99 protein-coding genes (2 of these 99 running past the window's edge) are annotated in these 115343 nt (G+C 60.8%); 55 read left to right on the top strand and 44 right to left on the bottom strand.

Translation table 11 applies throughout. The features are described 5' to 3' along the window. From AC07UR_RS27370 to AC07UR_RS27350, 5 genes are all read right to left on the bottom strand, one after another. Window positions 1-85: the 5' end (the start) of a dihydrolipoamide acetyltransferase family protein gene (locus tag AC07UR_RS27370; RefSeq protein WP_209789904.1), read on the bottom strand. The gene continues 686 nt to the left of window position 1, outside the view; 85 of the gene's 771 nt are visible here — the first part of the coding sequence; its start codon is at window positions 83-85; the stop codon falls past the left edge of the window. 10 nt (window positions 86-95) lie between these two features. Further along, entirely contained in the window at window positions 96-677 is a 582-nt protein-coding gene (locus AC07UR_RS27365) for a protein-S-isoprenylcysteine O-methyltransferase (protein WP_173422276.1), read from the bottom strand. Window positions 678-755: 78 nt separating this feature from the next. Beyond that, the gene (locus AC07UR_RS27360) at window positions 756-1340 is read right to left on the bottom strand and encodes a hypothetical protein (RefSeq protein ID WP_173422277.1); all 585 of its coding nucleotides are present in this window, start codon (window positions 1338-1340) and stop codon (window positions 756-758) included. 124 nt (window positions 1341-1464) lie between these two features. Further along, complete coding sequence (locus tag AC07UR_RS27355) at window positions 1465-1596, bottom strand: ABC transporter (RefSeq protein WP_173422005.1); 132 nt, start codon at window positions 1594-1596, stop codon at window positions 1465-1467. 124 nt (window positions 1597-1720) lie between these two features. Then, on the bottom strand, window positions 1721-2311 hold the full coding sequence (locus tag AC07UR_RS27350; protein ID WP_173422006.1) for a L,D-transpeptidase: 591 nt from the start codon (window positions 2309-2311) through the stop codon (window positions 1721-1723). Window positions 2312-2545: 234 nt separating this feature from the next. Between AC07UR_RS27350 and AC07UR_RS27345 the strand changes: the two genes are divergently transcribed. Then, window positions 2546-3301 carry an SDR family NAD(P)-dependent oxidoreductase gene (locus AC07UR_RS27345; protein WP_173422278.1) on the top strand — a complete coding sequence of 252 codons (756 nt, stop codon included), beginning with the start codon at window positions 2546-2548 and terminating at the stop codon, window positions 3299-3301. Between the two features lie 330 nt (window positions 3302-3631). Further along, window positions 3632-4057 (top strand): DUF4168 domain-containing protein, encoded by a 426-nt coding sequence (locus AC07UR_RS27340; RefSeq protein WP_173422007.1) that lies wholly within the window; start codon window positions 3632-3634, stop codon window positions 4055-4057. A gap of 222 nt (window positions 4058-4279) precedes the next feature. Here AC07UR_RS27340 and AC07UR_RS27335 read toward each other — a convergent pair whose 3' ends face one another. The 3 genes from AC07UR_RS27335 to AC07UR_RS27325 form a co-directional block, all read right to left on the bottom strand. Then, window positions 4280-4975: an FkbM family methyltransferase gene (locus tag AC07UR_RS27335; protein WP_494701961.1), complete on the bottom strand. Its 696-nt coding sequence runs from the start codon at window positions 4973-4975 to the stop codon at window positions 4280-4282. A gap of 293 nt (window positions 4976-5268) precedes the next feature. Beyond that, a complete protein-coding gene (locus tag AC07UR_RS27330; protein ID WP_173422009.1) occupies window positions 5269-5517 on the bottom strand; it encodes a BON domain-containing protein in 249 nt (82 codons plus the stop codon). Window positions 5518-5638: 121 nt separating this feature from the next. Then, window positions 5639-5782 (bottom strand): hypothetical protein, encoded by a 144-nt coding sequence (locus AC07UR_RS27325; protein WP_209789902.1) that lies wholly within the window; start codon window positions 5780-5782, stop codon window positions 5639-5641. Window positions 5783-5809: 27 nt separating this feature from the next. On the opposite strand from AC07UR_RS27325, the gene AC07UR_RS27320 reads away from it, so the two are divergent. From AC07UR_RS27320 to AC07UR_RS27295, 6 genes are all read left to right on the top strand, one after another. Then, a complete protein-coding gene (locus AC07UR_RS27320) occupies window positions 5810-6310 on the top strand; it encodes an invasion associated locus B family protein (protein ID WP_209789901.1) in 501 nt (166 codons plus the stop codon). A 12-nt stretch (window positions 6311-6322) separates the two neighbouring features. Next, the gene (locus AC07UR_RS27315) at window positions 6323-6874 is read left to right on the top strand and encodes an SH3 domain-containing protein (protein ID WP_209789900.1); all 552 of its coding nucleotides are present in this window, start codon (window positions 6323-6325) and stop codon (window positions 6872-6874) included. 431 nt (window positions 6875-7305) lie between these two features. Continuing rightward, entirely contained in the window at window positions 7306-8538 is a 1233-nt protein-coding gene (gene proV, locus AC07UR_RS27310) for a glycine betaine/L-proline ABC transporter ATP-binding protein ProV (protein ID WP_209789899.1), read from the top strand. 25 nt (window positions 8539-8563) lie between these two features. Beyond that, window positions 8564-9442: an ABC transporter permease gene (locus AC07UR_RS27305; protein WP_209789898.1), complete on the top strand. Its 879-nt coding sequence runs from the start codon at window positions 8564-8566 to the stop codon at window positions 9440-9442. Between the two features lie 62 nt (window positions 9443-9504). Continuing rightward, on the top strand, window positions 9505-10371 hold the full coding sequence (locus tag AC07UR_RS27300; protein ID WP_209789897.1) for a glycine betaine ABC transporter substrate-binding protein: 867 nt from the start codon (window positions 9505-9507) through the stop codon (window positions 10369-10371). An 83-nt stretch (window positions 10372-10454) separates the two neighbouring features. After that, a complete protein-coding gene (locus AC07UR_RS27295; protein ID WP_234902955.1) occupies window positions 10455-10709 on the top strand; it encodes a transcriptional regulator in 255 nt (84 codons plus the stop codon). 124 nt (window positions 10710-10833) lie between these two features. On the opposite strand, the gene AC07UR_RS27290 is transcribed toward AC07UR_RS27295, so the two are convergent. The 3 genes from AC07UR_RS27290 to AC07UR_RS27280 form a co-directional block, all read right to left on the bottom strand. After that, the gene (locus AC07UR_RS27290; protein ID WP_209789896.1) at window positions 10834-11949 is read right to left on the bottom strand and encodes a Glu/Leu/Phe/Val family dehydrogenase; all 1116 of its coding nucleotides are present in this window, start codon (window positions 11947-11949) and stop codon (window positions 10834-10836) included. A gap of 279 nt (window positions 11950-12228) precedes the next feature. Continuing rightward, a complete protein-coding gene (locus AC07UR_RS27285; RefSeq protein WP_209789895.1) occupies window positions 12229-13392 on the bottom strand; it encodes an MFS transporter in 1164 nt (387 codons plus the stop codon). Window positions 13393-13794: 402 nt separating this feature from the next. Next, window positions 13795-14607, bottom strand: coding sequence for an aminoglycoside phosphotransferase family protein (locus AC07UR_RS27280; protein ID WP_209789894.1), 813 nt, complete (start codon window positions 14605-14607; stop codon window positions 13795-13797). Window positions 14608-15030: 423 nt separating this feature from the next. Here AC07UR_RS27280 and AC07UR_RS27275 point away from each other — a divergent pair, with 423 nt between their 5' ends. Together AC07UR_RS27275 and AC07UR_RS27270 are read left to right on the top strand one after the other, a co-directional pair. After that, entirely contained in the window at window positions 15031-15978 is a 948-nt protein-coding gene (locus AC07UR_RS27275) for an ABC transporter substrate-binding protein (RefSeq protein ID WP_209789893.1), read from the top strand. A gap of 105 nt (window positions 15979-16083) precedes the next feature. Further along, window positions 16084-17274 (top strand): cystathionine beta-lyase, encoded by a 1191-nt coding sequence (locus AC07UR_RS27270; protein WP_209789892.1) that lies wholly within the window; start codon window positions 16084-16086, stop codon window positions 17272-17274. Window positions 17275-17326: 52 nt separating this feature from the next. Here AC07UR_RS27270 and AC07UR_RS27265 read toward each other — a convergent pair whose 3' ends face one another. Both AC07UR_RS27265 and AC07UR_RS27260 read right to left on the bottom strand, forming a co-directional pair. Further along, window positions 17327-17956 (bottom strand): glutathione S-transferase family protein, encoded by a 630-nt coding sequence (locus AC07UR_RS27265; RefSeq protein ID WP_209789891.1) that lies wholly within the window; start codon window positions 17954-17956, stop codon window positions 17327-17329. 7 nt (window positions 17957-17963) lie between these two features. Beyond that, window positions 17964-18329, bottom strand: coding sequence for an ArsR/SmtB family transcription factor (locus AC07UR_RS27260; protein ID WP_209789890.1), 366 nt, complete (start codon window positions 18327-18329; stop codon window positions 17964-17966). Window positions 18330-18550: 221 nt separating this feature from the next. Between AC07UR_RS27260 and AC07UR_RS27255 the strand changes: the two genes are divergently transcribed. From AC07UR_RS27255 to AC07UR_RS27210, 10 genes are all read left to right on the top strand, one after another. Continuing rightward, window positions 18551-19396, top strand: coding sequence for an ABC transporter substrate-binding protein (locus AC07UR_RS27255; protein ID WP_209789889.1), 846 nt, complete (start codon window positions 18551-18553; stop codon window positions 19394-19396). A gap of 10 nt (window positions 19397-19406) precedes the next feature. After that, window positions 19407-20537, top strand: a complete 1131-nt coding sequence (locus AC07UR_RS27250; RefSeq protein WP_209789888.1) for an LLM class flavin-dependent oxidoreductase — start codon at window positions 19407-19409, stop codon at window positions 20535-20537. Window positions 20538-20562: 25 nt separating this feature from the next. Further along, window positions 20563-22392, top strand: a complete 1830-nt coding sequence (locus AC07UR_RS27245) for a TRAP transporter large permease (RefSeq protein ID WP_173422024.1) — start codon at window positions 20563-20565, stop codon at window positions 22390-22392. Window positions 22393-22409: 17 nt separating this feature from the next. Next, a complete protein-coding gene (locus AC07UR_RS27240) occupies window positions 22410-23411 on the top strand; it encodes a TRAP transporter substrate-binding protein (protein WP_209789887.1) in 1002 nt (333 codons plus the stop codon). A gap of 216 nt (window positions 23412-23627) precedes the next feature. Continuing rightward, window positions 23628-24434: a phosphate/phosphite/phosphonate ABC transporter substrate-binding protein gene (locus tag AC07UR_RS27235; protein WP_173422026.1), complete on the top strand. Its 807-nt coding sequence runs from the start codon at window positions 23628-23630 to the stop codon at window positions 24432-24434. Window positions 24435-24718: 284 nt separating this feature from the next. After that, window positions 24719-25741 (top strand): fatty acid desaturase, encoded by a 1023-nt coding sequence (locus tag AC07UR_RS27230; protein WP_173422027.1) that lies wholly within the window; start codon window positions 24719-24721, stop codon window positions 25739-25741. Between the two features lie 276 nt (window positions 25742-26017). After that, window positions 26018-27124, top strand: a complete 1107-nt coding sequence (locus AC07UR_RS27225; protein WP_209789886.1) for a polyamine ABC transporter substrate-binding protein — start codon at window positions 26018-26020, stop codon at window positions 27122-27124. 39 nt (window positions 27125-27163) lie between these two features. After that, a complete protein-coding gene (locus AC07UR_RS27220) occupies window positions 27164-28231 on the top strand; it encodes an ABC transporter ATP-binding protein (protein WP_234941756.1) in 1068 nt (355 codons plus the stop codon). Window positions 28232-28239: 8 nt separating this feature from the next. Then, window positions 28240-29127 carry an ABC transporter permease subunit gene (locus tag AC07UR_RS27215; protein ID WP_209789885.1) on the top strand — a complete coding sequence of 296 codons (888 nt, stop codon included), beginning with the start codon at window positions 28240-28242 and terminating at the stop codon, window positions 29125-29127. Window positions 29128-29136: 9 nt separating this feature from the next. Further along, complete coding sequence (locus AC07UR_RS27210) at window positions 29137-29931, top strand: ABC transporter permease (protein WP_209789884.1); 795 nt, start codon at window positions 29137-29139, stop codon at window positions 29929-29931. Window positions 29932-29984: 53 nt separating this feature from the next. Here AC07UR_RS27210 and AC07UR_RS27205 read toward each other — a convergent pair whose 3' ends face one another. Beyond that, window positions 29985-30881, bottom strand: coding sequence for a helix-turn-helix transcriptional regulator (locus tag AC07UR_RS27205; RefSeq protein WP_209789883.1), 897 nt, complete (start codon window positions 30879-30881; stop codon window positions 29985-29987). 201 nt (window positions 30882-31082) lie between these two features. Between AC07UR_RS27205 and AC07UR_RS27200 the strand changes: the two genes are divergently transcribed. The 3 genes from AC07UR_RS27200 (at window position 31083) to AC07UR_RS27190 (ending at window position 34668) form a co-directional block, all read left to right on the top strand. Further along, a complete protein-coding gene (locus AC07UR_RS27200) occupies window positions 31083-32804 on the top strand; it encodes an amidohydrolase (RefSeq protein ID WP_209789882.1) in 1722 nt (573 codons plus the stop codon). 75 nt (window positions 32805-32879) lie between these two features. After that, on the top strand, window positions 32880-33257 hold the full coding sequence (locus AC07UR_RS27195; protein WP_173422031.1) for a cupin domain-containing protein: 378 nt from the start codon (window positions 32880-32882) through the stop codon (window positions 33255-33257). 4 nt (window positions 33258-33261) lie between these two features. Next, on the top strand, window positions 33262-34668 hold the full coding sequence (locus AC07UR_RS27190; RefSeq protein WP_209789881.1) for an NAD(P)/FAD-dependent oxidoreductase: 1407 nt from the start codon (window positions 33262-33264) through the stop codon (window positions 34666-34668). 87 nt (window positions 34669-34755) lie between these two features. Here the strand turns inward: AC07UR_RS27190 and AC07UR_RS27185 are convergent, their stop codons facing one another. The 5 genes from AC07UR_RS27185 to AC07UR_RS27165 form a co-directional block, all read right to left on the bottom strand. Beyond that, window positions 34756-36558 (bottom strand): NAD(P)/FAD-dependent oxidoreductase, encoded by a 1803-nt coding sequence (locus AC07UR_RS27185; protein WP_209789880.1) that lies wholly within the window; start codon window positions 36556-36558, stop codon window positions 34756-34758. Between the two features lie 75 nt (window positions 36559-36633). Then, on the bottom strand, window positions 36634-37710 hold the full coding sequence (locus tag AC07UR_RS27180; RefSeq protein ID WP_209789879.1) for a 2,3-butanediol dehydrogenase: 1077 nt from the start codon (window positions 37708-37710) through the stop codon (window positions 36634-36636). A gap of 158 nt (window positions 37711-37868) precedes the next feature. Beyond that, window positions 37869-39773, bottom strand: coding sequence for a sigma-54-dependent Fis family transcriptional regulator (locus AC07UR_RS27175; RefSeq protein ID WP_209789878.1), 1905 nt, complete (start codon window positions 39771-39773; stop codon window positions 37869-37871). A 366-nt stretch (window positions 39774-40139) separates the two neighbouring features. After that, complete coding sequence (locus AC07UR_RS27170) at window positions 40140-40373, bottom strand: BrnA antitoxin family protein (RefSeq protein ID WP_173422036.1); 234 nt, start codon at window positions 40371-40373, stop codon at window positions 40140-40142. 37 nt (window positions 40374-40410) lie between these two features. Next, complete coding sequence (locus tag AC07UR_RS27165; protein ID WP_234941755.1) at window positions 40411-41166, bottom strand: GntR family transcriptional regulator; 756 nt, start codon at window positions 41164-41166, stop codon at window positions 40411-40413. Between the two features lie 160 nt (window positions 41167-41326). Here AC07UR_RS27165 and AC07UR_RS27160 point away from each other — a divergent pair, with 160 nt between their 5' ends. From AC07UR_RS27160 to AC07UR_RS27130, 7 genes are all read left to right on the top strand, one after another. Next, window positions 41327-42712: a family 4 glycosyl hydrolase gene (locus AC07UR_RS27160; RefSeq protein WP_209789877.1), complete on the top strand. Its 1386-nt coding sequence runs from the start codon at window positions 41327-41329 to the stop codon at window positions 42710-42712. Continuing rightward, window positions 42709-43641 (top strand): carbohydrate kinase family protein, encoded by a 933-nt coding sequence (locus AC07UR_RS27155; RefSeq protein ID WP_209789876.1) that lies wholly within the window; start codon window positions 42709-42711, stop codon window positions 43639-43641. The genes AC07UR_RS27160 and AC07UR_RS27155 overlap by 4 nt, the downstream gene beginning before the upstream one ends. 36 nt (window positions 43642-43677) lie before the next feature. Continuing rightward, on the top strand, window positions 43678-44820 hold the full coding sequence (locus AC07UR_RS27150; protein WP_209789875.1) for an extracellular solute-binding protein: 1143 nt from the start codon (window positions 43678-43680) through the stop codon (window positions 44818-44820). Window positions 44821-44837: 17 nt separating this feature from the next. Then, on the top strand, window positions 44838-45692 hold the full coding sequence (locus AC07UR_RS27145) for an ABC transporter permease (RefSeq protein WP_234902957.1): 855 nt from the start codon (window positions 44838-44840) through the stop codon (window positions 45690-45692). Window positions 45693-45727: 35 nt separating this feature from the next. Further along, on the top strand, window positions 45728-46498 hold the full coding sequence (locus tag AC07UR_RS27140) for an ABC transporter permease (protein ID WP_412728352.1): 771 nt from the start codon (window positions 45728-45730) through the stop codon (window positions 46496-46498). Window positions 46499-46534: 36 nt separating this feature from the next. Beyond that, window positions 46535-47590 (top strand): ABC transporter ATP-binding protein, encoded by a 1056-nt coding sequence (locus AC07UR_RS27135; RefSeq protein WP_209789874.1) that lies wholly within the window; start codon window positions 46535-46537, stop codon window positions 47588-47590. Window positions 47591-47676: 86 nt separating this feature from the next. Beyond that, window positions 47677-48414: a glycerophosphodiester phosphodiesterase gene (locus AC07UR_RS27130; protein ID WP_494700214.1), complete on the top strand. Its 738-nt coding sequence runs from the start codon at window positions 47677-47679 to the stop codon at window positions 48412-48414. On the opposite strand, the gene AC07UR_RS27125 is transcribed toward AC07UR_RS27130, so the two are convergent. Together AC07UR_RS27125 and AC07UR_RS27120 are read right to left on the bottom strand one after the other, a co-directional pair. Next, the gene (locus tag AC07UR_RS27125) at window positions 48395-49192 is read right to left on the bottom strand and encodes an inositol monophosphatase family protein (protein WP_209789872.1); all 798 of its coding nucleotides are present in this window, start codon (window positions 49190-49192) and stop codon (window positions 48395-48397) included. The genes AC07UR_RS27130 and AC07UR_RS27125 overlap by 20 nt on opposite strands. A 173-nt stretch (window positions 49193-49365) precedes the next feature. After that, window positions 49366-50256, bottom strand: coding sequence for a LysR substrate-binding domain-containing protein (locus AC07UR_RS27120; RefSeq protein ID WP_209789871.1), 891 nt, complete (start codon window positions 50254-50256; stop codon window positions 49366-49368). Window positions 50257-50369: 113 nt separating this feature from the next. Between AC07UR_RS27120 and AC07UR_RS27115 the strand changes: the two genes are divergently transcribed. The 7 genes from AC07UR_RS27115 (at window position 50370) to AC07UR_RS27085 (ending at window position 60678) form a co-directional block, all read left to right on the top strand. Further along, complete coding sequence (locus tag AC07UR_RS27115) at window positions 50370-52028, top strand: Na/Pi cotransporter family protein (protein WP_209789870.1); 1659 nt, start codon at window positions 50370-50372, stop codon at window positions 52026-52028. Window positions 52029-52129: 101 nt separating this feature from the next. Beyond that, entirely contained in the window at window positions 52130-53332 is a 1203-nt protein-coding gene (locus AC07UR_RS27110; RefSeq protein WP_209789869.1) for a 2-aminoethylphosphonate--pyruvate transaminase, read from the top strand. Between the two features lie 21 nt (window positions 53333-53353). Next, window positions 53354-54622 (top strand): phosphonoacetate hydrolase, encoded by a 1269-nt coding sequence (gene phnA / locus AC07UR_RS27105; protein WP_209789868.1) that lies wholly within the window; start codon window positions 53354-53356, stop codon window positions 54620-54622. A gap of 10 nt (window positions 54623-54632) precedes the next feature. Beyond that, window positions 54633-56087 carry a phosphonoacetaldehyde dehydrogenase gene (phnY, locus tag AC07UR_RS27100; RefSeq protein ID WP_209789867.1) on the top strand — a complete coding sequence of 485 codons (1455 nt, stop codon included), beginning with the start codon at window positions 54633-54635 and terminating at the stop codon, window positions 56085-56087. Window positions 56088-56390: 303 nt separating this feature from the next. Beyond that, window positions 56391-57413 (top strand): putative 2-aminoethylphosphonate ABC transporter substrate-binding protein, encoded by a 1023-nt coding sequence (locus AC07UR_RS27095; RefSeq protein WP_173422049.1) that lies wholly within the window; start codon window positions 56391-56393, stop codon window positions 57411-57413. A gap of 83 nt (window positions 57414-57496) precedes the next feature. Next, a complete protein-coding gene (locus AC07UR_RS27090) occupies window positions 57497-58660 on the top strand; it encodes a putative 2-aminoethylphosphonate ABC transporter ATP-binding protein (RefSeq protein ID WP_209789866.1) in 1164 nt (387 codons plus the stop codon). Window positions 58661-58662: 2 nt separating this feature from the next. Then, entirely contained in the window at window positions 58663-60678 is a 2016-nt protein-coding gene (locus AC07UR_RS27085; protein WP_209789865.1) for a putative 2-aminoethylphosphonate ABC transporter permease subunit, read from the top strand. Between the two features lie 207 nt (window positions 60679-60885). Here the strand turns inward: AC07UR_RS27085 and AC07UR_RS27080 are convergent, their stop codons facing one another. Continuing rightward, on the bottom strand, window positions 60886-62088 hold the full coding sequence (locus tag AC07UR_RS27080) for an aromatic ring-hydroxylating oxygenase subunit alpha (RefSeq protein ID WP_209789864.1): 1203 nt from the start codon (window positions 62086-62088) through the stop codon (window positions 60886-60888). Between the two features lie 103 nt (window positions 62089-62191). Here AC07UR_RS27080 and AC07UR_RS27075 point away from each other — a divergent pair, with 103 nt between their 5' ends. Then, window positions 62192-63058, top strand: a complete 867-nt coding sequence (locus AC07UR_RS27075; protein ID WP_209789863.1) for a LysR substrate-binding domain-containing protein — start codon at window positions 62192-62194, stop codon at window positions 63056-63058. Between the two features lie 6 nt (window positions 63059-63064). On the opposite strand, the gene AC07UR_RS27070 is transcribed toward AC07UR_RS27075, so the two are convergent. Continuing rightward, entirely contained in the window at window positions 63065-63955 is an 891-nt protein-coding gene (locus AC07UR_RS27070) for a LysR substrate-binding domain-containing protein (protein ID WP_209789862.1), read from the bottom strand. Window positions 63956-64095: 140 nt separating this feature from the next. Between AC07UR_RS27070 and pbfA the strand changes: the two genes are divergently transcribed. Both pbfA and AC07UR_RS27060 read left to right on the top strand, forming a co-directional pair. Beyond that, window positions 64096-65457: a (R)-1-hydroxy-2-aminoethylphosphonate ammonia-lyase gene (pbfA, locus tag AC07UR_RS27065; protein ID WP_209789861.1), complete on the top strand. Its 1362-nt coding sequence runs from the start codon at window positions 64096-64098 to the stop codon at window positions 65455-65457. Between the two features lie 34 nt (window positions 65458-65491). Then, a complete protein-coding gene (locus AC07UR_RS27060; protein WP_209789860.1) occupies window positions 65492-66502 on the top strand; it encodes a 2-hydroxyacid dehydrogenase in 1011 nt (336 codons plus the stop codon). A gap of 253 nt (window positions 66503-66755) precedes the next feature. On the opposite strand, the gene AC07UR_RS27055 is transcribed toward AC07UR_RS27060, so the two are convergent. Next, window positions 66756-67805, bottom strand: coding sequence for a GlxA family transcriptional regulator (locus tag AC07UR_RS27055; RefSeq protein WP_209789859.1), 1050 nt, complete (start codon window positions 67803-67805; stop codon window positions 66756-66758). A gap of 209 nt (window positions 67806-68014) precedes the next feature. Here AC07UR_RS27055 and AC07UR_RS27050 point away from each other — a divergent pair, with 209 nt between their 5' ends. Continuing rightward, window positions 68015-68797 (top strand): DeoR/GlpR family DNA-binding transcription regulator, encoded by a 783-nt coding sequence (locus AC07UR_RS27050; protein ID WP_209790266.1) that lies wholly within the window; start codon window positions 68015-68017, stop codon window positions 68795-68797. Between the two features lie 88 nt (window positions 68798-68885). Continuing rightward, complete coding sequence (locus tag AC07UR_RS27045; protein WP_209789858.1) at window positions 68886-71336, top strand: GcvT family protein; 2451 nt, start codon at window positions 68886-68888, stop codon at window positions 71334-71336. 168 nt (window positions 71337-71504) lie between these two features. Here the strand turns inward: AC07UR_RS27045 and AC07UR_RS27040 are convergent, their stop codons facing one another. The 14 genes from AC07UR_RS27040 to AC07UR_RS26975 all read right to left on the bottom strand — a co-directional run bounded on the left by AC07UR_RS27040 (window position 71505) and on the right by AC07UR_RS26975 (window position 92006). Beyond that, window positions 71505-71708 carry a hypothetical protein gene (locus AC07UR_RS27040; RefSeq protein WP_209789857.1) on the bottom strand — a complete coding sequence of 68 codons (204 nt, stop codon included), beginning with the start codon at window positions 71706-71708 and terminating at the stop codon, window positions 71505-71507. Window positions 71709-72025: 317 nt separating this feature from the next. Next, complete coding sequence (locus AC07UR_RS27035; RefSeq protein ID WP_494700213.1) at window positions 72026-74449, bottom strand: GcvT family protein; 2424 nt, start codon at window positions 74447-74449, stop codon at window positions 72026-72028. A gap of 772 nt (window positions 74450-75221) precedes the next feature. Further along, window positions 75222-76778, bottom strand: coding sequence for an alkaline phosphatase family protein (locus AC07UR_RS27030; RefSeq protein WP_209789855.1), 1557 nt, complete (start codon window positions 76776-76778; stop codon window positions 75222-75224). 306 nt (window positions 76779-77084) lie between these two features. Beyond that, window positions 77085-77987 carry a UTP--glucose-1-phosphate uridylyltransferase gene (locus AC07UR_RS27025; protein WP_209789854.1) on the bottom strand — a complete coding sequence of 301 codons (903 nt, stop codon included), beginning with the start codon at window positions 77985-77987 and terminating at the stop codon, window positions 77085-77087. 17 nt (window positions 77988-78004) lie between these two features. Further along, window positions 78005-79192 (bottom strand): polysaccharide pyruvyl transferase family protein, encoded by a 1188-nt coding sequence (locus AC07UR_RS27020; protein ID WP_209789853.1) that lies wholly within the window; start codon window positions 79190-79192, stop codon window positions 78005-78007. Window positions 79193-79216: 24 nt separating this feature from the next. Further along, window positions 79217-80530 carry a glycosyltransferase family 4 protein gene (locus tag AC07UR_RS27015; protein ID WP_209789852.1) on the bottom strand — a complete coding sequence of 438 codons (1314 nt, stop codon included), beginning with the start codon at window positions 80528-80530 and terminating at the stop codon, window positions 79217-79219. Further along, window positions 80527-82770 carry a hypothetical protein gene (locus tag AC07UR_RS27010; protein WP_494700212.1) on the bottom strand — a complete coding sequence of 748 codons (2244 nt, stop codon included), beginning with the start codon at window positions 82768-82770 and terminating at the stop codon, window positions 80527-80529. The genes AC07UR_RS27015 and AC07UR_RS27010 overlap by 4 nt, the downstream gene beginning before the upstream one ends. After that, window positions 82770-83498 carry a hypothetical protein gene (locus AC07UR_RS27005; RefSeq protein ID WP_209789850.1) on the bottom strand — a complete coding sequence of 243 codons (729 nt, stop codon included), beginning with the start codon at window positions 83496-83498 and terminating at the stop codon, window positions 82770-82772. Before AC07UR_RS27005 ends, AC07UR_RS27010 begins: the two co-directional genes overlap by 1 nt. A gap of 9 nt (window positions 83499-83507) precedes the next feature. Beyond that, entirely contained in the window at window positions 83508-84761 is a 1254-nt protein-coding gene (locus tag AC07UR_RS27000; RefSeq protein WP_209789849.1) for a glycosyltransferase family 4 protein, read from the bottom strand. Beyond that, a complete protein-coding gene (locus tag AC07UR_RS26995; RefSeq protein WP_209789848.1) occupies window positions 84758-85597 on the bottom strand; it encodes a class I SAM-dependent methyltransferase in 840 nt (279 codons plus the stop codon). The genes AC07UR_RS27000 and AC07UR_RS26995 overlap by 4 nt, the downstream gene beginning before the upstream one ends. Continuing rightward, a complete protein-coding gene (locus AC07UR_RS26990; protein ID WP_234941754.1) occupies window positions 85594-87849 on the bottom strand; it encodes a glycosyltransferase family 2 protein in 2256 nt (751 codons plus the stop codon). The genes AC07UR_RS26995 and AC07UR_RS26990 overlap by 4 nt, the downstream gene beginning before the upstream one ends. Before the next feature lie 61 nt (window positions 87850-87910). Then, the gene (locus tag AC07UR_RS26985; protein WP_173422070.1) at window positions 87911-88570 is read right to left on the bottom strand and encodes a calcium-binding protein; all 660 of its coding nucleotides are present in this window, start codon (window positions 88568-88570) and stop codon (window positions 87911-87913) included. Window positions 88571-88836: 266 nt separating this feature from the next. Beyond that, window positions 88837-90237: an HlyD family type I secretion periplasmic adaptor subunit gene (locus AC07UR_RS26980; protein WP_209789846.1), complete on the bottom strand. Its 1401-nt coding sequence runs from the start codon at window positions 90235-90237 to the stop codon at window positions 88837-88839. Continuing rightward, window positions 90234-92006 (bottom strand): type I secretion system permease/ATPase, encoded by a 1773-nt coding sequence (locus AC07UR_RS26975; RefSeq protein WP_209789845.1) that lies wholly within the window; start codon window positions 92004-92006, stop codon window positions 90234-90236. The genes AC07UR_RS26980 and AC07UR_RS26975 overlap by 4 nt, the downstream gene beginning before the upstream one ends. A 193-nt stretch (window positions 92007-92199) precedes the next feature. Between AC07UR_RS26975 and AC07UR_RS26970 the strand changes: the two genes are divergently transcribed. The 7 genes from AC07UR_RS26970 (at window position 92200) to AC07UR_RS26940 (ending at window position 102035) form a co-directional block, all read left to right on the top strand. Continuing rightward, window positions 92200-92772: a MarR family transcriptional regulator gene (locus AC07UR_RS26970; protein WP_173422073.1), complete on the top strand. Its 573-nt coding sequence runs from the start codon at window positions 92200-92202 to the stop codon at window positions 92770-92772. A gap of 48 nt (window positions 92773-92820) precedes the next feature. Next, a complete protein-coding gene (locus tag AC07UR_RS26965; protein ID WP_209789844.1) occupies window positions 92821-94047 on the top strand; it encodes a glycosyltransferase family 4 protein in 1227 nt (408 codons plus the stop codon). A gap of 193 nt (window positions 94048-94240) precedes the next feature. After that, complete coding sequence (locus AC07UR_RS26960) at window positions 94241-95722, top strand: DUF6212 domain-containing protein (RefSeq protein WP_209789843.1); 1482 nt, start codon at window positions 94241-94243, stop codon at window positions 95720-95722. Then, the gene (locus AC07UR_RS26955; RefSeq protein ID WP_209789842.1) at window positions 95712-98387 is read left to right on the top strand and encodes a glycosyltransferase; all 2676 of its coding nucleotides are present in this window, start codon (window positions 95712-95714) and stop codon (window positions 98385-98387) included. The genes AC07UR_RS26960 and AC07UR_RS26955 overlap by 11 nt, the downstream gene beginning before the upstream one ends. A 35-nt stretch (window positions 98388-98422) precedes the next feature. Further along, window positions 98423-99601 (top strand): polysaccharide pyruvyl transferase family protein, encoded by a 1179-nt coding sequence (locus AC07UR_RS26950; RefSeq protein WP_209789841.1) that lies wholly within the window; start codon window positions 98423-98425, stop codon window positions 99599-99601. A 147-nt stretch (window positions 99602-99748) separates the two neighbouring features. Beyond that, window positions 99749-100921 carry a polysaccharide pyruvyl transferase family protein gene (locus tag AC07UR_RS26945; RefSeq protein WP_209789840.1) on the top strand — a complete coding sequence of 391 codons (1173 nt, stop codon included), beginning with the start codon at window positions 99749-99751 and terminating at the stop codon, window positions 100919-100921. 19 nt (window positions 100922-100940) lie between these two features. Continuing rightward, a complete protein-coding gene (locus tag AC07UR_RS26940; RefSeq protein ID WP_327795835.1) occupies window positions 100941-102035 on the top strand; it encodes a glycoside hydrolase in 1095 nt (364 codons plus the stop codon). A gap of 120 nt (window positions 102036-102155) precedes the next feature. Here AC07UR_RS26940 and AC07UR_RS26935 read toward each other — a convergent pair whose 3' ends face one another. Genes AC07UR_RS26935 through AC07UR_RS26925 form a run of 3 tightly spaced genes read right to left on the bottom strand, consistent with a single transcriptional unit; the run spans window position 102156 to window position 105027 of the window. Beyond that, window positions 102156-102455, bottom strand: a complete 300-nt coding sequence (locus AC07UR_RS26935; RefSeq protein WP_209789838.1) for an antibiotic biosynthesis monooxygenase — start codon at window positions 102453-102455, stop codon at window positions 102156-102158. A gap of 54 nt (window positions 102456-102509) precedes the next feature. After that, window positions 102510-104072, bottom strand: coding sequence for an autoinducer-2 kinase (gene lsrK / locus AC07UR_RS26930; protein WP_209789837.1), 1563 nt, complete (start codon window positions 104070-104072; stop codon window positions 102510-102512). Between the two features lie 7 nt (window positions 104073-104079). Continuing rightward, a complete protein-coding gene (locus AC07UR_RS26925; RefSeq protein WP_173422082.1) occupies window positions 104080-105027 on the bottom strand; it encodes a sugar-binding transcriptional regulator in 948 nt (315 codons plus the stop codon). A 239-nt stretch (window positions 105028-105266) separates the two neighbouring features. Here AC07UR_RS26925 and lsrA point away from each other — a divergent pair, with 239 nt between their 5' ends. The 5 genes from lsrA to AC07UR_RS26900 all read left to right on the top strand — a co-directional run bounded on the left by lsrA (window position 105267) and on the right by AC07UR_RS26900 (window position 111164). Then, on the top strand, window positions 105267-106769 hold the full coding sequence (gene lsrA / locus AC07UR_RS26920) for an autoinducer 2 ABC transporter ATP-binding protein LsrA (RefSeq protein WP_209789836.1): 1503 nt from the start codon (window positions 105267-105269) through the stop codon (window positions 106767-106769). Then, the gene (lsrC, locus tag AC07UR_RS26915; RefSeq protein WP_209789835.1) at window positions 106762-107793 is read left to right on the top strand and encodes an autoinducer 2 ABC transporter permease LsrC; all 1032 of its coding nucleotides are present in this window, start codon (window positions 106762-106764) and stop codon (window positions 107791-107793) included. The genes lsrA and lsrC overlap by 8 nt, the downstream gene beginning before the upstream one ends. After that, window positions 107790-108806 carry an ABC transporter permease subunit gene (locus AC07UR_RS26910; RefSeq protein ID WP_209789834.1) on the top strand — a complete coding sequence of 339 codons (1017 nt, stop codon included), beginning with the start codon at window positions 107790-107792 and terminating at the stop codon, window positions 108804-108806. The genes lsrC and AC07UR_RS26910 overlap by 4 nt, the downstream gene beginning before the upstream one ends. Beyond that, window positions 108803-109834, top strand: coding sequence for an autoinducer 2 ABC transporter substrate-binding protein LsrB (gene lsrB / locus AC07UR_RS26905; protein WP_209789833.1), 1032 nt, complete (start codon window positions 108803-108805; stop codon window positions 109832-109834). Before AC07UR_RS26910 ends, lsrB begins: the two co-directional genes overlap by 4 nt. Before the next feature lie 73 nt (window positions 109835-109907). Then, a complete protein-coding gene (locus AC07UR_RS26900) occupies window positions 109908-111164 on the top strand; it encodes a class II aldolase (protein WP_209789832.1) in 1257 nt (418 codons plus the stop codon). A 132-nt stretch (window positions 111165-111296) separates the two neighbouring features. Here AC07UR_RS26900 and AC07UR_RS26895 read toward each other — a convergent pair whose 3' ends face one another. Further along, on the bottom strand, window positions 111297-112010 hold the full coding sequence (locus tag AC07UR_RS26895; protein WP_209789831.1) for a TetR/AcrR family transcriptional regulator: 714 nt from the start codon (window positions 112008-112010) through the stop codon (window positions 111297-111299). A gap of 194 nt (window positions 112011-112204) precedes the next feature. Here AC07UR_RS26895 and AC07UR_RS26890 point away from each other — a divergent pair, with 194 nt between their 5' ends. After that, a complete protein-coding gene (locus AC07UR_RS26890) occupies window positions 112205-112693 on the top strand; it encodes a RidA family protein (protein ID WP_209789830.1) in 489 nt (162 codons plus the stop codon). Between the two features lie 88 nt (window positions 112694-112781). Here the strand turns inward: AC07UR_RS26890 and AC07UR_RS26885 are convergent, their stop codons facing one another. Beyond that, window positions 112782-113771, bottom strand: a complete 990-nt coding sequence (locus tag AC07UR_RS26885) for an SCO family protein (RefSeq protein WP_209790265.1) — start codon at window positions 113769-113771, stop codon at window positions 112782-112784. A 97-nt stretch (window positions 113772-113868) separates the two neighbouring features. Then, on the bottom strand, window positions 113869-115343 hold the 3' portion of the coding sequence (locus AC07UR_RS26880; protein ID WP_209789829.1) for a multicopper oxidase family protein. The gene runs 847 nt beyond the window's last position; 1475 of the gene's 2322 nt are visible here — the last part of the coding sequence; its start codon lies beyond the right edge, outside the window — the gene reads right to left on this strand; it ends in the stop codon at window positions 113869-113871.

Genomic DNA, 115343 nt, shown 5'->3' with positions numbered 1-115343 from the left:
TAACGCGCGGAATCCCGATCGAAAACCGCATCAGGTCGCAGACAAGGCGCCTTGGCACCGAAAGCTTGATGGCTCGGCCTCGCATGATATCGCCTTTAGTAAAGGTAGGGGACGATGCGCTTGGTCCGCTGCATGTAGTCACGGTACTGAATACCGAAAATCTCCAGCATCATACGCTCCTCCTTGTCGACCCTCAGAAAGAAAAGCACCGCGAACCCGAGCAGTCCAGCCAGCCCTGCCACCCAGTTGGGCAACAACAAGGCCTGGCCGACACCCATCAACATGAAGGACGTATACATCGGGTGGCGAACGAAGGCGTAGGGGCCACCGGAGATCAATTCGTGCTTGTCGCGGATCTCCAACGTAATGGACCAGTTGCGGCCGAGTTCCTTATGAGTCCTTCGAAAGACCCAAAGGGCGGAGAAGAAAACGACCGTCCCGACGACCACGGACCACGCACTGGCGGAACGGTCGGTTGCCTGTGGAAAGCCGGTGGCGACATACATGGCGGGAACGATTGCGAGGCCGATCAGTCCTGATGCGAGCCCAAACATGTCGACGGGCGAGCGGCGGTTGCTGACGACGTTAACGCGTTTTGCGCGGCGTTCGAATGGTACGCGAATAAAGTACCATGCGATGATGCCGATCACCCACACGATCTTGCCCAGGGTGGCCATCGATACGATCACTTCAAATCACCGAAGCCCTTCTGCGATCTACAACTGATTGGACGCAAAGCTCTGGATTGATCGCCTTTAGCCTGCATTCATCTGCCTAAGTTTGGTAACGAATTCCTGTGGCCTTAGCCAGATACCGGGCGTCTTATATCCCATCGAACGGGCAATGTCCGCGACGAATGCATTGCAGTTGTAAACCGACGCCTGCCAGAATTTCGATTTGGCCTTGAGCTGCCTGATAAAGGCGACCGTTTTGTTGTACTCGGCCTCCGTCAGCATGACGCGCCAGCTTGCCGACCTGTATTCCTCCTCGAGGTCACCGTCGCTCGCTCCGGTTTCCGCGGGTACGGGCAGAAAATGTCCGATGACATAGGGTGTCGCGCTGGCGGTTGCCGGTGCAAGTCCGGCCACTTCCGGGTTGATCATTCCGCCAGCCTTGTTCGTTCGTCCGAAAACGACGTAAGTGTGGCCGTAACTGAGGGCGTAGCGGGATCGAAATTCGATGAAGTAACCGCTTTCGCGGACCGCACCTGCGGTCACCGCCGGTGCGTTGCTGCTACTTGAGACGAAACGCGGTTGTGGCTTCTGATCTTCTGACTGGCAGCCAGCTATCGCAAATGCGAGCCCTGCCATCAGCATTAGTCGGCCTCTCAAAAGCGGCATCACTATGCGCTATCTCCTGAACTCCGATGAGCACATTTCTACTGGCCGGCAACGTCAAAGCTGATCCGCCGGCTAGAATGATGTGGGAAGGACGTTCGTCCTTCCCACCCATCCGAAGTTCAAGTTACTTGTAGACAGGTGCCGGTTCGGCGGCTACCGGCGGCGGCGACTTGCCTTTGCCTTTGCCAATAGTATCGCAGCCGCTAAGGCCCACGACGGAAAGCAAGGTAACGATTACGATTAGGTTTCTGCTCATCAAGACATCCTCTCCTTAGAATGGAATCGGTTTATCGAAGGCAACGCTTATATTAATAGGGCGTTCTACGCTTACGCCTAGTGCAAAAAGAACACATTTTGCATCGTCCGACATAAATGCGTGTTCAAATCACGAGAACCTTCGTTCCGACCGGAGTGCGGTTGTACAGATCGACGATATCTTCGTTCGTCAACCGGACGCAGCCGCTCGATACTGCCTGACCAATCGTCCAGGGTTCATTTGTTCCGTGCAGTCTGAACATGGAATCCTGCCCGCCCCGGTAGAGATACAGGGCAGCTGCTCCAAGTGGATTATGCGGCCCACCGCTGACGCCGCCGGCGTATTGTCGCAAGCGCGGTTTGCGCTCCATCATGCTTTCTGTCGGTCTCCAAGACGGCCACTCGGCCTTGCGGCCGATCGAGGCCGGTCCCTTGAGCGTACGCCCATCTTCTCCGACGGCAATGCCGTAGCGAATGGCCCGACCGCCGCCCTCGACGAGGTAGAGATAACGCTCGGATGTGTTGACGACGATTGTGCCAGGGGGTTCGTTTCCGTCATAACCGACACTTTTTCGTCGATATCGATACGACGGCCCGCCGCCGAAGGCAGAAAGGATCGTCCCGCCATATTGCTCCGCCGTTGATGTGCACCCAGATGCCGTTAATGCCAAGCTGCCGAGCAGAATCGCTCGGCGGGTAACGCCGCGACTGTCCATATCCACCTACTAGTAAATCGGTGAGCACTGCTTCGTCTTTAACACTCAAGTGGCCTTCGGCCAAGATGCTATGCTTGGTTCCGTGGTGGAGAACGCCCCGTAATACGGATGGATCAGGGCGATTGGACTTGGAGGGTCGCAGGGCGGCCTGACAAAACCCATGACATCCAACGAAACTTCTTGCAGCTTGTGTCTGTCTCTGGTCGATTAGAGTCGGGAACGAGGATGCATACAATGAAGCTTGGCTTCGCCACGAAAGTCGCACTTGTAACCGGAGGGGGCTCCGGAATAGGTGCAGCCATTTCTCGCCAACTCGGCGAGGAAGGGGCAACGGTAGCTGTGGCAGATGTCAATGCCGATGCCGCGCGTGAAGTGGCTGCAGAAATCTGTTCGTCCGGCGGCACAGCCTATCCCTTTGAGGTCGACGTCGCCGACGCTGCGGCGGTGGAGGAATTGGTCGCGTCCGTTGTCAAGACATGCGGAGGCCTGCATCTGGCGGTCAACAATGCAGGTGTCGACGGCGTGCGAAAAGTGACGGCGGATTATGCGATCGACGATTGGCAGAGGCTGATGAACGTCAACTTGAATGGCGTGTTCTACTGCATGAAGTACCAGATTGCCGCGATGCTCGGGCAGGGTGGTGGCGCGATCGTCAACATGTCATCCATCCTCGGTTCGGTCGGCTTGCCGATGGCATCGGCGTATACCGCCGCAAAACACGGAATTGTCGGACTGACCAAGGTCGCCGCAATCGAATATGCGAGACGAGGCATCCGCATCAACGCCGTCGGCCCCGGCTGGATCGAAACGCCTTTGGTATCCGAACGATCCGATCTGACGAGCAACCGACGTTTGGAAGCGCTTCAGCCGATGGGCCGACGGGGCACACCGGACGAAGTTGCCGCGCTCGTCTGTTTTCTGCTGTCCGAACAGGCCAGCTTTATCTCCGGTAGCTACCACCTGGTCGACGGAGCCTATACCGCCCATTAGGCGCCAAACCGGGTCTCGGTTCGGGTGGTAATCATGCGACCGTCGCGCGGGCGGATCAAATTTCTCGGTCGAAAATCGGACCAGCTGCGCCGCGGCTGAAGCTGCAGTTTTACATGTCCCATCATCGCCGGGCCTCGTTCGCCGAGGTCGGCGGCGGGCCTCGGTGGGAGCCACAAAGCCGCCGCTCAATGGTCAGCAAATTACCCTATCGCTGCCGCAACGGTCCCTTTCGAGGGTTTCATTGTCCGTGACGTTCCACATGCATTCCGTCTGAAGGAGCAATTGAGCACGGCGCTAGATCGCCGCAGAACACGTCACAAAGGAATAGACATGAACATTCGTCACACACTCGTTGCATCGCTGACCGCTGCTGTCTTCAGTGTTGCGGCCTTCGGCCCGGCCTTCGCGCTTGAAACTGCCCAGTCGCAAACGACACAGCCGAGCCAGGGTCAAGCTGACAACACGGGCGCAAACGCCGCCATCAGCGACCAGAAGATCGAGGCTTTTGCCGTGGCCTACCTCCAGGTCGACAAGGTGAGGCAGGAATACTCTGCAAAAATCGACGCAACGACGGACGCCGCAGCTAAGGAAAAGCTTGAGGCAGAAGCGAGCAAGGAGATGGTCGAGGCTGTGGAATCTTCTTCCGCTATTTCAGTTGAGGAGTATTCCTCAATACTGTCGGCCGCACAGGACGACCCGGCTGTTGCCAAGAAAATCCAGGAAAAACTTCAAACCGGGGCGCCGGCTCAACAGTAAGCAGAGCGCGGCAACGCAGGCGGGCAGGGGCCACTGGCCCCTGGTCACCGCCGGCGGGCTAGCGCTGGATCCACTTCGCTCTTCCTCAATCCAGCTTGCCGCCGGATGGGCGTGTGCGTCAGATTCTCTTCTTCACTGGCATCGCTCAATGCTGATCCCAGCGAGTACGTGCGGGTCACTGCCGGCGCAATGCTGTTGACGCGGATCATTTCCGCGCCGAGGTCATTCGGCCCCAACCGCCCTGTCGCGACGAAATTCGGGCGGCTGACTTGTGTCCGCTGGAGCGAATCGCAGCTCAATATCAGCGCGGCTTGACGTATTTGCCGGCAGTTCGGGCCTTGGTTCGCCAGGCACCGCGGGGTCGAGCAGGTCGCCCCGGACGAGGCACATTTCCAGAACCAGTGGGTCGCCTTGGTCATCAGTGCCGGCAAAATTGTTGGGATGAAGAAAGACGATTGAAAAATTCGTCATTCCCTCGACAAACCGAAGGATCCGATCTCGATGGAGGTCGACATCATGAAATTCGATTACGACGCAGGTAAAGCGGCTCGAATTCATCGCTATGTCGTCGAGGATTCTGTATTCGGATCCCTCGATATCGATTTTCAGGAAGATGTTGCTGCCGGAAAATTCCTTCAACAGGCTCGGGACGTTAACTTCCCCCGGCTGATCATAGCCGATCCTGATCTGCCGGTGCTCCACGCCCGGCCGACTGAAGAACAAGCGATAATCCAGGTAGCGCCCCAACCTGCCCCAACGAAGGCGCAAGACCTGTTCGACATAGTACCGGAGCCAGAACTTCCAGGTGACAGAGTGGTCGAAACAAACGACATCTGCAGCCGCAAGCCGGCGAAACGCCTTCTCGAATTGCCAATCGTCGTTCAATCCCATGCTGATCAGGGTCTTGGAGGCAAGCACCGCGCGCTTGGGAACGACATAGCCTCCGTCACGCGGAGATCCGAGCCGGATCAGGCCACCGGCTTCAATCGGCTTCCATGTTGCTGGCAGCATTTCGGGTCTCCTAATTCAACCCAGCAGTGCTAGCAGTATCGACTTTCCATCGCGTTAACCCGTTGGGTTCAACGGCCACGTCTGTCCGCTCATTTCGCGCTCAGATAGAAACGTGCGCCTGTTTCGATGTCAGCGCAAAGCGCCTGACAAAGAGGTGAGGCTGGCAATTCCGAAGCTCTCGTTTGTCTTAGGGCGATCGGTCAACTGGCCACTCGGAGCCGGTTTCGGATTGGTGAGCCGGTCACTTCGTTGGCGACTTTCTGAGCCTCCTCCCGCACGGCGATGGAGGACACAACGCCGTCCAAGTAGATCACGCCGCGTTCATGCGTCACGGAAATATCGGTTTCCGTCAGGTTGTCACAATAGGCAATAGCAGTGGTCACCGCCATTAAACCGGCAATATCATAGCGTTGCGACAGGGTGTGCGATGCGAATGTCAAGCCGAACATGGGCGGTTACTCCGGGCGTAGGTCAAATATCCGTTCATCTCCTGTTCATGTTCGCTGCCAAATGGCCGGGTGTCGACCCATCAGGCGAACACAATCGGCTCACGATATTTTTATCCGCGCCTCATTCGCCGGCCAGATCAGGCGCACGCTGGGCTTCGGTCTCGGTCGTTGGTGGTGGTGCATTTTTGCGAGTGCTTTTCGTTAATGCTTTGGCAACGATTGCAACCGCGAATGGCGCATCTTGTGCGCGGTCGAGACGCGCCACCTGACCCCTCCATGCTAAGGAAACAAGATGAAATCCAGTGTTATTGCTGCCTGCGCGATCCTATTGACCAGCTGCGCCGTTGCGCAGGCGCAGCCGGTGAAGCTCAACTCTTTCGGCGCCTGGGGCGTGTATTCGTATAAGAACGACGGCCGCGACACCTGCTACATACTTTCGATCCCAACGACGATGAATCCCGATCACGTCGACCATGGCGACAACTTCTTCCTTGTCGCGCCGTCGCCGCGTCCGAGCAGCGGATACGTGCCGCAAGCGATCATGGGCTACGACCTTGAACCCGGTTCGACCCTGACCGCCACAGTCGGTGACAAGGCTTTCACCTTGGCGCCGCAAGGCAGGGCCGCATGGACGCGGCGGGAGGGCCGCGACGCCGAACTCGTTGCGGCGATGAAGGCGGGGGCGACGATGACGTTGAATGCACGCTCGCGGCGCGGCACGGAAACGAGCTACTCGTTCTCGCTGAAAGGCATGACGGCAGCGCTCAAGGGTGCCGCGCGCTGCGAACGATGAGCTGAGCACCTGATGACCTCGCTGATCGTCCAGATTTCCTGCGCGCTGCTGTCGTGGCTTGCGTTCGAGAACTGCGAAGGGAACCGGAAAAGCCTCGCGCCACCGGTCGCCGATGCAAGGAGCGTTGGGCGTGTCACCGGCCTTGCAATCCCCCGTTTCGTCTCCTTGAAGAGTGGTGCTGCCAGACTTCGGGTCGGGCCGTCCACGGACTATCCGATCATCTGGCTCTACGTCACACCCGGTCTGCCGCTCGAGGTCATGGAAGAGGCCGGAAATTGGCGAATGGTCCGCGATGCGGACGGGGCAACCGGCTGGATGTCTGCGGCACTGCTCTCCGGTCAACGAATGGCCACCGTCGGCAACTGGTTGGAGACGAACGCAGCGCTGCGAACCGCGCCCGCGGCGGCGGCATCCGAACGTGCTCGGCTGCAAGGTGGCGTGCTCGTCAGGCTTGATCAGTGCGACGGAACCTGGTGCGAAGTCACGGTGAGGCGACATGGCCTCGTCGGGTATGTCAGGCAAGTGGATTTATGGGGCGTCTATCGCAACGAGATCGTTGGCTAACCGAAAGCCTTCCTGCAGCGGTGTCGTTCATCCCCCCCTGTCGGCGGGAGACAAACAGGGGCTGCACAAGCGTGCTTTGCAAGGTGTTCGGCTATCCGGTGTACGTCGTCGAGTTGCGTCGGCGCACCTCGTTTGCGAAAAGAATAGAATTTTCAATGGACATCCGGAACTATGCGTCGTAATAAAGGCAATCCTTCGCGCCTCGGCCGTCATCAGCCATTGTAGAAACGCAGTTTCTCCGCGCCAACCAACGCAGCACGTATCGTTATAATGATGCTCATCTGACGATTGCCGAGGATTGACTTGATCATGGCCCGATCATCGGGGTCCATGTCTATGGAAATCGTTTCCTCAAGTGGTCTTTGCTTGAGGAATGTTGAAGTTCACAAACAAGGAGAGTGCGTCAGCTATTGAGCAGGCGGCAAGTTTTTATGGCTTTTACGACTGAACATGAGAATGGCTCTTCCGAGAGGTCGCCGAAGATCCGGTTGAAGAACGTCTACAAGATTTTCGGAGACTATCCCGAAGATGGCCTGAAGCTTCTTCGCTCCGGTAAGGGCAAGGCAGACATTCACAGAGAAACCGGTTGCTCCATTGGGGTCAACAACGCCAGTTTCGATATCAAGGCCGGCGAGATCTTTGTGATCATGGGCCTGTCCGGCTCCGGAAAATCCACGCTTCTGCGCTTGCTCAACAGATTGATTGAGCCGACGTCCGGATCGATCGAGATCGACGGCCAGGACATCACGACGATGTCGCGCAAGGCCCTGATCGAACTTCGCCGCCGGGACATGAGCATGGTGTTCCAGTCCTTCGCGCTTCTCCCAAATCGCAATGTTGTAAACAATGCCGCCTTCGGCTTGGAAGTGGCGGGCGTTGGGGAAGTCGAGCGCAAAGCCAAGGCCATGGCGGCGCTGAAAGCGGTCGGCCTCGAGGGCTATAGTGAAAGCCGCCCGGACGAGCTCTCAGGCGGCATGAAGCAGCGCGTCGGCCTTGCTCGGGCGTTGGCAAGTGAGCCGTCGATCCTGCTGATGGATGAGGCATTTTCTGCACTTGATCCGCTTATCCGCACGGAAATGCAGGACGAGCTTGTTCGGCTGCAATCCGAACGAAGCCGCACGATCGTCTTCGTCAGCCACGATCTCGACGAGGCGATGCGCATCGGCGACCGTATCTGCATCATGCAGAATGGAAATGTCGTTCAGGTCGGCACGCCTGACGAAATCGTCGGCAGTCCGGCCAACGACTACATCCGGTCGTTCTTCCGCAACGTCGACGTCTCCCAGGTTTTCAAGGCCGGCGACGTGGCCCGAAGGAATCAGATTACGATCATAGAGCGCCAGGGTGTTTCCGCTGCTGCCGCATTGGAGCAGATGAAGAGCCGCGACCGGGAATTTGCGATCATTGTCGGCCGCGACATGAAATACCATGGCATGGTCAGCCAGGCGTCGTTGATGGAGAAGATCCGTTCAAAGGCGGAGGACCCGTATCGTAAGGCGTTCCTTGCAGACGCGGCGCCCATCCTCGCCAGCGAGCAACTCTCTGGTGTTCTTGGCCAAGTGGCGGCGAGCGCGTGGCCGGTTCCCGTTGTTGACGACCAGCACCGCTATATCGGCGCCATCAGCAAGTCGGTTCTGCTCGAGACGCTCGACCGCGCCAACTGAAACTCCCAGCCAATCGGATAAATCCATGAGCTTCGACATCGGAGACGGCATCGATTCGGCCGTCAATTACATCCTCGACAATTTTTCATCCGCGCTCGATCTCACTGCCGCGTCGATCGGGTTCCTCACGGGCGGTTTGCAGAGCGGCCTCCTTTCAATTCCAATGCCGGTCGGCATCGCGATCTTCGCCCTTCTCGCCCTGTGGCGCGTCTCGTTCAGCTTCGCGGTTTTTGCGGGCCTGTCTCTCGCGCTGGTTGGACAAATGGGACTGTGGGCAGCGATGATGGAGACATTGTCTCTGGTCATTGCTTCGACGGTCATTGCGATGATCGTCGGCCTGCCGCTCGGCGTCGCCATGGCGCGCCGCGATTCCGTCGCGGCAGTCATCCGGCCGACACTCGATCTCATGCAGACAATGCCGGCCTTCGTCTACCTCATCCCGGCGGCAATGTTTTTCGGGCTTGGCGCGGTTCCCGGCACAATTGCGACCGTCATCTTTTCGATGCCGCCGGTCGTGCGCCTCACCAATCTCGGCATTCGGCAAGTGGACGTGGAATTCGTCGAGGCCGGCAATGCCTTTGGCTGTACGCCAACCCAGCTTCTCCTCAAGGTCCAGCTCCCCAATGCCATGCCATCGATCATGGCGGGCATCAATCAGACGATCATGCTGTCTCTCTCCATGGTGGTCATCGCCTCGATGATCGGTGCTGGCGGCCTCGGCAACACTGTGCTGACGGGTATTCAGCGGCTCGATGTCGGCACCGGCTTCGAAGGCGGTCTGGCCGTGGTCATCCTCGCGGTCATTCTCGACCGCCTTACCCAGAGCCTTGGAAAGAAGAGGGCCATCTGGCGACTGCCGTTTGTGAAACTCGCCGTGCGCGAACCCGAGGCAAAGACGGTTTGAGTGCCGCGCCCTCCGCGACGGGTCATGACCGTCCTCATCCGAAATGCATAGGAAGGATTGATATGTTCAAGACAATCGCAACCATCGGCCTTGCAGCCATGTTCGTTGCCGGCCCGGTCGGTTCCAGTTTCGCCGAGGAGGCAAAGCCCGTGAGACTCGGCTGGGCCGCATGGTCCGATGCGGAATTCGTCACCAAGCTCGCCGGAAAGCTCATCAAGGACAAATTGGGGCGGGAAGTCGAACTCGTTCAGACCGACGTGGCGCCCCTCTATCAAGGCGTGAGCCGCGGCGATCTCGATGCGATGATGATGGCCTGGCTGCCGCAGACCCACGCCGATTACCACGGCAAGGTGAAAAACAAGGTCGAGACGCTGGGTACCGTCTACCAAGGCGCCAAGCTCGGCTGGGTCGTCCCGGCCTATGTTCCCGAAAGTGAACTCAACTCGATCGAGGATCTGCAGAAGCCCGAAATCAAGCAGAAGCTCGGCTCGACGGTCCAGGGCATCGATCCCGGAGCAGGCCTTACGCGCCTTTCTGAAAAGGCGCTCAAGGACTACGGGCTCGAGGGCTACAAGCTTCAGATCTCCAGCGAGGCCGGCATGCTGACCTCGGTCGACCGCGCCGTCAGGACCGAGAAATGGTTCGTGGCAACGTCGTGGAGTCCCCATTGGATGTTCGGCAAGTACGAGCTTCGCTACATCGCCGATCCGAAGGGTTCGCTTGGTGAGGCCGAGCATGTCGATGTGCTGGCGCGCCAGGGGTTCAAGCAGGACAACCCGGAGGTCGCAGCTTTCCTTTCCCGTATGAAACTGCCGATCGGTGACCTGGAAGCCGCGATGTTCGAGGCGCAGCAGACCTCGTACGATGCCGCGGTCGATAAATACATCGCAGATCATCCCGATCAGGTGAAGGTCTGGCTCGGAAACTAAGGCAACCGTCCGCTGAAGATCAGCCCGGCGTCTGCAAAAGGGCGCCGGGCGCACCACTGGCACTAGAATGGAAAGGGATACCGATGAACTTCAACAATTGGGAAAACATGGCCTGCCTACAGGACGATACGATCGGCGGCCGCATGTCACTCGCGCGCGACGCGCTGAATGTCTCGGCGCAAAGCGCTGCCAAGATCGTTGGCGTGGAAACGAAAACGTGGTTCGATTGGGAAAATGACCGGGCCGCTCCACGCGCCAATCGCCTGGCGATGATCGCCGGCGTGTTGAGCGTCAGCCTCTCATGGCTGCTGACGGGCCGTGGATCGGGGCCACGCTGAAAAACGAACAAGCGGACCCCTTTACCTCTGTCGATGAGGTCGCCGATCCGTCTTTTCGGTGCGTTTGTGCGTTTCGAAAACGCCCGATATAACACCTAAGCGGACGGCGAACCTCGGGTCTGGTCTACCGTCGAGCTGCCTCGATGATCTCCCGGGCCATGGTTTCGGCCACATCGTCGGTCGTGCGGCCTTCTTGCGCGGCCCGCTCGAAGATGCGCGTCAATGTCGAGGGGATCTGGCTGACGCGGGCCATCACGTCGTCGAGGCTGTAGCGGCCGCTTCCGATTTCCGCAGCGACATTGATGACGCCGCCGGCGTTGATCACGTAGTCAGGCGCATAGAGGATGTCTCTTTCCCGCAGACGTTCGCCGTCGGTGACCGTGGCAAGCTGATTGTTGGCGGCTCCGGCGACGATCTTGGCTTGCAGCAGCGGGATCGTGGCGGCGGACAGGACGCCACCAAGCGCACAGGGCGCGAATACCTCGACATCCGCAGCAATGATCTCCTGGCCCTCGACGACTGTTGCACCGAGTTCTACGGAAGCGCGTTGGGTGCGTGCCGGGTCGAGATCGGAGACAATCAGATTGGCGCCTTCGGCGTGAAGCCTTTTGGCGAGCCCCCAACCGACCGAACCCAGTCCCTGTATCGCGACGCGGATACCCTTCAGATCATCGCTGCCGGTGCGATGACGCAGCGCAGCCTTGAGGCCGAGGAAGGTGCCCAATGCCGTAAAGGGCGATGGATTGCCGCTGCCGCCGCGGGTCGTCCCGCTGACATTGGGCGTGCGCTCAGCGAGAAAATCCGCGTCCGCAAGCGTCATGCCGACGTCTTCAGCCGTGATATATTGGCCCACGAGTGCGTTCAGCATCTCTGCGTAGGCTTCGAGCATCGCTGGCGTCTTATCCCTTCTCGGGTCGGCGATGATGACTGCCTTGCCGCCGCCAAGCGCCAGACCGGCAATGGCCGATTTGAAGCTCATGCCGCGTGAAAGGCGCAGGGCGTCGGTAACGCCGGCCGCGAAAGTCACATGCGGCCAGATGCGCGTCCCACCCAATGCCGGGCCGAGGACCGTCGTGTGAACAGCGACGATCGCCTCGAGGCCACGCTCGGTGTCGCGACCCAGCCAGACCTGTTCGTGACCGTCGAAGCCGGGCAAGGCTGCCGCTTCGGCGGTAATGTCGGTGACATCGAGGGTGGTCGCGCCGGTGACTTCACGGCGCTGGTTCAGCACGTTTTGCATTGGTTTTCCTCCCCAATGGTTGACGGCTTCAAGGCTAACCATTCTTGACGATTTTTGGTTTCGAAATGGGGCCTGTCGCGCGATCGTGCATTTCGCCGGAGCAAATCGCCGCGCAACAATCGTAAAGGACAGCCCCTTCTGCCACCGCGACCGTCTGCTCTGATCAGATGTTGTCGCGACGAGTTTCGGCGGCTTGTTCTGCCCAACAGGCTTCACTACGGGGGCAACGGGCAGTTCGAAGGCAGCCCGTTGAGCGGGCTTGCACAGGCGTTTGCGCCGTCAGGTCGACGCCGGCGAGGGAACTGCGTTCGGCGCTGGTTTCAGCCTGCCGGTCAACACCAGGCTCACGGCGAGGAATGGAATGAGCATGCCGAGACCCAGGCGCATGTCGCTGTGTTCCGCGACCAGGCCGATCATTGGCGGTCCAATCAGAAAACCAAGAAGTGCCACGAAAGACAGAATGGCGACACTGGCTGCTGCCGGCCGGTCGGCCTGGTCGGCGGCGGCCGTGACGGCAAGCGGGAAGCCGACCGAGACGCCGAAGCCCATGGCCGCGAAGCCGACGAGAGCCACCCAGGCCGCTGGGCTCACCGCGACGAGGGCCAGCCCTGCGATACTCGCAACGCCGCAGGCGCGGGCCACTGCAATCGGTCCATAGCTGGCCTTGAGGCGGTCGCCACCAAAGCGTCCTGCAGCAACCATAAACGCGAAGATCGAATAGCCGAAGCCGGCGCCAGCACCGGTTAGTCCGAAAACGTCGCGGAGGTAGACCGCCGACCAGTCCGCCACCGCACCTTCCGTCATTGTGATGCCGAAGACGAAGAAGCAGATGCCGAGCAAGGCGCGGCTTGGACCGCGGCGTCTTGCGCCAACGATGGGCGCATCGGGCTTTTCCGTGGCGTGAAGATCGGGCAGTGTCCTGGCTGCCAGCAGGCTGATGGGCAACATCACCGCCGCTGTCATGAACACCGCCCATTCAGGCGATATACCAATCGCCGCCAAACCGATGCCGACCAGGCTACCCGCCATGATGCCGAGACTCCAGAAGCCATGGCAGGTGCTCATGATCAACTGGCCGGATCGCTTCTCGATTGCGTCGGCTTCGACGTTGAGGCCCAGTTCCAATGTCGCCAGCGCTACCCCGACGGCGGCGAGCGTTACGAAAAGAATCTCGATGCTTGGCGCCCATGTCGGCAGCCACACCAGGCCCAGGAACACCACAAATCCGAAGAGAATGGTGGCGCGGCCGCCGATCCGAGCAACGAACCGGCCAGCCAACGGCAGGGTGAGCAGGATGCCGGCGGGCATGCCCAGCAGTGCGATTGCCAGTTCCGCCGGTCCGAGGCCGAGCTTCTGTTGAATGTCGGGAATGCGCGGCAGCCAGGAGCCGAAAGCGATCGGCTGCAGGAAGAAGATCAGCATGATGAGCCGTTGACTGGTCATGCGCATTGCTCCTCGCGGTATCGTGCCGCCAATTTGCCCGTTTGTCCTTGCCCCGGCGACCCGGGTGCCGCGCGAGCGATTCTGAAAATCATTTTCAGAATTTCTGCGACAAGGCCGTGGGGCTGTCAACCGGGCGTTGCCGAGATGGCTCAGAATTCGATGTCCAAGATGCGCCAAACCCGATAGAAATTGCTGGTAGCGCACGTGACCTCCGTATGCGGCTTGTCGTGCGCTGTTCACCCGCTTTCGATAGGGCGGTGAAAAGAATGAACATGAACGCCTTGCGTTTGGTTCAATTGTCGCGAAGAGCACAATCAGCTGAGGAATGCGGTGGTTCGCGTGTCGGCCGTGAGAGGGCGCGGGCCGGGAATGACCTTATTCCCAACGGATCGGCGAGCGGCTTCAGCCTTTGTCGATTTCGGCTGCGGCGATCTCCGCGATTTGCAGGGTCGGCACGATATGCTGCACCTCGCCGTCCTCGATGTGCCATGCCGCTGAAAGGCCAGCCCAGGCGAGTATCCATTGCAACAGGCGTGTGCGCTCCAGCTGTGCGGCCTGAGCGACTACCGCCACCTGCCTTGCCAGACGGCCGGGAGCCGTGGCGATTGCATGGTCTGGATTGCAGAAGAGATTGGCGTAGTCGAACCCACGTTCACCCTTCAACCGTTTCGGATCGATAGCGAGCCAACCGCGATCCGCGAAATCGAGAATGTTGCCGTGGTGAATGTCGCCGTGAAGGGGGACGACATCGCGGGGGTCGGAAAGAAGGAGGCGCGCAGCCTTGGCGGACCGCTCCAACAGCTCACCCTCTGGCGCCGTTGTGAGCGCCTGAAAGCGCTCAGCGAGCGGGATAAGGCAAGGCTCTGGTGCCTTGCGTGGTTTGTGAAGGGCCGCAACGGCGTTGCATATGATATGGCTCGCTTCGTCATCTGCGCCATTCGCTGCCATTTCCGCCAGCGAGCGGCCCCCGACCGCGCGCTCAAGCAGGATGGCATCGTCATCGTGCGCGAGCACGCGCGCAGCGCCGATCCCGTCCCACCATATCATGAGGCCAGCACCCCATTTCTCCTCCGGCACCGTCGCAATCTTCAGCATGGCAGGCGCGCCGCCGCAAAGCACCGGAAGGAGACGGCTCGAATGCGTGACAATCGGATCCCCATCGGGCGTCAGCGCCCATCGGTCGATATAGGTCCTGAAGCGGTTGCCGTTGGCCATGGTCTTCGTCCTCGTGCGCAATGACCGCTATAGGCCACTTCGAACGAGGAACAAAGCTGCGCCCGCAAGGTCATTTCTTCTGCGCTGACGCATAGCGACGAGATGTTGAGATGAACCGTTTGGGATTTGTCGTCTCCGCTGATCTGCGTCTGGGGATCTCTTCTGACGAAGAACCGTATTTGATCGACCGCCAACCGAGTGTGCTAAAGCGACAGTATAAAAATGGAATAAGTACAATCAGATAAGAAAACTTTTTGATATCTTGGTTTCGAAAGCGCTTCGGCGCATCCCGAACGGATTTTTCCCACTCCGGCAGAATGACGATCAATCATTTCTTTTGTCTACTATTTTAATAGACAATAGTCGGTGTCAGATCAGGGCTGAGCACCTGGCTTGAAACCGAGAGATGAAGGGACGGGCAGAATGGGCATTCTCGATAATAGAAAACTTCTGGCAGCCGGCGCGATGGCCGCCATGATATTTGGTGCATCGGCGGCGTTGGCGGCCGACGCTTTCGATCTCAGCCCTGAGCAGGCAAACAGGTTGCGGGTGGAAAAGAACGACAAGCGCATCGCAGAGGTCCCTGCGGACTTCAAATTTGTCCAGGACGGCGCACTGACAATCGGCATCAGCACCAGCGGCCATCTTCCGCTGCACGACTATGCATCCGACAGCAAGACGGTCATCGGTTATGACGTCGATCTGGCGCAAGCGATCGCCGACAGCCTCGGGCGCGATTTGCAGCTGGTTTCCGTCGCCTGGGCGGATTGGCCGCTTGGGTTGGTGTCCGGCAAGTTCGATGCAGTCATTTCCAACGTCACGGTGACGGAGGAGCGCAAGGAGAAGTTCGACTTTTCCACCTATCGCAAGGATGAGTTGGGCTTCTACGTCAAGGCCGACAGCAGAATCCAGGCGATCAAGACGCCGAAGGACATCGCCGGTCTGAAGGTTATTACCGATGCCGGAACCAATCAGGAAAAGATCCTGCTCGAATGGGACAGGCAAAACCTTGCCGCCGGCCTGTCGGCGATCGAGGTGCAGTATTACGACGATGATGCCGTGAAGGATCTTGCCGTTCAGTCCGGGCGGGCGGACGTGGTGTTCAGTGTCAACGCGACGCAGGCCTATTCCGCCGCAATCAATGACAAGACCAAGCTTGTGGGCACCGTCAGTGGCGGTTGGCCGATCTCGGCCGAAATTGCCGTTACGACCCGCAAGGGTAGCGGCCTGGCCGAACCGTTGACCGGTGTCATCAATGATCTGATCGCAAGCGGCGATTATCGCAAGATCCTGGAGACCTGGAAACTGGGTCCCGAAGCGATCGAGAAGGCGCAGACCAACCCACCCGGCCTGCCGAAGAGCGGCTCGTGAAGCGGTGATCGATGCAATCCCGAGCCGGCGCGAGGCAGCGCCGGCTTTTTGCATGCACGCCATCTCAGAACGCCGAGTCCCCTCGGCATTGAAGTGCAGGATTTCATGAACGACAACGACGACATCTCAAAGAAGTTCGCGATCAATACCAAGCTGCAGCGGGCGGGATACGATCCGTTCGACTACCACGGCTTCATCAACCCGCCGACGGTGCGTGCCTCAACGGTGCTCTTCCCGAACGCCAGGGCGATGGAGAGCCACGACCAGAAATACACTTATGGCACACGCGGGACGCCGACGACGGATGCTCTTTGCGAGGCCATCAACGAGCTTGAAGGGGCGGCCGGTACCTTGCTGGTGCCGTCGGGGCTTGCTGCCGTCACGCTCGCGTTCCTGGCGTTGCTGTCTCCGGGCGACCACGCGCTCATTGTCGATTCCGTCTACGGCAACGTTCGCCATTTCTGCGACACGATGCTTGCGCGGTTCGGCATCGAGGTCGAATACTACGATCCCGCCATTGGGGCCGCGATCGAGACCCTGTTCAAGCCGAACACCAAGCTCGTTCACCTCGAGGCGCCTGGCTCCAACACATTCGAGATGCAGGACGTGCCCGCGATCACCACAGCCGCGCACCGCATCTCGGCCGTGGTGACGATGGACAATGCCTGGGCGACGCCGCTGTTCTTCAGGCCGCTCGACTTCGGCGTCGACGTCTCGATCCAGGCGGCAACCAAGTATCCGACGGGCAATTCGGACATCTTGATGGGGACGGTATCCGCCAATGCGCAATATTGGCCGCGCCTCAGGCATATGAACGGGGCACTCGGAATATGTGGCGCACCGGATGACGCCTACCAGGCGCTGCGCGGATTGCGCACCATGGGCGTGCGTCTCGAACGGCACCAGAAGAGTGCGCTTGAAGTCGCGCAGTGGCTGGAAACACGCGGCGATGTCGCCAGCGTCCTTTACCCCGCACTTGCGAGCTTTCCCGGCCACGACATCTGGAAGCGCGATTTCAAAGGCGCGAGCGGCGTCTTTTCCTTCGTGCTGAAAGTCACACGGACAGATGAGTTCAAGGCGAGAGCCCAGGCTTTCCTCGATGGCTTGTCACTGTTCGGGCTTGGCTATTCCTGGGGCGGGTTTGCGAGCCTCGCGCTTCATGTCGAACTCGCGGATCGGCGTATCCTGACCGCGCCTACGGAAGGGCCGGTGCTGCGGCTTCACATCGGCCTCGAAGACGTTGGGGACTTAAAGGCCGATCTTGAACGTGCTTTCGCGGCTGCCGCTGCAATCTGAGACGCCGCCGCAGGTGCCCGTTCAAACGTTTTCTCCCTGACCCTGCGGTCGATCAGGGCAGGGGGATGGCGCCGGTGACATGGGGCACTTCATAGCCGCGCTTGACGGCGGCGCGAAGCGCAAGCCGCAGATACCAAGACCGGACATTCGGATAATCAGCAAGATTGATCTTGTGCCGTGCAAAGCGCGAGACCCAGGGCCAGGTCGCCATGTCGGCAATCGAGTAGTCATCGACCAGATAGTCGCGGCCCTCAAGTCTGGCATCGAGCGTTTCGTATAGCCGTTGCGTGTCCCTCCGGAAGATCTCTTCGGCAAAGGGCGCCATGCCGGGGTTGTAGGTCAGGAAATTGTGGGCGTGGCCGAGCGTCGGGGCAAAACTGGCCGCCTGCCACATCGACCATTCGATCGTTTGGTGCCGTGCAGCGCCGCTCGGTGGAAGGAAGCGACCGGTCTTTTCTGCGAGATAGAAGAGGATGGCGCCGGACTCCTTCAGAGTGATGCCAGTCGCATGGTCGATGATCGCCGGTATCTTGCCGCCCGGATTGATCGCCAGATAATCCGGTGAGAATTGCGCGCCGCTCGTAATGTCGACAGCATGCGCGCGGTAGTCCAGGCCGAATTCTTCGAGGGCGATTGCGACCTTCAGCCCGTTCGGCGTGATCCAGGTATAAAAGTCGATCATCTGGCGCTCAATCAAACATCAGTTCGTCGACCGGCAACTTCGCCATGCCGAAGCGGCCGGTAACATCATCCAGCCCGTCGAACATCTTGCGCAACGCAAGAACGATCGTTTCCACGCGGGGATCGACGACCCTGTAGACAATAGCCTTGCCGTCGCGCCGCCCTTCGATGACACCTGCCTCGCGCAACTCTGCGAGTTGTTGCGACAGCGTCGGCTGGCGGATACCGAGCTCGGCTTCCAGCGCCGAGACCGAGGCTTGCGCCTCCATGAGATAGCAAACGATTGCCAGGCGATTGGCGTTTGCCATCAATTTCAACAACTCGCTGGCCTCGCCAACGCTGCGACAGACCTTAGTCGGTGCCGGTTTCGTCATGATTGCCTCTCTCGCTTCACAAAAAAGTAAAGTGAGATTCGGTGGATTTCAATGCGCAGACCGGGATGAAACGTACCTGCGGCAGAACATTTTAATGTCGGTAGATTTTATAGATTAAATATCTCGCACTGCTGCCGGCAATGGCACGACCTTTCTCGCATTCAGTTTATAAAAAAGTAGATTGATCGTATTGGCACTGCAAGACTTCGATTGGAATGGTCATGAGGATTGGCGTTCACCCCAACAACCTGCATTTGCGTTTGGCACGTCTGTGGCCAGGCGCGTTTGCTGAACTCGATCCGGTATTCGTTCCTTACGGCGAGGGGCGGGATACCGCCGCGCTGATCGAACAAGGCGTCATCGATTTTGGCGGTACCGGATCGACGCCGCCACTTGAAGCTGATGCGCGTGGCCTTGGTGTCGAATACATCGCCGCCTCAGCTCCGCGTCCTTCCAATGGCGCCATCTTCGTTCGCGAGGCGAGCGACATTTCATCCGTCGCCGATCTTGTTGGTCGCCGGATTTCGTTGATCGACGGATCCTTTCACACCTATCTGCTCGCGCGCAGTCTGGAAGGAAAGGGCCTTGTTCTGTCCGACGTCGAGCGGATCGAGAGTGGCACCCGGGATTCGCTGACGGAGTTGCTGGAGGGGCGTGTCGATGCCTGGGTGGCAATGTCACCGCGGCTGGAAAAGGCTATCGGGCGACCCGATCTGCGGCTGCTTGTACGCTGCGGCGCGGCGATCCCGAACCGCTCCTTGTTCTGGACACTGCGGCGAACCGGGCTTTCCGCCGGCGAACGCGCTGCCATCGCCATGGAGCTCAACCGTATCGGCAGGGAGATTGCCGACGACCCGAAGACGGCAGCACGCCTGCTCGCTGCGGATGACCGCACGGCGACGGATGCCGATGTTTGGGAGCGAGTCGTACGCTCGCGCGATTTTGCGGTCGGCCCGATCGATGGCGCCGTTCTCGCCGAACAGCAGGAGGAAGCCGACACGCTCCACCGTCATGGGCATTTCCATCATTCCATAACGGTCGGCCAACCCTTGAAGACAGCATATTGAGGACCTTAACGTGAACGTATTCTGGTATATGTGCGCGCCCGACGGCGCTTATCCCTGGCAGCCGGAGGGTTCCCGCAAGGTCGATTACGGCTACTACAAGCAACTGGCGCAAGCCTATGACCATCTTGGCTATACCGGCGCCCTGTTTGCAACTGGCGCTCACGACGTCTGGGTACTGGCGAGCGCGCTGCTCTCCCACACCGAACGTCTGCGTTTCCTGGTCGCGATCCATCCCGGGCTGGTCGCTCCAACGCTGCTTGCCAAGATGGCCGCCACCTTCCAGGAGTTTTCGCGCGATCGCCTGTTGATCAACGTGGTCTCCGGCGACGCCAAGATGCTCGGCGCCTACGGGATGATGCTGCCGCATGACGAGCGTTACGATATGGCGGATGAGTATCTGCAGCTCTGGCACAGACTGTTTGCCGGCGAAAGCGTCACCCACAAGGGCAAGTATTTTTCGACCGAAGGCGCCAAGCTCGCGCTACCCGTCAGCGAAACGATCGCCCCTCCGCCGCTGTGGTTCGGCGGCTCATCCGACAAGGCGATCGATGTCGCGGCCAAGCATGTCGATACCTATCTGTCCTGGGGCGAGACGCCGGAGCAGATCCGGCACAAGATCGAGACGGTGAGGGTCCGTGCCGCCCAATACGGGCGTGAACTCCAGTATGGCATTCGCCTCTACGTCATCGTGCGTGACACCGATGAGCAAGCCTGGGAGGCGGCAGCCGATCTTTACGCGCGCATGGACGACACCGCGATTGCCGCCAACCAACGGTTTGTTGGCAAAAGCGATTCCGTCGGTCAGCAACGCATGACGGCAATGCATGGTGGCCTCAAACCGGATAATCTGCGCGATCTTGAAGTCGCCCCCAATCTCTGGGCGGGCATCGGGTTGGTCAGACCGGGACCGGGCACGGCGATCGTCGGCTCACCGGACACTGTCCTTCGCACGCTCGAAGCCTATCAGCAGGCCGGCGTGGAGACGTTCATCCTGTCAGGCATGCCACTGCTCGAAGAGGCCTATCGCTTCGGCGAAAAGGTCCTGCCGCGCCTTGATGTTCAGCGTGATGTTGCACCGGCGCGCAACTTCACCTGGTCCACCCTGTTTGACCGCGATCTGTCCACCGTGAAGAGCGCTTGAGCCTCTCGTCAAAAGGTATGTTTGCGTGGCCATTACCGAAATCCACTCGACCGAGCCGGCCTCCATTGGGCGCCTGCTGGCGCAGCGCACACTGAGGGGGATAGAAGCGAGCCTGGGCATCGCGGCCGCATCGGTGCTCGCCGTCTTGCTTGCCGTCGTTCTTTCGAGCGTCTGCATGCGCTACTTCTTCAACACCGGCCTTGTTGGCGCTGAGGACCTGGGCATCTGGCTGCATGTCGCGCTGATTGCGATCGGCGCACCGTTGAGCCTCAATAGCGCGCTGGCCATGCGCCTGGACGTCTTTGCCAAGATGCTGCCGTCGCGGCTCTATCCGGCAACGCAAGTTGGAGCCGACGCCTTTACGGTCGTCACTGCGCTGGTGCTGGCATTCGGCGGCCATGAGATCATGAGCATGCTCGGCGGTGTCTCGCCCACGCTGGGCGTGCCGGAATGGTTTCGGTTCGGCTTTCTCGGTGGCGGCGGCTTGCTGATCTTCCTCGTCTTGATCCTGCAGCGGGTCGGCGAAGGGAGAGGCGTACAGGGTCTGCTTTCCATTGTTATCGGCGCTGCGATTTATGCGGTGATTCCGCATGTCGCGATCGAGGTCGACTGGCCTCCAAGCATCGTGCTCGGCCTCGTCGCGGCCTTTGGGCTGGTTCTGGCGGCACCCCTTCCGCATGCGTTTCTTGCGGCCGCCTATGTCGCCATCGCCTTTGGCAGCAGCCTGCCCGAACCCGCGATCGTTTCGTCGACGGTAACAGGGATCTCGAAGTTTCTGCTTCTGGCGATACCGTTTTTCCTGCTGGCGGGCGGCTTGCTGACCGCATCGGGCGTCGCCAACCAGCTTGTCCGTTTTGCTGCCTCTATCGTCGGGCATCGGCGCGCGGGCCTCGCCCAGACCACGCTTCTGACAAGCGTGCTTTTCTCAGGCGCTTCGGGCTCTTCCGTTGCCAACGCTGCCTTCGGTGCCTCAACGTTCCAGCCGGAGCTCGTCAAACATGGCTATCCGCCGGCACAGGCCGCAGCCATTATCGCGTCCACGTCGGTGCTCGACAATGTCATCCCGCCATCGATCGCGTTCCTGATTCTGGCGACCGCAACCAACCTCTCGGTCGGCTCCCTGCTTGTCGGCGGCTTCTTCGCCGGTGGCCTGATGGCGATCTGCCTTGCGGTTGCGATCCACCTGACCGTGCGCGAACAGGTGCCGCAAGCCCGTGCGACCGGCACGCAACGCTGGCAATCGGCCAGACAGGCCATTCCCGCCTTCGGCCTGGGCATCATCGTCGTTCTCGGCATTCGCTTCGGCATCGTCACCACAACGGAAGCTGCGGCACTGGCTGCGCTCTACACGCTGTTTCTCGGACTTGCCGCGCGGCTCGGAATCCGTTCGTTCTATGCGGCGTTCCGTCAGGCAGCGACCGAAGCAGCCGCGATCGGCCTGCTGATCGGAACAGCCGGCCCCTTTGCCTTCCTCCTTGCGGTCGACGACGTCGCCGGCTTGGTGTCCGACCTGACGCTGCTGCTCGGCGGCAGCGCGCTCGCTGTGCTCCTGCTGTCGAACGTCATTCTTCTGGTCGTTGGCCTGGTGCTCGATATCGGTGCAGCGATCCTGCTTTTCGGGCCGATCCTCCTGCCGGCGGCGGTCGCAGCCGGCATCGATCCGATCCACTTTGGCGTCATCATCGTCGTCAACCTGATGATCCATGGGCTGACGCCGCCGCTCGGCATGCTGATCTTCGTCGTCAGCGGCGTCACGGCAATACCGGCCCCCGCACTCTTCAAGGCGGTGGTTCCGTATCTCTGCGCTCTTCTTGTCTCCCTCGCGATCCTTTGCGCCTGGGCAATTGTTTTCTAACCAACAGGATCTTCGTCATGAACGCTTTCAACAGACGTGCCTTCCTAAAGACGACTGCCCTTGCGGGAGCCGCTCTGGCCACACCCGCGGTCCTGCGTCCGGCCCATGCCCGCACAACGGCGATCACGATCGCTTCGCTCTTCGGCGACGACAAGCCCGAGACGAAGATCTGGCTGAAGATCAGCGAGCTGGTCGAAGCCAAGCTGCCCGGACAGTTCCGCTTCAATATCGTCAAGAGCGGCGCGCTCGGCGGTGAAAAGGAAGTCGCCGAGGGTGTTCGCCTCGGTTCGGTTCAGGCAAGCCTGTCGACGGTGTCTTCGCTGTCCGGCTGGACGCCGGAACTGCAACTGCTCGACCTGCCGTTTCTCTTTCGCGATGCCGATCATGTCCGCAAGACGGTCGACGGCGAGATAGGCGGCGAGCTCAAGCAGAAATTGCTGTCTCAGAATTTCGTGGTCGCCGACTTCATCAACTACGGTGCCCGCCATCTGCTGACCAAGGAGCCGGTGACAAAGCCCGAGCAGCTTCAGGGCAAGCGAATCCGGGTCATTCAAAGCCCGCTTCACACCAAGCTCTGGAGCGCCTTCGGCACGACGCCGATCGGCATACCGATCACTGAGACCTACAACGCACTTGCAACTGGCGTCGCCGATGCCATGGACCTCACCAAGTCGGCCTATGCAGGCTTCAAGCTCTATGAGGTGGTGCCTTATCTGACCGAAACCGGCCATATCTGGGCATCCGGCGTCGTCTATTACTCCTCCGATTTCTGGAGCCGCCTCAACGACGAACAGAAGTCCGTCTTTGAACAGGCGTCGAAGGAGGGTGCGGCCTATTTCAACCAGTTGATTGTCGAAGACGAAGCAAAATCGATCGAGCTTGCCATTCAGAACGGCGGAAAAGTCCTGAAGCCGGAGGCACTGGACGAGTGGCAGAAAGGCGCGCACGGCGTTTGGGACGAGTTTGCTCCAATCGTCGGAGGCATCGACAAGATCAAGTCCGTGCAGGCGCTTTCCTGATCTGGTCGCATAGCCGGTCAGGGCGGAAGTCTGTGATGCTGCTCACAGCAATAGCCTGCTCACATGAGCAGGCTATCCGGCCGCATTACCGATTTCCCGAGGGATGCGTTTGCCAGCGACGAAAAGCGCTGTCACAAACTTTCACCGAAGAAACTTCATTGCAGTTTAATTCTATGCATTGCATGGGTTTTTAAGGTGCTTTTCCGGAGTTCTGCCATGTCTCTCGCCAGCCTCGCAATGTATGCCAGCCCGCCGCCAGTCGCGGAGGCGACGCGGCTTTTCTGGCGTGCGCTGAGCGAGCGCATCCTTGCCTACGGGCTTGAGGCACCGGAAGCGCTTGACGAGGAAATCCGCTACAACGAGGCGTGGATGCGTCCGGACCTGCTGTTCGGTCAGACCTGCGGATATCCCTATGTCCAGCATCTGCGCGGCAAGGTGCAACTGGTCGCATCGCCCGTCTATCGGCTCCCAGGCTGTGACGGTCCGCTCAAATGCAGTTTCATCGTCGTCAATGCTCAGTCGTCGGCAACGTCGTTCGAGGATCTGAGGGGCGGGCGCGCGGCGATCAACGAGCCCGGCAGCAATTCCGGATACAACCTGTTTCGCGCCTTTGTGGCGCCACACGCTGTCGATGGCCGGTTCTTCTCAAGCGTGCTGGAGACCGGCGGCCACGGAGCAAGCATGGACGCTGTGTCGCGCGGGGCGGCGGATGTGGCGGCGATCGACTGCGTGACTTTCGGCAACACCCTGCGCTTCGATCCCGATCGCGTGGCCGGTTTGCGCATCCTGGCGGAAACGGCCAAGGGGCCGGGCCTGCCTTTCATCACAGCCATGTCGACGCCGGCAGAGAACCTGGTGATCCTGCGCCAGGCCCTGTCGGAAACGATAGCCGACCCGGCGTTTGCCGATGTCTGCGACACGCTCTCGCTGCAGGGCATCAGCCTGCTTGGCGATAACGACTACGAGGTGCTGGCGGATTTCGATCGCGATGCCGCACGCCAGGGCTACGCCGTGATCGGCTGAGGCAGGGCGGAACGTTTCGCTGATGGCGGGAGGTGTTCCACCGGGCGCGCCGACAGACTTTGCGAAACCCGTTCCCAACAGGGGCACCCCGTTTAAGCCCTCGATTGTCGACAGGCCAGTATTCTACAAAGTACGTAGAATGCATATTCTACAGTCACCGCGGTTTACGCAACCGGGTTTTCCATTTTCTCGTTTAACTGCAAAGCGATGCGGCGCGGCGTGCCGCGCCCGGATTTTATATTGGCCGCATCAATCCATTCGCTGACTCCCCCGGAATCCGTTTCATGATCAAGCACAGGCCGGACGATACGCTTCCCCCGCAACGCACGATTTCCCCAATCTCCCGTATCGAATGGCAGACGGTCGCGCTGGCGATCATCATCTATGGCGGATTTTTCGCTCTCACCTGGTTTTGGCAGTCGCTGCCGGTGATGGCCGTGATCGGCCTCGGCGGCTGGCTGATCGCCTGGCACGGATCGCTCCAGCACGAAGTCATTCACGGGCATCCCACCCGCAACCGCTTCGTCAATGATGCGGTCGGCTGGCCGCCGCTGTCCCTCTGGCTCCCCTATGCGATCTATCGCGCAGGGCACTTGACCCATCACCGCGACGAGCACCTGACCGATCCGATCGAGGATCCGGAATCGTCCTATTTCACCCAGGCAGCCTGGGAGCGCATGGGAGGCGCCGGTCGGTTGCTCGCAGACTGGAACACTACGTTGCTCGGGCGGTTGACCCTCGGGCCCATCGTCATGATCGCCAGCTTCCTGGCACAGGAGGCGGCGCTCGTGCTCAACGGTGACCGCCGGCGGGCGGCGATCTGGATCCGGCATGCGATCGGTGTTGCCGCGATCCTCGTCTGGGTGATCGAAGTTTGCGGCATGCCGCTGTGGCTCTACGGCTTCGGTTTTGTCTATGTCGGTGCGGCTCTCACAAGGCTGCGTTCCTATGCCGAGCATCGCTATGCCGACCACCACGACGAGCGTACGGCGATCGTCGAAAACAGTCCATTGTTCGGGCTCCTGTTTCTCTACAACAATCTCCATGTGCTGCATCACAAGCGGCCCGGAGTTCCCTGGTACAGGATACCACTGCTCTACCGCCGAGACAGGGATGCGCTCATCGCTGTCAATGGTGGTCTGGTTTACGACGGCTATCTCGACGTCGCCCGACGTTTCCTCTTCCGCCCGCACGATGATCCGCGCCATCCTCTTCACCGGCAGCGAGGATCTGCGGCCGTTGATTTTCGGCCTGCGGTTGAAACCGACGCCGGGGCCACTGAAATCGCGCCATCGACGGTTGGGTGACAAGAGGTCTGTTGTGGGACAGACGCGACCAGCTTGAGGACTGCAAAAGCGGCGAACCGAGGATGCGCCTATTCTCGGTTCATGTGCCTGAAAACATGGCGGTAATGATCTGATCGCAATCATCCCGACGTCGTCCAGCATGAAGCATTTTGGCGCTGGAGGTCCTGTGCCTGGCGGCAGGACCGCCGCCCAGCCTAGCCAAAGGGAGTGTTGACGCTTCCCGGTTACCCCAGCAGTTTTTCCCGAAACAAAGGCCATTCTGCCTTGGGAGGGAACATGACCGGTTCGTACCGTTCGCTGATGCACTCGGTTGCTATCGCCTCGATCGCCTTGCTCTATGGACAGCAGAGCGCGAGGGCCGACGAAAAGCTGTTTATCTACAATTTCTCCGACTATTTCGCCGAAGACACGGTTTCGACCTTCGCCAAGCGAACAGGCGTGGACGCCCGTGTGGATTTCTTCGATTCGCTGGAGGTTCTGGAGACGCGTCTGCTGGCAGGCGGAAGCGGGTTCGACGTGGCCTTTCCAAGCGCGACTGTCGGCGAGCGCCTTATCCAATCGGGTGCGCTGAAGCCGATCGATCCGTCCAGCCTCAAGAACTATAACAACCTGGACAAGGATCTCCTGAAGTTCGTTGCCGAACACGACCCGGGCAATCAGTATCTCGTACCGTACATGTGGCTGACGACGGGGATCGCCTACAATCCGAAGCTCGTCGAAGAGCGTGTCGGCAAAGCGCCGACGAACAGCCTGGACCTGTTCTTCAAGCCGGAACTGGCGCAGAAATTTCAAGACTGCGGCATCGGCATCGTCGATGCGCCGAACGAAGTGATCCCAATCGCTTTGAACTATCTCGGTCTCGACCCCTATTCGACTAGCCAAGAGGATCTCGAGAAGGCCAAGGATCTGCTTCTGACGTTGCGCCCTTACATCCGGCACATGCAGAGCGGCCAGCTGGTGGCAGACATGGCATCCGGCCAGCTGTGCCTGGCGATGATGTGGAGCGGCGACGCGGGCATCGCCGCGGCACGTGCGGACGAAGCCAACAATGGTGTCGCGGTCGCCTACTCGATCCCGAAGGAAGGCACGATCATTTCCTTCGATACGATGGCCGTGCCTGCGGATGCGCCTGATCCCGAGCAGGCCCTGGCCTTCATCGACTACGTTCTCGAACCGAAGACCGTCGCCGACATCAGCAATCACGTGTTCTACGCGAATGCCAACGCCGCAGCGACACCTCTCGTCGACGAGGCGATCCGCACCGACCCGAACGTCTATCCGCCTGCCGAAGTCCGCGCCAAGCTCTTCGTTGACAAGTCGCTGCCGCCGCGCCAGGCGCGCGAACGGACACGGGTATGGACGGCCTTCAGGGCCGGCAGCTGAGCACGTCGCCTGAGAAGCGGAAGCAGAAGGACATTCGCATTGCAATCCTACGTATCAATCGAGAACCTCTCCAAATCTTTCGGCTTCTTCACTGCCGTTGACGACGTTTCGATCGGCATCGCGAGGGGGGAATTCTTCTCGCTTCTTGGTCCATCCGGATGCGGCAAGTCGACCTTGCTGCGCATGATCGCCGGCTTCGAGACGCCGACATCCGGTGCCGTCCGGCTTGATGGGGAAGAGGTGACGGACGTTCCGGCTCATCGCCGGCCAACCAACATGATGTTCCAGTCCTACGCCCTGTTTCCGCATTTGACGGTGGGCAAGAACATTGCCTTCGGCCTTGAGCAGGATCGGCTGGCAAGGGCCGAGATCCGGCAGCGCGTCAGCGAAGTCGCCGAAAAGCTGCAACTGACCGCGTTGCTCGATCGCAAGCCGCAACAGCTGTCCGGCGGGCAAAGGCAACGCGTCGCCTTGGCGCGAGCATTGGTCAAGCGGCCTAAAGTGCTGTTGTTGGACGAGCCGCTCGGCGCGCTCGACAAGAACCTGCGCACGGAGACCCAGCATGAGTTGGTCAGACTTCAGCGCGAGCTGGGGTTGACGTTCATCATCGTCACCCACGACCAGCATGAGGCAATGACCGTATCATCGCGTATCGCGATCATGCGGCAGGGCAAGGTGTTGCAGATCGGATCGCCTGCCGAAGTCTACGAAACTCCGGTTTCCCGCTATGTCGCGAAATTCCTCGGTGAGGCCAACGTGTTCGAAGGTGGTGCTACCACCCGTTCGGGCAGCGAACTGGCCGTCGAAAGTGCGGAGGCGGGCGGTCCGGTGTTTGCCACCGCCGCGGACCATGTCTCCACCAATGGGCGCTTCTGGGTGTCGGTGCGGCCGGAGAGGGTCGAGCTCGCCAGGCAGGGCAGCGGTCTTGAGGGCGTTATCGAACAGTTCAGCTACGCTGGATCGGGACGGCACTACCGGGTTCGCCTCAAGAGCGGGGCAACACTGGACGCGTTGCGCGTCAACCTGGGCGCGGAGGACGATCTGTCGGTCGGCGACACCGTGTTTGCCTCATGGATGCCGCAGGCCGCCCGTCTGCTGGCCGACTAGGGAACGACATGATGCAATCAAAACCCGATCTGGGCCGACGCGCACTGGTGTTCGTCCCCTATGGCTGGCTCGCCGTCTTTTTCCTCATGCCCTTTCTGCTCGTGCTGGCGATCAGCCTCTCGTCGATTCGCCTCGGCATGCCGCCCTATGAGCCGCTCTATGCGTGGCAGGGATCGCTGCTCAGCATCAGGCTCAATCTTGAGAACTTCATCTTCGTCCTGGGTGAGAATACCTATTTGCTCGCCTACCTCACCAGCCTGAAAGTGGCGGCGATTTCGACCGCGCTGATGTTGGCGATCGCCTATCCGCTGGCCTACGGCATTGCAAGTTGCTCGCCTCGGTCGCGCTCGTTCCTCATCTTCCTCGTGATCGTGCCGTTCTGGAGTTCGATGCTGATCCGCGTCTATGCCTGGATGAGCATCCTGCGCAACGACGGGCTACTGAATTCGCTGCTCCTAAACCTCGGCGTCATTTCCGAACCGCTGCGGATCATGAACACCGAGACCGCGATCTATATCGGCATCGTCTACACCTATCTGCCATTCATGGTGCTGCCGATCTACGCCAACCTCAGTGCCAGCGACCGCACCCTGATCGAGGCGGCGCGCGACCTTGGATGTTCGCGCCTGTCGGCGTTCTGGCGCGTCACCTTTCCACTCAGCCTCAGGGGCGTTGCCGCCGGATCCGCGCTGGTCTTCATCCCGGTCATCGGCGAATTCGTCGTGCCGGATCTCCTGGGAGGTGCGGACACCCAGATGATCGGCAGGACGATCTGGATCGAGTTCTTCAACAACCGGGACTGGCCGGTGGCGTCGGCGGTGACGGTGCTGCTTCTCGTCATCCTGGTGATCCCCATCGTCCTGTTTCAGACACGTTTGTCTCGAACCTCTAAGTGAGAAGCGACTATGTCTCAGCCATCCTGGTTCAATCGGCTTTCCATCTGTGCCGGGCTTGCCTTTCTCTACCTGCCGATCGTGGTTCTGGTCGTCTACAGCTTCAACGCCTCGCGGCTGGTCACCGTCTGGGGAGGCTTCTCCACGCAATGGTACACTGCCGCGATCAGCAACCAGTCGATCGTCGAGGGCGCAAGGATCAGCTTTCTGGTGGCGGCGATCTCGGCGACGTTTGCGACCGTGCTCGGATCGCTCGCAGCGATCGTGGCGGTAAGAGTTCGCCGCTTCCGCGGGCACCATATCTTCAACGGCATGCTGGTGGCGCCGATGGTGATGCCGGAGGTGGTGATGGGCGTGTCGATGCTGCTGATGTTCGTGACATTGGGCATCGATCGCGGCCCGGTGACGATCACGCTTGCCCATGCCACCTTCACCATGTGTTTTGCGGCCGTGGTGATGCAGTCCCGGCTGGTCGAACTCGACCCGTCGCTGGAGGAAGCAGCAAGAGATCTCGGCTGTCCGCCATTCCTGGCATTCATGAAGGTGGCAGTGCCGAACATGGCTCCGGCCTTCGTTTCGGCCTGGTTGCTGTCGTTCACGCTCTCGCTTGATGACCTGGTGATATCGAGTTTCACGACAGGTCCCGGGGCCTCGACACTGCCGATGAAGATCTATTCGCAGATCAAGTTCGGGGTGACCCCTGAGGTCAACGCCATCTCGACGATCATCCTTGGCGTCGTCGTCTTCGGCCTGGTGGCGTCACGCATCGTGTCCAGGCCCTCGACAAAGAGCAGCCTGGCCGTATAGGCGCCCGAGCGCTTCAAGGCCACAAGAGTTCGGTAGCCTGCAACAGACCCCTGTCAGTTGCAGGCGAGCTCGCCCGTCAGCTGCCCGCGCTTGGCGAGGTAGCCCGACAGCGGGTCTTCATAGACGTTCTTCGCCGACGAGACGGCGTCAATGAACAACGCAAACAGTGCCGTCTGTGACGTTATGTCGAGCTTCGAGTAGAGGTTGCGCCGATGCAGCTTCACCGTCGCCGGCGAGATGCCGAGCTGCGTTGCAGCACCCTTGACTGAGTAGCCGCGCAACACGAGTTGAGCGACCTGGCATTCGCGCTCCGTCAGGATGCTGCGGCCGAAATTGCCAATCGCCTGGGCAAGCGCCTTCTGCAACGCTGAGCCCTCGCCATCAAGCGTCTCGGGCCGGAGGTCGCGGAAATGGCGGATGACCGCCGTCCGCAGGATCGGTGCCAGGCTCTCAAGCAGTTGCACTTCCTGCACGCTGAAGGCGATGCTCGTCCGCTTGCGCCCGAGAGAGATCGCTATCTTCGAGGCATCGTCGAGGCTGACGATAAAGTTGAACTCGTCGTGAAGCCCGGAATGCTGGTAGTATTCGCGGTAGTATTGCGTGCGGTCGAACGAAGGCGCGATCTGGCTCAGGCGATATAGCCCATCATCCTCGTTCTCGACCGCGAGTTGATAGAACGGATCTAGCCGGTAGGGGCCTTGAAGGTAATGCCGGATGTCCGACAGGCCGCGATGCGTCTGCCAATCATTGAAGAGTATCTTCGGCGCGCTCTCACCCCGATAGAGCAGGATCAGCCCCGCATCCACAGAAACATGCTGCTTCAGCGCTTCGGCCAGGCGTTCCTGGAAATCCATTCGACCGATATTGCCGATCAGTGACATCGCCAGTTCATTGATCGCAGGCGACTGCGTCACTGCGCCTGGCTCGCTCGTCGCGATACTCCCGTTCATGCCTGCGTCCTCCCTCGCGCGAGCGTAGGTCAGTTTGAAAATGGCCGCAAGAGACGGCCGCGGCCTGTTACTGGCTGATGACGGATGTTTGCCGCGGTCGCCGATCAGCGGACCTAGCCCTTTGGAGTATTCCGCTTCCGGCCGCATTGCCGCTTACTCCCTGCATCCGCTTCATCTGTTCGGACTTCGGGAGGGAAAGACGTGCGCATCAAGAAAACAAGGGTTCTGCTGCACCAGCTTCTGGCTGGCACCATGCTCGCCGCGCTAGCGGCCGGGGCATCTTCTACGGTTGCCAACGCGGCCGCCGATCTTATCGCCGTCAACGGCGACGTGCGGACCGTCGATCCGAACACGCCGCGCGCCGAAGCCTTCGCGGTCGAGAACGGAAAGTTCGTGGCAGTCGGCACCACCGCCGAGATCCAGGCGCTCGCCGACGGCAAGACCACTGTGCTCGACCTTGGCGGCAAGACGGTTACGCCCGGCTTCATCGACGGGCATACGCATCTGACAAGCGGCACGGACTATGTCACCGGTGTCGACCTCTCCTACATCCCTGACAAGGAAACGTGGCTGAAGAAGATCAAGGAGGCGGATGAACGTCTGCCGCCAGGCGTGTGGATCACCGGAGGAGGCTGGGACTATACGCTGAAGGAAGGCAAGCTTCCGACGAAGGAAGACATCGATGCCGTGGTCAAGGATCGCCCCGTCGTTCTGCGCGATATCGATTTCCACTCGATCTGGGTGAACAGCAAGGCACTGGAAATCGCCGGTGTCACGGTCAAATCCGAGGTGCCGGCCGGTGGCGAGATCGTCGTCGACGCCAAGACCGGTGAACCAACCGGGATCCTGCTCGAAGGTGCCGGCGACCTCGTCACCAACAAGAAGCCGGCCTATTCCGACAAGGAACGTGCCGAAGCGCTGCTGCAGACCGTGAAGTTTGCCAACAGCGTCGGCCTGACCGGCGTTCACGACATGTCGTCCATTGCCGCCGTCTACGATTATCTGAAACTCGTCGAGGACAAGTCCCTGTCACTCCGGGTCTGGTACGGCTTCTTCGAAGACAAGGCCGCCAACATCGCGGCGGCGGCAGAGGATCGTGAAGCCGTCGACAGTCGTGTCGCTGCCAGCGGTGAGACGAAGGTCAAGGGTCCGCTTCTGACGGTCGGATATGCCAAGTCGGTCGTCGACGGCGTGCTGTCGACCCACACGGCCTATATGCTGGAAAACTACTCGGACCGCACGGGGTGGAAGGGTGAGCCGTTCCAGTCGGAGGCGGATCTGAGCGCTCTGATCAAGGCTGCCAATGAAAACGGCTTCCCGACGGCCGTTCACGCGATCGGCGATGCCGGCGTCCAGATGACGCTGAACGCATTCGAAAAGGCACAATCACACGCCAAGTATCCGAACCGCGTCGAGCATATCGAGATCATCAATCCCTCGGATATCGAGCGGTTCAAGACGCTTGGCATCGTGGCATCGATGCAGCCGAATCATGCCACCGGCACGATCGGAAAATACATCACCGAACGGGTCGGCCATGAGCGTGAGTCCCACGCCTATGTCTGGAAGTCGATGCTTCAGCACAAGGTTCCGGTCGTGTTCGGATCCGACTGGGCGACCTCGCCGCTAAGCCCGCTGACCCAGATCAACGATGCCGTCTTCCGCGAAAGCCCCTTCGGGCTCGGCGACGGCCCGTGGCATCCCGAGCAGGCCGTCACTTTCGACGAGGCACTGTTTGCTTACACCCAGGCCGGCGCCAACATGACACCGTGGGCCGACCAGATCGGGTCGATCTCCACGGGCAAATGGGCTGATTTCGTCGTACTCGACGCCAAGCTGCCAGACCCCGTCGATCGGTCGATCCGAAAGCGGCATGTCGAGGCGACCTATGTCGCGGGAACGGAAGTCTATCGGGCGAAATAGCCTCGCCAAACACACCCGGCGGGACCCGGTAGCCTCGTGTCCCGCCGAAAGCTGACCATGCATACAGGAGCATATATGACCAAGGTAATGAAAATTGATCGCAACGGTGTCGGGCTGCGCGAGCTGGAAAAGTGCAGCGTCGTACCGGTCGAGGCGATCCTTTCGGGTTTTGCCGACGAAATGGGCGATGTTCATTTCGAAAGCGCTGACGGTTCGATCGTCGTCGGCACATGGCAATCGACGCCCTACGCTGAAATGCTCTCCTATCCCGATGGGGTGGAGTACAGCGTAATCCTTTCCGGCAAGGTCGCGATCACCAGCCCGGACGGATCGGTGCAAACGTTTCAAGCGGGCGAAAGCTACGTCCTGCCGAAGGGGGTGGAGGTTCGGTTCGAGGTGCTCGAGACGATGCGCAAAGTCTACGTCTTGCACACCGCAAAGACCGACGGGTGACCCCATGGCACACCCAACGCAACGATCGTCGGTGATCTCGCTTGCCGACGTGACGATGTCGCCGTTCTGGCTGGATCGGCCGGATGCGCCCGAAGCGCTGCCGCCGCTGACGGCCCATCGGAAAGCTGACTTGCTGATCGTCGGTGGCGGCTTCACCGGCCTCTGGGGGGCGATCCAGGCCAAGCAGGCCCAGCCGGATCTCGATGTGGTGCTGATCGAAAAAGGCACCGTCGCCAACGGTGCTTCCGGGCGCCCGGGCGGCGTCGTCTCTACGTCGGTGATGCACGGCCTGTCCAATGCGGTGCGCGTGTTTCCCAACGACATTGCCGAGCTGGAGCGGCTCGGTAAGGAGAACATGCATGGTTTCATGCAAACCCTCTCCGACCATGGCATCGACTGCCACGCGGAGTGGGGCGGCGAACTGACGGTCGCGGTGGGCGCAGATCATATTGATGCCCTGCACAGGGAGCACGAACTGCACCTTCAATATGGTCATCAGGCCGTGTTTCTCGATCAAGACGCGGTCCAGGCGCAGATCGGGTCGCCGCGATACAAGGCCGGCATCTGGTCGAAGGATATCAGTGGGACGGTCCATCCGGCCTTGCTCGCCTGGGGTTTGAAACGAACTGCCCTTTCTCTCGGCGTCGAAATCTTCGAGGGTACGGAATTGCTGACGCTTGACGAGGCCGGCGCCAAGATCGAGGTCAAGACGCCCTTTGGCTCGGTGACCGCACCGAAGGTGCTTCTGGCCACCAACGCGTTTGCTTCCGGCCATCGTGGCATCAGGCGCCGTGTCGTCGCCATCCGGGATCGGGTGCTTGCCACCGAGCCGTTGTGCGAACAGCAGATGGCGTCGATCGGCTGGAACAACCGGCAGGGTGTCTACGACACCCGGACCCAGATGAACTACATGCGCCTGACGAAGGATAACCGCATCATCTTCGGTGGGAGGCTCGGCTACGCGTTTGCGGGCACGACGTCGCCGGGCGTCGATAGCGACGTCCAGACCTACGAACCGCTCGCCGATGCCTTCTTCGACACGTTCCCGCAATTGCAGGGTCTCCGGTTCACTCACGCCTGGAGCGGCCCGATCGATCTCAGCACGCGCATGGCGGTGCACTTCCAGAGGTATCACTCAGGCAAGGTCGTCTATGCCGGCGGCTATTCGGGCTTCGGGGTCTCGGCTTCGCGGTTCGGCGCGCGCATCGCGCTCGACATTCTCGACGGCTCGAAGACTTCGGAGAGCAGATTGGATTTTGCGACACAACTGCCCAACGTCGTGCCGCCCGAGCCCTTTCGCTGGCTTGGGGCGCAGGTCACGATGTATGCGCTCGATACCGCTGACCGAAAAGGCGGATGGCGCAAGCCGTGGCTCAGGCTGGTTTCGGCAATGGGCTTTCCATTGAGCTGAAAATGCCAGAGCCCGCCTGCAGGTCATGGGGCGCGAGCTCTATGACGAGACTGGCCGGATACCCGGCTCCGGCCAGCCCTCAAGACGTCAGCCGCGGTGATGGCTCTCCTGCAAGCCGTAGACCGGCGTTTCGATGCCGGCCTGGCGGGCCTTCAGTTGCAGCGAAAGATACTGCGAATAGTGCCGCGACTGATGCAGGTTGCCGCCATGAAACCAGAGAGCCTCCTGCTGTGTCGGCTTCCACATGTTGCGTTGTTCGCCTTCCCAGGGCCCGGGGTCCTTTGGCGTGTCGGAGCCCAACCCCCAGCATTTTCCGACCTTTTCGGCCACCTCACGGCTGATGAGATCGGCCGCCCAGCCATTCATCGAGCCGTAGCCAGTGGCGTAGACGACGAGATCCGCCGGCAGTTCGGTGCCGTCCTTGAGCACAACCGACGTTTCGGTCAGGTGATCGACGTCAGCGCCGGATTTCAGCTTGATCGAGCCGTCGATGATGAGGTCGCATGCGCCGACATCGATGTAGTATCCGGAGCCGCGGCGCAGGTATTTCATGAACAGGCCGGAGCCGTCGGCGCCCCAGTCGAGCATGAAGCCGGCCTTTTCGAGGTCCGAATAGAACCTGGCATCGCGCTCGCGCATCTTGTCGTAGAGCGGGATCTGGAACTCGTGCATGATTTTATAGGGCAGCGAGGCAAAGATGAGGTCGGCCTTGCGTGTCGTCATACCGGCGGCGACGGCGCGCTCGGAGTAGAGGTCGCCGAGCCCAATCTCCATCAGTGAATCCGACCGCACGATGTGGGTCGAGGAACGCTGGACCATGGTGACGTCGGCGCCGGCCTCCCACAGCGCGGCGCAGATGTCGTGGGCCGAGTTGTTGGCCCCAACCACGACCACCTTCTTTCCCTTGTAAGCGTCTGGCCCGGGATGTTGCGAGGAATGCTGCTGTTCGCCCCTGAAGGTCTCCTGTCCCTTAAACTTGGGAATGTTGGCCTTCCCCGACATGCCCGTGGCCAGCACAAGCTGTTTTGGCCTCAGCACCACCTCCTTGCCGTCACGCTCGACAACGACGGTCCACTCCTGCTTGTCCTCGTCATAGGCGGCGGATTTGCAGGTGGTCGAGTTCCAGTAGTTGAGCTCCATCACCTTGGTGTACATCTCCAGCCAGTCGCCGATCTTGTCCTTCGGCGCAAAGACTGGCCAATTCTCCGGGAAGGGGATGTAGGGCAGGTGGTCGTACCAGACGGGGTCATGCAGGCAGAGCGACTTGTATCGCTTGCGCCAGCTGTCGCCGGGGCGTTCGTTCTTCTCGATGATGATCGTCGGCACGCCGAGCTGGCGCAGGCGGGCGCCAAGTGCAATGCCGCCCTGGCCCCCGCCGATGATGACGACATAGGGCTGTGTCTCGTAGCCGAGGCGCGCTGCTTCCTCCTGGCGTTTTTCACTCCATGTCTTGCGATTGGGGTCGTGGCCGTGTTCCGCCCCCATCGGTCGCTTCAGACCCTTGGGCTCTTCATGTCCCTTGATCTCGCTCATCGTGGTCAACAGCGTCCAGATCAAGCCGTTCTTCAGACGGATATGGCCATAGCCACGGGCAACATCGGTCTCAAATTCGAACCAGCCTTGCGTGACGCCGTCACCGTCCGTCGCAACTTCTTTCTCATCCTGGCGGAAGCGCGATGGTTTGATCGTCTTCAACTGGTTTGTCAGCATGTCGCGGATCTGATCCTGGCCCTCCATCGTGCGCAGGTTCCAGGTGAACGTGACCAGATCGCGCCAGTAGCAGTCCGCCTGGAACAGGTTGACCGCCGCTTCGATGTCTCCGCGCTCCAGCGTCTTGCCGAGTTTGGCCAGGGCTGTGTCTATCTTCGTGTTGGGGCTGTCTTCAAGCATGGTATCTCCTCCGTTTTGCTCGAATATCAGGTGGCAACGCCGGGGCGGCTCCTCCTTCCCCAGCGCAGCTATGGTTCATTTTGAAAGGTCGATCAGGATCTTCAGCTGCTTTCCGGCCGGATCCAGCAGGGCGTCGAAACCCTGGGCAACGGCCTGATCAAGGGTGATGGTGTTCGTCACGACCTTGCTCGCGGGCAGCAGACCCGATGCGATCAGCCGGATGACGCGTGGCCAGTAATGGGTCGGGTAAGCCCAGGAACCACGCAGGTCGATGTCCTTGAAGGTGACCTGGAACCAGTCGAGCGGGTTCTCGTGCGGATGCAGGCCCGTCTGCACGACGACGCCCTGTTTGCGCACAGCATCGACGCAGGCCTTCAGCGCATGTTCATTGCCGACGCATTCGATCGCGACATCGCAGCCGACATTGCCTTCCGACATGGAGCGAACGACGTCGCCGGGCCCGTCCCGCTCGGGATTGATCGTAATGAGATCCGGCAGGATCGATTTGGCGAAGGCGAGCCGCGCATCGTTGATGTCGGAAACGAAGAGTTGGGCGGCACCGGCTGCCCTTGCAGCCAGCAGCGTCAGGATTCCGATCGGCCCTGCACCGGTGATGAGCACGCTGCTTCCTGCCGTCACGCCACCGCGATCGCAGGCATAGACGGCAACCGCGGTCGGTTCGACGAGGGCGGCCTCCTCGTCACTCATGGCATCCGGGATTTTCTGGACGTTGTAGTCGTTGAGCGTGGCATATTCCGCCATCCCGCCCCAGTGCCAGCTGAGCCCCGCGAGCGCGAGATCCGTGCTCAGGTGATAGAGCCCGCGATCGGCAAAGTAGTCGCCGGCGCGCGGCATGATCAGGGGCTGAACCGAGACCCTGTCTCCAACTGCGACGGTGCTGACGCAGTCGCCGACCCCTTCGACGACGCCACCGAACTCGTGCCCGAGGATTTGCGGGCCATGGGCGCCGGTATAGGGATGCGGCTCCTTGGGAATAAAGATCGGGCCATAGGCGTATTCGTGCAGGTCAGTGCCGCAGATGCCGACAAACCGGTTGCGGATGAGGACCTGACCCGCCGCGGGCTTGCGATCGGGTGGCGAGATCTGTTCAAGCCGCAAATCCCTGGCTGCATGAAATCTGAGTGCGCGCATGTTTCCTCCGTTCTGTCTTTGTTGCGACAATACGGAGCAAGGCACGTGCCAGAATTCGCTCAGGGGTGATTGAATCTTGTAATCAGTAACTTAAGGGCGTTTGTTGAAGTTGGTCACCTGAGCGGCTGCAACAGGTGTGGCACCACACCTGTTGCGTGCTAGTGCTTGGCGCGCAGCCCGTGCCGCTTGATCTGGCGGTGAACGGTGGAGCGATCGACACCCAGGCGTCGGGCCGCTTCGGAAATGTTCCAACCACAGGATGAGAGCACGATCTGGAGCGACGCGCCGTCGTCGGACTGTCCGCTTGGGGGCGGCCCCTCCGTCTTGTTCGTCAGCGCGGCTATGAGATGCTCTGGCAGGTCGGCGAGCTCGATCCGGTTTTCGTCGCAAACGGCAGCCGCGACAGCCAGGACGTTGTCCAGTTCGCGGATATTGCCGGGCCAGCCATGGGCTTTCAGTGCGGCCAGTGCGTCGGAAGAAACGTGTAAAGGTCGCCCTTCGCTCCTGTGCCTATCGAGCAGTGCTGCAAGCAACCATTCGAAATCCGGCCGGTCGCGAAGCGGCGGCATAAGGAACACAGCGGCATTCAGGCGATAGAACAGGTCTTCACGGAACCGTCCCTCCTGCACAAGCTGCTGCAACGGCCGGTGTGTCGCCGAGACAATGCGCAGGCTAACCGGTTTCGGTTCCACCCCACCCAGCGGCAGGATTTCCCGTTCCGCCAGGACCCGCAGCAATCTGGTCTGCAAGACCAGGGGCATGTCGCCGATCTCATCGAGGAACAGGGTTCCGCCATCCGCCTGTTCTATCAGCCCATTGCGCCCCTTGGGTGATGCGCCGGTAAAAGCGCCGGGCAGATATCCGAAGAGTTCGCTCTCGATAAGGTGTTCGGGCAACGCTGCGCAGTTGATCGCAACGAACTTGCCCTTGAGACCGCTGCTGTCGTGGATGGCCCGCGCGAGGTGCTCCTTGCCCGAACCGGTCTCGCCCTGAATAAGGACTGGTAGCGCAGTTGGCGCCAGCTTGGCGATCCGGTCCTCAAGGGCGGCAATCACTGGCACATTGCCGCCGAGCCGGCGCGTAGCCGAAAGAGTTGCCATCTTGCCGGCTGACCTACCAACAGGAAACTGCGGTTCGATCGCATGGGCAAAGAGCGCGTTTCCGTCACGGGCGGTCAAAAGCCGCTCCTCCGTCGGTCTGCGGCGCGTCAAATCAACCAGGCCGTCGACGCCGATATCGAAGAAGCGGGAGATCGGCTGCCCGATGAGATTCTGCGGGTCACGCCAGTCGAGCCCAGCCGCGCACGCAAGGATGCGGGCGCCCCCATGGGTCATGCCGATGATGAGGCCGCGCCCGTCTATCGAGATCGCAGCCTCGGGATCGACGTCGAGGAACTCCGGCGAGCGGGCAAATCGTAGCACCCACTCATGGCGCGTGCGCGCCATCAGGTTGGCGAGTTCGATCCGCCGCACGGTGGCGGCGACGAGGTGCCGTGCAAGGTTCTGGCTCGCCTTCAGGATCGGGGAACTGAGCAGCGAAATGTCGAGGACGGCCGAAAGCCCTCCTTCGGTATCGTAGATCGGCGCGGCGGTGCAGGAGAGCGGAGTATGCGTCGTATCGAAATGGTCGCTCTGGTGGATCGTCAGCGCTTCGCCGGTTTCCAGGCAGGCTCCGACCGCGCACGTGCCCGCGCGCGCCTCCGCCCAATCCGATCCGAGATAGAGACCGGCTCGTCGCAGGTTGTTGTCGAAGGAGGGATCGCCCAGAAACTCGACCGTCACGCCTTTCCGATCGGAAAGCAACAGAACGTAGTTCTGTCCGGCGACCTGATTGTAGAGGTTTTCAAGACCAGAGCGCGCGATCCTGATAAGGTCTTCGGCCTCCTGCCGATGCTCACGCAGGCGAAGCTCGGGCAGGATATAGGCTTCGCAAGTCTGCGCCGGATCCAGCTTATGCTGATCGAGACACCGCAGCCACGATTTGACGACGACCTCATCGCGGCCGGTTGCCAGACCTTGTCCTACCCGCTCGATTTCGCGAACATGTTCCGAATGTGAAACCATGGAATTTCGATGGCATCGCTGCCATGCTCCTCCATTCCTCCAAACGCGAATGAGTTCACGCCTAATCCGCTTTGTAAAGGGCAGGGGGACATTTCATGCGCATCGAGCGCAATCGACTGTGGCCTTGCTGTCACGGCGATCTCGGGCACCGCCTGCCCACGTGCCTAAACGGCGCCTTTTCGCCTTTGTCGGCGCCGAACGTGGAACGGAGGGTGGATGCGGGAAGGGCCGAATCAATCCTTCGGCCATTCTGTCGAAGTCTTCTCCTTCGACAAGACACACCCTTTGATATCCCTGGACAACAGCCGCTTCCGCCTCTCCAGGCCACTCAACGGCGTGAATGCCTGCTGCGTCTGGCGAGGACGATCACGCCGACGATTTCATGGCGGCGCGCAAGGTATCGTTGATGCGGTCTTGCCAGCCGGGTCCGTCCGCCTGGAAATGCGCCAGCACATCGCTGTCGATCTTGAGCGAAACGAGTTCCTTGGCATTCGGGAGCGCAGGTCTTTCGACCGCGGGCGCTGCCACTTTCTTTGCCGGCTTGAACAGAGCCTCGGCTGCATCTTTCGGATTTGCTGGTCTTCGGGGTGTCGTTGCCATGGGTATTTCCTTTTCGTCACCGATCTGGCTCTGTGGCCTATTCGCCTTGCTGAATGCTCAAGGGGTAGCGCTTGGGATGGTGCACGGAGGTTGATATGTTGATAGGGCGATTTTCGGCTGAGAATGCGATCTGATCCAATGTCAGTACAGCGGTTTTCTGCTCCAGCTTGAGCAAGGTGACTTCGTCTTCGTCGGGATAGCGCGCGCTGATCGTTGTCTGTCCACGCACCGGGCGCAGGCCGTAGCGCTCGCGCAATTCAGCGTAGAGCGAACGGTTTCCAGTCGACCAGTCCAGATCCAGCAGTCCCGGGCAAGCGGCCGGCTGCAGCCAGTCATACTGTATCACTACCGGCACGCCGTCGAGCGTGCGAAGGCGTTTCAACAACACCACGTCAGCGGCTTCTGGCAGGTAGAGCGCGCGCGAAATCTCCGGCGGAGCAGCATAGATCTTGGCTTCCAGCAGGCGGCTGCCTGGCACCATGCCCTTGGCGATCGCGTTGGCAGTAAAGCTCGTCAGCAAATGCAACTCGAACGGTTCGCTTTTCTCGGCGACGTAGAAGCCCTTGCCCGGCTGGCTTTGCAGATGGCCCTCCTGGACGAGTTCAACAAGTGCCTGCCTGATTGTAATCCGGCTGACATCATAGGCCTGTACCAGCTCGCGCTCGGAGGGAAGTTTGGAATGGGCGGGGATGGTGCCGTCTCGCGTCAGATCCAGGATGTTCTGCTTGACCTGCCTGTAGAGAGGCTGCTGGTCATCGCGATCGAGTGGCTTCAGCCGGGCGCGTTCCGCCAACGGATTGCTTCGAACTGTCGGCTTCTTTGCGGGCATCTTTTCCGTACCGTTTGTGACGATTCTAGTGCTGCACGAAATATGGCAGCAAGGCAACGGCCTATCTTGACATGTCTGGATATGACCAGTTACGACTGGCGTTATTAGACAACCGAGGTATCCGATGAAGCTCACTCTGATTGGCGGCGGCGGCGTAAGAGCGCCCCTATTCGTAGCTTCGGCTCTTCGCAGGGCCGAACGCAGCGGGCTTGCCGAAATCTGCCTGCATGACGTCGATCAATCGAAACTCGAAATCTTCGGCGGGCTTGCCCGCGAGATTGCTCTGAGGATGCAGTCGCCCGTCCGCATTTCCGCCACCGTAACTGCCGAGAAAGCCCTTGAGGGCGCGCGCTACGTCGTCACCACTGTTCGACCCGGCGGCGAGGATGGGCGTGTCAAGGACGAGCGGATTGCCTTGTCGCACGGCGTTCTCGGCCAGGAGACCACCGGACCTGGCGGTTTTGCCATGGCGTTGCGCAGCATTCCCGTCATCACTGAATATGCTCAGCTGCTGAAAGAGGTCAGCCCGGATGCCTGGCTCTTCAACTTCACCAACCCCGCGGGTCTGGTGGCACAGGCGCTGAGCGACGCAGGCTTCGATCGTGTCGTCGGCATCTGCGACGGCGCCAATGCTGCCCAGGAAGCGGTGGCACAAAAGCTCGGCGTTGCCGTCAGGGACGTGCAGACCGAAGTCTTCGGCCTCAATCACCTGTCGTTCACCCGGTCAGCAGTCGTCGGAGGGCAGGAGGTCCTGCAAGGACTGCTGGATGACGATGCCTTTCTTGCCGAAACGGCCCAGCGCATTTTCGATCCGGCGATCATCCGGCGGCATCGGCTCTGGCTCAACGAATATCTCTACTACTTCTACTATGCCGAGAAGGCGCTTGGCGACATCCAAGCCGATGCGCGCACCCGTGGTGAAGAAGTGCGCGACCTCAATCGAACCTTGATCGCGGAACTATCCGACATCGGCGTCGAGCGCGATGCGGATGCTGCCCTGGCTGCCTACTTCGCCTACGAACAGCGCCGCGAGGCAACCTACATGCATTACGCACGGCCCGAAGCGCCGAGCATGGAAGATGCCGACAGGGCAATCCGCGCGGTCAGTGCGCATGCCGCTGACGGTGTCGGCGAGGGCTATGCCGGTGTTGCGCTCAACATCATCGATGCGATGGAATCGGGTGCCGAGTGCCATATCGGATTGAACGTGCGCAACGGTGAGGCTATCGACGGCCTTAGGCCCGATGACGTCGTCGAAGTCAGCTGCGTCGTCGGCCGCGACGGCATCAAGGCGAAAAAGATTGGGGCGATGCCGGAGGCACAGGCGCAACTCGTGCACAACATCAAGCGTTATGAACGGCTCGCTGTCAGGGCGATTGCAGAGCGGCGGAAGGATCTGGCCGTCGAGGCTCTGGTCGCGCATCCGCTTGTGTTGTCCTACTCGCGCGCGGAGCCATTGGTCGAGCAATACATCACCGCCCATCAACCTTTTGCCGGAGAATGGCGTTGATCCTTTCAAGACAGGGCAGGGCCGCTCCGTACGATGTGGTGCTGGCTGGAGAGTACTATTACGACCTGATTTTTTCCGGCCTCGGCGACGTGCCAAGGCTCGGCGCCGATGTATGGTCGAAGGACTTCGATGCCGTCCCAGGCGCCAGTTACACGACGGCTCGTGCGTTCTCCTTGCTCGACGTGAAAGCCGGCTGGTGGTGCGAGACCGGAACAGATCTCTTCAGCCAGTTGATGATCGCAGCGGCAACGCGCGACGCGATCGACGTGTCCCTGTTCCAACGGCGCGCACAGGCCCGAATCCGCCTGAGCGTCGCATTCTCCATGGCACAGGACCGGGGATTCATCAGTCACTTCCAAGGGGAAGAGACGCTTCCGTCCAAAGCCGAAATCGAACGGCTCGGGCCGCGGGTCCTCATCGTGCAAGGGCTCACCTGCCGGAACGATTTGGCCGATCTGTTCGCCTTCGCCCGCTCCATGGGTATCTTTTGCTGTCTGGATTGCCAGCATGTCGACGAGGATATCGCTGAAGGCAATCTCGCTGACATTCTGCGCCACACCGATTGCTTCATCTGCAATGAGACGGAGGCAACGCGGCTGACAGGCAGCGCGAGCCATGATGGGGCGCTGCTGGCCATTGCCGGATACTGCCCGACAGTTGTGATCAAGCGCGGCGCACGCGGCGCCGCAGCACTCCATGCCGGCCAGGTCATCGAAATCGGCGCGCCGCAAGTCGAAGTCGTCGATACGACCGGTGCCGGCGACAGTTTCAACGCCGGCTTCATCTACGGCCTGTTGCAGGGCTGGCCGATGGCGAAGGCGCTTCGAGCCGCCGTTGCCTGTGGCTCGGCCTCGGTGACGGCACATGGCGGCAAGGCGCTGCCCCGAGAAAGTGAGCTTCTTCAAAGCATGGCAGAAGCCACCTGGTAAAGAACGACACATCAAACGCAACGTGGGAGCATGCATATGAAACGTCGGGAATTCCTTGCATCCGCAGCGGCAGCTGCTGCGGCAATTGCCATCAGTCCCAGGCTGGCCTTCAGCGCTGACGGAGCGGTCGAAGTGATCGTGGGGAGCGATCAGAACGTGGCGGACTTCTGGTCCAATGTGGTCGTTCCGGCCCTGCAGCAGGAACTCCCGGACCTCGTTGTCAACGTGACAGTGTCTGACGGCAATTCGGGCATGATGGCCCTGGCCGATCGCGCGCTTGCCGCGCTGAAGACGAAGCGCGATCCACAGGTCGATGTGATGGAAGCCTTCAATCCGCGCAACACCGTCGGCGCGATCGATGCCGGTCTTTGGGTCGATTTTTCAAAGGCATCGATGAGCAACTACGCAAAGCTCAACAAGCTGGCGATCGATACCAATTTCGGCCTTCCATACCGTGGCTCGCAGGTGGTTCTGGCCTACGATTCCAACAAGGTGCAGACGCCCCCGAAGACGTGGGCGGAATTGACCGCCTGGATCAAGGCCACGCCCGGCCAGTTCATCTACAATCGCCCCGACAAGGGCGGATCCGGCGGCAATTTCGTACGGCGCGCGATCCACGAGGCCAACGGTCAGGACCCGTCCGCATTCACGGCTGCAAATTTCAGCAAGGAAAAGGCAGACGCGATGTTGCCGCCCGCCTGGGAGATCCTGAAGGATCTCGCCCCTTCGCTCTACCAGGGTGGGTCCTATACGGCAGGCAACACGCCGTCACTTCAGTTGCTCGTCTCGGGCGTCGTGTCGATGGTACCGACCTGGTCCGACCAAGCGCTGTCCGGCCTGAAATCGGGCGAGTTGCCTTCTCACATCAAGCTGGCGCAGTTGCAGGACCTGGCATTCGTCGGCGGGTTTGCCTATTGCACCATCCCGACCAATGCCACGAACATCGAGGCTGCGACCAAACTCGCAAACGTCCTCATTTCTCCGGCTGTCCAGGAACAGATCGTCGATCAGATCGCCGGGTTCCCGTCGATCGAATGGTCCTATCTTTCGGACGAGATCCGCACCGCAAATGCCGACATCATCCCGAAGTCGATCCCGGCCTTCCCGGACGGCGAGTGGGAAGCAGCCGTCAATGACGGCTGGTATCGCAACGTCGCGCCCGCGATCGCGCGTAACTAAGAGATCGGAGCGCTGGTTTGGGAAGCGAAGGCACCTCTACACGAAACCTGAAAGGGCTGCTGCTCATCGGCCCGCCGCTTGCAGTCATGGTCTGCCTGCTGCTTTATCCCGCCGGCGTATCGATCGTGCAAACGCTCCAGGAGACCGCAGCCGATGGCTCCGTCTCCTGGAGCCTTGCTCGATATCATCGGTTCTTCACCGATCCCTACAGTGTCGCCAACTACGTTCGCACCGTGTGGACGACGGTGGTGACGCTGATCCTGCTGATCGCCATTTGCCTGCCGATTGCCATCTATCTGCATTTCACCCGCAGCCGCCTGGCCGCCGTCGTTCAGGCCTTGGCACTTTTTCCCATGTTTGTGCCCGGGATCATCGTCGCCTATGCGCTCATTCGATATATCGGCCCGAACGGCCTGCTTCAGTCACTGCTGGAAGTCGTCGGGTTCAATTCCTACAGTTCGCCGTATCTGACCCCGTGGGGCCCGGTGATCGGTCTGGTTTGGGATCACATGCCCCTGACCTTGCTCATCCTGACTGCGGGCATGGCGAAGGTATCACAGGAAGCCATCGAGGCTGCCCGCGATGTCGGGGCCGGCTATGTCGTCATATTCCATCGCATCATCCTGCCGCTGATGGTCGAGTCGCTTCTGGTCGTTATGGCCTTGAACGTCATCAGCCTCTTCGGCTCGTTCGTCATCCCCTACATGTTGGGACCGGCATCTCCGGAGATGATGGGCCCCTATATGCTGAGGACATTTTCGGAAGTCCGTCAGCCCGATTTTGCCGCAGCGCAGGCCGTGATCACCTTCCTGACCTGCTCTGTCTTTGGCATCCTCTATGTCGTCATGCTGACGAGAAAGCAGGACGTATGAAGATCCGCGCCAGCACGATCGTGGGCAGCATCATCATGCTCGTCCTGATCGCCTATGTGGTGATGCCCATCGCGACGGTGTTTCTCTGGGCTTTCGCCGAGAAGTGGACCTATCCGGCCCTGCTTCCGACCGAGTGGGGCCTGAAATACTGGCACACGACATTGGCGCGCGCCGATGTTCTCTCAGCCTTGCGCCTGTCGCTTGCGCTCTCGGTCACGGTGACATTGCTATCGGCAGTGATCTGTCTGCCGGCGGCCTATGCCTTTGCCCGTATGGAGTTCGTCGGGCGCCGGACCTTCATGATGTCGTTCCTCGCCATCAACGCGTTTCCGCGGTTCGGGCTGATCGTGATGATCGCGACGCTGTTCCTGAGTCTGCGCCTTGTGGGCACGTTCTGGGGTATCGTCCTCGTGCAGTTGCTGAACACGATGCTGATCATGATCTGGCTGCCGTCAGCGGCGTTTCGCGGCGTCGACCGCCGACTGGAGGAGGCCGCCCGCGACGTGGGGGCCGGGCCAGTGCGAACATTCATTCGCATCACCATCCCTCAGGCAGCACCTGCTATCGGGGCCGCAATGCTGCTCACATTCGTTTCGACTTTCTACGAGACGGAAGGCGCATGGCTGGTCGGGGCACCCAAACTGCGCACGATGCCGATGGTGATGTTGCAGATGATCACCGGGCAGATCGTAGTGCAATACGGAGCGGTCCTGTCCGTTCTGCTCTGGGTGCCGTCATTCATCGCATTGTTGTTCGCGCGCCGGGTGCTGGCGTCGAACCAGTTTGCAAAAGGGTTTGGCGCATGACGCCGCACGCACGCGTGTTGTCGGAGTTCTGTTGAAATGGCGAAATTGGAACTGAAGGGTATCGAGAAGCGCTACGGCAACATGGCAGCCGTCAGCGACATCTCGCTCGAAATCGCATCGGGTGAACTGGTCTGCCTGCTCGGGCCGTCGGGATCGGGCAAGTCGACGCTCCTGCGGATCATGGGCGGCTTTGAAAAGCCGACGGCAGGCAGCGTCCTCATCGATGGTGTCGACGTGACCGCGAGTGCACCGGAAAACCGCCCGACGGCGATGGTTTTTCAAAGCCATGCGCTCTGGACGCATATGAATGTTTTCGAGAACATCGCTTTCGGGCTAAAGCTCAGAAAATTGAGCCGGGCGGAAATCGCCCGCAAGGTGGATGCGGCGCTCGATCTGGTCGGTCTCACAGGTTACGGCAAGCGCAGCCCGCTGCGCCTTTCGGGCGGTCAGCAGCAACGCGTTGCCATCGCGCGATGCATCGTTCTGGAGCCGAAAATCCTGCTCATGGACGAGCCGTTCGCCAGCCTTGATCAACATCTCAGGGAGCGTTTGCGCGAGGAAGTGCGCAATATTCAGCGCGAGCTTGGGATCACCACCGTCTTCGTAACCCACGGGCAGGACGAGGCGCTTGCGATAGCGGACCGGGTCGTTGTGATGTCGGTTGGCAAGATCAATCAGGTGGGCGGGCCGGCCGATATCTATGCGCAGCCGCAGGACAAGTTTGTTGCCGGCTTCATCGGCGCGATGAACATGATCGACGGTCACGTTTCGTCGGGCGTAATGGATGCCGCCGGCTTCAAAGTCAGCGTTCCGTTGCCGGATGGGGCGGCGACACTTGCGGTTCGGCCGGAGAAGCTGGCGATCGCTGCCCGGCGCGGAGATGTTTCGGCATCGGCAAAGATTACCCGCATCGTGCATTTCGGAGCGTACCGCACCGTCGAGGCGACAACCGACGGCATCAACCGCGTGAAGATACATGCCGACACCGAAACGGTACTCGAACCGGGTCAGGATATATTCCTCGATCCTGTTCATTTCTCCGTCTTCAAGGACGGGCACGACGTCTTCCGTTCGGTCTCAGTCCTGAGATGAGCTTTCGGCCCGCTCTCAAGTGGCACCGTTTGCGCCAGGTCCGGACCGATTGCGCATTCGGCCGGGCCAGCATGTTGCAGGGTGCCGTGAGCGGCGCATCGATGGAAGTGGATCTGCGTGCCTTGTGTGACGGCGATTTCGTCTGTCTGCACGATGAGACGTTCGATCGCGAAACCAATGCCGCCGGTCCGGTGCGCGACTTCACGTCGTCGGACGTCGGATCAATACTGATGCGCAACGATGATGGTCGGCTGGCAGACGTGCGGCCCATACTTCTTGGTGATCTTGCCGCCGCGATGAGTGGCGAGGCGGTTCATCCGGGCGCATTGATGCAGCTGGACTTCAAGGACGACATAGCAACACTTTCGGCAGATCATCGTCGGCGGTTTCACGATTGTCTCGCGGCCTGCGCTAGCCGCTTCATCCTTTCGGGAGATGATCCGGCAGGGCTTCTCAGCCTCGGGGCTGGCCTCTCGGGGCTCAAGATCGGCTATGACCCTTGCCGTGACGATACGCTGACACAGCTGCAACGAAGCGGAGCGTTCGAGGCTTTCGCGCGCGACGCTGTCCGCATGGTCCCATTCGCCGCCTATGTCTATCTGGAATACCCCATCATACTGGCTGGGCTTGATGCCGGCGTGAACGTCGTTTCGATCTTTCAATCGGCCGGCATGAAGGTCGACGCCTACACCTTGAATTCCGACCACAGCGGGGTCGAGGAGACGTTGGGCCGTCTGGTCCAAGTCGGCGTTGATCAAATCACAACGGACGAGCCGCTCGTTCTTGAGCGCCTGCTAAGCCGGGTCATTCCGCAAAGAGGCTGAGCAGCCAAGGCTGAAGGGCCGGGACGCTCGCGAGAACTGCGCCATTGCCATTCTGCTCGTTTCCCTGGAAGTCCGTGACCACCCCTCCGCACTCTCTTACCAGCAGCGCTGAAGCAAGGTAGTCGAGCGTATCTAGCCCATCTTCGAAACAGGCGTGATGCCGTCCGGCCGCGACATAGGCGACAGAAAGCGCCGCGGAGCCAAGCCGCCTGGTGACGGCCGCCCGATCGATCACCGCACGCAAGGCGGTGTGATAGCGCTCCACCGAAACACCCTGGATCTGTCCAGGGATGGGAAGTCCGACGCCGACCACGGACCGTTCTGGCGCAACGTCGCCACAAGCAGGGAGCCGCTTGCCGTTCAGGTATGCGCCTCGGCCAGCTTCCGCGACAAACATCTCGTCACGGACGGGGTCGAAGACGACGCCTGCCATTACCCGACCGTCTTCCACATGCGAAATGACCTGCGCGAAAAATGGAATATGAAACGCGAAGTTCGACGTCCCGTCGATTGGGTCAATGATGAATGTCCGCCGGCCGGAACCTGCCGTGTCGCTCGTCTTTTCCTCGCCGACAATGCCTGCATCCGGGCATTTCTCTTTGAGCAGGGCGACAATTGTTCGTTCCGTCGCAATGTCTGCTGCCAGCTGATAGTCACGGGGGGCCTTCTCGACCATGCCGATCGTCTCGGTCGCGGCATAGTATTCCAGGGCCGTGGCGCCACCAGCACGCGCCGCATCTATCATTGCTGACGTTACTTCGCTCGGCTGAAATGACATCGCTTACCTTCCCAGAGAGGGTTCTTGCTCAACTGGTCATAACAGGTCATTTCCAGTTGAGCAAGCTGAGGGCTGGCATCGCCGCTGACCTGCGGGCCGTTGAAGCCGATCAAGGGTGTCGGGGTGGTCAACCATAGTCTGGCCGGTGACCAGGTCCTTGCCCATGTCGCGATTCAAGAGACTTTTCCTTCTCCTCCGCTTTGAGTGAGTTTGCGCGCTATTTCGTAGAACGCATGGACAAGCTTGCCGTTGCTGCGTTCGCGCAGACAGATGAGCGCCTCATCCATCAGCATTTCCGGGGCATCGATCCTGATTGGCACGAGACGGTTGTCCTGGCCGAACTCGGCGGACGAGACAAAGCCGATACCGCCGCCGGCGGCGACGATCTCGCGCACCGCTTCTCGCCCCTCGGCCTCGATTAGCGGCGTGAGCGTCACGCCGCATTGTTCGGCCATCGCCTCGAGCTTCTGGCGGGTCTTCGAGCCGCGTTCGCGCATGACGAGCGGGTGATTTGCCAGTTCCGCGAAGGTGATGCTCTCGCCTGCTGCAAGAGGATAGTCGCGGCTTGCGAAGGCGACGATCGGTGTGGAATTGAGCTTGAGAACGTCGAAGTCGCCGACCTGAGGGATTTCACCGAGCACACCGATATCGGCCTCATAGGCGTGCAGACTGGTAATGACCGTCTCGGTGTTGCCGGCGTCAATCGACACCTGAACCGTCGGGTAGGCGCGCCGGAAGGCAGCCAGAATGTGCAGCAGATGGTGCGCGGCGTCGGCGACGATCCGAAGTTTTCCGGCTCTCAATGCGCGTGATTCCGAAAGAAGATCGAGCGCCTGCTGTTCGACGTCGAACATGCGGCGCGTGACTTCCAGAAGCTGTTGGCCGGCATGCGTCAGCGTCACCTGCTTCTTGTTCCGATTGAAGAGCAGAACGTCATACTCTTCCTCCAGCTTGCGCACCTGGTCGGAGACCGCCGGCTGGGTCAGAAACAGGGCCTCGGCTGCCCGCGAGAAGCCGCCGTGGATGGCCACATTGTGGAAGGCACGGAGCTGGACATAGCGCACGGTAACATCCCCCAAAGATAAATTCTGTCGATGGAACCATCAGAACGAACGATTTGATTTATGTAAAGGGGCAAAAGATAGTTTCCGGAGCCAAACCTTTCCGGAGCGCGCCTATGAACCTTTCGGCCGTCGCCCTCGAACTCGCCGCTGCAACAGTCCTGCTGCTTTACGCCGTCAGTCTGGTCAAGAAGGGTGTCGAGGCCGCCTGTGGCGATGTCGTCACCCGCGCCGTCGGAGGTGCCGGCGGCAGGCCACGCGCGGCAGCCTACGGCTGTCTGATCGCAGTTGCCCTCCAGAGTTCGACGGCGGTCGCAATGCTCGCCGCCGGCTTTGCCGTCAGCGGCGCGTTGGCACTGGACGTTGGCCTCGCGGTCCTGCTCGGCGCCGACCTCGGCTCGGCGCTCGTCGTGAAAATCCTGAGTTTCGATCTGCACTGGCTGGCGCCGCTCATGATTACCGGCGGCGGTCTCCTGCATCTCAAGGCGCGGGCTCGAAAGCCAGTCGAGGCCGGGCGTGCGGTTCTCGGCATCGGCCTGTTGCTCCTGTCGCTGCAGATGATCGGTCACGCGACGCTTCCGCTCGGCCAAAGTCCACTGTTGCCGGCAGCGATCGAGATGCTGAGCAAGGACGCGCTGACGGTGATGATCGTCGCTGCGCTTTTCACCTGGGGCCTGCATTCCAGCGTCGCCGCAATCCTGTTGATCCTGACCTTTGCGGCTAAGGGGCTGCTGCCGCTCGACGTCGGCATCCCGCTCGTTCTTGGCGTCAATCTCGGCGGCGGGCTGATCGCTCTGTGGCTGACGCGCGGACTGCCGGTGGAGGGCAGGCGGCTGCCGCTCGGCAATCTCATTTTTCGGGCGCTGTTCAGTGCCACGGTCTTCGCGCTGTTTTCCCTGCAGGTGTCTTTTGCGTGGCTGCCCGGTGCGACGGTCGCTGCCAAGCTCGTCAATCTGCATGTGCTGTTCAATGCAGCGTTGGTACTTCTCGGTCTCGTTTCGTGTGGCCTGATGGCGCGCTTCATTCGTCTGCTCACCCCGAAAGACGTCGCGGAAAAGGACGCCGGCCTCCTGGCGCATGTCAGCGCGCTGGACCAGTCTCTGGTCGAAAAGCCTGCTCAGGCATTGGCCGCCGCCGCACGGGAAGTGCTGCATATGGGAAACCTGATTACACGCATGCTCGAACCGGTCATGGACGTGATCGCTTCGCCAACGCCCGAGACCGTCGATGCGCTGCGGCGCATTGATGGTGACATCCATCGCGCCCATAGCGAGATCAAGCTCTTCATCGCCGCCGTCAACCGCGGCATCCTGACGGACGAGCAGTCCCGGCGCGGCATCGAGCTCACCGAGGCGGCCATTCATCTGGAATATGCCGGCGACGTCGTGTCGAAGAGCCTGCTGCGCATGGCAGAGGAGAGGCTCGAAGGCGCCGGAGCCTTTTCGCCAGCGGGCTGGCACGAACTGATGGCGCTGCACGTGGCCGTGTTTTCGAATGTGAAGCTTGCCGCCAGTCTGCTGGTTTCACCTGAACCGGTAATTGCCCGCGAGATGGTGCGCCAGAAGGAGCATGTCCGCCGGCTGGTGCAGGAAAGCAGCCAGAGCCACCTCGAGCGGCTCAGGCAGGGAATATCCGCCAGCATCCAGTCGAGCGACATGCATCTGGAGATCGTGCGCGCGCTGAAGGAACTCAATTCGCTGGTCACGACCATGGCCTATCCGCGCCTTCGCGAGACCGGGGACTTGCTCGAAAGCCGTCTCGTCCCGGCTGCGTAGTTGCATAAGCAGAATCGATAGATTCATACAAAAGAACGATTTTACATATATATCAACCCGCCGCATTGTCATCCCCGGAGACGCCAACGTGAGGACGGACAATGCCAAACACCGCTTCTGACAGAACCATCGCACCGCTGGAAACGCCGAGACTGGGCGAGCCCTATCTGCTCACCCCCGGCCCGCTGACGACGGCCTACGAAGTCAAGGAGGCGATGCTCCGCGACTGGGGCTCATGGGACGGAGACTTTCGCGCGATGACGGCGGAACTGCGCCGCCAGCTTCTCGACATCGCCGGCGACACCAAGGGTGAGTTCGACTGCGTTCCGATACAGGGCAGCGGTTCGTTCTCGGTAGAAGCAATGCTCGGCAGCTTCGTTCCGCGCGACGGCAAGGTGCTGGTGCTGATCAACGGCGCCTATGGCAATCGTATCGCCCAGACACTTACCTATCTCGGCCGCGACCATGTGACGATCGACAAAGGCGATTACATGCCGCCGCGCGGGCCTGAGGTCGCCGCGGCACTCAATGCGGATCCTGATATCACCCACGTCATCGTCGTGCATTGCGAGACCAGCTCCGGCATCCTCAATCCACTGAAGGAAATCTCCGACGTCGTCTATGCCAGTGGTCGCAAGTTGCTGGTCGACTCGATGAGCGCCTTCGGCGCCGTACCGGCCGGCGTCGCCGATCTGCGCTACGAGGCAATCGTTTCGTCGGCCAACAAATGCATCGAAGGCGTGCCCGGCTTCGGCTTCGTCATAGCCCGCAAAAGCGAGTTGGAGGCCGCCAAGGGCCGCAGCCATTCGCTCAGCCTCGATGTGCACGCGCAGTGGGAGACCATGAACAAGACCGGTCAGTGGCGGTTCACGCCGCCGACCCATGTGGTCGCCGCATTCCTGGAGGCGCTGCGGCTGCACCGGGAGGAGGGTGGTGTTGCTGCCCGCGGCGCCCGATACGCCCGCAACCGCGACGTCATGGTCGCCGGCATGCGCGAGGCGGGTTTCGAAACGCTGCTTGCCGACCGATGGCTGTCGCCGATCATCGTCACCTTCTTCAGCCCGGCCGATCCGGCCTTCGCCTTCGACCGCTTCTACGAGTTGATGAAGCAGAAGGGCTTCATCATCTACCCCGGCAAGCTGACGGTCGTCGACAGTTTCCGCGTCGGCTGCATAGGCCGCATGGACGAGCATGTCATGCGCCGTGTGGTCGAGGCCGCACGCACATCTCTCACCGAAATGGGGGTTGCCAGTGCCGCCCCGCCGGCGGTCGCGCTTGCCGAACGCAGCCGTCTCGCCGCTTGAATGAACGATAGGATTTTCCCGATGAACCAGATGTCCAAGATCAATGTCGCCGTCACCGCCAACCGGCGCAGCTACCCCTGGCCGAACGTCCCGGCCATTGCCATCTGCCTCGACGGCTGCGAACCGGCCTATCTCGACGAAGCCATCAAGGCCGGGCTGATGCCGACGCTTGCCCGCATGCGCCAGACGGGCACCGAGCGCACGGCGCTCAGCGTCATCCCGAGCTTCACCAATCCCAACAACCTGTCGATCGCCACCGGCCGTCCGCCGGCCATTCACGGCATCTGCGGCAATTATCTCTATGAGCCGCAGACCGGCAACGAAGTGATGATGAACGATCCGCGCTTTCTGCGCGCGCCGACCATCTTCAAGGCCTTCTATGATGCCGGAGCCAAGGTCGCCGTGGTTACCGCCAAGGACAAGCTCCGCGCACTTCTCGGTCACGGCCTCAAGTTCGATGAGGGCAGGGCGATCTGCTTCTCGTCCGAGAAGGCCGACAAGTCGACCAAGTCGGAGCACGGCATTGACAATGCCTCGGTCTGGCTCGGCCGTCCGGTGCCGGAAGTCTATTCCGCGGAACTGTCGGAATTCGTCTTCGCCGCCGGCGTGAAACTGCTGAAGGAGTTTTCTCCCGATGTCATGTACCTGACGACGACTGATTACGTGCAGCACAAATATGCGCCCGGCGTTCCCCAGGCGAACGCGTTCTACGAGATGTTCGACAAGTACCTGACCGAACTCGACGCGCTGGGTGCCGCAATCATCGTGACGGCCGATCACGGCATGAAGCCGAAGCACAAGGCCGACGGTTCGCCCGATGTCATCTATGTGCAGGACGTGCTCGACGAATGGCTCGGCAAGGATGCCGCGCGCGTCATCCTGCCGATCACCGACCCTTACGTCGTGCATCACGGCGCACTTGGTTCGTTCGCAACCGCATATCTGCCGGAACGCGCTGACAAGGAAGACATCATCGAGCGGCTTGCGGCGATCGACGGTATCGATGTCGTACTTTCGCGACCAGAGGCCTGCATCCGTTTCGAACTCCCGGATGATCGCATCGGCGATATCGTGCTCATCTCCTCGGAGAACAAGACGCTCGGCACCAGCGAACATCGCCATGACCTTGCCGCGCTGAACGAGCCCTTGCGCTCACACGGAGGCCTCACCGAGCAGCAGGTGCCTTTCATTTCGAACCGCAAGTTGCCTGAGCTTACCTCAGCTGCCTCTCTGCGCAATTTCGACGCCTTCTATTATGCGCTGGTCGCCGCAGCGCAGCCAGCAAAGTGAGGAGCGGCCGATGACCAAGGTGGAAACGACGTTCGCTCTGCGCCACGAGCCCATGCGCATTGCCGGTAAAAAGGTCGATGCCGAGGGGGTGATCGAGGTGCACTATCCCTGGAACGATGCCGTTATCGGTACCGTTCCAGCCGGCAATGCCGAACATGCCCGCAAGGCCTTCGAGATCGCGGCGGCCTATCAGCCGAAGCTGACGCGATACGAACGCCAGCGCATCCTCTTGAAGGCGGCCGAGATGCTGGTTGCCCGCAAGGAGGAAATCTCCGACATCATCACGCTGGAGCTCGGTATCTCGAAGCAAGATTCGCTCTACGAGGTCGGCCGCGCCTTCGATGTGCTGACGCTGTCGGGCCAGATGTGCATTCGCGATGACGGCGAGATTTTCTCGTGCGACCTCACTCCGCATGGCAAGGCGCGCAAGATTTTCACGATGCGCGAGCCGCTGACCGCCATTTCGGCGATCACGCCCTTCAACCATCCGCTGAATATGGTGGCGCACAAGGTGGCACCGGCGATCGCCACCAACAATTGCGTGGTGCTGAAGCCGACGGAACTGACGCCGATGACCGCACTCGTCTTCGCCGACATTCTCTACGAGGCCGGATTGCCGCCGGAAATGCTGTCGGTGGTCACCGGCTGGCCGGCTGATATCGGGATGGAAATGATGACCAACCCGAACTTCGACCTCATCACTTTCACCGGTAGCGTGCCGGTGGGCAAGCTGATCGCGGCCAACGCGCACTACAAGCGCCAGATCCTCGAGCTCGGCGGCAACGATCCCCTGATCATTCTCAACGACCTCTCCGACGATGACCTGGCAAAGGCGGCGGATCTTGCGGTTGCCGGTGCGACGAAGAACTCCGGCCAGCGCTGCACGGCCGTCAAGCGCATTCTCTGCCAGGAAAGCGTCGCCGACCGCTTCGTGCCGCTGGTGCTGGAGCGCGCAAAGAAACTCCGCTTCGGCGACCCGATGGATCGTGCGACGGACCTGGGCACGGTCGTGCATGCCCGTGCTGCCGAAACCTTCGAGCGCCGGGTGCATATGGCGGCCGAGCAGGGTGCGGAGATCCTTTACGATCCCGGTCGCCGTGGTGCCCTTCTGCCGCCGATCGTGGTCGATCGCGTGCCGCATTCGAGCGAACTGGTGATGGAGGAAACCTTCGCGCCGATCATTCCGATCGTGCGGGCGCCTGATGATGACGATGCGCTGATCGCATTTTCCAACTCGACCGCCTTCGGCCTGTCGTCCGGGGTCTGCACCAACGATTTCCGCCGGATGCAGAAGTACATCGCCGGGCTCAAGGTCGGGACGGTCAACATCTGGGAAGTGCCCGGCTACCGCATCGAGATGTCCCCCTTCGGCGGCATCAAGGATTCCGGCAACGGCTACAAGGAGGGCGTGATCGAAGCCATGAAGAGCTTCACCAACGTCAAGACGTTTTCCCTGCCCTGGTAAGCTGGGCCCCGGTGATCCGGGCGTCCCCTGCCTGGCCACCATTTCTGGGAGCTGCCGATCGGCAGCTCCCTTTTTCTTGGCCTGCTGCAGCCGGTGGTAGTTTCATCGTCAATTGCCCCGCGGGTGCTCAATAAAGCGGCAGAAGATCCATAGGTTTTACTTTGCCAACGATAAGAATAATAAATTTTACTAATTGAAATGACCCACGCAGAATGCCTCCTGAAGCGTGCAAGACAAGGGCAGCGACAGATTGCCAGCCATGCTTCCCGGATTTTTTCCAGGCCTCCAGAGGAGATTTTCAGCATGAACCGTCATATGTTTTTTATGCTTGCCGGCGCCATGTCCGTGGCGCTTCCCGCCATAGCATCCGCCCAGACAGAACTCACAGTTTACACCGCCGTCGAGGCTGTCGACCTCGATCGCTACAAGGCGACGTTCGAGAAGTCGCACCCCGATATCAAGATCAACTGGGTCCGGGATTCGACCGGCGTGATGACGGCCAAGTTGCTCGCCGAAAAGGACAACCCGCAGGCGGACGTCGTCTGGGGGCTGGCTGCGACATCGCTGCTGCTCCTGAAGACGGAAGGCATGCTGGAAGCCTATCAACCGAAGGGCGTCGAGGCGCTCGACAAGAAATTCGTCGACAAGGACAACCCGCCGAGCTGGGTCGGCATGGATGCCTATGTCGCGGCCCTGTGCTACAACACGGTCGAGGGCGAGAAGCTCGGCCTGAAGGCTCCCAAGAGCTGGGACGACCTGACAAAGCCCGAGTACAAGGGGCATGTCGTCATGCCGAACCCGGCCTCATCTGGCACGGGCTTCCTCGACGTGTCCGGCTGGATGCAGATGTGGGGCGAGGAGAAGGCTTGGTCCTTCATGGACAAGCTGCATGAGAACATCTCCGCCTACACTCATTCCGGTTCGAAGCCGTGCAAGATGGCAGGTGCCGGCGAGGCCGTGATCGGCGTTTCGTTCGAGTTCCCTGGCGCCAAGGCCAGGAGCGCCGGCGCACCGATCGACATCATCTTCCCGTCGGAAGGATCGGGCTGGGAAGCGGAGGCGACGGCAATCATCGCTGGAACGGCGAACCTCGAAGCCGCAAAAACCCTGGTCGACTGGTCCGTCACCAAGGAAGCCAACGAAATGTACAATGCCGGCTATGCCGTGGTCGCCTATCCCGGCGTCGCCAAACCGGTCGAGCATCTGCCTTCCGACATCGCTTCAAAGATGATCGACAACGACTTCGAATGGGCCGCGAACAATCGCGCCACCATCCTGAAGGAATGGCAGAAGCGTTACGACGCGAAGTCGGAACCGAAGAGCTGACCTCTGATCGACAAAGGGCGGAGTGCTTCGCGCTCCGCCTTTCGCATTCTCGAAAATTGCCTGACGGCCAGCGGAGCTTGCAGATGAGACATGCCCTGTCGATCGAACCGACACCTACGAGCATCCCCCCCACCGCCGCAGACGCGGCGTCCTATCTGGAAATCTCCGATCTCTGGAAGAGCTATGGCGACTTCGTCGCCCTTCGTGACATATCCCTGAGCATAGCAAGGGGTGAATTCATCTGTTTCCTTGGTCCCTCCGGTTGTGGCAAGACGACCCTCCTGCGCGCGATCGCCGGCCTCGACCTTCAGTCCAGTGGCAGGATCCTGCAGGGCGGCCACAACATCTCGACTCTGCCTGCCTCCAACCGGGACTACGGCATTGTCTTCCAGTCCTATGCGCTCTTCCCCAATCTCACCATTGAGCAGAATATCGCCTTCGGTCTTGAAAACGCCGGCCGATCGAGAGCGGAGATTGCTACGCGCGTCGCCGAGCTGCTGGCAACGGTCGGGCTGTCTGAACAGAGCAGGAAATATCCGGCCCAGCTTTCCGGCGGCCAGCAGCAGCGCATCGCGCTTGCACGTGCTATCGCGATATCGCCCGGCCTGCTTCTGTTGGACGAGCCGCTGTCCGCCCTAGACGCCAAGGTTCGGGTACATCTGCGCCATGAAATCAAGTCGCTGCAGCGAAAGCTCGGTGTTACCACCATCATGGTAACGCACGACCAGGAAGAGGCACTGGCGATGGCGGATCGGATCGTGGTGATGAACCACGGCGTCATCGAGCAGGTTGGGTCACCGACCGAAATCTACAGCCACCCGAAAACCCTCTTCGTTGCCGATTTCATCGGCGAAACCAACCAATTCCCTGCAACGGTGTTGAAGGACGGGACGGTCGAGATTGGCCACTCGGCCTTCGATTGCTCAACGAAGGATCTTGTGGTGGGCGCGACTGCGACAGCCGTGGTGCGCCCCGTCGATATCATTCCGCATGGGGCCAACGCCCACGCCGTCAATGCCGTCGACCGGCCTGCGACGCCACAAAACCTTATCGATGCCGAAGTACGCGAGATGGAGTTCCTGGGCATGTTCTGGCGCACGCGCCTGACGGCGCCGCGGCTTGGCGAGCGCACCCTGGTTGCCGACTTCTCCGTCAATGCGGTGCGCAGGCTGCACATAGAGACGGGTGGGGTGATCCAGGTGGAAATCCCGCGCGATCGTCTGCTGCTCTTTCCAAGGAGTGCCTGAGGATGAACATCGCCCTCGAAGCACCATACCTGCCGCTAGCCGGCAAGCGACTGCGGCAGGAAACGTCCCGCGACGACCGCATCAAGTTTGGTCTCATGGCCGTCATCGGGCTCTACCTGATCGTCGCCCTGGGTGCGCCGCTTTTCGTCATGCTGTCGAAGTCGCTGTCGACCTATCGCTTCGATCTCGCCGCTTTCGAGTTCCAGGTCAGCGACGAAACGGGCGCGAAATGGGGCCCGGTCGTGACAGCGGATGCGCTCAACAGGAAGCTTGGCGCCGTGGCGGAAGGTGACCTTGCGAGCAGTACTGATGGCCGGCTCGCAGCCACCAAGTTCTTCCCGGACTTCAGCTTCCGCAGTCCTGTCCAGTACCGAATTCGTGGCACCACGGATGATGCTGCGTTTCTCGCCGGTTCGACGTTGGAGAAGGGCACCGAATGGCGTGAGTATGATTCAGGCACCTTCCGGCGCATTATGCTGCGGCCGGCACGCACTCTCGGCCTCGACAATTTCAAGACCTATTTTTCGACGCCGGCACTTGCCCGCTCGATCTACAACTCGGTCCTGATGGCAACGATCAGTACGGTGGTGACGATCTCCATCGCCTTTGCTCTCGCCTACGGGTTGACGCGCAGTTGCATGCCGCTCAAAGGTCTGTTCCGCGGCATCCTCGCCATACCGATCCTCGTGCCGTCGCTCTTGCCCGGAATCGCGCTCGTTTACCTCTTCGGCAATCAGGGCATCTTCAAGGATTGGCTTCTCGGCTACTCGATCTACGGCCCGATCGGCATCGTCATTGGCTCGGTGTTTTTTACCCTGCCGCACGCCTTCCTGATTATCCTGACCGCGCTCTCCATCGCAGATGCCCGCCACTACGAAGCCGCTGCATCGCTCAAGGCCAGCAAGTGGCGCACGTTCACGACCGTCACCTTACCAGGCGCACGCTTTGGCATCGTCTCTGCCGCATTTGTCGTCTTCACGCTTGTCATCACCGACTTCGGGTTGCCCAAGGTAATCGGCGGTCAATACGGCATGCTTGCCGTCGATATCTACAAGCAGGTGATCGGCCAGCAGAATTTCGAGATGGGTGCGGTCGTTTCGGTCATTCTGCTGGTGCCCGCCATCCTCGCCTTCGCCGTGGACCGCCATATGCAGAAGCGCCAGGTGGCGCTGCTTTCGGCGCGGGCGGTGCCCTATGTGCCCAAGCCCAATGTCCGCATGGACGGCATCTGTCTTGCCTTCGCATGCCTCGTCAGTTTCTTCATCCTCGGCATGATCGCCATGTGCCAGATCGCAGCGGTCGTGAAGTTCTGGCCCTACGACCTGACGCTGACCGCGAAGAATTTCGCCTTCGATCTGATGGACGGCGGCGGCTGGACGGCCTATGCCAACTCGATCAAGCTTGCGTTGCTGACGGCGTTGTTTGGTTCGGTGATCGTCTTCGCCGGCGCCTATATGGTGGAGAAGGCGGACGCTTTCCGCTTCGGCCGGAACGTCTTCCATTTCCTGGCGATGATGCCGATGGCCGTGCCGGGCATGGTGCTCGGACTTGCCTACATCTTCTTTTTCAACAATCCGGCCAATCCGCTGAATGCCATCTACGGGACGATGACAATCCTCGTCGTCTCGACGGTCACACATTTCTACACGGTTGCACACCTGACGGCGCTAACGGCGCTGAAGCAGATGGATCCGGAATTCGAATCCGTCGCGGCCTCCTTGAAGCAGCCCTTCCATCGGCTGTTCTTCCGGGTAACTTTACCTGTCTGTATGCCGGCGATCCTCAACATCGCGATCTATCTCTTCGTCAACGCCATGACGACGGTCTCTGCGGTGGTCTTCCTCTACGCTGCCGATACCAAGCTTGCCTCGGTCGCCGTGCTCAACATGGATGATGCGGGCGACATCGCGCCGGCGGCAGCCATGGGCATGATGATCTTCTACACCAACGTCGCCGCCAAGCTCATCCACGCGCTGTTCGCCCGTGGTCTCTTGGCCCGAACGCAGGCCTGGCGATAGGCTGAGCTGCCGCTGGCGGAGCATTCCACTTCGCCCGCGCGCCGCCGCTTCTGGTAAGTCGAACGTGGGGAATTGAGGCCGATAACGTCGGTCACACGAACGGTTTTGATGTCGTTTGCGGAAACCGAACGAGGATGCCGACCGAAAAACTTCAATGACGAGTTCGTTGCGATCGGCGGCATCGTCCCACATCGAAATCGCGGGTCGTCATGTTGCGGTCATCTGGTTGACGTACCAGCGAACGTAGCGATCGACATTCGCCTCCTTGGTCGGCGAATAGGGGCCGGGCTCGAAACCGGGGGAGGTGACGCCGATCCATTGGCGGCGGCAGATTTCCCAGTCTTCCGACATCACCTGGTGATGAAAGGCGGCAATTGCTTCCGGATCGTAGTCGCGTCCTTCGACGGCATTTTCGTCCACGAGCCAGTAACCCCGCACGATGGTCTTCGTCGGCGATACCGGCGTTATGCGCACGGTATGGGCATAGTCGGAATTGGCGTGGCACCAGAAATTGATGTTGGTGTTGGCGCGCGCGGTGCCCATGTCGGCATCGGTAAAACCTGCCATCAGCACCCTGCAAACCACCTGCCCATCAGGGCTCTCGGTGACCATGCCCTTTCGCACAGGCGTGCGATTGGCGCGGAACCATTCCGCTGTGTTGTTGGACGAGGTGTTGACGCGCGCAACGTCGAGACCGGCTTTCTCCCAGCGAAGTCGACACTCGCCCAACCGCTCGGCAATTTCGTCCTGGAGATCGGGATTGTCGTTCTCCGTGTCGTACTGCACGGAGACATACCCGTGGTGATTGGCCTCGCAGTGATAGCACTCGCGATTGTTCTCGACGACGATTTTCCAATTCACATCGAGTTCATAATCGCGGATCAAAGCGACCTTGGCCCGTGCCATGCCCTGTGATTTCAAGATTGGCGACAGATGGTCGCGCAGTTCGTGGAAAGGGGAGGGTGTGTCGGCGAGGTTGACGAAGACAAGCCCATCGACCTCCTCCACACATACCTTCTTCAGCCCATGTATCGTCTTGTCGAAATCCTCACCCATGATCGGCGCCCCGATGAGCCGTCCATCATGCGCGTAGGTCCACGAGTGATAGGGACAAACCAGTCGGGCCGACCGACCCTTCTCCCCGGTACAGATGATGGAGCCACGATGGCGACAGACGTTGTGGTGTGCGTGCAGTCTGCCATCGCGATCACGGACCACGACGACCGGCACCCCACCGGCAGTGAACGTCATGTAGTCGCCCGAATGGGTAAGCTCCACGGAATGGCCTGCGAAGAACCAGCTGTTGCGGAATATAAGCCGTTGCTCTTCGGCGAAGACCTCGGGATCCGTATAGAATGCGCCGGGCAGGCCGGAGCCGGGACGATATGCTTGCAGCCAATGGACGTTCATAAGAATGCCTCCAGTATACTGAACCGAGGGCATTGGAGCTGTTCTTGCCAGGCAGGGCAAACGCGATTACCTTGGGGAAAGGATTAGAAAAATTAAGGGTGACATGGCGTCCGCACACTTGCCGCTGAATTGGCTTCGAGCCTTCGAGGCCGCCGCGCGGCTCGGCAGTTTCGCCGGAGCCGGTGCTGAACTGAACGTCACACCGTCTGCGGTGTCGCAGCACGTTCGAGCGCTGGAAGGAAGGCTCGGCAAGGCCTTGTTCGCCCGCCATGCCAATGGGGTCAGGCTGACGGATCGCGGCCGGCGTTATGCCGAGGAGCTTGGCCGGGCTTTCGCTGCGATCGACGAAGCCAGCCGCCGGATTGCCGGGCATGGCGCGCGCGAAATGCTCGTCGTGCACGTGCCCACGTCGTTTGCCAGTCAATGGATTGCACCGCGGCTCGACCTTTTTCGCGCCAGCCACCCTGACATCGACCTCAGGCTGACGGCACTCGACCAGGGCGAAGACAAGGTCGACGCCACGATCGCCTTCGGACTGGGCAACTGGCCGAAGCATGATGCCATGCTCCTGCTGCGTGACGAGGCATTTCCGGTCTGCGGACCCAAATATGCCGAGGCGCTCACTGACCCCCAGGACCTGGATGGCCATGATCTGCTGCATGTGCCCGGATATGCTGAAGATTGGGACACTTGGTTCACGCATGCGGGCGTAAACGGCGTCGATACCTCGTCAGGGTCGTTCTTCGATCAATCGATCATGGCAATACGTGCAGCCGTGGAGGGAAAGGGCGTCCTGCTCGGCCGTGCAGCACTTGTTGAGCGTGAGCTTTCGAGTGGCTTGCTGGTGGAGCCTTTCGGTGTCCGGCTTCAAGCCGCCGGGTCATACTGGTTCCTGACGTCAGGGCCCAAGGCAAGACTGCCGAAGGTTATGGCGTTTCGGGATTGGCTGTCCGAAATGACTTCGAGCTAGCGGGCCTCAAGAAAATTGACCGCCACTTGCCTCGCGCGTCAAAGACCGAGCGGTTGCGAAGAACGCGTGGATTGACTTGCTGTTGCGGCGATCCTTCAGGCAGATCAGCTTTTCATGCATCGAAAGGGGTTGATGTTCGAGCGCGATTTTTACCAGCCGCGGATCGTCGTCGAATTCAGCCTCCGAAACGATCCCAAGACCCGAGCCGGCGGCAACGATCCGCCGGACGGCTTCGCGGCCTTCGGCCTCAATTGCAAAGCGCAGGGGCACGCCTTGTGCCTCAGCGAGCTTCTCGAACATCTGCCTGGTGCGTGAACCCTGCTCACGCATGACCAGAGGCCATGCGCTCAACGCTTCGAGGGGGACACTCTCCCGTGTCGCAAGCGGATGAGAGCGCGCGGCGAAGAGAACGACGGGAGAAACATTGAGCGGAAAAACGTCAAACGGGCGCTCGTCGAGCAGTTCGCCGAGGACGCCGATATCCACGTCATAGGCAAGCAGTGCCTCCACGATGCTGTGAGAATTGCCGCCCACGATCTTGATCTGGATACCGGGAAACCGCTCCCGGAAAACGGTAAGGACGTCGAGCACATGATCGACCGAATCGGCGGCAATCCTGAGTACGCCCGCCCGCAACGATCGTTCCTCCTGCAGGACGTCGAGCGCCTCGCCTTCGGCATCAAAGAGGCGGCGGGTCGTCACAAGGAGCCGGGCGCCCGCGGGAGTCAACTCGATTTGCCGGCGTTTTCGCACAAACAGGGCAACGTCATATTCCTCTTCCAGCCAGCGCACCTGGTCAGAGATGGCAGGTTGCGTGAGGTGCAAGGCGCGCGCCGCCATGGAAAAGCTGCCGGTGAGAGCCACGTGATGGAAAGCCCGAAGCTGGACATAGCGCATGATAGGACAAGACCGTTGGCGTGAGAATTCGTTGTATCGATTGAATCTTAATTCGGTTAGATAATATCGATTTTGTTCCGCTTCCGATAGATGCGATAGGTTACGCGTCCCAGCACGATGTTACGTCGATCGGAGAGAAGATGAGCGCCACAGCATCCGCATTGGTTCACACGGAGGGCGAAGCCAACACCTCGGTAGCAAGGGGGATCTGGAACGCTCGGGTAAGCGATGAGAGGACGACATCCCTGGTGACACGGGACGCAGACGCGTTTCTCCACCAGAGCCTTTCCAGCCCCTGCCTGACGGCTATCGCCAAAGCGGAGGGCATCTGGATCGAGGATACCGCCGGCCGCCGCTACATGGACTTCCACGGCAACAGCGTCCACCATATCGGTTACGGGCATCCCCGCCTGAAACAGGCGATCAAGGCCCAGATCGACGACTTGTGTTTCGCACCGCGACGTTTCACCTGCGAACCCGCCGTCGAGCTTGCAGAAACACTTGGTCGGCTGGCGCCTGGCGATCTCGGCAAAGTGCTGTTTACCACGGGCGGATCAGATGCGATCGAGGTCGCGCTGCGACTTGCGCGCGCTGCCACGGGCCGCTTCAAAACACTGTCCTTCTGGGACGCCTTCCACGGTGCCGGTTTCGGCGCATCGAGCGTCGGCGGCGAGGCCACCTTTCGCTCTGGAATCGCCGGACCGCTGTTGCCGGGCGCCGAACACGTCGCGCCCTGGGCCAACCGTCATTGCGCCTATGGCCAGGACACGCTAGAAGCTTCTGCCCGCGCCTGCGCCAGCATGGTCTCCTATGTGCTGGCCCGCGAAGGCGATTTTGCCGCGCTGGTTGCCGAGCCCATGCGGGCAACGCCCAATCCGCCGGCGCCTGGCTTCTGGAAACAGGTACGCGAGGCTTGTGATCGGCACGGAACCTTGCTGATTTTCGATGAAATTCCCACGGGCCTCGGCAAGACAGGGCGCTTTTTCGCCTGTGAACACGACGACGTCGTCCCCGATATACTCGTACTCGGCAAGGCACTCGGCGGCGGCATCCTGCCGATCGCCGGTGTGGTTGCCCGGCGCGATCTCGACGTGGCGGGTGACTATGCGATCGGCCATTACACGCATGAAAAGAACCCGGTGACGACACGCGCAGCGCTGACCACCATTTCGATCATCATCGAGGAGGGACTTGCGGAGAGGGCGGTCGAACTTGGGGCGTATGCGATGGAGCGGCTCAGCGCATTCGGCGAACGCTGCGAGGCTATTGGCGATGTCCGCGGCCGCGGCCTGCTCTTCGGTGTTGAGATCGTTCGCGACCGCGCAGACTTTGCGCCCGACAATGCGCTTGCGGAACGCGCCTATTATCGCTGCCTGGAGGCGGGGCTGAGCCTGAAGATCAGCGGGGGCAATGTCATGACGCTCTCGCCACCGCTGGTGATCACGCGCCAGGAGCTCGACCGGGCTCTGACTATTGTAGAGCAGTCGATCCTGGCGGGCTGACGGCACCGGCAGCAGACAAATCAGGAGCATTGCCATGAAAGCCATTCGAACGGACCAGGAACTCGAATGTCGGGAAATCGACGCTGGACTGCGCGCGCGTGGTGTTGAGCTCGTCACCTTGCCCGATGGCGTTTCGCAGGACACGCTGATGCGCGAGGCGGCGGATGCCGATCTGCTGCTGACGTGCTACACGCCGATCACTGCCGGCATTATCGCGCAGTCAAAGCGCCTGAGGGGTATTGTCAAATATGGCGTCGGTATCGACGCAATTGATATATCGGCCGCCATGGCGCGAGGCATACCTGTCGTCAACGTGCCGGACTACGCTGAGGAGACCGTTGCTGAAGCGGCCTTTGCATTCATGATCGCTCTTGCCCGGCGCCTGCCGGAGGTCGGCCGAGCCATGGAGCGCGACGGCTGGATCTGGCCGGAACGGCGTTGGCTGGGACGCGACATCGCGGGCGCGACAGTCGGGTTGGTTGGAACCGGAAGGATCGGCCGCAGCATGGCGCGCATGGCGGGAGCCGGTTTCCGGGCGCGTGTTCTCGGCTACGACCCGCATGTTGACGCGTCGGTGATGGCAGGATGCGGAATCGAGAAGGTCGACGATCTTCACGCGATGCTGCGACAAAGCGATTTCGTTTCGCTGCACACCGTTTTGAACGCATCGACGCGCCATCTTATCGGCAGGGCGGAGCTTGCCTGCATGAAATCGACGGCGGTTCTGGTCAACGTTTCGCGTGGGGCACTCATCGACGAGGCGGCGCTGGTCGAAGCGGTGCTCGCAGGTCGTCTCCAAGGCGTCGCGCTGGACGTCTACGGTCAGGAACCTCTGGCGAAGGAAGGGCATCCCCTCAGCGCACTCTTCGGACGCCCCGACATTATCCTCTTTCCGCACCTGGCCTTCTTCACCAGCGAGGCGATGCGGCGGCTTTCGGAGGAGACGCTGGCCCGTTGCTTCGAGCTCCTGGATAGCCGGCCTGTGACAATCCGGTCGCACGACCCACGCCTGCGTGCACAGGAGCGCAACGTCCTGTTCGTTTGAGGCAATTTTCCAGCTATTCGGCAGGACATTGCAATCGCTGTAACGGTGAGGCGCATGGTGCATAGCGGGAAAACCTTCAACCTTCTCGCGGGTCCTGCTCTGTCGAGCAATGGTGTGGCAGACGCCCGGACAGAGCGCGGGCGTCTTACGCGATCAACACCGACGCTCCGGAGTTGCGCGACGCAACACTCATTTTCTCCATTTTTTACGCATTCCCGACTGAAATCCGTTTCGCACTATTCTTGAAAATGACCTAGGCGACACGACGCTCCTCCAAGATCATTCGTCTCTCCTCGCCGCCCGCAAGGGTGCGGCGCCGGCGCTCCAGTTCTGTCGTGCGCGTGTGCTGCGGCGTACAGTCGTAGGTCTCCCTGTAGGTCCGGGAGAAATGCGACGCCGAGGAAAATCCACAAGCCACAGCGATCTCGAAGACCGCAAGCGACGAATTGACGAGAAACAGGTGCGCCCGCTCCAACCGCATCTGGAGATAGTAGCGTTTGGGGGAGCGCCCCATCTCCCGCTTGAACAGGCGTTCGACCTGGCGCCGCGACAGGCCTGTCGATGGTGTCATATCGGCAAGTTTCAACGGTTCGGCTATGTTTGCCTCCATCTGCTCGATGATGTCGATCAGCAGACGGTTGTCGATGCCGACGCGGGTCTGAAGCGGCAGCCGCTGGCGTTCTCCAGCCCCGCGAACGTGCTCCGACAGCGCCACTTCGCAAACGCGGTTTGCCACGTCGCGGCCCAGGTCGTCTTCGACGATGCGCAGGAACATGTCGAAGGGGGCATTGCCGCCGGCGCAGGTATAGAGTTCGCCGTCGATCTCGAATGCCGTCTGGCGGGCTTTCGTTTCGAAGAACCGCTCGGAAAAGTCCGGAAAGTGTTCCCAATGTACGGCACAGCGACGCCCGTCTAGCAGGCCGGCGCGTGCAAGGCTGTAGAGGCCGCCTGCGAGCCCGGCGACGGGGATCCGGCCCCGCCGCGACATGCGCAGCCAACCTTCGGCCTTTCCATCCGCTGGAGGAACAGCACTGCCGCCGCAGACAACGGTCATGTGAGGACGATCTAGCTGCTGCAGTCCGTCCTGCTCCGAGGTGAGCGCTCCATCGGCCGCCATGCGCATTCCGCAGCTTGACCGCGCCGGTTGGCCGTCGCGTGTCAGCATACGCCAGCAGTAGTAGGGCCTGCCCATCACGTCGTTGGCGAGCCGCAGCGGCTCGAGCGCGGAGCTGAATGCGTGCTGGTTGTAGCCGTCGAGAAGGTAGAAGGTAAACCGGCGGCCTTGTGTGCATGCCTTTTGCACTGCTCTGCCTCCCTTTGAGTTCATCAGCGCTCGGGACATGATGCAAATAATAGTTACATTATGCAACATAAATAGACTTTCCGGCCCGAAATTTCGCGTGACCGGGCGATGTGGTCGGCCTCACTGTGCAAAACACAACTCAATCAGGCGACGACTCGCCCTGGGAGGCACATCTTGTCAAAACGCCAAAAATGATCGCAGATAACAACATGTCAGATAGTCAAAGCGCTCGCGCCCTCGCTCCCCGCCGCCATGGCGAGATCCTCCGCCGGCTGGTCTCCGATGGCACTGTCAGCATTACTGAACTTGCCGACCATTTCGATGTGTCGCGGCAGACGATCCGGCGTGACCTGAAACATTTGGCCGAGCGCGGCCAGTTGGATCTCGTTCATGGCGGGGCGACGTTGTTTGAGCCGACCGAAGCTGCCTTCACCGAAAGGCGAGGTGAGAACGCATCGGCTAAGGCATCGATCGGCCGGGCCGCAGCAGCACTCGTGCGCGACGGCATGGTGGTATTTCTCGACTCGGGCACCACCACGCTCGCCGTGGCACATGCACTGGCGGACCGGAAAGACCTAACGATTTGTACGACTTCGCTGTCAATCGCGCTGCAGATGTGTCGTCAGCCGCAGGTGCGGGTGCATATGCTCGGGGGCGAGATCGACCCGGCGGAAGAGGCGGCCGTCGGCATCGATGCGCTGGAGGCAATCAGCCACTTCCGAGTGGATGTGGCGTTCCTCGGTGGCGGCGGATTGTCTCCTGATGGCGAAGTGACGGACTTTACCCGCAACGGCGCGGAGCAGCGCTCCCGCATGACGGCGACGGCGGGCAAGGCCTATTTCGTGCTCGACAGCTCGAAGTTCGGCCGGCTGACTCCGTTGCGGATTCCAAGATTCGAGCTCGCAGCCGGAGTGATCGTCGATCGGCGCCCACCGGAGGCGATCTGCGAGGCGCTGAAGCGCAAGGGGCCGATCGTGATCGTCGCAGAGTGACGTAATGTAAGTTTTTGTAACATTATGTCTTGTTCTTTGCGCCTCTGTTGTTATGGTGCGGCCTTCCATGGCATCGGGAGGTCGTTTCATGGCTCAGAATTTTCCAACGCATGCACAGGTCGTCATCGTCGGTGGCGGTATTATCGGCTGTTCGGTCGCCTATCACCTGACCAAGCTCGGCTGGACGGACGTCGTACTCTTGGAGCAGGGGCAATTGAGCGGCGGGACCACCTGGCACGCGGCCGGCCTCGTCGGCCAGTTGCGTAGCCATGCGAACATGACGAGCCTGATCAAATATTCGACGCAGCTCTATAGCGAACTGGAGGCCGAAACCGGGCTCGCCACCGGTTGGAAGAACTGTGGTTCCGTTTCGGTGGCGAGGTCTGCCGACCGCATGACGGTGCTGAAGCGCACCGCCGCGTCTGCACGCGCCCAGGGCGTTGCCATCGAGGTGATCTCGCCGAAGGAGGCCCAGGATCTCTGGCCGGTGATGGCGATCGACGATCTGGCGGGTGCCGTCTGGTTGCCCGGCGACGGCAAGGCCAACCCGACCGATCTCACGCAGTCGCTGGCAAAGGGGGCGCGCAACCGCGGCGCTCGGATCATAGAGCGCGTCCGCGTCACCGGGATTTCTGTTGCCGATGGGGTCGTGACCGGCGTCGAAACCGACCAGGGAACGATCTCGGCCGAGATCGTCGTCAACTGCGCCGGCCAGTGGGCGCGCAAGGTCGGGCTGATGTGCGGCGTGTCGGTGCCGCTGCATTCGGCCGAACACATGTATATCGTTACCGGCAGGATCGAAGGCGTGCATCCGGATCTGCCGGTGATGCGCGATCCCGACGGCTATATCTACTTCAAGGAAGAGGTCGGGGGGCTGGTCATGGGCGGTTTCGAGCCGGAGGCGAAACCGTGGGGCATGAAGGGCATTCCCGACGATTTCGAATTCGCCTTGCTGCCCGACGACTGGGACCAGTTCGAAATCCTGATGCAGAGCGCCCTGCAGCGCGTGCCGCAGCTGGCGACAGCAGAGGTGAAGAAGTTTTACAACGGTCCTGAAAGCTTTACGCCGGACAACAACTTCATGCTCGGCGAGGCGCCAGAGCTGAAGAATTTCTACGTCGGCGCCGGCTTCAACTCGATGGGCATTGCCAGTGCCGGGGGCGCCGGTCGGGCGCTGGCCGAATGGATCGTCAACGGTGCGCCGACCATGGATCTCTGGCCGGTGGATATCCGCCGCTTCGCAACCTTCAACAACAATCCGCGCTGGCTGCATGACCGCGTCAAGGAGACGCTGGGGCTACACTACGCCATGCCCTGGCCCAACCGCGAGCTGGACACGGCGCGGCCCTTCCGCCGCTCGCCGCTCTATGATCGGCTTGCGGCCAAGGGCGCCTGCTTCGGTTCGAAGATGGGCTGGGAGCGCGCCAACTGGTTTGCGACCGAGGGAGAAAAGCCGGTCACGGACTATGCCTTCGGCCGGCAGAACTGGCACGAAGCGGTCAAGCGCGAGATGACGGCGACGCGCGAGGCGGTCGGCATCTTCGATCAGACGTCCTTCGCCAAGCTTCTCATCCAAGGCCGGGATGCCGCAGTCACCCTCAATCGCATTTGCGCCGCCGATATCGACGTTGCCATCGGCCGGTCGATCTATACCGGGCTCCTGAACGATCGGGGCGGCTACGAGAGCGATCTGACGGTCATGCGTCTTGCGACCGACCGCTTTCTTCTCGTCACCGGTTCGGCGCAAGCGGTGCACGACGCGGACTGGATTCGCAAGAACCTGCCGGCAGACGCCCATGTGTCGCTCACCGACGTTACCTCGGCCTATTCAGTCCTGGCGCTGATGGGGCCGAAGTCCCGCGATATTCTTACCCGTCTTACCTCTGCCGACCTTTCCAACGAAGGCTTCCCCTTCGCCACGATCCGCGAAATCGATATCGGCTACGCCACGGCCTACGCCAACCGCATGACCTATGTCGGCGAACTCGGCTGGGAGCTGATCGTCCCGACGGAGTTCGCCGTCGGTGTCTACGAGGCGCTGCATGATGTCGGGCGCGATTTCGGACTGACCGATTGCGGCTATTATGCGCTGGAGGCGCTTCGGCTGGAAAAAGGTTATCGCGCCTGGAGCCGTGAGCTGACGCCGGATATCACACCTTATGAGGCCGGTCTCGGCTTTGCCGTGTCGCTCGATAAGCCTGATGGTTTCATCGGCCGTGAAGCGCTCGTGGCGGCGAAGACGAAGGGCACATCTTCCAAGCGCATCGTGCAATTCACCGTGGACGATCCCTTGCCGATGCTTTGGGGCGGCGAATTGATCCTGCGTGATGGACAGCCGATAGGGGAAGTCCGGTCGGCCGCCTACGCCCATACGCTCGGCCGCTCCGTTGCCCTCGCCATCGTCGACAATCCCGCAGGCGTCGACCGGGCGTTCCTGGAAACCGGCCGTTTCGAAGTTGAATTGGCCGGTGACCGCTTCGCTGCAACGGTGCATCTTTCCCCCGCCTATGACCCGAAAGGTCTGAGGGTGAAGGTGTAGGGCGAACCCTGACGCGCACCGTCGACGAAAGCGTGGAGCAGCGGCTGCCGCGCCACAAAATGTGCCGAGCGAGGAACGACGTCTTGTCCAACCCGAAAGTACCCGTTGGTATCGTCGCCGCGCTCGGCATGACCCTGATCATCGGCTAAGGCAGCCTTTGCTACAGATTCAACATCCCGGCGCCTGGTGTGGCGCCGGGCAGCGGTCGCTGCCATGCGCAATCGTCCGACCCGTGATGCTGATTGTCAGGTTTTTCCGACCGGTGGTCGCACGCGCCACTACAGTCGCCGTTGTTCGGGTATCGAGGAACACCACCATGCCTTCTTCGACAAGCGCGGCCTCCGTCCGCCCGATCGCCTCCTTGCCGGACATATTCTCTTGGCTGTCCGCTGTGAGGGCCAGTTCCTTCGTCTGAAATAGAGGGCACTACCCAGGACGAAGCCGAGTTGGCCGCGCTCCGCCAGGTATTTCATGTGACGGCGAACGGTTTCGCGAGACACGTCGCAAAAATCAAATGCTCCGTGATACTCACCGAGCCGTCCGTGGCGAGGTGCTTAAAAATATCGTCGTGGCGGCGCGGCGCGAGTGCCCACGAATGTAGCGAATGGGACATGCCTCCAATGTGGCGGCATGTCCGCCCCGCGCAGGGAAATGTTGCAATTTGTGGCGCCGGCCCGCTCCTGTTGCATCTACAGGCGGATGCGCTCGCCGGAAGGATCATAGGCGCAGCGTTCGACGGCCGTCGCCCTGCTGCGGCGGCCAAATGCCTCCACTTCGATTTCACTGAGCGCCATGTCCTCGCCCTTCAGATATCCGAATACGAGCGAAGCGCCGACGGTGTGTCCGAAATCGCCGCTGGTGGTCATACCAACGATGCGGCCGTCCACCGACATTGCTTCGCCGCCATAGACCGGCAGGGGCTCATCGAGCCGGAAGCAGGCAAGTTTGCGCGCGATACCGGTCTCCTTCTGCGCGACGATCGCGTCGCGGCCCTGGAAGTTGCCCTTCTTCATGGACACCGCAAAGCCTAGCCCCGCCTCCAAGGGTGTGTCGTCGGGAGTGATGTCGGCGCCCCAATAGAGGTAGCGTTTTTCCATGCGCAGACTGGAGATTGCCTTATAGCCGACGTCGGCGATGCCGAACTCGGCGCCTGCCGCTTTCAACAGCTCGTAGACGTATGCCATGTATTCGGTCGGCACATGGAGCTCCCACCCGAGTTCGCCGACATAGGTAACGCGTGCGGCCATGACCGGAGCCCAGCCGATGCGGATGTCGCGACACGTCATGTAGGGGAAGGCGTGGTTACCGACGTCGTCTTCACTCGCTTTGCCAAGGACGTCGCGCGACAAGGGGCCGCAAAGGTTGATGACACCATAGGCGCCCGTCACATTCTGTACGTGAACAGAGCCGTCGCGCGGCATGTGTCGGCGGATCCAGCCGCCATCGCGCGTGCCGAAGGCCGAGCCGGTTACCACATGGAACCGATCCTCGCGGCGGCGCATGATCGTAAGGTCGGCTTCGATTCCGCCGCGCTTGTTGAGGAGCTGCGTGTAAATCACCGCGTTTTCGCTGCGATCGACGTTGGCGGCAGCCAGCCATTGCAGGTAACGAAGAGCACCTGGCCCTGAGACCTCGAACTTGGAGAAGGACGATTGGTCGACCAGCGCCACGCCCTCGCGCACCGCCCTATGCTCCCGACCGATGACCTCGGCATAGGGCGCGCGCTCAAAGGTTTCGAGCGGCGGTTTTGGCTCGCCGGATTTCAGGAAGTAATTGGGGCGTTCCCAGCCGAACTTCACGCCGTTGACCGCCCCTTTCGCCGTCAGGGCCTCGTAAAGCGGCGACCGGCGCAACGGCCGGCAAGCCGAACGTTCCTCTTCCGGCCAGGCGACGGCGTAGTATTTCGAGTAGGCCTCGATGGCACTGTCGCGCAGGTAGGCGAGCCCGCCGTGCGGGTTGCCGAAGCGGCGCAGGTCGAAGGCCCAGAGGTCCATGCCCGGGTCGCCCTCCAGAATCCAGTTTGCCATGGCACGCCCGGCACCACCCGAGGCCGCGATCCCGGACGTGAAGCCGCAGGCAACGAAGAAGTTCTCGAAGTCGCCCGCAAGGCTCATCACCGGCTCTCCATCGGCCGAAATCGGTATGGGACCGTTAACGACCGAGCGCACGCCGAGCTCGTTCAAGATCGGAATACGGTTCGATGCGCCTTCGATCACCTCGGCGATGCGCTCGAGATCATCGGCGAACAGTTCCTGGCCGAAGCTCATCGGCAACTTGCCCAAGCCGTAGGCGGCGCGCGTTTCTTTCTCCCAACCGCCGATCACCATAGCGCCCGGCTCCGGCTTGACGTAGAAATTGGCATCGGGGTCGCGAAGCGTAGGCAGGTCGTCCGGTACCAGCGGTGATTTCTCGGTCACGAAGTATTCGTGCTCGACCACGGTGATCGGCAGGTCGATGCCCGCGAGTTCACCGAGCTGACGTGCCCACAGGCCGGCGGCATTGGCCACGACCTCGCAGCCAATGTCACCTTCAGTGGTCTTCACGGTCGTGATGCGGCGATCGTCAATGGTAAACCCGGTTACGGTAACGCCCTCAACGATGCGCACGCCGCCTGCCCGGGCACCCTTCGCATACGCATGGGTCAACGAATAGGGGTCGACGTGGCCGTCCGAGGCAATCCAGGTCGCACCGCGCAGCCCTTTGACGTCAACAAGCGGAAACAGTCGCCGGATCTCGTCCGGACCGACCAGTTCCATGTCGAAGCCGTAACTTTTCGCGGCGGTGTGGGCGCGCTTCAATTCCTCCCAGCGGGCATCGGAGGCGGCCAACCGGAGGCTGCCAACGTTCTTCCAGCCGACGTCCTGTCCTGTTTCCGCACCGATCCGGGCGCAGAGATCGGCGCTGTACTGCATCAGGCGGGTAAGATTCACCTTGCTTCGCAACTGGCCCATCAGTCCGGCTGCATGCCAGGTCGAGCCTGCGGTCAACGCGGTTTTTTCCAGGACCACCACATCTTTCTCTCCGGCCTTGGCGAGATGATAGGCGATGCTGGTACCGATGGCGCCTCCGCCGACGATGACGATGCGGGCGTGCGAGGGAACTTTGCTAGACATATTCCGCCTTTTTGGATGGAGCTCGGGACAACGAAAGATTGCTCGTCTGCTCGTTGAAACGGCTCCTGCCGACGCAACGCTCATTCGTCAGGGTGGAAGACGAAACCCCGTGAAAGCCCGCGTGAACAATGGCCACCAAACGTGTCCTTGCCGCCGGACTTCGGAGCGCCTCCTGGCAATGGCTGGAGATGTCGTGGGGGGGGCGGACCATGCAGGAGCCGCGGATCCTCTACTGGCAGCTCAAGGCGAGTCCGTGATGCACCTTCGACGAAATCTCGGCCGACTGGATTTGAGGTTACAGGTCTGCAGTTCATCCGCGCAAACGCGAATACCTTTGGGTCAGCGCAAGAAAATCTAATGGTCCTTGCCTTACCGTCTTCTTTTCATGAATTCTTTCAGAGGCTTGAATGTGCAGTCAGCTTGGCGGGCGCGGCGAACACACCAGATAAGACCCTGAGCTACTCTCCTACCTGTTGCCCCTTCTCGGAACGGGACCAACAGCCTCAATCTTGAACACGACCGGATGCCCTTTGCCGCAAGCCGTCGGTTCAAGGCCGCTCCGCGACGGCTGGTGTCAACCGAAGGCGTCTATCGTCGTGACGTGAATGCGGTGCAAGCGCGTCGGGAAGTCTCGCAAGCCATCGAGAGTCAACGCAACACGCTGGACTTCGCGCCTTCATTGCAAATGAGGCACCCGATCGCATTCCAGTTCGCGGAGAAGCTGGCGGAGATCGCGCCATGCGGACGTGGCGAGACGCTTGATCGCCGGCGATCAGGGCAGGCGGGCTAGATGGCCCACTGCGCCGGCGTCTGTCAGTTCCGACAGGGCCAGCGACTGGTCCAGATGCCGCGCGCGCCAGGCTAGCAGCCGCTCTGCGGATTCGAGCCGAACAGACAGCCAGGCCGGGTCGTCGGCGAGGTTGCGCGTTTCGCCCGGATCATTGGCGAGATCGTAGAGCAATGGCGGCAGGCCGGCACCGAAGTGCACGTATTTAACCGTCTCGGTGCGGACGACGGACAGGTTGAGGGCACGTGAGCCCAGACCGAAATGGGCCTCGGCTGTCCCCTTGGCGATCGAGCGGAAGTCGTATTCCCAGAATGCGGCGTCGCGCCAGGTATCGGGTACTGCGTTATCGAGGAAGGGCTTCAGCGACTGGCCGTCGAGATGCGGCAGAGCCTTGCCGCCGATAAGGTCGAGCAAGGTTGGCATAATGTCCACCGCACTGGTGAAGCGATCGACTTTCGTGCCAGCAGCCTGCGCACACCCAGGCGCCCTGATGATGAGGGGGATGTGGTAGCTGCCATCGAACCATCCGCCCTTTCCGAGCATGAAGTGGTCGCCCATCATCTCCGCGTGGTCTGACGTGAGGATGATGATGGTATCGTCCCAGACGCCTTTGTCCTTTATGCCTTTCCACATGCGACCTAGCTGAGCATCGACCTCCGATATCATGCCGTAGTAGAGCGCACGGATCCTGCGAAACTCGTCCTCGGTCCAGTCGGCGACCTTGCCGGCAGCACCAGGGATGAAGCCCGACTTGTTCTGGTGGTGCTCGAGATGATAGGCGAGGAAGGGGTGATGTGCCTTTTCCGCGTCGACCGTGGAAGCGCGATGATAGCCTGGCCCTTCTGCCGGGTCGTACATCGTGTTGAACGGCTCGGGTACGATGAATGGCGGATGTGGACTGAGGAACGAGACGTGGGCAAACCAAGGCTCGCCTTCGTCCTGCTCACCCAGCCAGCGCAGGAATTCGCCGACAAGGAAAGCCGTAGGCGTCTCGTCCGTGGAATAGGCGGGAACGGCGTTGCTGACCTCCGGGGCATCTGAAGCAGCTGGTCGATGGACGGCGGGGAAGCCGGCGCTGGAATCGATGCCGCGGGCCGCAAGCCAGGACAGCCAGGCCTTCTGATGCTCGGGCAAAAGCTGGCGGGTGGTGAAACCGGGCAGAACGCCCTCATAGGTGCGCAGAAACGGGTCGGCGGGCGCATGGTTGCGCGGGTCGGGTGCAACATCAGTATACCCGAAGAGCGTTGGGTCGTAGCCGGCCCTGCGGGCAGCGCGGGCAATGTTATCGTGGCGGTCGTCGAGCGGCGTGCCGTTGCGGCAGACCCGATTGTTCATCTGGTAGAGGCCGGTGTAGAGGCAGGCGCGCGCCGGTGAGCAGGGCGCGGTACCTGCATAGTGGCGCTGGAACAGCACGCCCTCTCGGCCTAACGCGTCGGCATTGGGCGTTTTTACGACGGGATGACCAACTGCGGAGAGGCTGTCGCCACGCCATTGATCGCACGTAATAAGAAGAATGTTTGGCCGTCCACTCTTGTTTGCCACGCTCACTCCCTGGAAATTGAATCGGGGTCAGCTAAGCCAGATTCATCCTGGTATACAAGCGTCTTCATATCCAATGTTACATGCTGAGTGTTAGCCACCTGACGGCAGCAAGCAGAGGCCGACGACGTTCGGGTCCACGTCGCCGATGACAGCCTCTACATCGACTTTCAGGTGAAGGGTGGGGTTCAGCCTCGTTCTTGCAAATGTGCCATGAACACTTCTGTCTGTGTCCCGTGGCCTAGGCACTTTCTCGGCGGCGGCTGGCGAAATGCCCGCTAATTCGCCAACTGCCAATATGTGTTGAAATCAAGCTATAGCGCGCGCGGGAGACATGATCGCATGCATCTCGCCGTATATCCCCGCAGCAATGTCCGTGCGCGTCATCGCCATATGCAGATTGGCCGTGACGAAGCCGGTCGGATTTCCGCAATCGAAAGTACGGCCGGCGAATTCGAACGCACGGATCTCCTGATTTGCCATCAGCGTGATCATGGCGTCGGTCAGTTGGACCTCGCCGCCAGCACCCGGCGTCTGGTTCTCGAGGATCGAGAAAATCTCGGGCTGCAGGATGTAGCGGCCGGAAATGAACAGGTTGCTCGGCGCCGTGCCCGGGGCAGGCTTTTCCACGAGGCCGTCGACCAGCGCGCCCCCCATCGTCTGCCTCAGGGAAACGATGCCGAATTTGTGGGCCTCTTCCGGCAGGCACCGTTCTACGGCCACCACATTGCCACCGTGCCGCTGGTAAAGATCCGTCATGGATTTGAGGCAAGGCTCGTGATCGACCATCAACATGTCAGGCAACAGAACCGCGAAAGGTTCGTCGCCGACGATGTGACGCGCAGTCCAGACGGCGTGTCCAAGGCCACGGGCCTGTTGCTGGCGCACGAAAGAGATGCTTCCGGCATCGGGCGTCGCCGTCGCCAACTGGTCGGCAAGCGGGTTCTTGCCGGCCTTGCGAAGCGTGGCGTCAACCTCGAATGCGTGATCGAAGTAGTCTTCGATTGCACCTTTCATGCGACCGGTGACAATGATCACGTGTTCGATTCCTGCGGCAAACGCCTCGCTGACGATGTAGTCGAGGATGGGGCGGTCGACGATCGGTAGCAGTTCCTTGGGAACGCATTTCGTCGCCGGCAGCATTCGGGTGCCGAATCCGGCAGCCGGGATGATCGCCTTGCGCACTTTGTTCGGGGTCTTTGCGTTTTGCATGTTCACGCCTCTTCGCTTCAAGCAACTCGGGAGATTTTCGCCTGTGGGGTTTCGAGGATGTCGTGCATCTTGTGCGCGACACCATTTTCGGTGAGGAACCGGCACATTTCGCCGTAGGTGTGGAACCAGGCGCGGTTGTACCGGTCGAATAGGCCCTGGTCCCAATAGTCCTCGAGGCAGAACGTCGTCTGCCCGAAGATGTCGAAACTGGGGATCTTGAATGTGTCTGAGAATTCGGCCGTCCGGCTGTCATAGGTGCAGTAGATCGACGGGACGCCGTTCGCCAATGCCATCAGATTGCCGTGCAGGCGATAGCCGAGCACCAGATCCTGGCCGCGGATCAGCTGTTCATAATCGGCGACCACATCCGAATAGAACAGCCTATTCCGGTAGAGATCCAGCATCGCCTCATCGAGGTACCACGACGATGTCCAATGATCGGCCCTGAGCGCGGTGATGGCCTCTGCGCGTTGCGCCTCGTCCCCCAGAACGAGCTTCTTCTCCTCGACTTCGCCTTGCGCCAAAAGCACCGTCTGGAAGCGTCCGGCGATCGCTTTCACCAGATCACGGTGGAAGGTGAGATAGCGTTCGATGTCCTTGGCGTAGGCGCCGGAGACTTCACGCCTGACAGTGACACCGACGTTGCGGACCTGTTCCAGCGGCGGCAGCGTGATGCGCAATTCCGGATCGTTCCGCCGGAAGGCGGTGGGGCAGCCGACGATCCGCACGTTGCGGATGCCAAGGCTCCAGAGAACGTCGGCCGAATAGGCTCCACGCACTCCGACTGTGGTTGTTGATTCGGACATCAGCTGCAGCACAGCGCGGGTCTCGTCGGAGATCCTGATTTTTCCGTCCACCGGTGCCTGTGCGCCTATACCGAAGCCAATGACGGGCAGGCCGAGCGCCTTCAGGACCGTCGCTGCCGCCTCCCAGTTCATAGCATCGTGAATGTAGTTCGATCCCCGCAGGAACACGTAATCGTATTCCTCCCGAAGACGGGCGATCTCGCGTGGTTTGAACTCCGATATCTCCAGAACACCGAGTTTTTCGAAACGCAGCAGCTTCAGCGACGAGTCGAAAACGAACGCATCGCCCATATTGTGATAGGTGTTGATGTGAGACCGGATGTCTTGATGATTGTACCAGCGAACGCTGTCATGCGCGTAGACCTCGCCGGCGGGGATCATGACCAATATGCGTGCCAAAAGCTTATTCCGTCACTGGAATTGTCATGAGACGCGCATCTCGACGCGATGTGCGGCACTGTTTCTTTCGCTGAGCAGGCTGCGATAGACGTCAAGGTGTTCTCGCGCACATTCCTCGGCGCTGAAGGGCGACCGCATTGTGCTGCGCAAACGGTCCCAAACCGTGTCGTCGTTCAGGACTTCGACCATCCGATCCGCAAGGTGCTGGCCGTTGCCGGCGCGAAAATGCAGGCCATCGGAGCCGTCGCGGACTTTTTCGGCCATGCCGCCAATGTCCGAGCAGATGATCGGGCGGCGGTGCAGCAGCGCTTCCTGGATGACGACCGGCGAATTCTCCCACCAGATCGACGGAAAGATCACCCAATCCACGGAGCGCATGAGCTTTGGCAGATCCGCATTCTGGTAGCTGCCGTAGAAGCGGACGCGGCGACCGGCGCGCTCGATCAGCGTCTTCATCCGCTCCTGGAATTCGACCGGCTGGCGCTCGAGATTGGCACCGAAGATCATCAGATAGGCGTCGTCACCCCATATTTCGCCCGGCACTCGGCCGACGGCATCGATCAGCACATCGACGCCCTTGAACGGCGTCATCTGACCGAAGAACGCGAAGCGATTGCGACGCGCGTCGGTTCGGGGAACGTCGCGAGCGGGGGCCGCCTCCTTGCCCATGATCCCATTTTCGATGATCCGAATGCGTTGCCGGTCGATACCCCACTCGGCATAGCGCTTGGCGAGAAAGGTACTTGGCGAAACGAATGCATCGACCATGTCGAGGAGCATGGTGCGCACCAGCGCTTCGCGCCTGAGAAACCTTGATGCCGGAATATCCGGAAAACAACTGTTGCAGGCCGCGGGCGAAGCCTGCTCGCAGAGCTGGCCAGTCGGTCGCTTCACCATCTGACCATGGTTGTGGCAAATCGGCACGAATTCGTGAAGCGTGAGAAGCACTGCGGCGTCCGGCAGAGCCGACCGTACCGCATAGAGCGCTTCCAGACCGAACCCCAGAACGTGATGGAAATGAACCACATCCGGTTTGACGTCCCGCACGAACCGCAGGAGATCGCGTTCGATCGCCTCGACGTCCTCATTCGCCAGGTGGAAATGGTCATAGGCGTCCGTGTGGAACAACACCTCTTCCTGCGGCAGTCGTGCACTCATGAGCGCCGATGACGCGTGGCGTTGAAGTGGAGGGGAAGCCGCCGCGAGATATACGGATTCGACATCTTCCATCACGTTCAGGCTGCGATGCAGGTTGTGCGACGCGACCTCCGCTCCGCCGAGCGAGAACGAGGGATGCGCGTGCGAAATCACCAGGACGCGAAGCTTTGGCCCCTTCATGCAGAAATCCTGTCAAAGAGTTGGTGGCTCTCGCGGCCGTTGCGCCACCGCGACTTAAGTATTTCCGCATCGATGCGTTCGGCGAGCACCGCAAGCTTGCCGTTCTGCTCTCCCGACAGCGGTTCGTCGCAGCCGAGCATCTGGATCGACGGCAGCAGCCAGGAGGCAATGCCTGCCTTGTTAATCCTCAGGCCGATCTCGCGGGCCTTCTGTTTTGAGCCGAGATAAACGCCGCAATCGCGCATCACGTCCTTCAGGACCGCACGCGGCATGATGCAGCATTCAAGCGACGCGACGTCGACCCGCGTCAATTGCAGTGCCGCAATCGCCATCAGTGGATAACCGGCATAACGATCGAGCAGCATTTGATCGCCACCCTCGGAAAGCCAGCTTCCGGCCCATTTCACCGAATGATCATCATAGGCGAGCATTGGCGAGATCACGCTTCCAAAGTGGTCCGATCCCGCCGCCGTCAATGCGCCGTACCAGCCCTTGGCCGCCGGCACGAGTGACCCGGACATCGTTATGATCGTCTCGCTTGAAACCTCTTCTGCCCCAACCGACAGGAGATCGAAGCGATCCAGCGCACCGGCGGCACAGACGATGCGGACCGAAAGCCCGTAAAACCGTACCAGCTGTCGCAACCGGGCGAGATCCCTTTGGAAGGCGGACTTGCTGACGGCGATTACGAGTGGAGCGCAACGCGTCTGCGGATCGAGCGCGAACAACGCAAGCAACGGACCGACTTCCGGCATGCCGACGGTAGAGCCGACGATTATTGGGACGCCGGATTTCTCGTCGAACACCCCGACGTCGGCAATCGCTTCCATGCGCGGCGCGGCACAGGCGGCGTTGGAAAGCAGCGGAACGATCTGGTGATCGACGATCGCCGGCAGCGCCCAGTTGGCCGCATCGAACAGAGACAACTGCTGGAGTGCGGCTGTTCGGGCGGGCATCCGCTTCGGCATCAGGGGCAGAAAGGCGCGGCGCCCTTCTCGCAAGGTGAGCTCTAGAAATGGCGCTGCGTCGAGTTTGCCACCAGGCAGTCTGGCATGGGCGACGAACCCGTGAGCCTGATCGTCGCTGTCGAGCGACGCCCGGAACGCGGGTTGATCGGCAAAGCTTTGCGAAACGTCGATCCGATCGAGCCGCGTCCACATGTCGTCGAGCCTGGCCTCCGTGCTGGGCCGGCGGAGCTTGACTGCAGTCACGTGGTGTTCCGGGTCGAGCATCCAGCCGGAAATCAGCATGTCGCCGTCATCGGTCTCGAAAACCCGATCAACATCCATGCGAACCGGGAACGGGAGGCTAGATACCGTGTCCTTGCCGGTAAAGCCGTTTGCCGCCGACCGCAAGCGCAGCATGGCTTCCGGCGTGGCCCGGGCATCGAGCAGAACGGAACGGATATGGTCCGGGGTGTCGAGAGCCGCGCTGACCTGTAAGCGGGAATGGGCCGGTGTCAGGTGCCAACCGCCACCAGCGTTGTATATGATGCCCTTGAGCGTGTCTGCGCGCACCCTTCCGCCCGTCTCCAGAACGGCGATGAAGCCCAGTTCGCCCTCCTGTATGTCAGGCCGGGCAAAACTGGCGACGAAGCAATCGGCAACGGTCACTGCGCCGGCAAGAAGATAGGCTTGGAAACGTCCGGGAACGAACGCGCGGCTCCAGCCCATGATGACGATGACGCCGTCATGGGTCTCGCCAACCAGTTCGATGAAGCCGTCCGATGGCTGCTGCGCCCTTATCAGCGAAAGTCCGGCAGAAATCCTGCTGCGGTTCGATGGCTGTGCCATGAGCTGATCGGCGAGGCGACCGATGACCGCGGCGGTCTCTGCTGCAGCCGTCTGCGCAACAAGGGTTGCCACCTCGTCAATCGAGATTTGTTTTGGGGCTACGATGAAACGCTCACGCGTGCGGCCGTCGTCAACGTCGATCATCGAGATTGGCACGTCGGTTTGCGACAGCGTCAGAAGCGCCGCGAAGCCGTGTGTTGCCGAAGGCGACGGCGCCGACAGGGCCCAGTTTGTCACAAAGGCGTCGTCCTGCGAGGATGTTGCGCCATCAGCCTTGACCGAAACCGCCTGACCCCTCGGGCCGCCGCTGCCAAGGACCAGCACGGTTTCCTGATCAATCCGACAGGAAATGGCTCGACCCTTCCCGAAGCGCGGAGCCTTGGCCGCAGTCGGGCCAGCGGTGGCACCATAGACTTTTTCGTCGATTGCCGTTGCCTGTCGCATCATCATCTGGCCAGCAAAGTCAGCAGTGCGCCGGCGGCAAATCCCACGAGAACGAAGAGGAGCATCACAAGCGGTTTGGTGTCACCGCCCGCCCGCTTCTGCAGGCCCGTAAGTGTCTTCTCCATGCCCGCCACAACGCCATCCATCCGCAGCAGGTGCACGTCCAGATCATCAAGCCGCCGGATCATCTCGGTACGAAAGCCATCGATGCCACCGTTCGGATCGTCCGTGCCGTCAGCCGGCGCCGCATCCGCACCGACAGACGGAATGCGCTGCAGTGAACGTTGAGAAACCTGCAGCTGCCGCTGGGCGGCCATCAGCACGTCCAGCTTGTCGAGCACACGGGTCAAAGGTGCGGCGATCAGGGCTTCTGCTGCTTGCTCATCCGGTTGCGGCACGCGCAGAGGCTGGCCCGCCCCGTCGCCCGTGATCGCCATGACGACCAGATCGCGGCTGCGCTTTTGCACCGCCTCCGGCAGAGCGATCTCGAAAGCGTGCTTGCCGTCACCGATCCCGTTTCGCCTGAGATCCGGGCGATTGCGGTCGGCAATTGCTTCGGCGACTGGTGCGCCATCGAGAAGGACGCGCACCTTGAGCCTTTGCCCCGGGGCAACAGGGTCGAACGCCCAGCCAAACAGGCGTCCGCCATCGATGGCATCAACCCGACCGTTGACGGGTTTGGCGCCATCGCTCTCAGGGGGCGTATCGAGTTTTTCTGGGACTTCAGCCATGGATCCTCTTTATGCGGCCTGAACCTGCTGGAGATTGAAAAGAGCGAGGTAACGCGAAGCGGTCGTGTCGATGTCGTCAGGCCGAATGGCTCTGCCCGACAGCTGACGGAGTAGCGTCGGCTTTTCGATGATCTGCCGCATGGCAGCCGCGAGCTGGCGCGGATCGTCGGGAGCAACAGTCAGGCCGTTGACGCCGTTCTTCACAAGCTCGGCCATTCCGCCGATATTGCTTGCGATCACCGGTCGGCCTTGTGCCTGGGCTTCCTGGATCACCAGCGGCGCATTCTCCCACCAGATTGACGGTACGACGGTGCAGTCGACGGCACCGATAAGGGCAGCGACATCCTCCCGCCGGTAGGGTCCGCGTCGCTGCACCTGAGGTGCCGTTTCGGAAAACAGACGCTCTATGTCGGCGATGAATTCAGGGGCCTGAAACGGAGCGCCGCCATGAACGCGGAGCTCGAAGTCGACGCCATCAACGATCAGCTGGCGCGCCGCTTCCAACAGCACTTTGGTGCCCTTCCAGGGGTTGAGGTTGCCAAAGTAGCCGAAGGTGGGGCGGCCGCCCTTGAGTTTGTCCTTGCTGGTCTCGAATGCTCGCGCCGGCAGTCCGTTGGTGATGACCGCGATACGGCTTTCGGCAATTCCCCATTCGACATATCGCCGCTTCAGGAACTCGCTTGGTGCGACAAAAGTATCAATCGTGCTCAGAAGCGCCTTGAGGTGTTGTTCGCGCAGGGCAAAACGATCGGGCTTGATGTCCTTGAAACAGGCGTGGCAGCGGTCCGGGCTCGAGGCATGGCAGAGTTCGCGCTTGTCGGTGCGCACCATCAGTCCGTCGTGATGGCAGATGGGGTAATAGTCATGCAGCGTCATGACGATCTTGCACGCCGGCAGCGTCCTGCGCACGATATGCGGAAACTCGGCGCCCATCAGCAGGATGTGGTGGAGATGCACCACATCCGGTTGGAACTCGCGCAGCAATTCGGTGAGGTCAGGCACGAAACCGTAGAGATCGATCTGACTCATGAAGAAGCGATCGAAATGGCCGGCCCAAAGCAGGATTTCGTCGCCTGTCGGCCCGATAGCCTGGAAGCTCGTGCCCGGCCTTGCCTCGCGGTGAACCTGGTTAACCGCACCCAGGAACAGCGCCTCGTGTCCTGCCCGTTGATAGGCGCGGAAGAGATCATGCGCGAAGACCTCCGTGCCGCCCGGATGAAGCGCCGGATGATTGTGAGCCACCACGAGAATACGCTTGCTCATGTGTGGCTCCGTCGACGCTCGCCCACGAGAATGTCCTGATAGTGGGTGCCGCCCGGTGCACGCCAGTGGCCCAAGGATTTGAGCACGACCGAGAGGCCGGTGCGACCAAGTGCGTCCTCCAGAAATCCGTCGTCGAAGCCGACCGCTGCCAGCGGCGGTTGATCCGGCACGAACCAGCAAGGCCCCTGGCCGGCGCGCGCGAACGCAAGGCGCGGATCGCGTCGGCCCGTGGCATTCTGTCTGGCGGCGTCGTCGACGATGAAGGCCGTCATGAACAAGCGGCCGCCCAATGCAAGCACCCGGAAGATTTCAGCGAGATAGGCCATGACCTCGTCTGCCGGCAGGTGTGTGACGACCGATGTCATGATGATGAAATCGAACTGTCCGTCGGCAAACGGCAGTTTCAGCTCACGTCCTCTAATCTTCCCAGAGGGGTTGTAGAGTTCATGGGCGATGTCGAGGCGTTGGAAGGCGAAGTTCGGGTAGGCCGGCGTCACTGTCGACCTGCACCAGCGGATACCACCCTCCACGGGGTCGAGGCCTTCATAGCGCCCGCTGTCGCCATCGAGATATTGGGTGAGCGGCACGGCCATGCGGCCGATGCCGCAGCCGATGTCGAGGACGCGATGATGGGGGCGTAAGCCGCCCGTTCGGACAAAATGTCCGAGAAACTCGGCGCCGATTGCCCGGAAATCGCCGTCGCCAACGAAAATGCTGTTGGCGTCCGGCTGCGGAAGGAACCGGTTGCGCGAAACGCTGTCAATCAGCCAGGACAGATGCACATCGTCAAAGCCCGACGGTGTACCGACTTCGTCGCGCGGGAGGGCATCGATCATGCATTTGTCCATTCAAGTGTGCTGTCATCGGAGGATGCGGGCTCGGGATTACTCGGCGGACGCTCATCACGCGCCATCAGCGCGGCGATGTCGTCGTCCCAGCGCTGAGTGTGGAGCCACGAGTTGTACTGGCTCGCGACCCCGCGCATGTAGTCTTGGCTGCGCCGGATCGATTGGCGCTCGAAGTGATAGAGGCACGCAGCCGGTTCGTAGCCGATCTCGAAGCCGGCCCGACGGATCTTCAAGCAGAGATCGCTATCCTCGTAATCGCCGATGATATAGTCCTCGGTGAAGCCGCCGACGCTGTCGTAGATGTCCCTCGACGTGACGAGGCAGGCACCCGTAACGCCCGGAACGGTTCGAGCCAGTTGTGCCGGCAGGTAGTTGCTGGGCATGCCCTTGTGAAAGTGGTGGTTCAGCCAGATCCCGCGCTGGTCGCGGCCGAAGTAGAGGCCCGCATGCTGCAGCGACCTGTCTTCGAAGATCAGCCTGGGGCCGACGGCGCCGAGTGCCCCGCTCATGACCGGCTCTATCAGGGTCTGCACCCAGCCCGGTTCGCAAGGAACGACATCCGAGTTGAGCATGACAAGCAGTGAGCCGCGCGCCATGCGTGCGCCGGTGTTGCAGGCCCGCGCGTAACCGCCGTTCCGGTTCATCACCACGAGCCGCATGGGAAAGCCATGCAGCAGGTGCAGCCCGCCGAGCAAATGCTCGGTTTCGTCCTGGATCTCCGGGGAATCGAGCACGAAGACGAGCTCGGCATTTGCCATCAACCAGGGATCGGTGGCCATGCCGGACAGCTGAAAGCGCAGAAAATCGAGGACCTTGTAGAGCGGGATGACGATAGAAACGAGCGGTGCCTGTTGCGCCAGGCCATAATCTCTCGTCCGCTTCACCTCGACCGTCTTGCCGAGACGCTGCTCCACTTCCCGGAGCGTCGGCGCGAGGATGGTGCGGAAGGCATCGTCGATCGCATGTTGCGGCGGGACCGCGCGAAGGATCTGGTTTCGCTGCAGCACCGGTTCGAAGGGCTGCGGCGGCGGGATGAGGGACTTCACCGCCCCTGACGCGAACCGCATCTGAAAGCGCGGTTGCAGCAGAGGGCCGAGCGGCTGATCAAGGGGGAGGCGGGCGACGAAGCCGGTCACATCAGTTTTCGACTTGTCGGCCTGCGTCTGTGCCCATCCGGGGAATTCGTAGATGTTGCCGTCGAGCGGCACGGCTTTCCCGTCCGCCTGCAGATAGTCGATACCGGCGAGCATGGAGGAGGGATCGTGATACCAGCCGCCGACGAGCAGGCTGTCGGAAAGTGCGAGTGCCAGATCGACCTGCCCGGATGGCTGTTGTGCTGCTCTCTGAACGTGACGTTCTTTGAGGGGCGCGCGAATCTGCAGGTCGATCGCGGTGGCCGGTCCGCCGTTCGGCCAGGTAGCGAGGTGCTGAACGAGCAATTCGCGCAGTTCGACCGCGTCGCGATTGTCTGCCCACCAACGCGTCAGGCTCGGACATTGCGCTTCACGCTCCGAAAGCTGCCTGATGGCGGCACCGTTCTTGCTGAGCAGCACGAGCTGAAAAGGGGGGCTGAGGCTCGGCATCTCGGCGATGAAGTGGCAGGTCTGCCAGGCTCCCCGCATGCGGCGCCGGACGATGGCCTTGGGTCGCAACTGGCTGACACTTGCCGAGCCGACGACGTAGATTGAAAGCTTGTCGTCAAACTCCGCATTGATCGTCGTTTCGATCAGGTACCGTCCACGGCCAAGTTCGCAGGTTATGCGCGCCGGCCGAGGCAATGGTGCCAACGCATTGAGAGCGTCCTCGATGATCAGGCAGAAATAGGGATCTCCGGCAATTTTGAATGCGCTTCGCCAGGTCGTCAGCAAGACGTTGAGAAATCTGATGCGCGCATCCGGCGCGAGCTCCAGAAACAGCTGCTCCATGTCGAGGGGAGGTAGGTTGCTTGCCGGTTCGATGCTGACAGGAACCACGTTACCGTCGCGTTCGGTGGCAATGACGGCTGGCATCGACACCCTTGTCGTGCGCATCGCCCATAGCGTCCGCTGCTGTCCGTCGGCGAGTGCGAGTGTCACGCTGACGAGCGGCACGGGCGGTTTTGCCATCGTCAGCGCCGGCCGTGTCGAGGTCGGTGATACCGGCGGCAGATCCCAGATCACAACCGCCAGGTCCGATCCCAGGCGGAACGTCTTTGCGCCCCGGTAATCGGCACTCGGCTGTTTGATGTCGCTGAACGGCAAATTCGATCCCTCTTGGAGTGCGCGCCCTGCGGGAGGAATGCAGGGCACGCGTTGTCCACGCTTAGTGAACCGTGAAATAGTTCTCGGGATTTGCGTGAATGTCGTCGATGTCGACATTGACCAGGGTCAGTGAATCGCCATGGCCGAGATCGATGATGACATTGCCGCCGACCTGGGTGATGCGCGAAGCGAGGTCGTCAGGGGAGGTGATGTCGAGACCGTTGATGCCCTTCGAGATCTGCAGCAGATCTTCCCCGGGTGTGAAGTCGAGGATGACGTCGTTGCCGCCGCCGCCGTCGAAGACGAAGATGTCGTTGCCGGCTCCACCGACCAGGAGATCGTCACCAGCACCGCCGTTGAGGACGTCGTTACCATCACCGCCGAACAGCGTGTCGCTGCCTTTGCCGCCGGACAGGAAGTCGTTGCCCTGGCCGCCGAGCAGAATGTCGCTGCCGTTACCGCCGAACAGGAGATCGTCGCCCCATCCGCCGGTCAGGATGTCGTTGCCGTTCTCGCCATAGAGAACGTCGTCGCCTTCGCCGCCAAACAACGAATCGTTGCCGTTGCCGCCGAATAGCTGGTCGTCACCTTCGTCACCGAAAATGATGTCATGTCCGTTGCCGCCGCTCACGAAATCATCACCCGCTCGGGCGTGGATGAAATCGTTGAAGCGAGAGCCGAACAGCGCGTCATCGTATGCGCCGCCTTCTAGTGTGGCCATCTGCCTCTCCTCTTGGTGGATAAATCGCACGTCCATCGACCGGGTCGATGTTGATGCGCCGGGAGTGTGCATCGGCATAAAGTATATTTCAACAGAGATTCTGTGGCAGAAACGTGAAATCTTCGCATTGTTATTGTCACTATTTATGGGTATTTGTCATCAGAACTATTATATACTTAGTTTGCGCAAATTATATCCGCGTTCTTGCGGTAAATTGCTTCAAAAATTGTAGTAATTTACTGCGTCTTGCGACCATTCAGGCTTGGTCAATCTTCCCTGAAGGCGCGATTGAAGCTCTCTGTCAGCGGAGACACGAGGTAGTCGATGGCACGGCGCGCCTTGTGCACGATCAGCACCTCGGCCGGCATGCCGGGATAAAGTCGGACATCGGGATCTGCGGCAAGGGACGTCGCATCGATCTTGGCGCGTGCGGTGAAGTAGGAGACGCCCGACTTTTCGTCGACCGACTGGTCCGCAGCGACATAGGTCACCTCGCCATTGAAGGGCAGGCGCGAACGCTGATTGTAGGCTGTCAGCCTGATCTGCGTCGGCGAGCCCACCGATATGCTGTCGATATCGCGCGGGTTCACCCGCAATTCGACGACCAGCGGCTCGTCTTCGGGCACGATTTCCAGGAGCGGCTGCCCGGGCGTAACGGCGCTTCCGGGGGTGCGCAGCCAGATATTGCTGACCACGCCCGCTTGCGGCGAGCGAATCTCCATGCGCCGAAGCACATCCTTTGCAGCAATGATCTGTTCTTCGACGTCCGTCAGGTCGATGCGCGCCGTCGTGATCTCTCCGGCAATCGTCGATTGAAACTCGCTTTCGATACCGATCAGGGCAAGCTGGGCGCCAGCCTTTGCTTTCTCCGCCCGCGCCTTGTCGCCCGCCAGTTCGCCGCGTGTTCGGGCAAGCTCGCTCAGGCGGGTATCGACCTCTATGAGCTTGGCGCGCTGCACGAAGCCCTTCTCGACCAGCGTGGCGATCGCCGTGCGCTGCTCAGTGATGAGGGCGATCTGACGATCGGTCGCCTCCACCTGCGTGAACAGCGATTTTGTCTGCTCGCCATATTCCTCGATCGTTTTCGTCTGCACGTCGACACGTCCGGACTTGGCCTCGTGCCGTTTGTCGAAGAAGACATTCTCCGCCTTGATCGCTTCATCGACGGCGACCCCGCCTGCCTCGCCGAAGTTCTCCGGGAAGGTGATCGCTGCCGCACCGTCCTGTTCTGCCTTGAGCCTGGCGAGCCTTGCGATCAGGCCGATGCGACGGCTGTTGAGCGCGTTCAGGTTGGAGCGTGCCCGGGTGTCTTCCAGAAGGATGAGCGGCTGCCCCACAGTCACCTGTTCGCCCTCCTGAACCATCAGGCGACCCATGACGCCGCCCTCGAAATGACTGATCGTCTTGCGTTTGGAGTCGACGATGACGCTGCCGTTGGCAACCGTCGCGCTACTGAGTTCCGTCGATACCGCCCAGGTGAAGAAGCCGCCGAAGGATAGGAAGATCGTTGCAAACCCAGCGACCATCAGGCGGCGAAGACCGCGATCGGCGTTGATGTCATCGACCTCGGCAGGCGTCGGCGCCGGCCGGGCGGTTAGTCTTACCGGGGAACGGGCATCGAGCTCGGAATGCTGAGGCCGGAGCGGAAGCGTGTTTTTGTCGGTCATGCGGAAGCAACCTCGCGCAAGGTTTCGCCAGGCCCTGGCACAGCGGTCAAAATGTCGGTTCGTGGCCCGAACTGACTGATACGGCCATTCTCAAGGACGAGAAGCTTGTCGGCGACCTGCATGATCGATGGCCGGTGGGCGATCATGATGACGATGGCGCCCTGGTCGCGCATCCGCTGGATCGCCCGCACGAGCGCGCGCTCACCGAGCGAATCGAGGTTTGCATTCGGCTCGTCGAGAACAACGAGACGCGGGCGATTGTAGAGGCAGCGCGCCAGCGCAATGCGCTGTCTCTGACCGCCCGAAAGTGTCAGATGACCGTCGCCGACAGGTGTGTCGTAGCCGAGGGGCAGGCGGCCGATCATCTCGTGGACTTCAGCAAGCCGCGCCGCTTCGATGACCTTGTGAGGATCGCCGTCTTCCATCCTTGCGATGTTTTCGCGGATCGTTCCCTCTAGCAGAGACACCGATTGCGGGAGATAACCGACCTTTTCGCCGAAAGACCCGCGCTCCCAGAGATAGGTGTTGTGGCCATCGAGAAAGACCCCGCCCGACGTTGGCTTCAAGATGCCGACCAGCAGCCGGGCAAGCGTCGACTTTCCGGCCGCCGACGGGCCGACCACGCCGAGCACCTCACCGGGGGAAAGCGAGAAGGAGACGCCCTTGATGATCGGCACCTCGACGCCCGGGACGGCATAGACGAGTTTATCCACAATCATCTCGCCGGCCGAATGTGGCGTCGGCGTCGTCTGGCGGATCGCCATCTCTTCGCCGATCGCCGCCTCGATCCGCCGCCAGCCGGCAACGGCGAGCACCCATTGGCGCCAGTTTTCGATGATCGTGTCGAAGGGGATGAGCAGTCGACCAACGAGGATGCTCGAAGCCATCATCGCGCCGGGGGTGATGGCCTGGTCAAGCACTAATAGCGCACCTGTTGCAAGCGTGATGACCTGAATCGAGTAGCGCAGGCTGCGCGTCATCGACGTCATCGCCTTGCTTCTGCTTCCGCCGGCTTCGAGCGCACCCAAGGCGTGGATTTGAAGGGTGCGCCAGCGCCTGGCAAGTGCGGGCAGCATGCCCATCGCCTCGATCGCCTCGGCATGCCTCAGCGAGCCCGCAATTTTGGAAACCGCTTCGACATTCGCCTGGTTGGCTTCCTTGGTCAGTTGGCGCGTTAGTATGTCGTTAACCAGCCCGCAACAAATGAGCACCACCACTGACACAACCCCCACGAGCCCGAACAGTGGATGGAGCAGGAATAGCGCACCCAGAAAGATCGGCGACCAGGCGGCGTCGAGCGGAGCGACCACCGCCGACGAGGTGAGGAAACCACGCAATTCCGACAGGTCGCGAAGGGATTGCGCCGCGCGCGAAAGCCCTTGATTCACGGAGGCTTGGACCGCCGATGCCAGAACCGGGGCATTCAGCCTTCGCACAATGGCACTGCCCATGGCCTGGAAAGCAAGGGACCGGATCAAATCGAGGAGGCCATAGACGACCAATGCGCTGATTGCGAGCAGCGTCAGCATCGTAAGCGTATCGAAGCTCTGACTGTTGAGAACCCTGTCATGAATCTGCAGCATGAACAGCGGTATCGTCAGCTGAAGCAGGCTTATGCAGACACTCAGCAATGCGGCGTAAAGTGACACGGAAAGAAACACACGCTTGGCTTGCAATATTAGCAATCTTGGATTGATAATTTCGTCCTGGCGCATAACCCCTAAAATTTGACCGTTGCTTATCGTCTCGTTCCGAACAGTATCACGCATGGGCGGTTGCCTGAGGTTAACGTTAAAGCCATCCGTGGAGGACGTGTGGCTTTAAATCGAGGTGAAGCATAGTATTGCTTCGCCATGTGTGGCACGAAAGTAAGAGGTAATGCAAGTTTAAGGTCACAGGGAGGGGGTCGTTGTAGTTCGGTTTACTTCAAGATTTGAAGTAAATTTTGAAATGGAGAGTTGGATGAATGAAAGAGTACTCTATCCGTCCACGGGGATCAAAGATGTGTCGTTGCTCCAGCAGGAGGACCAGGCGTCGGCGGCGGTAGGAGCCCAAGATCAAGCGGACGCCGCGAGCGATTGCCGACAGCTGACCTATTTCGAGCTTGCGCGCCTGATGGAGAGGGTGAGCAGGCGATTTTCCGGCTTGGTTCGCGCCGAACTGACCAAGCTGCGCGTCGACGATATCGGTCCGGCGCAGGCGATGGTCCTGCTGGCGATTGGCGATGCCGAGCTATCGGTCGCCGAGTTGCTCGATCGCGGGCACTATGTCGGCTCGAATGTCTCCTACTACCTGAAACAACTGGCCGATGGCGACTACATCGATCGGGTGGCGTCGCAGCGCGACAAGCGTTCGGCGCGCATCAAGTTGACGGAAAAGGGCCGCCTGCTTCGGGCGAACTTGCGCGACGCGGCTATGGCCTATGAGCGGGCACTCAATCGCGGTCACCAGGATCGGCAGAACCTGGAGACCGCCTTCCAGACGCTGCATCAACTCGAACTCGTCTGGGGCAGCGCGTCACGGTACGACATGTGAGCGGCCGGAACCCAATAAGCACGTCATTCAGGTAGCGGATTAGATAGCATGCATGTGGCATTTGTTCATCGGCGCGGCTTTGGCCAGTTCGCCGCGTTGGCGGCTGACCTGGTTCGGTCGGGCAACAACGTCAGCCTGATCACCGAAACCGTTGATCAGAAAATCCCATCCGTGCGCGTCATTCGCCACCGGGCGGAGGCAGGCCCAAGGGCCTCCGCAGCAATCGCGCGACACCTGGCGGTGCCGGATCATCACACCCGGATCGGACACCGGGTCGCCGAAACGCTCGACGCGATGACACGGCAGGATATGAAGCCCGATATCGTTGTCGGTCACATCGGGTGGGGCAGCATGATGTTCGTCAAGGATGCGCTCCCTCACGTTCCGGCCCTTGGATATTGCGAGTTCTTCTATCGGTCGCAGGGCGCAGACATCGGCTTTGCGGCCGGCGATGAGCCTGATCTCGATGAGCGCAAGAGATTGCGGCTGCGCAACGTCGCACAGTTGTTGTCGCTGGAATCGATGGATGGCGGCATCAGCCCGACCGAATGGCAAAAGAGCCTTTATCCCGCCGATACGCGTGAGCGCATTGCCGTCTGCCACGAGGGTATCGATACGGCGCTGTTTCGTCCCAATCCTGGCGCGTCGGTCAGGCTTCCGGACGGCCGCGTGCTCAAGGCCAACGATCCGCCCGTCGTCACCTTTGTTGCGCGCGATCTGGAGCCCTACCGTGGCTTTCCCCAGGCGCTGCAGGCTGCCGCTCAAATTGTGCGCAAACGCCCCGACGCGATTTTCGTCTTTGTCGGAGGGGAGGGCACCAGCTACGGACCTCCTCCTCCTGGCGGAGGCTCATGGAAATCCCACCTACTCGCCACCCTCGACGTGCCGGCGGACAACATCATCTTTCCGGGCGTTGTCCCGCATCACATCCTTCGCCAGCTTTTCCAGGTCTCGGCGGCACATGTCTACATGACCTATCCCTTCGTGCTTTCATGGTCTGTGCTGGAGGCCATGGCCTGCGGCGCCTTGATCATCGGCTCCGACACGCCGCCGGTTCGCGAAGTGATCCGTACGGGTCACAACGGTATCCTTGTGCCCTTCTTCGATGCCGACGCACTGGCCGAGGCAGTGCTTGGTGCGCTGAACAATCCAGAGGCCTCCATCAGCATGCGGGCGGCCGCGCGAAGAACCGTCGAGCGGCGCTTCCGGCTGGAAGACTGCCTGCTGCGCCAGCGAGAGCTGATGGCGGCAATGGCAGGTCGTCCGGTGGCGTAGCAGCGATACCGACCAATACTTCAAATATTGAAGTATATGTGAAGTTTATTGTTGCGATCGTCATGTACTTTATCGTTGTGCATCGCAAAATTCACTGCTACGTAAACAGTGTGATGAATGGTTTCGATAGTATATCTGTCGCCCATTTTGGAACTCCACCGATATGCGTTATCGTTTCTTCTGAGGGCGTTGCGTGCAAGAAGTAAGACAATCCGCCTTAGGGCCCCGACTCGGTTTGAAAAAGCTGCTGCTGGCATCGGATCGCGATCGGGCGATCCTGCAGAGCAGCAATGTCGCCCATCTCGTGGATTACCTGGCACCTGACGACGGCACCTTCGACATGTTGAAGGATAGTTTTCCGATCGCTGCGGTCGCATTCTCCGACAAGGGCGAGACGGATCTGAAGAAGGGGCTGGCACGTCTCTCTGCCTTGCGCACAGTTCCGGAGCTGGCGGTCTTGCGCCTTGACCCCGCCAATGTGGCGGAGAGCTCTGCGCTTCTGCGCGCGCTTGCCGAAGACGGTATCGGACGGCTGGCCCGATACACGTCTTCGATCACATCTGAGCTCGCAATGCTCCGGCGCGAGCGTGAAGAACTTTTTGAGAACTATCGTCTCTTGGAAGACGCCTTCCATGCCCGGAGCTGGGAGCCGGTGGCCGAAGTCTTCGCGCATGATCCCTTTGCCGATCCGAAAGATGAGGGCGTCGGACAGCTGTTGAGCAGCGCATTCATCGAGCAGCTTCTCCCCGTCTCGAGCCTCGGCGTCGCCGGCTTTGCCTTGCACTTTCATTCATTGCCGAAGGGCACCGGTGAGCTGATCGTCGGCTTGAGTTATCTGGAAAGTGGAGAAGGCATTGCGGAGTGGAACGTTCCCTATGTCGGCCTGGCCACTGGCTGGAACTTCTTTTCGCTGCCGCGTGCCTGTGGCGGCGCGGCGCGGACCCTTCGTCTGCGGGTATCCGCCAGCGGATCGGACGCACTTGGTCTTTCGCTTGGGCACCATATCGCCAGCGAGCGATACTCGGCGCGCTCGGAACACCCGCATCCTGACCTCGACCTGCGCCCGCTTGCGTTCAGGGTGTTCACGGGTTTGCCTGGGGTCAAGCCTGCCAGCACTGCGAACATGATTGCCCCGACCAGCTTGCTGGAAGGGCAGTTCACTATCGATTACAGGCTTGGGCTTGAGAAGCTAAGCCAAATTGCAGACGTTTCCGTCACTCAAATTGTCCCAGACTTCCAGACTATCCGGTTTCTCGACCACGAACACGCGATCGTCTGTCATCCCCTGGCAAGCGGCATTTCGGCCGGCGCGATCAATCGTGCCATTGAGCCCGGCACGGTCTCGTTGTCGGCAAGCGCCATTATCGATCACCCCAAAGGTGCGCCGGCAGCCGTCAGCTTTCTCTTGAGCCCGGCCAGTTCGAACGCGCGTGCGGAGGTCGCCGAACTCGCCCGCAAGGGCACGGTAAAACCCTCGACCCTGTTCAGTGGTTGGCGAGAGGTCGGTGCGCAGCAATCGATCAGCATCAGCATGCAGATGGACGAGCCGATCCGTGTTCCGATGGATCTGATCATCCTCAGCCGGGCAGCGGGTGATAGCGTCGATTTTTGCTGGCTCAAGGTATCGAGCTTCCGACTGGTCAAGCAATCGACGGAGGCCCTGGATGTCCGGTAACCCGGAGGCTGATCTTATCGCGATCGCGATGCCGCTCTACGGCCATGCGGCGCTTGTCATGGAAGCCATCGAATCCGCACTGGCGTCCGACCTTAGCACATCCCAGCTTGCGATCGTGGTTTCGGTCGATGGCGACCCGTGCCACGAGACATTCGACCAACTGTTGCTCTACGCTGCGGTCCACCCGTTCATTCACGTGATATTCGGCCGCAATGCGGGGCCGGGTGGCGCCCGCAATCGCGCCATCGACTTCATTGTCGAGCACCTGCCCGAGGCTCGGGCGGTGTATTTCCTCGACGCCGACAATCGTGTTCTGCCGCGCACGATCGAAACACTCTACCAAAAGCTCAACGATACTGCCTGTGGCTGGGTCTATACCAACATAGATACGTTTTCCGTGTCCTGGCGTGCGCATTATGGCAATCAATATTCGCGGCTGGCGCATTGCATCACAGACAATATTTGCGACACGGGATCGCTGATTTCCATCGACGTTTTCCGCTCAGGCGTGCGCTTCAGCGACGACCGGCAGAACGGCTTTGAAGATTGGGAATTCTGGTTGTCCTGCATTGAGAACGGCTTCGTCGGGGTGCCCTGCCACGACACCGTCTTTGAATATCGCTTGCGCGCCGAAAGCCGGTTCAAGGAAGCCAACCGGGAACGCGCCACATCGGTCAGCTACCTCAGAAAACGCCACAAGGCTCTCTACAGACGGCCAATGCTCGTGGATTTCGAGCATGAGGACGCTCCGCGCTACCTCTTCGCCCGCACCGAAAATGCCTCGATCTCGCTGTTTACCGATCCGACCAAGTCGCCGACCGTGCTTCGTCTTGATGATATCATCCCGGCGTTCTGGGCGAATGTCGGCGAACCGGACAACGGGCATTTCCCACCCTTTCTCGTGGCAGGCAGCGGTTCGGCCTTCGACCTCCTGCTGCGCTCACGCATGCTTCCGAACATACTCGCCCACCTGGAGCGGTTGAGCGAAAATACCAACGCATTGTTCGTTCAGCTTGCCAATGATGGCGCGAAGCGCGGGATCGAGGTGGTTGCTCTGCCTGCGGGATCTCAGAATATCGGTTCGGCGGATCTCGTTTTCGTTCCGACGCCGCTCGTCAGGGACGTGATCCTGAACAATGCGGTGGAGTGGTTCGCATCGATCGGCAACCAGCAGGTCTGGCCGACGGTGACGTTGCTCAAGGTTCGCTTTCCTTTCCCCAGGAGCCTGCCGCGCCGATCGCTGATCACGCCGCAGCAGATGATGGTCAATTGCATCAACGCGATTGCTTCAAGCCCCTTGCGTCACACGTCGGGCAAGCGTTGGACGTGGCGGCCTTCGCGGTTGGTGCCCTATGGCGAGCTCTATAGGGAACTGCGCAGAGAAGTCGGTGGCTCGCCCGTCCTGCCGCTCGGACACAGCGCCGGCAAGCGGACCGTTGCACTTTTGGTGCCGAACGCCTCCTTCGGCGGCGCCGAGAAGGTCGTTTATGCCGTTGCGCGAGAACTGAAGCGAACGGGTTTCGAGACGCATCTGTTCGTACTCGGCAGCGCGAAGATGGATGTCATCGACGAGTTCGATCAGAGCTTTGATCACATCCACTTCTGGGATCTCGGCATTCCCGCATGGGGTGGGTCGGGCTCCTTCCTCGGCCAGGACTTCATCGCCGAAGAGCATGGGGTCGACTGGCAAGCATTGAAGGGCCAGCTTTCGGGCTTCGACCTGGTGATCAACAACCATGTCATGGCCGTCCACCCCCTCATCGCACGGTTGCGCTCCGAGGGGACGCGCACCGCATGTTATCTTCACGTCGTCGACAACACCGCGTTCAAGCGTCCCGCAGGCCAGCCCTTTGCCGCTATTGCGCACGAACATTGCTATGACGCATTCCTGACCTGCTCGGAGCAGCTGAAGACTTACCTGCACAGTTTCGGCGTGCCGCACGCAAAGGTCTTCGCCGTCGCAAACAGCGCGGGCTTTTCGGTACCACCAAAAGTTCAAACCGAAGTCTTCTCAACCCGCAGACAGCCGCGCGGCGACGCGCAGCTGCGCGTCCTCTATCTGGGTCGGCTCGACCGGCAGAAGGGCATCGATCGGCTAGCCGCGATGCTGTCAGAGCTGAGGGCAAGGAACGTTCCTTTCGAGGCGCGCGCCATCGGCGGAGAAATTCTCGCCGATTCCAGTGTCTCCTGGACTGAACGGTTGAAGGATCTTTCCGTTGACGTCCGTCCGCCGGCCTTTGCCAGCAAGGAACTCATCAAGGCGATGTCCTGGGCGGATGTGCTCGTCATGCCCTCGCGCTGGGAAGGGGCTCCGCTCGTCATCGCCGAAGCGCAGCAGCTCGGATGTGTTCCGATCGCCACGTCCGTTGGCGCCGTCGACGAACTGATCGTCGATGGCGAAGACGGTGTGCTGATCCATGCATCAGCCGACCCCGAAGTCGTCAGGTCGATGGCCGACGTTATCGAAAAGGTTGCTCGCAACCCGGACCAACTGGCTCCGCTGATCGAGGGCTGCATCAAGACTGCATCCCGTCGCTCGTGGACCTCCTCGTTTTCACAGTTTCTCGCGTGGTGCGACACCTGGGTCGACAACTCGTCCCAGGCAAGAGCTGCCGTCTTTCCCTCGGACCCGGCGGTTGACGCCGGCATCCGGGCGGCCAGCTGAGCCCACGCCTTCTTTTAAGCAGAAAGGTCGATTGCATGCCTGCAAGGATTCTCGTGACCGGTATTCCCGGCCACTACACGCGCCTCGTCAATGGCGCTCACGGTCTGTTCGTCTCCTATGCGGAGCGTCAGAAACAGCCGGAGACGAAAGAGGAGTTTCTGCAGGAGCTGCGCAATATCAGCAACACCGGCAACTACCTGATCGGCGAAGGTGCGCTGCGAGCGCTTTCGCCAAACGCCAAGCACGTGCCGTTCTGGCATCTCTACAATTGCGCCAAGAACGGCGTCGGCCTCGACGAGTTCAACGCCAATTTCGATATCTGCGTCTTCACCTGCGCCAATCTGCTGCGCAAGGGTCTCTCGGCCGACGCGGAAGCCGATGTGCTCGAAAAGCTCAAGATGCCGATCGTCATGCTCGGCATCGGACAGCAGAACCGCAAGGACCTGGAAAACAATCTGCCGGAGGGTACCAAGCGGTTGCTCGCCATCCTCAAGGATCGGGAACATTTCTTCCTGACGCGCGGCTTCGAGACAGAAGGTTTCCTCAAGGACCAGGGCTTCAAGTTCGTGCGGCCGACCGGCTGCCCGTCCGTCTATTTCATGCCCGACAACATGCGCAAATCGCTCAAGAAACTACCAGAGGTTGACGTCGCCAAGGCGCGCACCATTTTTTCCGGCTATCTCGGCGGCAACCAGGATACGGTGCTGGATGCGAAGGCTCTGCCGGGCGGCGACAGTGTGCCGCAATACGTGGTCCAGGACGAGTTTCTCCATTTCGACATGAGCGTCGAACCCAATGGCGAGGGTCGCGTCTACGACACGGCTTCCGGCACCATGGTCGGCAACCTCGCCTATCCCGGTGCAGACCGGCTCGGCAAGCCGTTCCAGGTGCGCACCTTCTTCGACACCAACCAGTGGCGCGCCTGGGCTTCGTCGATGGACTTCAACCTGGGCCGCCGCTTCCACGGTTCGATCATCGCCATGCAGGCGGGTGTCCCGAGCCTGATGGTGGCGGTGGACGACCGGATGCGTGAAATGCTCGGCTACACCGGTTTGCCGGCGGTTGACATCAACGAGATCGACGGCGCCGAAAACCGCAGCGAGTTCGTCGCCGGCCATCTGAAGAAGCTCAATGCCTCGGAACTCGTCGACAGATACTCCGACCGCGAACGTGCGTTCCGCTCGACGTTGCGGGAAATCGGCATCGGTCAATAGAGCAATTCCGGTCAGGGTGCGTCCCGGCTTTCTCGCCAGGACGTGCTTGGAAACAGACAGCCAGTGCGTTTCTGGCGGCCTCCGTCAGGCCGGAAACGCTCCGGTTGCACCCGGTATCCTCCCAAAGGGCTCGTTCAAAGGACAGTTATGCGTATCTTACTTACTGGGATTCCCTCGTATCTGCAGCGCACGATCGGCTCGGTTTCCGGCCTGACGGTGCATCATCGCCCGTACTTCGACGAGTTGACGGCAAAAAAGGACTTCCTCTCTCAGGTCAGGAAGATTGCCAATACGGGCAATTATCTGATCGGCGAGGGGGCCGCCCAGAGCCTGCGAGGGCACGATGTTACCTATGTGCCGTTCTGGCATCTGGCCAACAACCGATTCTCGGACGAGGTTTACGAGCAGGCAAACCGCGAGTTCGATCTCTGCGTCTTTGCTTCCGCCAACCTGCTGCGCCCCGGGTACTCTGCCGATCTCGAGGCAGAGGTTTTCGCCAAGCTGAAGATGCCGGTTGTGGTGATGGGCATCGGCATCCAGCGCAAGGAGGGCCTCAAGGAACTGCTGCCGGCCGGAACGCTCAAGTTTCTTGATGTGCTCCGGAACCGGGAGAGCTACTTCCTGACGCGGGGCTATTTTACCGCAGAGTTCCTGAAAGAGCAGGGGATGAAGTTCGTCAAGCCGACGGGCTGCCCATCGCTCTACTTCGCGCCCGACCAGATGGCCCGGTCCCTCACGGCGCTTGCCAATCCGGCTCTCGCAGACGCGCAGAAAATCGCCTTTGGCGGTTATCTCGGCAGTGTTGCCGATACGATCGTCGACGCGCACGCCCTGCTCGGTCCGAAATCCGTTGCCAGCTACGTCGTCCAGGATGAGGTCATCGCCTACAATCTGGAACTGCCGGGTGACGACGCGACGCCGGTTTACGATCGTGCCAGCGGACGGATCACCGGCGAGACGCAGTACAAGCACAAGGAAAAGTGGCAGCGCGAGCACGAGCTTATCGCGTTCTTCGACACCAATCAGTGGCGCACCTGGACCACCAGCAGGGACATGTGTTTCGGCCGCAGGTTCCATGGCTGCATCATCGGCATGCAGGCGGGCGTTCCCGCCCTGATGATCGCGGTGGACGACCGCATGCGCGAAATGCTGGAGTTCATCGGGTTCCCCTACATCGAGGCGGCGACCTGGAACCGTGAGGCGGACAAGCGCACCTATCTCGCCAACTTCCTGTCGAAGATCGATTCCGAGGCGGCGATTGACCGCTATCAGGCCTGCGAGGCCAACTTCAGAAATGTGCTCGGTCAGATTGGGATCTGAGCGCGGCGTATGGAATGCGGTGGCGCGCAGGGTCGTTCTTTGCGCGCTGCTTTCGCTCTTTGCCATAGAGCCAGGCACGGCGAACGCAGAAGGTCGAGGCGCAACCGGCATCCTCGGTATCAACAGGGTCAATCTTGCCTGGCTGCCCGCGGGTGAACAGAGGAAGATCCTGAGCGATATCGCGGCAAGTGGCGCAACGCACGTTCGGCTGTCCCTGTCGGCCCCGGTTGACAGGAGCATCGAAGCAGTCGAGATCGCTCACGGTCTCGGGCTGAAGATACTGCTCGAAATCCAGCTTACGAATCCTGATTATTATGCCGAAGATGTGGACCCGCGAACGGGTTACGGGCGCATATGGGACATACGCCGGCTTTCAGACCTCGATCCGGTCAGATATCGGGAAAGCCTCAAGGCGGCGCTTGACCGCGTGGACGATGCAGGCGTCACGCTTGCCGCAGTCGAGCCGGGCAACGAGATCAACTACAGCGCCTATAATGGCGATCTGGTCGTGTTTCGCGAACCCGGTCCCCCAACACCACGCAGCGTGTCCGATATCCGCAACCGGAAAGCTTTTGAGCGTGGATTGGCGACTTATGTCGAGATTGCCAGAATTACGAGGCAGGAGCTGAAGGCGACGGCCCACAGCAGGAATGCGCTGGTTGTCTCCGCCGGCCTCTCGGACATGAATGCAGCCGAGGCGGACCAAAGAGGCATGGAGCGCCTCGACCCGGAAGACGTGATCTCACTCCTGAAATCGCTCGGGATCGACAGCTATGTCGATGCCTATGGCATTCACGTCTATCCGGGACGCAGGGCAGGGCCGAAGCTTGCCGGCTATATCCGCGGGCTCCTTCGTTTCTGTGCGGCAGGGGATCGGGGCAAGCCCTGCTGGGTTACCGAGTGGGGGGTGGCAAACACCACCCGCTCATGCCCGCTCGACGACCGAAAACGCGCCGACGCGATCGTGGCGATGCGGTCCGTGTTTCAAACCCTCATGTTGTCGGGGCAATTGACGGCCGCCTTCTACTACGACTGGGACACGCACGCTGCCTATGGCGTCTGGCGATGCGGTGGCCTCAGCTCTGCCGGAGTGAGGGCGGTCGCCCCGAACTAGGCCGAGGCATCGCTCGGACGACACAGGTTGTTGCTCGACGCCGCTGCCGACGGGATACCGAGTCGCCTTCGTTGCGGGCGCCATCCGGTCGACCTTCGCGGCGTCGAACGCACGGGCGCTTTAGAGAAAGTCAGCCATCTCGGCGTTGTAGTAGACCTTGGTCCGCGGTCCAGCCAGAATGGGATCAATCATGCGGACGCATTCCTTGTAATGCTCAGTCTTGCGATGTTCTTCCAGGGCCTCTGCAGATTGAAAGACTTCGTAGATCAAAAAGGTGTTTTCGTCCTGCGGATCGCGTAGGACGTCGAAACGCAGGTTGCCCGGCTCCCTGCGCGTGCCTTCGTAATTGATGCGAAAGGCCTCGAGAAATTCGGCCGCATGGCCTTCCTTGACCTTGATGCTGACCATCTGAATGAGCATGTCGTATTCCTTGGTAAAGTTAGAGCGGCACGCTGGTGCGTGCGATGAAAGGGTTTAGAGACCGGGAGCCTTCCACATGGCCGTGGTGACGCCTTCATCGACCAATTGACGCTGAAGCGCGTAGGCCCGGGCCCAACGTTCACCAGCGTCATCGTAAATCGCCTTGTGCTCGACATTGGGTTCGAAATGCCGGTCCCAGCGAACCCAACTCTCGGCGGCCTCGACGAAGTCGCGGTGAAGACCAATGCCGATTGCAGCTGCGGCCGCACAGCCGAGAGCCGTCGCCTCTTTGACAACAGGCGTGACAACCGGCAGTCCGGTTGCGTCCGAAAGGATTTGCGACCAGTGGGCGGACTTGGAGGCGCCGGCCGCAAAGACGATCTTCTTAGGCGTCTTGCCGGAAAGCTGGAAAATGGCGGCGAGGTTGCGAGCCGCGACAATGGCTGCGTTTTCCTGCAGGGCGCGAAAGATTGCTGCCTTGCCGGATTTTTCTGGGTCGATGGAGAGGTTCAGCAGTGACGGGGCCGCGTGATACCATTTTCCATAGTGCATCACGTCCGAGAACACCGGGATAATGCCGTAGGCTCCCGGAGGAACCAGCGCCGCCTTCTGCTCAAGCAAACGATAGGCGTCACCACCGCTGCCGGCGGCGGCGATCTCCTCGGCACCAAAGCTGTCGCGAAACCAGCGCATGACGATGCCGACGAAGAAGCTGATCGCCTCGGCCTGGTTGAGACCCGTCACGACGTGAGGGTTGATGCGCAGGTCCATCGACGGATCCGTGACGGATGGTGCCACATTGACCACCTGCTGCCAGAAGGTACCGCCGAGCACGGCGCAATCACCTTCGTTGACGACGCCGAGACCCGCCGCGCCGATCTGGCAGTCGCCGCCGCCCATCACCACCGGTGTACCCGCGGCAAGGCCGGTTTCATCAGCTGCCTTTGCCGTCACGTGACCGATCACGGCCCCCGGCTCGGCACTCGGCGGGAAGATATCGTCGCGCATGCCGGCGCTGGCCATCGCATCCGGGAGCCAGTTGCGCTCCGTCAGGCTGTAGAGGCCGGTCGTACCGCCATTGGACGGATCGCTGGCGATCACGCCCGAAAGCCGGGCGAGCACCCAGTCCGACAGCATGCTGACGCGATGCACGCGATCATAGACATCGGGAAGGTTACGTTTCAGCCAGAGCAGCCGGGGTAGGGCGCCGAGCGCAAAGGTCTGTCCGGATTGGGCGTATAGTTCCGCCTCAAGCTGCGGGAAGTCCCGCTTCAGGTCGCGCACCTCATTGTTGGCGCGGCTGTCCACATTGGCGCAGGCCCAGATTTCCTGGCCGTCGCGATCATAGGCGACAATGGCTTCGCGCATGCTGGTGGCACTGACGGCTGCGATGTCCGCTGCCCGGATCCCCGCATCGGCAATGACGCGCCGGATCGCCCGCGCCAAAAGGGCCCAGTTGCCTGCAACATCGAAATCCATCGAGCCGGCAAAGCGCGGATCAGGCTTGTGCCACCACTCATGTTGGGCGCTGGCGATCTGATTGCCATCGTGGTCGAAGACGACGGCGCGGCCGCTGCCCGTGCCCGCGTCGACTGCGAGGAGATAACGTGCGTTCATCGTATGCTTAGCCCTTGATCTCGAGCAGTCCGGCGGCCGTCGTTTCATCGGTGATGAGGATACCGACGAATTTTCCCCGCAAGGCGGAATGGATGGCTTGTACCTTTTGCAGGCCACCTGCCGCGGCCACCACCTTTTCGGCCCGCGACAGGGTCGCAAGCTTCACCCCGATCACGCGATCGTGCAGCGGCAGATCCAGCACCTCGCCCTGTTCGTTGTAAAACTGGCAAAGGATGTCGCCGACCGCACCCTTGCGACGCAGCGGCTCGACTTCATCCGGCGTGACATAACCGGAGCGCACGACTGTCGAGGCGGGTGAAAGCTCACCGATGCCAACGAGCTGGAAGGAAGCGTTGAGCGCCATATCGAGCAGGTTGGCGACGGCCGGTTCCGAAGAAAGGTTGCTTGCAACCTGTGGGTCTCTGACGACAAGTGGCGCGGGCACAAGATGAACGCTGCTACCCCAGTTGGCCGTGCGCATGCCGTCCACATAGGTTCCGACGCCGCCGGTCAGGCTGACGAGACCGATATCGCGTTCGTTGGCGAGATGGCCAAGCCGCTGGATGGTGTTGCTGACGGTAGCGCCCCAGCCCACCGCTAGGAGGTCGCCATGCTGCAGGCGTTGCATGAGGAATTGGGCTGCCGCCTGGCCGAGACGATCGCTCGGATCCTGGTCGGGCAACTGCGGCACGACGTAGGCCTCCAGCAGCCCATAGCGCTCCTTGATCTCGCGTTCCAGCGTCAGGCAACCCTGATAGCGTGAATTGATGCGCACCTGAATAATGCCGGAACGGCGGCCGCTTTCCAGAAGGCGAGACACCTTGATGCGCGACATGTTCAGTCGCTCGCCGATCTCGTTCTGGGTCAAGCCATCATTGTAGTAGTACCAGGCAATGCGGGTGAGGGTCTCCTCGTCCGCATCCGCGTAACTCCACTCGCCATTGTCCGAAGCCATGCGGCCCATTCCTTTGGGTTGTTATGATCATTTGAGTATCTCAAAAACATTTGATACGTCAACGGTGTTGAGCGCCGAAAAAATCTATTGCCTGGCAACCAACTGATTTCGTGCAATTATTCGCACAATCGTTGCCAGATTAGCGATCCGAGGAGTGGTTAGGTACGGATGAGCATATTGACGGCATACAGCCATTATGATCACATGATGCCAGTCGAATACATTTGAACAGGTGGGGAATGGCGAAGGAACAAGCGGCCGGGAGGGTCGCCCTTCTAGAGGACATCTGGAAATCCTATGGTGCGGTGCCGGTCCTGAAGGGCGTCTCATTGGCGCTCGAAGCTGGAGAGGTGCACGCGCTGCTTGGAGGCAATGGCGCCGGCAAATCCAGTCTGATGAAGATCATGTCCGGGGTGATTCCCGCCAATTCGGGCCGCATTGAAATCAACGGCCGGACGTTGACGCACGCCTCGCCGGCGCTCGCCCAGGATCTCGGCCTCTATCTCGTGCCGCAGGAAGCGCATATCCTGCCAAACCAGACGGTACTAGAAAACATCTGCCTGGGCTTGAAGCCGTCGCCACGCTCGCTGCGGCCTCGCGTCGAGACGCTTGTCGCCGAGCTTGCCGTTGCCGTGGACCTCGATGCGCAGGCTGCCTCGCTGGAGATTGCCGAGCGGCAGATCGTCGAAATCCTGCGCGGGCTGGTGCGGGACGCGCGCGTCCTTATCCTCGACGAACCGACCTCGGCTCTGACCCCCTTTGAGACGAGCGCACTTTTCGAGCGCGTCCGCAAACTGCAGGGTCAAGGCGTCGGCATCTTTTTCATTTCCCACAAGCTGCGGGAAATCCGGGAGATCTGCAGCACCATCAGTGTGCTGCGGGACGGCGTCATCGTGCTCTCTGGGCCACTCGACGAGTATACGGACGCAGAGATCGTCGAGGCAATGAGCCGCGTACAGCTTGCAGCCGACGGAGGAACCGCCAAGGCAGGGCGCAAGGTGGCGCAGATCGGTCAACCGAGGCTCACGGTGCGCGGGCTGTCGGGAGAGGGGTTTCGCGATATCGACCTCCATGTCCGGGCAGGGGAAATCCTCGGTCTTGCCGGTGTCGTCGGTGCCGGACGTACGGAGTTTGCAGAGACACTTTTCGGCCTGCGCAAACAAAGCGCCGGCAGCGTCCATCTGGAAGGCAAGGCGCTGAAGGGCCGATCGCCACGGTCGTGCATCGATCATGGCCTCGTCTATCTGCCGGAGGATCGCCAGCAGAACGGCCTGTTCCTCGAAGCGCCACTCTACTGGAATGTTTCGTCCTATCTGATCCATCGCCTGCCGTTTTTCCTGCGCTCGGGAACCGAGCGCCGGATCTTCGACGGCTTCCGCGACAGCATGGGCATAAAATGTACCGGCGCCGGGCAGGCAGCCCGCGGTCTCTCCGGGGGCAACCAGCAGAAGGTCCTCATGGCAAAGTGCCTGTCGGCGGGGCCGAAGGTTTTGATCCTCGACGAGCCGACGCGCGGGGTCGACGTTGCCGCACGCAGTGACATCTACGCTCTGATCCGCACGCTCGCCAGCGAAGGCGTCGCCATCGTCCTCATATCCTCGGACTTCGACGAGATTGAGCAATTAGCCGATCGCGTGCAGGTCATGGCCTTTGGCCGGCACGGCGGCGAGCTTTCGGAGGCGATCAGCGTCGATGCCATCGCCAGACTGGCCTTCGGCGCCTCGGAGGCTCACCATGCTTGATCTCTTTGCCCGCAACCGCGTTGTTACCCTCATCCTCATCCTGGCCCTTGCCTACGCGGCAATCGGCGCGGCAGCGCCGGGTTACCTCTCCGGTGCAACGCTCTCGACAGTGCTTTCGAGCAGTCTGGTGCTGATGCTGATCTCGCTCGGCACCATGGTCGTCATCCTGACGCGCAACATCGATGTGTCCAGCGGCTCGGTGCTCGGCCTGAGTGCCGCCGTGCTTGGCCTGCTGTTGAATGCGGGGTTCAGCCTTCCGCTGGCGATCGCGCTTTGCCTGCTCACCGGCGCCCTGGCAGGTGCATTCAACGGGCTGATGGTCGCCTATCTCGGCATACCATCGATCGTCGCCACGCTTGGGACCCTTGGCCTCTACCGCGGCATCATGCTGGTATTGACCGGTGGACGCTGGATCGAGGACCTACCCCAGGACTTGAAGGCCCTTTCGACCAATCTGGGCTTCGGCTTTTCAGCGTTGACAGTCGTCGTCGTGCTGCTCGTCGTTGCGCTCTGGCTGTTCCTGCGCAAGACGCGCTTCGGCCGTTTCTTCTACGCGGTCGGCGACAACAAGGCGGCAGCGCACCACCTCGGCGTGCCGGTGCGGCGCGTGCAATTTGCCGCTTTCGTTGCCGCTGGATGTTGCGCGGCGCTGGCCGGCATCGTCTTTGCCGCCCAGATCGGCTTCATCCCGAACCAGGCGGGCAACGGCATCGAACTGAAGGCGATCGCGGTCAATGTTCTCGGCGGCGTCAGTCTTCTCGGTGGCACCGGATCGGTCGCAGGCGTTGTCGCCGCGGTGATCTTCATCACGTCGATCGACAGCGCGCTCGTCTTCCTGAAAATCCCGGCCTACTGGAACGACTTCATCGCCGGTGCGCTGCTGCTCTCGGTGCTCCTGCTTGACGGCCGCATCCGTCAACTGATCGAGCGGCGCATTCGTGCGCGCCGCTACGCCATCCATGATCGTGCGCCCGTCCACGATGCCACGTCTTCAACAACTGGGATCGCGGAGGCGAGCCGATGAAAAAGTTGATCTTCCGCTGGGAGACCGCGCTGCTCGCGATGCTGGTGGCGGAACTGGCAATCTTCGGCATCATCAACCCGCGGTTTCTCAATCCTGCGAACCTGATCTACGGGACCTCGGATTTTGTCCAGATCGGCATCGTTGCCTTGCCGCTGACCTTGGTGATCATCGCCGGCGGCATCGATGTGTCCTTCGCATCGGCCATTGGCCTTGCGGCGATCGTGTTCGGGGTCGCGAGCTTCTACGCCGTACCGCTGCCGCTATCGATCCTGCTGGCGCTTGCGACCGGTGCGCTGTGCGGTCTCTTCAACGCTGCGGTCATCCACCTGTCGAAGATCCAGCCGCTCGTCGTGACCCTCGGCAGTCTCTATCTGTTTCAGGGGACTGCGACCGTCGCCTCCGGCCTTGTCGGGGCTGGCGGCTACGAAGGGATCGGCAACTTCCCCGAAGCCTTCAACGGGTTCGGCTACGCACAGCTGTTCGGGCTGCCCGCGACCCTTGCCGTCTTTCTCGGACTTGCCTTCGTTCTGGTCGTGCTGCTGCATTTCACGCGCTTCGGCCGTGCCGTGTTTCTTGTGGGGCAATCGGAGAGTGCAGCCCGTTTCGCCGGCATTCCCGTGGCCACCATCCAGACCATCACCTACGTCGTCACCGGGCTATGCGCCGCAATAGCCGGGCTTGTCATGTCCGCCTATTTCGGCTCGGCGCGCGTCGATCTCGGCGCCGCGACGCTGCTTCCGGCCGTCACGGCGGCCGTCCTTGGCGGCGCGTCCATTTACGGCGGCCAGGGTTCCATTCTCGGGACGCTCATCGCCACATTCGTCATCGGCTATCTGCAGCAGGGCCTGCAGGCGAGCGGTGTTTCAAGCCAGATTTCCAGCGCACTTTCGGGAGGGTTGCTGGTTATAGCGGTCGCATTGCGCCACGGAAGCGCTTTGCTTGCCGATTTCGTCGCCGTTGCCAGGCAGCAGAAAGGCCGGGCGGTAATTACTTCAGGAGGAGAAAGAAAATGACCAACACCATGATCAAAATCGCTGCCCTTGCGGCCAGCCTTCTTGCCGGCACCATGCTCGCGTCCGGAACGGCTCAGGCCGAATCCCAGATCGCCTTCATCCCCAAGCTGGTCGGGGTCGGTTTCTTTACCAGCGGCGGTGCTGGCGCCGTGAAGGCCGGCGAAGAAGTCGGCGCGAAGGTCACCTACGATGGTCCGACCGAGCCGAGCGTCTCCGGGCAGGTGCAGTTCATCAACAACTACGTCAACCAAGGCTACAACGCCATCATCGTTTCATCCGTTTCGCCGGACGGGCTGTGCCCGGCGCTGAAGCGTGCAATGGAGCGCGGAGTGCTGGTGATGACCTGGGACAGCGACGTCAATCCGGATTGCCGCAGCTACTACATCAACCAGGGCACGCCCGAACAGCTTGGCAGCCTGCTCGTCGACATGGCCGGCGAGGGCGTGAAGAAGGAAAAGGCGAAGGTTGCCTTCTTCTATTCGAGCCCGACCGTCACCGACCAGAACGCCTGGGCGGAAGCTGCCAAGGCGAAGATCGCCAAGGAGCATCCCGGCTGGGAGATCGTCACCACGCAGTATGGCTACAATGATGCGCAGAAGTCGCTGCAGACGGCCGAAAGCATCCTGCAGACCTACCCGGATCTCGACGCGATCATCGCGCCCGACGCCAACGCATTGCCTGCCGCCGCCCAGGCCGCCGAAAACCTGAAGCGGGCCGACGGTGTCACCATCGTCGGGTTCTCGACCCCCAACGTCATGCGTCCCTACATTGAGCGGGGCACGATCAAGCGGTTCGGCCTCTGGGATGTGACCCAACAGGGCAAGATCTCGGTCTTTGTCGCTGACCACGTCTTGAAAAATGGGCCGATGAAGGTCGGTGACAAGCTGGAAGTCCCAGGCGTCGGCACGGTCGAAGTCTCGGCCAACAAGGTCCAGGGCTACGACTACGAAGCCGAAGGCAACGGTATCGTACTGCTGCCTGAGCGGACCGTCTTCACCAAGGACAACATCGGCAACTTCGACTTCTGAGCCAGAAGACACCATGCCGGGCGGCCTATGAGTGGCCGCCCGTTCTCACTTTGCTGAAGAATGGAAAACCATCATGAAGAGCCGCTGGAACGACATCGACGCCGACCGTTACGTGGAGGCCGCCCGGTCCGCCGGCCATAGCGAAGCGTTGGGGCTGCGCATCTATACCTCGCGCATCATCGGTGGCGATCCAGACCTCGTGCTGCACGGCGGAGGCAATACCTCGGTCAAGGTGAGAGGCGAGGACGGCAGCGCCCTTATGCATATCAAGGGCAGCGGCTGGGATCTCGACACCATCGAGGCGCCGGGTCTGCCGGCGGTACGGCTGCCGGAACTTCTGGCCGCGCGCGACGGGCCCAGGCTTTCCGACCCTGACATGGTCGCCTTGCTGCGCACCAATCTGTTGGATGCCGGCGCACCCAATCCCTCGGTGGAGGCGCTTTTGCATGCCTTCATCCCGCACGACTTCGTTGACCACACGCATGCAACCGCGATCCTCGCGCTGGCGGACCAACCCGATATGCGCGATACTGTTGTGCGCATCTACAGCGACCGGGTCGCCTACGTGCCCTATGTGATGCCGGGCTTTGACCTGTCTATCGAAGCAGATCGTATCTTTCAGGCTCACCCCGATTGCGAAGGCCTCTGGCTCGAAAACCACGGCCTGTTCACCTTCGCCGGCACGGCCCGCGCATCCTACGAACTGATGATCGAATTCGTCGATATGGCGGAACAGGAGCTTGCCCGAAAAGAAGTTGTGCTGACGGGCCCCCAGCCAAATGACCGAGTGGCTGACGCCGGTCTGACGGCGCGGCTGACCAAGGCATTGGCTGGCGCCGGCTCCCCCTTCGAACACGCGTTGTCGGTCGACTTTCGCTCGACGCCAGCCATTCGCACCTACGCGTTGCGGGGTGATCTCGAGAGTGTTTCTCGAAGAGGTACGGTAACGCCGGATCACGTCATCCGCATCAAGCCGTGGCCGATGATAATCGAACCAGAAGCGGATGCGGACGAGATCGCGGCAGCAGTTGAACGCTATCGCGCCGAATACCGCGCGTATTTTCAGCGGAATGCCGGCCGAACGCCTGATGCAAAGACCATGTTGGATGCCTATCCACGCGTCGTGGTCGTGCGCGGCGAAGGTATGTTCGCAATCGGAGGAAACGCCAAAGCCGCGCGGATCGCAGGAGACCTGTGCGAGCAGGCAACACGGGCGATCAATGCTGCAGAATCCTACGGCCGCTACACGCCGATTGGAGAAGCTGATCTGTTCGACATGGAGTACTGGGTGCTCGAGCAGGCGAAGCTGAAGGTCAATCAGGCGTCCTGACCTTTTGGGCATGAGCCCCGGAGGCAGACAACGAAAGAAAACGAAATGGCGCCGTGTCATGACGGCGCCGGATAACAACTCCGGTTGCTTCGCCTCGATCGGGCAAGCGCGCGGCGCTGCCCAGTTGCGGCATCATCCCGAACCGGAGTTTTGGCCGGGTGAGAGCCCATCAAGCAGGAAGTCGAGGCCTTTCCTGAACGTGCCGTCCCAATCGTTGTCCAACAGCAGACGAGAGCGTTCGATTGTCGGATAGTGTTCGCTAAGGCGTGTAAGGCGCTGTTGCGCGGCGACCTGATCATTGTCCGAGAGGCCGAAGCTCGCCCGGGTGATCGTGGCGCCCATCACATAATTCCACAACGACCATATCGCGACGTTCAGATCTGCGTCCGCTACACCGGCTCTCGACAGGATTTTGCCCAGCAGTTCCAGGCGATTGAGGATGTTCGGGCCGAGCGCCCGGCGCGATAGCAGTGACGCCGACCAGGGATGGCGCAGCATGCTTGCGCGCCAGTCTTGGAGCAGATGAACAACATCACTGCGCCAGTCTTCAGGCTCGTCCGCTTGCAGAGGTCCGCGATATTCAAGCACCGCATCGAGAGCCAGATCAAAGACCTCCTCCTTGTTGTCGACATGCCAGTACAGGCTCATCGCGCCCGCGCCGAGGCGATCGGCCAGCCGACGCATCTTCAATCCGTCGACCCCTTCGGCGTCCAGCAGCTCCACCGCGGTGGCCACGATCCGATCCAGAGAGAGAGGGGGGTCACCGTGTGGTTCCTGCACGGACTGGAGTGATACATTCTTCCGTTGAGACCGGTTGCTCTGCGCGCTGCTGCGTTTGGCTGCCATCCGCTTTCCCCGCTGATCAGAACGTCGTTCTAAGCCGACAATGCGACGCATGTCGATACTCACCGATTGACTCGTACGCTGTACGATGTAATTTAATCGTACAGCGTACGAGTCAATCCTTGTAACGAGCTAAAATTCAATCCTGCAGACCACGAGGGTCCATCGCTCGCGGTTCTCAAGGCCGAGAGAAAATCATGTCACGCACAATCAAGCATGTGCTTATCGGAGGGGTTATCATCATGGCCATGGCAGTTCCCACGGTGGCGCCAGCGAATGAGAAAGATCGCAAGCTGACCATCGTCAATCCACAGACACTCTACGACCCGACGCCGAACGGCTACAGCACGGCGGTGATCATGCCGCGCGAAGGCCGGGTCGCCTACATCTCCGGGCAGGGAGGCCAAGACAGCACCGGAGCCTTGTCGCCCGACTTCGCTGTTCAGGTTAAGCAGGGCTACGCGAATTTGCGCGCTGCCCTTGATGCGCTCGGCGCCCGGACAGATCGGGTTGCCAAGCTCACGGTTTTCGTGGTCGACCATGATATGTCCAAGCTTGGGGTGTTGACCGAGAGCGTCAAGGAAATGTTCGGCGAAGCGCTGCCGGCGCAGACCTTGATCCCGGTGCCCAAACTGGCGGTCGACGGCATGCTGTTCGAAGTGGAGGCCGTGGCCCTGCTTGATTAGCGCCGCAGCTCCGCGGCAACATCCGCCGCATCTCGGTGATGTGGCGGTCCGGCGTTCCCGCGCTCTGCAGCCAGAGCGGCCTTCCGGATTATTTGTGCTCGTGATGAGCCCCGCCTTGCGCTGTGTGGAGATGCTGCTCCTCGGGTTGGGCTCGCAGTTCGTTGATCTGCGCCGTCCTGGTGGCCAGATACGAGATGAGATCCGATGCGTCGCTCGCCGACAGGCCGAGATTTGGCATGCGGACACCTTTGTATTTCGCGTCGAGTTCGGCGAGGGTCGGGTCTTTCTTTGCGCGCAGTCTGGCCGGATGCATGATCATTTCCGACAACCACAGGCGATCACGCCTGTCCGTGACGCCGAGGAGATCGGGACCGATGTGATCGGTGACGCCCACGGTGTGGCAAGGCGCGCAGATCTTCTTGAACAGCACCTGCCCGGGCTCACGGCCGATCGTCAGGTCTTGCGGGTCATGGTTCGCCGCCAGGGCATCCTGAGGAACGTGACGGCTGTCCCGCCAGTCCGGATCCATGTCACGGATGGCAAGCTCCAGGTTTTCGAGGTCGGCGAAGGGTGAGTTTCTCGTCCATTCGCCCGTTTTGTCGTTGCCGAGAACGATTTCGTTGCGGTGCTGGGTCGCCACATCGCTCTTGTTGCCGAGCTTTGAGTTGATGGCACGAATGTCCTCTGGTTTCCCGGTGATGAATGTCCAGCCGGGGCCGCTGTAAAAGGCGTCGGCGAAGGTTTTCAGTTTCTCTGGCGTGTCGTTTTCAGGGTCGACGGTGATCGAGAGGACAAAAATGTTCTTGCCGATTTCGTCCCTCAGCCTGTCCACCACCTGGGCGATGCGCGCTGTCGTCAGCGGACAGAGATCGGTGCAGCTGGTGAAGATGAAGCTGATGAGGACGATCCTGTCCTTGATCAGATCGTCATAGAAGCGAACCCTTTCGCCATTCTGAGTGACGACGTCGACGTTGGGGAAATAGTCCTTTCCCCAACGCGAGCTCTTGGCCTCCGGTCCGCCTGGACTGAACAGAAGGATCGCGATTATCGCCGCGACGGCGGCCAACCATCGTTTCATATGGATCTCCAAACAGCAGGCAGGCCGGCGCGGAGCGCGCGCCAGGCTGACGCAACGAGGATAAACGTCTCTCTGGTTGGCCGGCGCGGCCAAGCCTTTACGGCGTGACCATGCCTGAGAGCTGCGCTGCCTGAACCGGCTGGCTGTCTCTCCAACCCTTGGGCGCACCTTCCGGCAGGATCTCCGGGGTCGTGAAAACGACGCCGTCCGGGGTGGGATTAGGGGTCGGGGTCACGGCAGTTTGCGGCGAGCCGGCAACTCCGGTCAGCAACTGAAGTCGCGCCAGCATTGCGAAGTCCTCATGAATGGTGTTGTGACAATGGTTGACGTAGGACCCTCCGAACTCACCAAATTGCACCTGGAAGGTGACGCTGCCGTTTTCACCGAGCCGCCAGACATCTTTTCGCTGGAAAGCCTCGGTCGCTTCGAGCTTTAGCCCTTTGCGCGAAATGGTGACGCCCTCCTCGAAGTGGAGGTGAATGGGATGATCCCAGCCGCCGCCGCCGTTCCGATAGGTCCAGTGCTCGACCTCGCCGGCCTTCGGGACCAGCAGGGAAATTCGGTTGGCATTCATGGAATGCGACGTTTCGCCATTGATACGAATGGTCCAGGGGAAATTGACGTATTCACCGCAATCGGGAACGCACCCGTCAGGCCCGCGGGAATCGCCTTCTCCTGATCTGCCGAACTCGACGACCCGCGTGCGTACTGGCGTTACGATCGGTATCTGTTCGGTCAGTTGCAGCGGAACGCGGCTGACGTCCGGGTCGGTGGCACGGTGGATGACGCCGGGCACATCGACGCTTTCGACGGCACTAACCACCCGGAATTCAAGCATCGGCCCGACGACCGGGTCCTTGGTGTCGCCCTTGATCGCCTTGACCAGGCTGAGTTCCTCCTTGGGCCCGCGCCCATCGTCATGGCGGACCTGATTGACGACCCGTATCCGGTCGCCCACCCGGAAGCCAGAAAAGTCGACGACGATATCGTACCGCTCTCCCATGCCTTGGACGGGGAGGGAGGTCAGGGTCAGGGGTGTGACAACAAGGTTCCCGTCATTGGCGATGAACTTGATCGGCACGGGATTGCCCTTGGCATCCGCCAGCGCAAGCTTCAGGAAACGCGACATGCAGGCGTTGAGGACGCGGAATCGATACTTTCGCGGCAGGACTTCGAAGAATGGCGCATAGCCGAAATTGACCAGCGGCACGTCGCCGACCATTCCGTCCGTATCGAAAATATCGAAGAAGAGTTGGCCCGAAGCGTCGCATACACAATCGGAAAAGACCAGGTTGACGTCGAAGTCGATATTCCCCCAACCCAGAAGCTTGCCGCTGGGCAGCCGGAGATTGACGCCGTCTGCAAGCTCTTCGTTGCCTCGGTCAGGGCCGCTGTAATAGTTGATCGCACCCAGATTGCCCTTGTAGACGTTTTCCGCCGTGAAGAAGAAACGGTGGTCGTGCGCCCACAACGATCCCTGCAGTTCGCGGAAGTCTCCCGGCACGTTGACGAGGCCGGTGCTGTCGTCCGGGCCTGACGCCCGCCGATCGGTGGCCTGGGTGTTGATCTTGT

The sequence above is a fragment of the Ensifer sp. GW821-FHT05G01 genome (assembly GCF_059419585.1).
This window is presented reverse-complemented; position numbering and strand designations above follow the sequence as displayed.

Bases quoted from the DNA above. Each gene is read 5' to 3' on its own strand.
- AC07UR_RS27080 (WP_209789864.1), bottom strand. From the start codon at position 62,088: ATGAACGTCCATTGGCTGCAAGCATATCGTCCCGGCTCCGGCCTGCCC.
- AC07UR_RS26955 (WP_209789842.1), top strand. From the start codon at position 95,712: ATGTCCGGTAACCCGGAGGCTGATCTTATCGCGATCGCGATGCCGCTC.
- AC07UR_RS26885 (WP_209790265.1), bottom strand. From the start codon at position 113,771: ATGAAACGATGGTTGGCCGCCGTCGCGGCGATAATCGCGATCCTTCTG.
- lsrK (WP_209789837.1), bottom strand. From the start codon at position 104,072: ATGAACGCACGTTATCTCCTCGCAGTCGACGCGGGCACGGGCAGCGGC.
- AC07UR_RS27260 (WP_209789890.1), bottom strand. From the start codon at position 18,329: ATGACGAAACCGGCACCGACTAAGGTCTGTCGCAGCGTTGGCGAGGCC.
- AC07UR_RS27090 (WP_209789866.1), top strand. From the start codon at position 57,497: ATGAGACATGCCCTGTCGATCGAACCGACACCTACGAGCATCCCCCCC.
- AC07UR_RS27035 (WP_494700213.1), bottom strand. From the start codon at position 74,449: ATGTCTAGCAAAGTTCCCTCGCACGCCCGCATCGTCATCGTCGGCGGA.
- AC07UR_RS27125 (WP_209789872.1), bottom strand. From the start codon at position 49,192: ATGTCATTTCAGCCGAGCGAAGTAACGTCAGCAATGATAGATGCGGCG.
- AC07UR_RS27110 (WP_209789869.1), top strand. From the start codon at position 52,130: ATGCCAAACACCGCTTCTGACAGAACCATCGCACCGCTGGAAACGCCG.
- AC07UR_RS27115 (WP_209789870.1), top strand. From the start codon at position 50,370: ATGAACCTTTCGGCCGTCGCCCTCGAACTCGCCGCTGCAACAGTCCTG.
- AC07UR_RS27150 (WP_209789875.1), top strand. From the start codon at position 43,678: ATGAAACGTCGGGAATTCCTTGCATCCGCAGCGGCAGCTGCTGCGGCA.
- proV (WP_209789899.1), top strand. From the start codon at position 7,306: ATGGCTTTTACGACTGAACATGAGAATGGCTCTTCCGAGAGGTCGCCG.
- AC07UR_RS27225 (WP_209789886.1), top strand. From the start codon at position 26,018: ATGACCGGTTCGTACCGTTCGCTGATGCACTCGGTTGCTATCGCCTCG.
- AC07UR_RS27025 (WP_209789854.1), bottom strand. From the start codon at position 77,987: ATGCAAAACGCAAAGACCCCGAACAAAGTGCGCAAGGCGATCATCCCG.
- AC07UR_RS27000 (WP_209789849.1), bottom strand. From the start codon at position 84,761: ATGAGCAAGCGTATTCTCGTGGTGGCTCACAATCATCCGGCGCTTCAT.
- AC07UR_RS27085 (WP_209789865.1), top strand. From the start codon at position 58,663: ATGAACATCGCCCTCGAAGCACCATACCTGCCGCTAGCCGGCAAGCGA.
- AC07UR_RS27180 (WP_209789879.1), bottom strand. From the start codon at position 37,710: ATGCGCGCACTCAGATTTCATGCAGCCAGGGATTTGCGGCTTGAACAG.
- AC07UR_RS27045 (WP_209789858.1), top strand. From the start codon at position 68,886: ATGGCTCAGAATTTTCCAACGCATGCACAGGTCGTCATCGTCGGTGGC.
- AC07UR_RS27355 (WP_173422005.1), bottom strand. From the start codon at position 1,596: ATGAGCAGAAACCTAATCGTAATCGTTACCTTGCTTTCCGTCGTGGGC.
- AC07UR_RS27095 (WP_173422049.1), top strand. From the start codon at position 56,391: ATGAACCGTCATATGTTTTTTATGCTTGCCGGCGCCATGTCCGTGGCG.
- AC07UR_RS27005 (WP_209789850.1), bottom strand. From the start codon at position 83,498: ATGGCTGAAGTCCCAGAAAAACTCGATACGCCCCCTGAGAGCGATGGC.
- AC07UR_RS26985 (WP_173422070.1), bottom strand. From the start codon at position 88,570: ATGGCCACACTAGAAGGCGGCGCATACGATGACGCGCTGTTCGGCTCT.
- AC07UR_RS27340 (WP_173422007.1), top strand. From the start codon at position 3,632: ATGAACATTCGTCACACACTCGTTGCATCGCTGACCGCTGCTGTCTTC.
- AC07UR_RS27135 (WP_209789874.1), top strand. From the start codon at position 46,535: ATGGCGAAATTGGAACTGAAGGGTATCGAGAAGCGCTACGGCAACATG.
- phnY (WP_209789867.1), top strand. From the start codon at position 54,633: ATGACCAAGGTGGAAACGACGTTCGCTCTGCGCCACGAGCCCATGCGC.
- AC07UR_RS27140 (WP_412728352.1), top strand. From the start codon at position 45,728: ATGCTCGTCCTGATCGCCTATGTGGTGATGCCCATCGCGACGGTGTTT.
- lsrB (WP_209789833.1), top strand. From the start codon at position 108,803: ATGACCAACACCATGATCAAAATCGCTGCCCTTGCGGCCAGCCTTCTT.
- AC07UR_RS27210 (WP_209789884.1), top strand. From the start codon at position 29,137: ATGTCTCAGCCATCCTGGTTCAATCGGCTTTCCATCTGTGCCGGGCTT.
- AC07UR_RS27345 (WP_173422278.1), top strand. From the start codon at position 2,546: ATGAAGCTTGGCTTCGCCACGAAAGTCGCACTTGTAACCGGAGGGGGC.
- AC07UR_RS27265 (WP_209789891.1), bottom strand. From the start codon at position 17,956: ATGATCGACTTTTATACCTGGATCACGCCGAACGGGCTGAAGGTCGCA.
- AC07UR_RS26935 (WP_209789838.1), bottom strand. From the start codon at position 102,455: ATGCTCATTCAGATGGTCAGCATCAAGGTCAAGGAAGGCCATGCGGCC.
- AC07UR_RS27230 (WP_173422027.1), top strand. From the start codon at position 24,719: ATGATCAAGCACAGGCCGGACGATACGCTTCCCCCGCAACGCACGATT.
- AC07UR_RS27060 (WP_209789860.1), top strand. From the start codon at position 65,492: ATGAAAGCCATTCGAACGGACCAGGAACTCGAATGTCGGGAAATCGAC.
- pbfA (WP_209789861.1), top strand. From the start codon at position 64,096: ATGAGCGCCACAGCATCCGCATTGGTTCACACGGAGGGCGAAGCCAAC.
- AC07UR_RS26980 (WP_209789846.1), bottom strand. From the start codon at position 90,237: ATGACCGACAAAAACACGCTTCCGCTCCGGCCTCAGCATTCCGAGCTC.
- AC07UR_RS26995 (WP_209789848.1), bottom strand. From the start codon at position 85,597: ATGATCGATGCCCTCCCGCGCGACGAAGTCGGTACACCGTCGGGCTTT.
- AC07UR_RS27280 (WP_209789894.1), bottom strand. From the start codon at position 14,607: ATGGCCAACGGCAACCGCTTCAGGACCTATATCGACCGATGGGCGCTG.
- AC07UR_RS26965 (WP_209789844.1), top strand. From the start codon at position 92,821: ATGCATGTGGCATTTGTTCATCGGCGCGGCTTTGGCCAGTTCGCCGCG.
- AC07UR_RS27240 (WP_209789887.1), top strand. From the start codon at position 22,410: ATGAACGCTTTCAACAGACGTGCCTTCCTAAAGACGACTGCCCTTGCG.
- AC07UR_RS27320 (WP_209789901.1), top strand. From the start codon at position 5,810: ATGAAATCCAGTGTTATTGCTGCCTGCGCGATCCTATTGACCAGCTGC.
- AC07UR_RS27290 (WP_209789896.1), bottom strand. From the start codon at position 11,949: ATGCAAAACGTGCTGAACCAGCGCCGTGAAGTCACCGGCGCGACCACC.
- AC07UR_RS27175 (WP_209789878.1), bottom strand. From the start codon at position 39,773: ATGGTTTCACATTCGGAACATGTTCGCGAAATCGAGCGGGTAGGACAA.
- AC07UR_RS27160 (WP_209789877.1), top strand. From the start codon at position 41,327: ATGAAGCTCACTCTGATTGGCGGCGGCGGCGTAAGAGCGCCCCTATTC.
- AC07UR_RS26945 (WP_209789840.1), top strand. From the start codon at position 99,749: ATGCGTATCTTACTTACTGGGATTCCCTCGTATCTGCAGCGCACGATC.
- AC07UR_RS27075 (WP_209789863.1), top strand. From the start codon at position 62,192: ATGGCGTCCGCACACTTGCCGCTGAATTGGCTTCGAGCCTTCGAGGCC.
- AC07UR_RS26975 (WP_209789845.1), bottom strand. From the start codon at position 92,006: ATGCGTGATACTGTTCGGAACGAGACGATAAGCAACGGTCAAATTTTA.
- AC07UR_RS26970 (WP_173422073.1), top strand. From the start codon at position 92,200: ATGAATGAAAGAGTACTCTATCCGTCCACGGGGATCAAAGATGTGTCG.
- AC07UR_RS26890 (WP_209789830.1), top strand. From the start codon at position 112,205: ATGTCACGCACAATCAAGCATGTGCTTATCGGAGGGGTTATCATCATG.
- AC07UR_RS27255 (WP_209789889.1), top strand. From the start codon at position 18,551: ATGAGGATTGGCGTTCACCCCAACAACCTGCATTTGCGTTTGGCACGT.
- AC07UR_RS27070 (WP_209789862.1), bottom strand. From the start codon at position 63,955: ATGCGCTATGTCCAGCTTCGGGCTTTCCATCACGTGGCTCTCACCGGC.
- AC07UR_RS26925 (WP_173422082.1), bottom strand. From the start codon at position 105,027: ATGGCTTCGGACAATGGCGAGTGGAGTTACGCGGATGCGGACGAGGAG.
- AC07UR_RS27300 (WP_209789897.1), top strand. From the start codon at position 9,505: ATGTTCAAGACAATCGCAACCATCGGCCTTGCAGCCATGTTCGTTGCC.
- AC07UR_RS27195 (WP_173422031.1), top strand. From the start codon at position 32,880: ATGACCAAGGTAATGAAAATTGATCGCAACGGTGTCGGGCTGCGCGAG.
- AC07UR_RS26950 (WP_209789841.1), top strand. From the start codon at position 98,423: ATGCCTGCAAGGATTCTCGTGACCGGTATTCCCGGCCACTACACGCGC.
- phnA (WP_209789868.1), top strand. From the start codon at position 53,354: ATGAACCAGATGTCCAAGATCAATGTCGCCGTCACCGCCAACCGGCGC.
- AC07UR_RS27185 (WP_209789880.1), bottom strand. From the start codon at position 36,558: ATGCTTGAAGACAGCCCCAACACGAAGATAGACACAGCCCTGGCCAAA.
- AC07UR_RS27275 (WP_209789893.1), top strand. From the start codon at position 15,031: ATGGGCATTCTCGATAATAGAAAACTTCTGGCAGCCGGCGCGATGGCC.
- AC07UR_RS27190 (WP_209789881.1), top strand. From the start codon at position 33,262: ATGGCACACCCAACGCAACGATCGTCGGTGATCTCGCTTGCCGACGTG.
- AC07UR_RS27365 (WP_173422276.1), bottom strand. From the start codon at position 677: ATGGCCACCCTGGGCAAGATCGTGTGGGTGATCGGCATCATCGCATGG.
- AC07UR_RS26910 (WP_209789834.1), top strand. From the start codon at position 107,790: ATGAAAAAGTTGATCTTCCGCTGGGAGACCGCGCTGCTCGCGATGCTG.
- AC07UR_RS26900 (WP_209789832.1), top strand. From the start codon at position 109,908: ATGAAGAGCCGCTGGAACGACATCGACGCCGACCGTTACGTGGAGGCC.
- AC07UR_RS27205 (WP_209789883.1), bottom strand. From the start codon at position 30,881: ATGAACGGGAGTATCGCGACGAGCGAGCCAGGCGCAGTGACGCAGTCG.
- AC07UR_RS27010 (WP_494700212.1), bottom strand. From the start codon at position 82,770: ATGATGCGACAGGCAACGGCAATCGACGAAAAAGTCTATGGTGCCACC.
- AC07UR_RS27315 (WP_209789900.1), top strand. From the start codon at position 6,323: ATGACCTCGCTGATCGTCCAGATTTCCTGCGCGCTGCTGTCGTGGCTT.
- AC07UR_RS26895 (WP_209789831.1), bottom strand. From the start codon at position 112,010: ATGGCAGCCAAACGCAGCAGCGCGCAGAGCAACCGGTCTCAACGGAAG.
- AC07UR_RS27305 (WP_209789898.1), top strand. From the start codon at position 8,564: ATGAGCTTCGACATCGGAGACGGCATCGATTCGGCCGTCAATTACATC.
- AC07UR_RS27050 (WP_209790266.1), top strand. From the start codon at position 68,015: ATGTCAGATAGTCAAAGCGCTCGCGCCCTCGCTCCCCGCCGCCATGGC.
- AC07UR_RS27215 (WP_209789885.1), top strand. From the start codon at position 28,240: ATGATGCAATCAAAACCCGATCTGGGCCGACGCGCACTGGTGTTCGTC.
- lsrC (WP_209789835.1), top strand. From the start codon at position 106,762: ATGCTTGATCTCTTTGCCCGCAACCGCGTTGTTACCCTCATCCTCATC.
- AC07UR_RS27015 (WP_209789852.1), bottom strand. From the start codon at position 80,530: ATGAAGGGGCCAAAGCTTCGCGTCCTGGTGATTTCGCACGCGCATCCC.
- AC07UR_RS27235 (WP_173422026.1), top strand. From the start codon at position 23,628: ATGTCTCTCGCCAGCCTCGCAATGTATGCCAGCCCGCCGCCAGTCGCG.
- lsrA (WP_209789836.1), top strand. From the start codon at position 105,267: ATGGCGAAGGAACAAGCGGCCGGGAGGGTCGCCCTTCTAGAGGACATC.
- AC07UR_RS27270 (WP_209789892.1), top strand. From the start codon at position 16,084: ATGAACGACAACGACGACATCTCAAAGAAGTTCGCGATCAATACCAAG.
- AC07UR_RS27170 (WP_173422036.1), bottom strand. From the start codon at position 40,373: ATGGCAACGACACCCCGAAGACCAGCAAATCCGAAAGATGCAGCCGAG.
- AC07UR_RS27040 (WP_209789857.1), bottom strand. From the start codon at position 71,708: ATGTCCGGCAAGGAGGCGATCGGGCGGACGGAGGCCGCGCTTGTCGAA.
- AC07UR_RS27285 (WP_209789895.1), bottom strand. From the start codon at position 13,392: ATGACCAGTCAACGGCTCATCATGCTGATCTTCTTCCTGCAGCCGATC.
- AC07UR_RS27350 (WP_173422006.1), bottom strand. From the start codon at position 2,311: ATGGACAGTCGCGGCGTTACCCGCCGAGCGATTCTGCTCGGCAGCTTG.
- AC07UR_RS27330 (WP_173422009.1), bottom strand. From the start codon at position 5,517: ATGTTCGGCTTGACATTCGCATCGCACACCCTGTCGCAACGCTATGAT.
- AC07UR_RS27360 (WP_173422277.1), bottom strand. From the start codon at position 1,340: ATGCCGCTTTTGAGAGGCCGACTAATGCTGATGGCAGGGCTCGCATTT.
- AC07UR_RS27295 (WP_234902955.1), top strand. From the start codon at position 10,455: ATGAACTTCAACAATTGGGAAAACATGGCCTGCCTACAGGACGATACG.